A 115,343-nucleotide genomic window follows, 5' to 3' on the forward strand; every position below is an offset into this window, starting at 1 on the left:
GAAGTAGGAAAGATAAACGAACAAGCAAGAAACTCTATAATAGACTCATACAAAGATATAACAACATCACAAGACCTATATCAATTAAAAGAAGGGACTATAGATAATAACAAGCTCAACATAAAGCTACCGACTAATTTTGGGGATTCTATGGATACTGCTACTAGTAATTTACTATTTATTAGTAGAACAACTGCTGAAAAAATGAATAAAAAGGGGCTTATACGTGAAAGGGATAATAATCAAGGGCTTCTATCTTCAGTCCCTCTTGATTCGTTACCAAAAATAGAAAAAGATGAAACTATCTTATTTGCAAATAAAGAATATAAAGACTTGAAAGAACTAACATTTGATGAGAAAAAAATGAATGTTCAATTTAAAGGGGATGTATGGTTATCTCCATATCGTGGTGTATCCAACGTAATCCTATTAATTGTAGATGATACATTATTTAAAGAAATAAATGGGAAAGAAAAAGCAAGACAATTTCTATCTTTTAATAAATCTTTTGGGAATCTTAATTTAGAGAGTCAAGGGAAAGCACCAGAATTAAGAAAGGAAATAGATAAAGTGAATACGGCTTTGGGCAATGAGGACAAGGGAGCCGTCAATTTTGTAAATATTACTGAAAAATAAACAATTACGTTTATATGGGTAGCATCCCATCACCATCAGGTTAAGAAAAACAAACCTATCATCGACATAGTGTTGTTGTGATAGATTATGATGAACAATATGTATATATTAACGGCTCGAAGTGATGAAGATGACACTTATACCCTAAGTAATTTTTTGTACGGTTTATATTTTTGTTATTTTCTATTGTAGAATCCTTATTATAAGGGTTCTATTTTTTGTATCAAAAATCTATAAAGAAAAAGATAATATCGGCGAAAACGAATTAAAAGGTATTTTAAATAAAATTGTTAAAACAACACTAATAATGATACCGATTGCTAAATAGATTCGCTTCTTTTGTTTGTAAGAATCTTAAAATCTTTCCCTTCCAATGCAACTTAACCATAAATTAATTTTTTTGTAAATGTGGAACAATTTCATTACTTACACTGTCTATTAAACGTTAAAACATTTTTTGTTTAATAAATTAAGAAAGGAATAATCATTTATAACTAAGGGAGAAGATTGAATTGAAAAAAATATGGATGCTACTTTTCTTTTGTTTCGGAATTATGTTGGTAGGGTGTAATAAAAACGAACCGCCAAAACAAGCATTTGAAGAATATATCAATTTATGGAATGATAAAAAATTTACAAGTATGTATGATCATTTATCAGAACATGCCAAAAAAACGATTTCTAAAAAGGACTTCACAGAGAAATATCAAAAAATCTATGATGGTATTGGAGTTAAGAATTTAAAAATTAAAACGAAAGGAGAGAATGCTAAAGATAAAGATCTATTTCTTTATGAAGTTAATATGGATACGGATGGAGGGCCAGTTTCATTCATCCATGAAGCAAAACTCGTGAAAGAAAAGGAATCTTGGAAAATAGATTGGACACCAGACTTCATTTTTCCAGGGATGAAAAAAGATTACAAAGTACGTATGCAAACAGAGCAAGGAAAACGCGGAGAAATATATGATCGAAATGGGAAAGGGCTTGCAACGAATGGTAAAGCGACTGAGGTTGGAATTATTCCAGAGAAACTAGGCGAAACGGCAGCGCAGACAAAAGAAATAGTAGCACAATTACTTGATATGTCTACAGAAGAGGTCGATCAGAAGCTCGCAGCGAAATGGATAAAACCAGATTCCTTTGTTCCAATTGGTATTTTAAAAGAGGGAACTAGACAGAATGATTATATTGAATTAGAAGGAGTTTCATCTCGCCCAGTAAATATTCGTACGTATCCATTAGGAGAAGCTGCGGCACACTTAACGGGATATATAGGAAAGGTAAATGCAGAGGAGTTAAAATCGCTTCAAAAAAAAGGTTATCAAGCAGATGATTTAGTGGGTAAGACAGGTTTAGAGAAAGTATTAGAGAATAAATTGCGTGGTGAAAAGGGTGGACGCGTATTTATGGAAGACGAGAACGGAAAAGAGATTAAAAACTTAGCAAAAAAAGAAGCAAAAGAAGGGGAAAATGTTACGTTAACAATTGATGCTGCAATTCAAGAAAAAATCTTTAATGAGATGAAAAATGAAGCAGGATCTAGTGCAGCGGTCAATCCTAAAACGGGTGAAACAATCGCACTTGTAAGTAGCCCTGCTTATAATCCAAATACAATAGTTAGAGGAGCATCAAAAGCCCAACGAGAAGCATGGAATAACGACTCGAAACTTCCAATGATGAATCGTTTCACACAAGCATTTGTACCAGGTTCCGTATTTAAAACGATTACAGGTGCAATTGGTTTGGAAACGAAAACAATAAATCCTAAGGAAGAATTTAAAATTCAAGGATTAAAGTGGACAAAAGATTCATCTTGGGGAAATTATTATGTAACACGTGTGAAGGATGCTAGTCCAATTGATTTTGATAAGGCAATGAAGTACTCTGATAATATTTATTTTGCTCAACAAGCTTTGAAAATGGGAAAAGATCAGTATGTAAATGAATTTAAGAAATACGGATTTTATGAAAAATTACCAATCGAATACGAATTTCCTATTTCAATCATTGCAAGAGATGGGATAAAAAATGATATTCAACTAGCAGACACAGGATATGGACAAGGACAAGTATTAATGACACCACTTCATTTAGCATTAACATATGCACCGATTGTGAATGAAGGGAATATTCCGTCGCCTCATCTTTTAAAAGAAGCAAAAGTAGCGGGGAATTGGAAAGAAAATGTGGTTTCTAAAAAGAATCAAGAGATATTAAAGAGTGCATTAATAAAAGTCATTAATGACCCTGATGGCGCGGGGAGAATTGCTAAGGTTGATGGTGTAACTCTAGCTGGTAAAACGGGTACAGCAGAGCTGAAAGAGTCGAAAGAAGCAGACGGAAAAGAACTTGGATGGTTTGCAGCTTTTGATGCGAATGCACCAGACATGATTGTTACCATGATGATCGAAGATGTAAAAGGAAGAGGAGGGAGTAATGTTCCAGGCGAAAAAGTAAAACATGTTTTTCAGAAATAACACTTAATTATAAGGTGAAATCTTTTACTAAATTTATTATATGTTTGCTTAACTCAAAGGTATAAATTGGGCAAAATAAAGAATAATTAAATTTCAAAAAAAGCATTCTTCCTAATCGAGAATGCTTTTTTATTTTGTTGTGGCTCTAGAAAGTTGATACCCCATCATATTCATTATTTGCACGTACGTGCTGATTGGTAGTTTGTCCTAAATACTGATTTAAAATCAGAGGATTCGTCGGAAGTGTAAAATTGCATAGTTGAGAGTGCGATTCCGATTGGGACAGGTACTAATGAAGCTGGTGATAAAAAACTTGTTCATTTTTATTTTCATATCTGAAATCTTGGTGTTGCTAATAGTAAATATAAGAGAAGAACAAATTGAAATAGACAAACGAGGGTGATTTTAAACTTAAAAAAACAGTTATTTAGTAAAAAATAAATAGAGCACACAAATAAGTATGCTCTCAAAAAAATAGGTGATATAAGTGGAGTGTTGCGTGAAATTCAAAAATAATAATCAGATTTTTATGAGTGTATTTTTAACATTGTATGCTTTACTTGTTTTGTAGGAGCCTGTCATGTAAGAGAATGTATAAGTGATTATCTAATGAAAATTATTGCTCACCTTTACATTTTTTAAGAAGGATTCTTCTATCAAAAAAAAGATAAACAATGGAACAAATGAAACTTGTATCATGTCTATATATTGAAACCATATTAAAAGTGAGGGCAGTTTTATGTTTATTCAAATAAGTTTGAGGTGTGGAAATGGAACAGAAGTTTATTGAAAAAAGTAATCATGATGAGCTTGACTATATTATAAAAGACTATTGGCAAGATGTATGGAATTATTCATTTATTATTACGAAAGATCCACACTTATCAGATGACATCACGCAAGATGTCTTTATAAAGGTTTTTAAACATTGGCATTCGTTTCGAAAGGAGTCATCTATTAAAACGTGGATATTAAAAATTACAAGAAATACGGCAATAAACTATTTGAAATCCTCCTATTTTAAAAGGATATCTTTAATAGGATTTTTTAGTGACGATAAGCAATCTTTGTCGGCGGAACAAGAATTTTTTAAGCAAGAGGAAATGAATGATGTGTGGGAGGTTGTATTAAAACTACCTAAAAAACACCGTGAAATACTAATATTGGACGCAAAATACGAATTATCTTATGAAGAAATGGCTGAAACATTAGGAGTGTCAATTGGAACTGTAAAATCTAGATTAAGCCGAGCAAGAAGTAAGGTTTCAAAATTAATAGGGGAGGGTAGAAGTGATGAACAATAAAAAAAATCCTGACTGGTATAGCAAATTAAAAGGCGGCCCAATGGAGCACCGTAAAGATGAAGAAGAATTTATTTATAAAATAAAGCAATCGGTATACCAAAATAGTGAAGTAGATTCTGTAACATACAAGAGACCATTTCGTAAAAAAGCATTGCCTATTGTAGTTGTTTTGGCTTGTACAATGTTATTTTTTATTATTCAACAACCTTGGCTTGATGATAATAAATCACCGGTACAAAGTAGTACTCAAATTAAGCCTAAAACAAAAGATGAGTCTGCTCAAGATCCTTCATTAAAACAATTTATGAATGATTTATATCGAACTACAGATTTAAAAAATGAAAATGACCTGTATAGAGCGTTAAATGATGAAGTTCTATTTAAAGGGAAGAGTTATAAGAAGGATGAATTAAAGTTTGATGAAGATATTTTTCATGAGTTGCAAGTTGCTCTTACAATGGGAGGAGAATTTGTGAATGATACAAAGCAAGTATACAAAGTACCAAGTGGATTAACAGAAAGTGATCAGTCAAAGCAAGCGCATTTTATATATGCAACTGTTACTGGAAACAAAACGAAAATTTTAGCTGAACCAAAACGAGAATCACAAGTTTTATATGAAGTATCTAATGAAATGGTAAAAGCTTGGATTCCAGAAAAAGTGCAGAATGATGGATATATAAAAATATCGACAATTAACGGTAATACTGGATATGTACAAAAAGAATATGTTTTAACTGATATTAAGTATTCATTCATATTCGAAAAGGATCATGAAGGTATATGGAAAATAACGAATATAGATTCTATATGGTAAAAGAGGAAGGTTCACTTTAGTGAACCTTCCTCTTTGTTTTTATTTTCTTTTTGAAGAGTATTCCAGTACTCTAAAATTTCTGATGTAACGAGAGCAGCGATGTTTTTTTCTGAATTACTACCAGGAATAACGACAGAAATAGCAATTTGTGGATCTTCGGTAGGAGCATATGCAATGAAAAGAGAATGATTTATCATTCTTTCTTCCTCGTTCGGAGAGCCTGTTATACCTGTTTTACCTGCGACATGAAAGGGCAAATTTTTGATCTCCTCTATATTTTGACTCATCCCACCTTGTATGACACTCCAAAATTTCATAGGATAACGATTTGAACTTTCTAAGATTGGTTTACTCTTTTTTGTCTCCTTACCGTCCTGACCAATAATAGCACTTACGATTTGAGGTTTATATTTATCACCTTTACTTGCCAAAGTTGCTGCATATTGGGCGAGTTGAAGAGGAGTGTGCACTTCATTTCCTCCCCAAGAGGCATTTAATAAAGCGGAGATTCCATTTTCAAACTTATTAGATGGATGAAATTCATATTGTCCGTCTTCTTCAAAGGGTAAATCAATCCCGGTTTTAGAACGAAGGCCGAATTGCATTAAATAATCTGTCCATATATGTGCCACTTTTTCTATATTCCCATTATTTTGGTTGAATAAGGGTAGAGCTACTTTTGCTGTCATAAATGTGTTAGATGAATTAATGATAGCCTGACTCGGTGTAATCTCACCTGTTGGCGTTCCAGGTGCATTCGTAATGTTATTTTGATTATCATACTGAAAAGTGCCTTTATCTAAATAAGTATCTTCAGGTTGAAATAGCTTTTCGTTTAATCCAATTAAAATAGTAAGTGGCTTTATAGTAGAGGCCATATTTATATAAGATTCACCATACTTTAATTTTTGAATTGCTTTATTTTGCGAAAGTGATTTGATGTTCTCTTTTTTAGATGATACATGTGTATGTAATGTATTTGGATCAAAAACTGCCGAGTTGGCCATAGTTAAAATTGCACCGGTTTTTACATCGGTCACTACAACATAACCAGCATTAGCATCCGGTATTTTCTTAATTTGAGATCTTAATGCTTCCTCTGTTTTTTGCTGCAACTTAGAGTCTAAAGCTAGCCTGACATCTTTTCCTTTTTGAACTTTTTGAATGTTCCATGAGAACTTTTTATTATTCATTTTAAAAATAAGAGTTTTTCCTGGTTTTCCTTTTAAATCATTTTCATATTGAAGCTCAACCCCACTTTTCCCAACAGGTCCATACTTAGAATTAATGTCATTTTCTACATACCCAATTACTTGTGATGCAATTTCGTGCTTTGGATAATATCGAACCAATTCATCTTTGATGATTACATTATTGGGCTTGTTCTTGTTTATGAATGTAAGTTCACTCTCATTTATGTCAGAGTATAACGGTATATCATTCATAGTTTGCATTTTACAAGATTGTTGTAATTGTAATTTTGTGTCCTTTACAGAAATGTCATGTTGAAACTCGCTTGAAAATTGATTGAAAAAAGCTAATGTGTTTGATGTATCTTGTTTCGATAGCTCTTCATCATTAGAAGTGCAATATAGAGATTTAACTTTCTTATTTGTAGCTAGTATTACACCATTTTGATCAAAAATTTTTCCTCTTTCAGCTGAAGAAGTTGCGATAGTAATTGAAATGAAGTTGATTTTTAATAAAATTAGTAAAATCAAACCTACAATAAAAAGAACCGCTAAAAATCTCCATCTTTTTATTTTTGTATGTAACATAAAACCCTCCCTTATTTAGCTTATTTCATCTTATAGTTAATTATTTTTTTTGTAAATGTGGAACAACTTTATGATTTAGATTGTCTATTAAGTATTACAGCATGAAGAAAGGAACAATTAGTATGAAAAGTTAATAGCAAGTCTATGTGTAAGTTTAATATGAGTCATTATACAGTTTAGCATTTCTAATGCAAGCGACAAAAAAATAGAGAGAAAAACAGGAAGGGAGATTTATCAATTACACGGCTAAACGAAAAGGAATTGACGCTTACAAGGATTTAGAAAAAAAGATAAGACACTATTTATAATTGAATGGTGGTTTCTAATATATAGGGAACGTATTTAGTATATTTATTTACTCAGTATTAGTGAGGAGTTCCAGAAGAATTATATGGAGGATTTATGAAAAAACAAAAAGAAAAAAAGCAGAAGACATATGTATCTATTCGATTAAATATAATGTTCCTTTGCATATTTGTACTATTCTCAGCTATTATTATGCAGCTAGGAAAAGTACAAATTGTTGAGGGAGAGGATTATAAGAACCAAGTGGAAAACAGTCAAAATGCAACAACTAGTATTCCGGTTCCACGTGGGCAAATTCTAGATCGAGAAGGGAAAACAGTTGTTAATAATCAATCTCTTCGTACGATTACGTATACAAGGGCGAAGGGGATAACGAGTAAAGATATTTTAAAAACAGCAAAAGAATTGGCGAAAGTACTTGAAATGCCTGAACAAGATATAAATAAGTTAACGGATATCGATAAAAAAGATTTCTGGATGCAATTGAATACGAAACGTGCGGAGTCAAAGATTACTAAAAAAGATATAGAAAAGTTTAAAGAAAAGGGAATAGAGGGAAAAGAGTTAGATAAAAAAATTGAAGACTTAAGACGAAGTCGCGTTACAGAAGTAGAATTGGCAGAATTAACAGCACAAGATTTAAAGGTGTTAGCTATTAAAAGTAAAATGAGTTCGGGTTATCAACTAACGCCACAAATTATTAAAAAAGATGTAACAAATCAAGAGTATGCGCAGATAAGTGAAAACCTTGCGGAGTTTCCAGGAGTAGATGCAACAGTTGATTGGGAGCGTAATTATGTAAATGGTAATTTATTTCGTTCCGTGTTAGGTAATATTACGAGTAGTGAAGAAGGATTACCGAAAGAAAACTTAGATTCTTATTTGGTACGTGGGTATAACCGTAATGATCGTGTAGGAAAAAGTTATATTGAACAACGATATGAAGATGTATTACATGGTACAAAAGAAGAAGTGAAAAACATTACTGATAAATCAGGAAACATTATAAACACAGAAATAATCTCTAAAGGAAAAAGTGGTAATAGTATAACATTAACAATTGATATGGAATTACAAAAGAAAGTGGAAGAAAGTATAGAGAAAAATTTGAGAGCTTTTAAGAGTTCAGAGCCACTGTTAGACCGAGCTTTTGTCGTCATGACGAATCCAAATAACGGACAGATTTTATCTATGGCAGGCAAAAAGATTGTAGAAAAAGAAGGGAAAATAGAAATTGAGGATCTAGCATTAGGTAACATGACAACTTCGTATGAGTTAGGGTCAGCTGTAAAAGGTGCTACTTTATTAACTGGATATGAGACAGGGGCAATACAGCCAGGAGATCAATTTTATGATGCACCGATGAAATTTAAAGGTACACAAGCTAAGAAATCGTGGAATGTATCCGGATTTGGTAATATTAATGATTTACGAGCTTTACAAGTATCTTCGAATGTATACATGTTCCAGACAGCTTTAAAAATCGCGGGAGTTAATTACGTACCAAATGGTTCATTGGATATTAAACAAGGTGCATTTGATACGATGCGCTATTATTTTAAACAATTTGGATTAGGCGTCCCAACAGGTATTGATTTACCGAATGAAATAACTGGACAAACGCGAAAAGTAGATAGTCAACCTGGGTTTTTACTAGATTTTTCTATCGGTCAGTATGATACGTATACGCCATTGCAATTGGCACAATATATTTCAACTATTGCAAACGGTGGTTATAGAATGCAACCCAAAATTGTACAAGAAATACGAGAACAATCCATAAAAGAAGAGGAAGTTGGCAAAGTTATACGCTCAATAGAGCCTGTCGTATTAAATCGAATTGATATGAAGACAGAACATATCGATCGGATAAAAGAAGGATTTAGATGGGTATTCCAAGAAGGTGATGGAACTGGTGTGAAGTATTTCAAAAACGCTCCATATAAACCAGCAGGAAAGACAGGGACAGCTCAAACCGTATATGGTGGAGATGATCCAATTGGTAGAAATGCAAAAGGAGAACGTATGGAATGTTACAACTTAACATTAGTTGGATATGCTCCATATGATAATCCAGAAGTAGCGTTTTCAGTAGTAGTTCCATGGCTTCATAATGATAAAAGTGGAATTAATTCTATAATTGGAAAGGAAGTTTTAGATGTATACTTTGATTTAAAAAAGCAACGTATACATGGTGAAGCTGCTAGTACAGATAGTGCTAATCAAAATTAGTAAAATTTGTGCACTTTTCTCAGGGGTAGAGCCCCTGTTTATATAAAAGCTTTTATAAGTTAAAGGAAGATTTGAAATAAAAGATAGCAGCTATCATAGTTGCTATCTTTTATTTTGTTAATAACTCAGATATTAGTTATAAAATTTTTTAAGTTTATGGAACAAACTTGTTTTATTGTTTGTCTATTATGTGTACGTAAAAAAGGTATTAAGAATTTGAAAGGAATGATGATTTTGAAAAACAAGAGGATGCTAAAAATAGGTATATGCGTTGGTATATTAGGTTTAAGTGTTACAAGCCTAGAAGCTTTTACAGGAGGGACATTGCAAGTTGAAGCGAAAGAAAAGACAGGGCAAGTGAAACATAAAAATCATGCGACGTATAAAGAATTCTCTCAACTTGAGAAAAAATTTGATGCTCGATTAGGTGTGTATGCTATTGATACTGGTACAAATCAAACAATTTCTTATCGACCTAATGAGCGGTTTGCCTTTGCATCAACCTACAAGGCGTTAGCGGCAGGAGTATTGCTACAGCAAAACACAATTGATAAATTAAATGAAGTCATCAAATTTACGAAAGAAGACTTAGTGGAATATTCACCTGTTACAGAGAAACATGTAGATACTGGAATGACACTAGGAGAAATTGCTGAGGCTGCTATTCGTTCAAGTGATAATACTGCAGGGAACATTTTATTTAATAAAATAGGCGGACCTAAAGGATATGAAAAAGCGCTTAGACAGATGGGGGATCGGGTTACTATGTCTGATCGCTTTGAAACAGAATTAAACGAGGCTATTCCAGGAGACATTCGTGACACTAGTACAGCGAAAGCAATTGCTACGAATCTTAAAGCTTTTACGGTCGGAAATACGCTTCCAGATCATAAACGTAAAGTTCTTACAGAGTGGATGAAAGGAAATGCTACAGGAGACAAACTTATTCGCGCAGGCGTGCCAACTGACTGGGTAGTTGGGGATAAATCAGGAGCTGGAAGTTACGGGACACGAAATGATATTGCTATCGTTTGGCCGCCAAATAGAGCACCTATTATCATCGCAATTTTATCCAGTAAAGATGAGAAAGAGGCTACCTATGATAATCAACTAATTTCAGAGGCGACTGAAGTTATAGTCAATGCTCTTAGGTGATGATATCTTAGTTTTCGCATTTCTTAACCTGATGTTATTGAAAGTATAAAATTAGAAAACGATTCTTTTTCGTGTGAAAAGAATCGTTTTTGTATCCTTATTAAAGGGAGAAAAGCAAAAATATAATAGTTTAGAGAAAGAATTGAAGAAACACCATGTCACTGTTTTAAGAAATGAACATGTAATACTACAAAAAGGCGGACAAGAAATAAACTTGTTAGGTATTGATGATTCGGAATTTGTTAATGTAAACCGTGATGAAAGAACTATTGTAAAAGTGAAAATTGAAATGCAGCCAGATAGTTATAATGTATTACTATCCTATAGGACTGAATTTATTGAGGAGTATACTGATGAGCGAATAGATTTAGTTTTATCGGGACACGCTCATGGTGGGCAAATTAGGTATCATTTATCGGTGGATTAGTAGCTTCAAATCAAGGTGTTTTACCTAAATATACAGCGGGTTTATATGAAGAACAAAATACATCTATGGTGGTTAGTAGAGGATTAGGCAATAGTATCATTCCGCAAAGGATTTTTAATAGGTCAGAAATTGTAGTCGTACAGCTAAATTAAACTGTACGATTTTTTTATGTACAAAATGAGTAAAGGAGCTCTATTCATTTTGTACAAGTTTACATTACAATTTTGTTAAAAATTTTCTACGTTACATAAAGTAACAAAATTTGACCCGAAGTGTTTGTTATAGTGTAAATAATCAAAAAACTTAAAAATTAGTCGAGTGAAAAGTGTGATATGAAATTCATGTAAAAAACATAAAGGGGTGTACACATGCATAAAGAATTTGAAATTGAAGAGTATACGGCGATAGAGGAACAAATTCATTACTATTGTAAATGTTTATTAGTCAGCCATCCTGATCAAATAATAAAGTACTTAGAAAAAAGATTAGAAAAATATGCAGAAACATTACAATATGCACATTTATATCCCGATACAGTTATTTTACCGTTACAGCAACTAGTTATCGAATATTCTTTAGACGTTGCTAGAATTAGGAAGTATATGAATTTAAAAACATAAAGACAGATGTATAGTTAAAATGAAACAGAGTCGACTTTAAGAAAACACATTCTAATGTCGACTCTGTTTCATTGTTTGAAGTATTAATTGAAAATACATATTAATCAATGAAGTTTGACATATAATTTTGCAAGAGGAGAATAAAAGTGAGCACTCACTCATTTTATAAAAAGGGGGATAATACGTTGAACAACCTTCAATTATTTTACGGACTGTATCAAAAAGTTTTGGAAAAAAAGAAGTTTTACATAATCTTTCATTGCAAGTTGAAAAAGCAGAGATTTTTGGTTTAGTTGGACCTTCTGGATCAGGAAAAACGACGCTTATTAAAATGATTGCAGGTATTAATGAAGCAACGAAAGGTGAAGTTATTCTAGTTTTGAAAAAGGACCAGTAAAAGGAAAAGGAACTGGGGTATTTGGTGGAGCAGTATTAAAAAATTTTTCGCATCTTCCTATTGAAGAAGAAGGTAGATTGTCGAATTTTATTATTAGAGAGCATTTCTTTACAAGATTGTTTACAATCGCGCATTACAAAATGATTAAACATACTAAAAATATGAAAGAACTCGTAGTATTTCAGTCAGATAATAAATATTTATTTATGGCATATAATCAGGTGAAACAAAAAGAATTAGGGCGTATTATTGCAAATCATAAAAATGGAACTATTGAAGTTGTATTTAATAACTATGAGAAGACTTTATATGAATTATTCATGCGTACACCCCGCTATACATCGAATGTAAATGTATGCGAGCACATTTTCGGATATTTTAAAACAAAGTTAAAAAAACAAGAAAAAGCTCATTTTTTAGAACCGCTAAACAAGTATGCAATGAAGAAAATACCACTTAGCAGTTTGCTTACTGTTTTAAAATCGTGGGCCATTCGATTTGATGATAAGTATTTATTGAGACAAACATATTTCGAACCGTATCCTGAAGCGGTAGTAGAAATTTCAGATTCCGGAAAAGGTAGAGATTATTGAACAAAAAAATACATAATTCGACATGAAAACTCCTATGTTGTTGTAGAACAATGTAGGAATTTTTTTGTGCATTAGTACAGAATCTGTTTTAAAATTAAGTTATGACAGAATTATAGCAATTGTCTAACTAATGTTTTTATCTTTTAATTCGTAATGTTTGTAGTAGAAACTCGCACGCTGTCGAAACTCAATATTCGATAAGGGGTGTGTAGCGGAATGGAATTTACTCTAACTCGCGAAAAACAAATGATTAAAGAAATGGTACGTGACTTTGCTGAAAAGGAAATTGCACCGAAAGCTGTATATTATGACAAAACTGCGGAATTTCCATATGAAACATTTCAAAAAATGGGCGAACTAGGATTATTAGGCATCCCATTCCCAGAAGAGTATGGAGGTTCAGGTGGCGATACTGTATCGTACGCGTTAGCGGTTGAAGAAATTGGTCGTGCTTGTGGTGGTACTGGTTTAAGCTATGCTGCAACAATTTCATTAGGGGCTTCTCCAATTTATTATTTCGGTACAGAAGAACAAAAACAAAAGTATTTAGTTCCAATGGCATCAGGTAAAACTTTAGGTGCTTTCGGATTAACGGAGCCGAACGCTGGATCAGATGCAGGGGGCACACAAACGAAAGCGGTATTAGATGGTGATGAGTATGTAATTAGTGGAGAAAAATGTTGGATCACAAACGCAGAGTATGCAAATACAATTATTGTAACCGCTGTCAACGGTGTTGAAGAGAATGGTAGAAAACGTATTTCTGCATTTATCGTACCGACTACAAGTGAAGGATTAACGATTTCAAGTCCTTACGATAAGATGGGTGTTCGCGCTTCTAATACATGTGAAATCGTACTTGATGGTGTTCGTGTACCGAAAGAAAATATACTTGGTGATGTAAATAAAGGATTTAAACAATTCTTATATACACTTGATGGAGGGCGTATTTCAATCGCAGCATTAGCTGTAGGTATTGCGCAATCTGCATTTGAACGTGCACTACAATATGCGAAAGAACGTCAACAATTTGGAAAAACGATTTCTAATTTCCAAGCGATTCAATTTAAATTAGCTGATATGGCGACTGAAGTAGAGCTAGCGCGTAATTTAGTACATAAAGCAGCGTGGTTAAAAGATAACGATAAACCTTTCGGTAAAGAAGCGGCTATGGCAAAACTATTTGCATCTGAAGCGGCAAGTCGTATTGCAAATCAAGCAGTACAAATCCATGGTGGATATGGCTATATGCGTGAATATGAAGTTGAACGACATATTCGCGATGCAAAACTATTAGAAATTGGTGAAGGAACTTCTGAAATTCAACGTCTCGTAATTGCAAGACACTTAGGATGTAGATAAAAGGAGGAATCACTATGTTTCAAAAAATATTAATTGCTAATCGCGGAGAAATTGCAGTTCGTATTATGAAAACTTGTCAAAAACTTGGGATTCGTACCGTCGCTATTTATTCTGAAGCAGATGAAAATGCCCTTCATGTGAAAATGGCAAATGAAGCTTACTTAGTAGGTGGACCGCGTGTACAAGAAAGCTATTTAAACCTTGAAAAAATTATTGAAATAGCAAAGAAGACAAATGCTGAAGCAATCCATCCGGGGTACGGATTATTATCAGAGAATCCATCTTTTCCGATTCGCTGTAAAGAAGAGGGAATCGTATTTATCGGTCCTTCAGAAGAAATCATTACTAAGATGGGAAGTAAAATTGAATCACGTTTAGCAATGCAAGCAGCAGATGTACCAGTAGTTCCAGGCATTACTACAAATATTGAAACTGCTGAAGAAGCAATTGAAATTGCAAAACAAATTGGTTATCCATTAATGCTTAAGGCATCCGCAGGCGGCGGAGGCATTGGAATGCAGTTGATGGAAACTGAGCAAACGCTCACCAAAGCGTTTGAAAGTAATAAGACAAGAGCGCAAAACTTCTTTGGTAACGGAGAAATGTACTTAGAGCGCTATATAGCAGATGCACACCATATTGAAATTCAGCTTTTAGCAGATACACATGGAAACACAGTGTATCTATGGGAGCGTGAATGTTCCGTGCAGCGCCGAAATCAAAAAGTAATTGAAGAAGCACCTTCACCATTTTTAGATGAAGGTACAAGAAAAGCGATGGGAGAAGTTGCTGTACAAGCTGCTAAAGCACTTGGTTATACAAATGCAGGTACAGTTGAGTTTCTTGTAGATGATCAGAAAAACTTCTATTTCTTAGAAATGAATACGAGATTACAAGTAGAACATCCAGTTACGGAAGAAATTACTGGATTAGACCTTGTAGAACAACAACTCCTTATCGCAAGTGGTGAAAAGCTATCATTTACACAGGATGATGTGAAACGTAGTGGTCATGCCATTGAAGCTCGTATTTATGCAGAAGATCCAAAAACATTCTTCCCATCACCTGGAAAAATTACAGATCTAACATTACCGTCAAATGTACGTATCGATCACTTCTTAGAGAATCATGTAACAATCACACCTTTCTATGATCCGATGATTGCGAAAGTTATTGCTCATGGTGAAACTCGTGAAGAAGCAATTTTGAAATTACATGATGCTTTAGAAGAATTAAAAGTAGAAGGCATTAAAACGAACACGCCAATGTTGCTGAAAGTATTAGAAGACGAAGTGTTCAAAGATGGCATTTATACAACTGGTTTTGTAACGAAACAACTTGTTAAAAAATAAGATTTAACAATACTAAGGGGGAAAAAATGATGACGAAAGTATATGCATCGATGGCAGGAAACGTTTGGAAGATTGTTGTAGGAGTAGGAGATACAGTAGAGGAAGAGCAGGATGTCGTCATTTTGGAATCTATGAAAATGGAAATTCCAATCGTTTCAGAAGAAGCCGGAACTGTAATGAAAATTAATGTACAAGAAGGCGATTTTGTAAATGAAGGAGATGTATTACTAGAAATTGAATAGGGAGATATAGGGGGAAGCGAATTGAAACTACCTAATTTTGCTGTCATTAAAGAAGTAGGACCACGTGATGGTTTACAGAATGAAAAAAAGATTGTTGGCACAAAAGATAAAGTAAAATGGATTCAACTACTTACAGAAGCAGGATTGTCGTACGTTGAAGTTTCCTCATTCGTTCACCCAAAATGGGTCCCTGCATTAGCAGATGCAAGTGATGTGTTTTCTGAGCTAAAAAGGGATCCAAATGTTACATATGCAGCGCTTGTTCCAAATCAAAATGGTTTGGAACGAGCTTTTTTGCAAAATGTAGATGAGGTGAACGTTTTTTTATCAGCAAGTGAATCTCATAATAAAAGTAATATTAATAAATCAATTAAAGAAGCATTAGCTGTAATTGAAGATATAACGAAACAGGCAACATTTGAAGGGAAAAAAGTAAGAGGCTATGTTTCTACTGTATTTGGTTGTCCTTATGAAGGAGATATTAGTGTTGAAGCGGTTGATGAATTATGTAACCAACTATTTTCATACGGCATTTATGAAGTTTCTCTTGGGGATACAATCGGTGTAGCAAATCCGTTACAAGTAGAACAAGTATTAGATCATTTATTAAAGAAGTATGATACTTCGCAGTTTGCCATGCATTTTCATAATACGTATGGAATGGCACTTGCAAATGTAGTTAAGTCTTTAGAATATGGTATTACAGCTTTTGATAGTTCTTGTGGTGGACTCGGAGGTTGTCCTTATGCACCTGGAGCATCAGGAAATGTTGCAACTGATGACTTAGTGCATATGCTCCATAAGTTAGGGATTCAAACAAATATAGACGAAGAGAAGTTATTGAAAGCTAGTCAATTTATTCAAAGTAAGTTAAATATCCAATTACCGAGTCATGTGTATAGAGCGCTTCAACATAAAACAATAAGTAGGTGAGAAGATGCTACAATTACAAAACATTTCCGTTGACTATGTAACACCTCAAGTTGTAAAGATTTCGTTATATCGTGAAAGACAGGCAAACTCATTATCTTTAGCGTTATTAGAAGAATTACAAAATATATTAACGCAAATAAGTGAAGAGTCAAATACACGTGTAGTTATATTAACTGGAGCTGGTGAAAAAGCGTTTTGTGCTGGTGCTGATTTAAAAGAGCGTGCCAACATGAATGAAGAACAAGTTCGCCATGCTGTTAGTATGATTCGTTCTACTATGGAGATGGTTGAACAATTACCACAACCAGTTATTGCCGCTATTAATGGAATCGCTCTTGGTGGAGGTACTGAATTAAGCTTAGCTTGTGATTTTAGAATTGCTTCTGAAAATGCAAGCCTCGGTCTTACTGAAACTACACTTGCAATTATACCCGGAGCAGGTGGTACGCAGCGTTTACCTAGATTAATTGGCGTTGGTAGAGCGAAAGAATTAATCTATACAGGAAGACGTATTTCAGCTCAAGAAGCAAAAGAATATGGTTTAGTAGAATATGTTGTACCAGCTGAAAGATTAGAAGAAAAAGCGATTGAGATTGCAGAGAAAATTGCTAGTAATGGACCAATTGCTGTTCGATTAGCAAAAGAAGCGATTTCAAATGGTATTCAAGTAGATTTACATACCGGATTACAAATGGAAAAACAAGCGTATGAGGGAGTAATCCATACGAAAGATAGATTAGAAGGATTACAGGCATTCAAGGAAAAACGCAAACCTATGTATAAGGGGGAGTAAATATGTTAGACCAAAAACAACAATCTAATTCATTTGAAGAACGAGTTGAAACAATTAGGCAAGGCGGGGCACCGAAATATCATGAACAAAACAAAGCAAAAGGAAAGCTATTTGTTCGAGATCGCTTAGCGCTTCTATTTGATAATGGCGAATATGTAGAAGATGCATTATTTGCAAATTGTGAACAAACAGGATTACCAGCTGACGGCGTAGTAACTGCGACTGGAAAAATTCATGGTCGTACTGCGTGCGTAATGGCAAATGATTCAACAGTAAAGGCTGGGTCATGGGGATCACGTACAGTTGAGAAGATTTTACGCATTCAAGAAACGGCTGAAAAATTACGTGTGCCATTGTTTTATTTAGTTGACTCTGCTGGGGCACGTATTACAGATCAAGTAGAAATGTTCCCAGGGCGCCGTGGTGCAGGAAGAATTTTTTATAATCAAGTGAAATTATCAGGTAAAGTTCCGCAAATTTGTTTACTATTTGGGCCTTCTGCCGCAGGTGGTGCGTATATTCCAGCCTTTTGTGACGTTGTTATGATGGTGGAAGGAAATGCATCTATGTATTTAGGATCTCCTCGTATGGCTGAAATGGTTATTGGCGAGAAGGTAACTTTAGAAGAAATGGGCGGAGCACGTATGCATTGCTCAGTATCAGGATGCGGAGACGTATTATGTAAGACAGAAGAAGATGCAATTACGCAAGCAAGACAATACATTTCATATTTTCCAAGCAACTACTTAGAAAAGACTCCATTGATTACACCTCAAGAACCGAAACAGTTCGATAAAACGTTAGAACAAATCATTCCAGAAAATCAAAATGCTCCATTTAATATGAAAGACCTTATTAATCGTATCATTGACGAGGGTTCTTTCTTTGAAGTGAAAAAACTATTTGCTCAAGAGTTAATTACAGGTTTAGCGCGTATTGATGGTAAACCAGTTGGCATTATTGCTAATCAGCCACGTATGAAAGGCGGCGTATTATTCCACGATTCTGCTGATAAAGCAGCTAAATTTATTAATTTATGTGATGCATATCATATTCCATTATTATTCCTTGCAGATGTACCAGGGTTTATGATTGGTACAAAAGTAGAGCGCGCTGGTATTATTCGTCACGGTGCAAAAATGATTTCTGCAATGAGTGAAGCAACTGTACCGAAAATTTCTATCGTTGTTCGTAAAGCATATGGAGCTGGTTTATATGCAATGGCAGGTCCAGCCTTTGAACCAGATTGCTGCTTAGCGTTACCGACAGCTTCTATTGCAGTAATGGGTCCAGAAGCAGCGGTCAATGCTGTATATGCAAATAAAATTGCCGCTTTACCAGAAGAAGAGCGTGCAAGCTTCATTGCTGAAAAACGTGAAGAGTATAAGAAAGATATCGATATTTATCATTTAGCATCAGAGATGGTGATTGATGGTATTGTTCATCCAAACAATTTACGAGAAGAGTTAAAAGGACGATTCGAAATGTATATGAGTAAATATCAAGTATTCACAGATCGTAAACATCCTGTATATCCAGTTTAAAAGCCCTATTTAGGGCTTTCTTGCTCAAAAAGTCAAGGAGGGGAAAACATTGAAACAAGCAGTTTGGTTTCCAACAGAAGAGTATAAAGAAAAAACGCGTTTATATGGTTGGATGAAATCATTGGGCTATGAAGATTATGAAGCTTTTTATAATAAGTCAATTGAAGAAACAGCGTGGTTTTGGGGAGAGGCTGAAAAAGCAGTAGGCTATCAATGGATGAAACCTTATACAGAGGTGTTAGATTTAGAAAATGGTACACCGTTTGCACAGTGGTATACTGGCGGAACATGTAACGTTGTAGAATCAGCTTTATCCCGCTGGCTTGCAGATGATGAAATAAGAACACAGCCAGCACTTCAGTACGAAGGGGAAGATGGAACTTCAAAATCATTTACATATGAAGAGCTTGACAGCTGGGTAAGCCGTGTTGCGAATGGTTTGAAACACGCTGGCATTGAGAAAGGTGAGCGTGTAACAATTTATATGCCGATGATTCCCGAAACAGTTGTTGCGATGTTGGCTGTAATGAAAATAGGAGCGATTATTTCACCAATATTCTCAGGATTTGCTGCGGATGCGGTAATGACACGCGTACAAGCGGCTGGTTCAAAAATGATTATTACAGCAGATGGATTTTCACGCCGAGGTAAAGTTGTTTCATTAAAAGATGAAGTAGATAAAGCTTGTGAACATTGCCCAACTGTTGAAAAAGTTGTAATTGTTCGTCATGCAGGAAATAATTTTACACCGCATAATTACGATTTTTCGTGGAGTACGTTAGAGAAAGAAAAACCATTTACACATGCTGAAGAAATGCATAGTGATGATCCTTTAATGCTCATTTATACATCCGGAACGACTGGGAAACCAAAAGGAACGGTACACACGCATGCTGGATTTCCTTTGAAAGCAGCTTTTGATGCAGGATTTGGAATGAATATTAAACAAGGTGACCGCGTATTATGGGTAACTGACATGGGCTGGATGATGGGGCCATTTTTATTATTCGGCTCACTCATAAATGGAGCAACGATGGTTATGTACGAAGGTGTTCCAGACTTCCCAGAAGCAGATCGCTTATGGGAGACAGTTGATAAATATGAAATTACTCATCTCGGTATTTCGCCAACATTAATTCGTGCATTAATGGCAAAAGGTGATGAGTATGTAAATAAACACTCATTAAAGAGTTTAGAAGTATTCGCGTCAACTGGAGAACCATGGAATCCAGATCCTTGGATGTGGTTGTTTGAAACAGTTGGAAAAAATAATGTACCAATTTGCAATTATTCAGGAGGAACTGAAATTTCAGGTGGGATATTCGGGAATGTGCTTATTAAGCCAATTGCACCAATTAGTTTTAACGCATCTTTACCAGGAATGGCAGCGGTTGTACTTGATAATCAAGGTAAACCAATTCGTGATGAAGTTGGAGAATTATGTTTAGAGAAACCTTGGGTTGGAATGACGAAAAGTTTCTGGGAAGATGATGAACGTTATGTAAACACGTATTGGTCACGTTTTGCAAATAAATGGGTACATGGAGATTGGGTCATTTACGACGGAGAGCAATACATCATCACAGGACGTTCAGATGATACGTTAAATATTGCAGGTAAACGTATAGGACCTGCTGAATATGAATCTATTCTTGTGAAACATAATGATGTGATAGAAGCAGCAGCAATTGGTGTACCTGATGATGTAAAAGGTGAGGTTTGTCATTGCTTTGTAGTATTACGAGATGGTGTAATATTTACAGCAGAATTAAAGAAAGAATTAATGAGTTTAGTAAACTCTCATATTGGAAAAGCATTATGCCCTAAAGATATTCACGTTGTAGAAGATTTACCAAAAACACGAAATTCTAAAGTGATGCGACGCGTCATTAAGGCTGCATACTTAGGAAAAGAATTAGGCGATTTATCGTCACTTGTAAATCCAGAAGTAGTTCCGTATATTCAGGGGCTACAGTCTAGTAAATTATAAAATTAAAAGTATTTATGATGTGAACTGGCCTCTAATTGTTAGAGGTCAGTTTTTATTTTTTCTCGCATTACAATGAATAATAAAAAGAAGATATTTTCTTATCGTTAATGAGCATATTCCAAGTATTAAAATGGAAATTCATACAGCAATACATTTGTTTTTTATGTACATAGGATGATTTAGTACAAGTGTTTGTTTTTTTCTTTCTATATTTTTGCCTCGTACACTTTTAAGCTAGTGGACATACTTTATTAATAGAAATGATTAGGGGGTGAGGTTTTGGGTTCTCGATTTAATAATTGTAGAAAAAAATGTACGTGTAAACATGATGATTGTTGGGATATTTTTGAAGAGTGTAAAAAGGAAAAGCATGAGAAATGTGACAACTCTTGTGTACAAGGAATTAGAGACGAGCTTAAAAAATTAATTAATAAAACAGTGCGAATTAACACTGAAGGACGTACTTATATAGGTATTGTTTCTTCTGTAACTTGCGATGTTGTTAAGCTAGCTGCTATTCCTGGTTCAGTTGCAGCAATTATATCTCTTTGTAAAATTGAAGCAATTTTACCACCTGCTACAACTGTTGCTGATGAGTTTGATTTTAACGGTGTTGACGTAGCAAATAAAGAGTAATTATGCTTTATTTATGCTAAGCCATTCTTATGAATGGCTTTTTATTTTGTTTAAAAGGGAATATATTTTTCATATAGAAATAAATTTGAAGGTGTATAAAAGGTTGTGTGAAAGGAGAATGAGAGTGATTAAGCTGAAACAATTTACAAGAACTGATTTCAAACAATTAATTAATTGGATCGATTCCGAAGAATTTTTAATACAATGGTCAGGAAATGCATTTACATATCCTTTAAATGAACAGCAATTAGATAAATATATAGAAAGTGCCAAAACACTCGCTTTCAAAGTAATAGATGAAGAGACTGAAGAAGTAATTGGTCATATTTCACTTGGGCAAATAGACAATATAAATAAGTCTGCGAGGATTGGAAAAGTGTTAGTTGGTGATACAAAAGTGAGAGGACGTTCTATAGGTAAACATATGATGAAAGCAGTACTTTATATTGCTTTTGAACAATTGAAACTGCATAGAGTAACTCTTGGTGTTTATGATTTTAATACGTCGGCCATTTCATGTTATGAAAAAATAGGATTTGTAAAAGAAGGTTTATTAAGGGATTCAAAAAAAGTAGGAGAAATGTATTGGAATTTATGGGAAATGAGTATGTTAGAATATGAATGGAACAATAAATAACAATAGTATTTTATAATTATATTATGTTAACAAAAGGGGGTTGGTGGGAATCATGGATAAAAAAGCTAAAATAATTTCGATTGCAGCAGTTTCAGGGGGAGGTAAAACTACAATTACAGAAAGATTATCTTATGAATTAAAAAATTCAAAGGCTCTTTATTTTGATAATTATAAATTTGATAACTGTCCTGCTGATATTTGTAAATGGATTGATGATGGAGCAAATTATGATGAATGGGTACTTACACCATTAATAAATGATATTCAGCATTTTATACAAGATAGTAATTTAGACTATATTATTGTAGATTATCCTTTTGCATACTTAAATAGTGAAATGCGAAAATTTATTGATGTAACTATATTTATCGATACACCTTTAGATATTGCGATGGCAAGAAGAATTTTGCGGGATTTTAAAGAAGATACAATGAGTGAAATACATAATGATTTAAAGCATTATATAACATATGCTAGAAAAGCTTATTTAGAGGCGATCTATACTGTAAAGCCGAATTCGGATGTTGTTTTGGATGGATCTTTACCTGTAGGTGAAATAATTGATTATATTGTAGAGGAACTTAGTCGAAGAGAAGTGATCATCAATGGTTAAATGTATAGAGGAATATGTACAAGTTGATAACTTTAAAATATATACCAAAATATTCCGAGGCAAGAAGCAGCAGCCTGTTATTATAATGGAAGCAGGTTATGGTGATTATTCAAAGGCATGGGATCATATTGCTGAAGGACTGACGGAATGTGGGACGGTACTTACATATGATCGAGCTGGATTAGGGAAAAGTGGGAAGAGTTCCAAGCGACGTATTAGTTCTGAAATGGTAAAAGATTTAAGAAGTTGCTTAAAGCAATTACAACTTAAGCCACCCTATATTTTTGTAGGTCATTCATTTGGTGGTATAAATGCACGTTTATTTACGGCTTTTTATCCCGAAGATATGTTGGGAATCGTTTTGGTTGATTCGACACCAGAAAATTATAAAGAAGCTTTTTTGCCAATAATGTCTACAGAATTTCAAGAAGCTTACTATAACCAATTTATATATGAAAGTTCATATGAAGAGTTTATGTTTAGTCTAGGTGAAGCAGATAAACATTGTAAATCAATAAGTGATATTCCACTTATCGTGTTAGCTGCTGGTAAAAAAGATTTTTATTCGCAAGCCGCACAACTGAAATGGTTACAATTACAAGAAAAATTATTACAATTATCAACCAAAAATAAATTTATAATTGCAGAACATAGCGGTCACTATATTCAAAAAGATGAGCCACATTATATTATAGATGCTGTTAAGTGGATCATTGGGGTAGGGGAGAGATAAATGTGCACACTTTACCCCGCATTAACGGGCAGTAAGACTCCGACCTCAAAATTCGGCGAATGCGAGAGAGTTAGGTGGGAGATCAACTGCCCGTAAACGCCCGATTGGTTCAACTAATAATCAGTGGAGGGAGCCCCCCACTGATTAAAGTTTCACTTTATTTCAATATAATTGGCAAGTAAGAGATGATTGGTTTAAATGGTGTGAACAACTTACAGTGGAAGAATTACTTCGCAAACGTGTTGGCGGTGTTGGAAGTATCTTAGAAACACTATTCCATATTGTAGATGTTGAGTATAGCTGGATTTGTGATTTGAAAGGAAAGGAAGTAGATGAGCCGCAGTTCAAGGGTTATCAATCAATCCCAAAAGTGAAAGCACTGTCCATTTTATATAACAAGGATTTAGAGGGATTTGTACAATCGTGGACAGAAGACTTAGAGAATAAAATATTGAAAGTTTCATGGACGAATGAAGAATATAAGTATGGAGAAGTGTTACGACATGTCATTGTACATGAAATCCATCATATTGGTCAGCTATCTATATGGGCAAGAGAGTTAAATCTTCAGCCTGTTTCAGCGAATTTAATTGGAAGAGGATTATAGACTTAAAAACCGACTTGCACTACAAACGCTAGTCGGTTTTTATATATAAGAAGATTTCTTAGTTGAAATCCTCGGATTTTTTTTGACGTATATGTAAAAACATTAAAATTGTAATGATGAAAAAAATCATCATCGTTTGTATGATTAAATTTTTAAATTGAAGCAATATTGACCAAGATGTAAGAGCATCTTTAAAAGCTTGGAGTGCAGAGTAGGAGGAAGGGTCAAAACCGTACTGTAGTAATTTTTTTGTTTCGATAAAAGTACGGTTTTCTTCATCGGCTTCTAATATTACTGAAATTAATCTAGTATCCCCTAGTTTAGCTGTACCGACAAAACTATAATTACCGTTAGTTGGAAAACTAGTTTGCAAGCCATCAACACCTTGGAGTTTAATTTTTTCATTAAGGGAATAAATCATTTTATTTGTGTTGAAAACTTGGGAATCTTTGAAGGTAAATTGGTAAGAGGTTAGTTTCGTAATATTCAGTACATCTGGAAAATCTTTTACTAATTGTGTTGCTAGTTTAGCTGCGTCTATCGCTGTTGTACTAGGTTGTTTATTTTTTTCGTTATTAACTCCAGTAGAGTTTAGAAATGGAGATGTTTGTGATAACTTTAGTTGTTTAGCTTTTTCGTTCATTAACATTGTAAAGCTATCTTCATTTCCGGCAATGTGTTCTGCTAGTGCGAGCGCAGAACGATTATTTCCTGTTAAAAGCAATGCATGAAGTAAATCGCGAACAGTCGTTTTATCCTTCGATGTTACTTGTATAGGGCTTGTTTCTACTTGGAATACTTCGTTATTTATTTTTACTAATTCATCTAACTGTATTTTTCTGTCATTCAGTTGTTCCAATACGATATACTCTGTCATTAATTTAGATAAAGTAGCTGATTGTATAGGAGTTTTTTCATTTTTTTTATAAACAACTTCACCAGAATTAGCATCTATTAAAATAGCTGATTTAGCTTGGATAATTGGACCATTTACATAAAGATAAAAATATAAAACGATAAGTGCAGTAATGAGAAAAGATAATAATAAAACTGTTATTTTTTTTAAGAATTGCATAAGCGATCCTCCTACTAATACATCAATAACAATATTGTAAGAGGGAATGCTTAATTAGGAAGAAAGAAAAGGTAAAGAATTTCTAAAGAATTTTAAAGTATTATTAAAAATTGGATGTTTATGGAAAACGAAAGGTTCAATTTCTTATTAGATAAGAAATTGAACCTAAAATTATGTTGTATTAACATTTATATGGAAGTAGTTTTACAGTGAAAGTTGTTTTTTTAGCATCACTATATACTTCAATTGTTCCTTTATGCAATTCGACAATACTTTTTGCAATTGCTAATCCGAGCCCAGATCCACCAGTGTTTGTTGAGCGTGATTTCTCAACGCGATAAAAACGTTCAAAAATATGAGGTAAATCCGTACTAGGAATAGGCTGTCCATAATTTGTTATATCAATTGTAATCATATTATTGCTTTCATAAGCAGTAAGGTCAATATAGCCACCATCGTTTCCATAAGCGATAGCGTTTATAATAAGGTTTTCAAACACGCGTACTAATTTGTCTCCATCAGCTAATACCATGAGTTTTTGAGAGGGGAAAGAAGGTCGACATTTTATATTAGCTTCTTGAACCTGTATTCGGAATTGAACAGTTAATTGTCCAAGTAGCTCTACGATATCAATGGGAACAGAATATAAACTCAACTCTTTATTTTGAACACGTGTATATTCAAACAAGTCATTCATTAATGCGTTTAGACGTGTTACTTTATCATAAATGACTTGTATATAATGACGCAATTCCACTTCATCTCTATAATTATCATGATGGATTAAATTCACGTATCCAACTATAGATGTAAGGGGAGTACGTAAATCATGTGATACATTTGTAATTAGCTCGCTTTTTGCTTGTTCCGCCTGTCTTTCTTCATCAATCGAGACTTTTAATTGTTCAACAATTTCATTAACCCCGGTTGCTAAATCTTCTAGATAATTATGATTTACGATGGAAACTTTATGATTAAAATTTCCACTTGCAATATAACGAATCTCTTCTATCATTTTTTTAATACAAGTTTCATAGTAAAGCTTTCTTTCATGACGATAAAAAATATATAGATAGGATGAGAAAATAGAGAATAAAAACAAATAAGAAACAATCATCATCCAGAGAGATTCCTTTAGCCCTTTATATTTTTCGTGGCCGAAAATTCTAATGAACTCTTTGCCGAGTTCACTTAAAGTAAGAGAACTTTCAATTATACTCGTAACGAGGCGATATATAATTAATTCGGTAATAGGAGTTAGTGTGATAGCTAGTAAGAGCCAAAAAATAATTTTCCATTTTGGAATATCTTTTAAAATATCGAACGCTTCATTTCTCAATTTTATAGCCTACTCCCCAAACAGTATGAATAAATTTTTCTCCATTCATTACTGTTTCAAGTTTATCACGCAAATTACTAATATGGACCATTACAGTTTTATTTGAACCATAACCATCTTCATTCCAAACACGTTCAAATATTTCTTCGGAACTAAATACTCTTCCTGTATTGCTTGCAAGTAAATATAAAATATCAAATTCAATAGATGTAAGCTTAATATACTCGTTATTTACTTTAACAGTATGATTATGCTTATGGATTTCAGCTGTTCGAATACGAATGATACCATCTTCTTTCTTTTTAGTAGCAGTGTTTTGGAAAGAGGATCTTCTCAACAAAGCTTTCACTCTAGCCACTAGTTCTAGTGGATTGAATGGTTTAATCATATAATCATCTGCACCTGTCATAAGCCCTAATATTTTGTCCATATCTTCAGCCTTTGCACTAAGCATAAGAATAGGCACAGTATTATTTTCACGAACTTCTTGACAAACTTCTAGTCCGTTTCGTTTCGGCATCATAATATCTAAAATCATAAGATCTACTTCATATGTAGATACCATTTGCAAGGCTTCATCACCATCATAAGCTTTAAAAATGTTATAACCTTCATTTCGCAAATAAACAGCGAGTAATTCTACAATATCTTTATCATCATCAATTATTAATATGTTTTTATTCATTATTTAGTTAGTTCCTTTCCTTACAAATCATCAACATTACTATAATAACAAACATTTATGTACTTTGTAGCAAAGATTCCACATGAAATTTCATGTAACGTATAAAAAAGGGATTAAAATATTTATAACGAATACAAAATAAAAAGGACATTTAAATTCTATATTATAATGAAAGTTAGTTATAAGGGGGATTTGCTATGTTATATAATGATATATATTCATTTATTCTAAGTGGAAAAATAGAAAACGATATTAAAGCTTTTTTACTAAAATATAATAAAGAATTTACATATAAACATTCAATTCGCGTGGCAAATGAAGCACGAAAGATAGCGATAATGTTTCATGAAAATGAAGAGAAAGCAGAAATTGCAGGGTTTTTACATGATATTAGTGCAATCTTTCCAAACGAGGAGCGGATTAAAGTTGCTGAAGAATTTGGAATTGAAATATTACAAGAAGAACGGAAATTTCCAATGATTATTCATCAAAAATTATCGAGAGTAATCGCAAAAGAGATATTTAAAGTGGAAGATGAAGTTGTATTAAATGCAATTGGTTGCCACACTACGTTGCGAAAATACGCAACGAAGATGGATTTAGTGTTGTTCGTTGCAGATAAAATAGAATGGGATCAAAATGGAACACCACTATATTTAGTAGAAGTAAAAAAAGGACTGAAAAAATCTTTGGAACATGCTGCTTTTGTATATATTTCATATTTGTGGGAAAGAAAAGATACATTGAAAGTTATACATCCGTGGCTAGAAGAAGCATATTGGCATTTAAAAGAAATTGTAAAGTAGAAAGGATATAAAAATGCAATTAAAAGAATATATGAATCAAATATTTCCAGGTGTTACATTAGTACCGTACATATACTCTCAGTGGGAAAATCATCTGCATTTTGATTTTGGGAAAGATAAATATCACTTCAAAGAGAGAACAGATGAATATAATATGGATTATTTTTATCAGTTATATAAGTACAATAAAGAAGTATTCCATGATATATTCTCAAAAAAAGATACAGTGTTTTTAGTGACAAATGTTTATAGATTTAAAAAGGAAAATATAAAAAATTCGCAGAAAATAAATGTATATAACCGCTTTATTAAAAAGAGAGCTTTAAAGTTTCACATAAGACAAGAAACGGTACCTTTTTTATTTGAAGATGAAGAAGCCGAATTATACTGTACGTATCAATTCGCTTTAAAATGCCTTGCTGAAGATATAAATTATGTACCATTAATTCAAGCTACTAATCATGAAGATTTTCCAGGGCTGTACCCACGTTTTGGGCGCAAGAAAGAAATTTCTTATCCAGATGTATTTCTCATAAATGCAACGAAAGATACTGTCATGTTTATTTACGATGATAGAGGATGTGAAGTAATTGCGAAGAATAAAGAAATAATACGGGATTTATATGAGAAATACAAAGAGTGGATTCCAGATTATGAACGAGAAAGTATAGATAACTTATTTAAATGACAATAGGGGAAGTGAAGCGTGTAATGAAACGTATCGCAATCGTATCCGCATGGGAACCAGAACTTACGTATTTGCATCAACATTATCCGAGTGAACGTGTTGAAAAAAAAGCAGCTTGGGAATTTCATTTTCATACTATTAATGAGCTGGAAATTATATCAGTTATTACTGGTGTCGGTAAAGTAAGTTGCGCTAGTTGCGTACAATTGTTAATTAGTGAGTTTCAGCCAGATGAGCTATTTATGACAGGAATATGCGGAAGTCTATCAAACAAGGTGAACAATGGTCATATTATAGTGGCCCTTAATGCAATACAACACGATGTTACTGCTGCTGGTTCAGGGGAAGATGTTTTTAACTTATACGATGGTAGAACAGCACCTATTGAAACAACTAAATCACTTGTAAGAAGAATTAAAAAAATACGATCTTATGATCCTGTTCATTTCGGTACATTCTTATCTGGAGATCAGCGTATACGTAGTTCAGAAATGAGATATTTACTGCATACTGTATACGGAGCTTTAGCGGTTGATCAAGAAGTGGCAGCGTTCGCTTATGTGTGCCATATAAATAAAAAACCTTTTTTATGTTTAAAAGCTGCTTCGGATCAAGCGAACGATAAAACGAAAGAAGAACAAAAAATTTTTAAAATGCTAGCGTGCGAACGAGCTTGTGAACACTTAATTGCTTTTTTACGTGTTTATGAGATTACTGTAGTAAATAATAGATAGTTAGAGGGTTTTAATATTGGAAACTACAAATAAAATAGCGATTCTTGGTGCGAATGGAAAAGCCGGAAAATTCCTCGTAAATCAAGCGTTAGAAAAGGGATATCAAGTAAAAATATTAACGAGAAATTCTAAAAATATGACGATAACTAATGAAAATATAGAGACTATTATTGGGGATGCATGTGACTTTTCTACAATACAGGAATTACTTAAAGGTTGTAGCGCTGTAATTAATGCGGTAGGTCAACCGAAAAATGAACCTTATATTTTTAGTACAGTTACGAAGCATATTTTAGAAGTAATGAAGGAGTTTGAAGTAAAACGTTATATTCTAATTTCTGGCGGCTCTTTAAATGTAACAGGAGATCAGAAGGGCGTTGTAAATAAAATAGGGGCTAACTTGTTTAAATTATTTTTACCAAAGATGATGCAGGATAAATATAAAGAAATGCAAATTATCCAACGTAGTGATGTAGATTGGACAATTGTTAGATTACCATTTGTTATAGAGGGAAATGGCATTGGAAATATAACAGAGAGTTTGGTAGATATGCCAGGAATCAAAATTCAAAATGGAGATATTGCACCATTTGTTATAAAACAAATAAATAGTGAGACATATATAGGAAAATGTCCATTCATTTCAAATTAAGGGGTGGAATAATATTGCTTACGTATTATGGTGAACTTTGCACAAAAATATATGAAAGTGATAAATCAATTGCGACCGGAAAAGAATTGGAATTTTATCTTTCTTTTATAAAAGATAAAAACATGAAAGTGTTAGAACCGATGTGTGGAAATGGTAGAATGCTAATTCCTTTTATGCAAAATGGTGTGGATATAGAAGGATTCGATATTTCGGAAGATATGCTTAAAGTGTGTAAAGAAAAAGCAGAAAAATTAAACTTAAAAGCCGTTGTGTCACAAGAGAGAATAGAAGAATACCATAGTGATAAAAAATACGATCTTATTATGATTCCTTTTGGATCATTTTCGCTTTTACCAAATAATTTAGTAGATATTAGTCTTCAAAACATGAAAAACAACTTAAAGGAAAAGGGAAAATTCCTTTTGACAGTTGTACAGAGTGGAAATGAAACGGAAGACATCTTAGACTGGATTGAGACAAATAGAAAAGAAATTCATGATGAATTAATTGTTGAATATAGAAAAGTAGCATATGATGAAGCACAAAAACTTTTAAATATTAAATTGAAATATGAAGTTGTTCACGATGAGAATGTAGTAGAAACTGAGATTATGGATTTTCCTATAAGACTATATGATCTAAAAGAATTTAAAAATATACTTATTGCAATTGGATTTAGTCAAGTTGGTGTTCATGAAATAAAAGATGGATATGGTGAAGGGAATTCATTTCATGTGTTTGAGTGTAGTGTATAACAAGTCATAGCGGAGGAGTATACTTATATGATTCAATACAAAAGATGTAGTGAAGTGAATATAGATTTAGTGTATGAAGCTTTTAAGGACGGATTTTCAGATTATATTATTAAAATGGATGTTTCAAAAGAAGATTTCATTAAGAGATTTTTTGGTCCAGAAGGAAATTCGTTAGAACACTCCTATCTTGCTCTAGATGGTGACGAATCTGTTGGCGTAATACTTGGTGGTATTAAGGTTTATGAAAGTATAAAAACGATGCGTTGTGGAACATTAGCGGTTCATCCTAATTATCGCGGCATTGGTGTAAGTCAAAAGTTATTTGAACTGCATAAAGAAGAGGCGATTCAAAATGGATGCAAGCAACTTTTTCTTGAAGTTATTGTAGGTAACGACCGAGCGATTAATTTTTATAATAAATTAGGTTATGAAAAAGTGTATGATCTTTCTTATTATAATTTAAATGATGTAACTAAAATAATGAATAAGGATTATAAAGATATTGAAGTCAAACAATTAGACTTTCCAACATTTAAAGTTGAAATTCAGAAATGGTTAAACTTCCATATAAATTGGCAAAATGATCTTGATTATATCGAAAAAACAAATAATACATTTTATGGGGCATATATCGATAATAAATTAAAAGGCTCTGTATGTGTAAATGAACAAGGTAAAATTAGCTTTATTTTCGTGAATAAACACTATAGAAATATGGGCATAGGAGCGAAACTATTACAAGTGACAATTGAAGAATTGAAATTATCCAGTTTAGCAATTGGATTTCCTAATAATAGTTTACTTGAAGGTTTTTTAAAGAAATGTGGGTTTGAGAAAAATTCTTTGTCTCAATATGAAATGTATTTGTTACTATAAAAGCGGAAGGAATTATTCTTTTCGCTTTTTATTTTTGTACTATAAGCGTAAAATGTTTCTCACCTATAATCTGTAAATAACCTGTGAGGTAATTTCCCTACATACTATATGTGGAGTTCTTTTTATCCCGCATTAACGGGCAGTAAAACTCCCACCTCAAAATTCGGTTGGAGCAAAGAAGTTAGGTGGGAGATCAACTGCCCGTAAAAGCCCGATTGGTTCAACTAATAATCAGTGGGGGATGGACAAAACCCCCACTGATTAAAGTTTCACTTTATTAGACGGTTATTTAAAAGGGATAAAAACAGAAGGGAACGTTCTATTATATCGTTTGTAGTCGGGGGGATTTCACATGAAATAAAACTTATATAATCTTAGCTTGATGGCGATAGGGCGGTACCTCATTGCTCTTTATTTTTGCTATATTTTCCATTTCATTGAAGATCTTTCATTCATTTTAAATATTCTTTTTATAATTAATTAGCGATCAGTATAGCATATAGAAACAGCCCTTAGGAAAAGAATTTTTTAACTTTAAACTAAACAAAGTGTGACTTGAATAGAAAGTGGTAGCTGAAAAATCAGGGATGAATTAGCTACCACTAAATTCGTTATTAAATCTTATTATTAAGCTTTTAAATTGGATTTTTGTTCTTTTTTCGAGAAGAAATTATACCGGAAATTGCACCAGATATTGCACCAATCAAAGTCATAAAAATTGTACTCCATACTGCAAATGACATAATTAGCCTTCCTAATAATAAAATGTTTTAACTATATATTTATTATATAACAATTAACAGATTTTTTAGGGATTAAAAATAAGGATTAAGTGAAAATAAAACAAAATAATTTTATGAATAACAAGCAAGGAATAATAGGGATAGGCAACAGTGGAAGGGCATTTAATATCCCTATTAATCTATCAAAAAGAAGGAGTGGCGTTTATAAATAAGTGTCCAACTTCGGTGGAGGTGCTAAAAAGTAAAGATGACTTTGTTCTAATTGAATTCTATGAAGCTAAAAGCATAGTAGACAATGATAAGGCTGAAATTATTAAGGCGAGGTATTTGACTGGAGATATATTAAAGGAGCATTTTATCTGCTTGGAATGTTCAATGGAGAATGATCATTTCTATAATGAGAAGAAAAATATCACCTGCAATTTATACTTTCAAGGTAATAGAAAATGAATCTGTTAAATGTAATGGACAAGGTTTTTCTATCAAACCCCTAATATTAGGATATGTAAAGTTACATTTGATTTGTTGTTGAAGACAAGACATAATTGTAACTGTGATGATTACATGTAGTTTCCAATATTTTTATTACTGTCTATACAGATGTAAATAAGTGGTAACTGAGAATCTTTTATTAGCGGGAAAGTTTGATTTGAATTATTCCTTAATTTAAAGATTTCATTAATCTTACTCATTTGAAAATCTAATTTCTAGGAGAGTGAAGTAAATTGCAAAAGAAAATGTTTACGCTTTTATCTACAATGATATGTGTATCTACTATAGGGGTTCACGCGACAAACGCTTATGCTGAAAGTAATGCAGCGTCATCTGTCCAATCAACTAATAACCCTTTGTTTAAAAATCAAAGGTATTTGCAGCCTGCTCCTTATGGTATTGATGCAGAATATTCATGGACAAAACCAGGTGGAGATGGGCAGGATATAACGTTTGTTGATATGGAAAATGGTTGGTTATTAGATCATGAAGATTTAGTAGACAAAAATATTCAACTTGTACCTGGCAGTGTAAACTTACTTCATCAGGCGGGGCATGGTACTTCAGTATTAGGAATTGTTGTTGCCAGTGATAATAATATAGGTGTTGTAGGAACTTCTCCTAAAGCGAACGCTATGGTTACATCAACTACAAGAAGTGATGGTAGTGGCAACATGGCAGATTCGATTTTGCAGGCAGTTAAAGTAATGAAACCTGGTGATGTTCTATTATTGGAGATGCAGGTTGGTAGTAAACTTGGTCTTGCTCCAATAGAATATGATATAGAAAAATTTAATGCTATTAAATATGCCACGGATAAAGGCATTATTGTAATAGAGGCTGGTGCTAATGGTAGTGTAAATTTAGATAAATTGACCGATGCAAACGGGAAATATACTTTAAATCGTAACAGTCCTGATTTTAAAGATTCAGGAGCTATTATGGTAGGGGCCGCATCATCCTCTCTTCCTCATAAACGATTATATTTTTCTAACTACGGAAGTCGAATAGATACATATGCATGGGGAGAAAATGTAACAACGACGTCCTTATCTGGTTACACATCATATTTTAATGGAACTTCAAGTGCATCACCAATTATCGCTGGGGCCGCAGTTAATTTACAAGGAATCTCCAAAAAAGTTCTTGGAAGACCTCTGACTCCAAAAGAAATGAGAGATCTACTTACTGATCCAGTTACAGCAACTCTTTCAGCAAATCCAGAAAATGATAGAGTAGGAGTAATGCCAAATTTAAAAGCAATTATTAATAAATTAGAGAATGCTACTAATAATGTAAATACTTCTTCTAATCTCAAAAATGAATCAAACGATAATATAGTATTTCCTGAATAAATTGAACTGCAAAAACACGTTACTCTTCATACAAGAGAATAGTAACGTGTTTTTATTTTGAATATTAAGCAGATGGAGAGAGCAAAATTACCTTCATTTTAATGATACTTTTAAATACATAAGATTTTAGTTGTTATGCGCGCATTTGGCTTCCATAATACATTGCTCTTGAATGGTATTGTAGAGAGTAACATTCTCTTTTTTATACAGAAATGCATTACACATATTAAATAACTATGAATTTAGAACTGGAAACCCTTTCAGATATGTAGGAGTTGGAAGTACTCAATAATAATGGTCCGAAAATAATTAGACTGAAGAAAGATAGCGATATAATTCTTTGGTAAATAAAGATTGTTTTTAGCACGTTACTATTCTCATTGAAATAAAAGAATAGTAACGTGTTTTTATTTCAAAAATAGTCTAAATCCTAAAGTTGATGGATGTGGGGGTAGCCCTAATCAACTATTGATTAGTTACTGAAAACACTTTGTTTTAATGGACGTTTCCCTTTAAATGACAACATGAGATTTTCGGTATTTACCAGGTGTTTCGTTAGTGAATTTTTTGAAGATTTTAGTAAAGTAGCTTTGGTCACTAAAATTGAGCCAAGCACAGATGTCAGATAAGGAATAAGTTGTGAAAGTTAATAATTTTTTGGCTTCTTCGATGCGTTCACGTTGAATATACTCACTTAATGAAATACCAACTTCTTTTTTAAATAATATAGATAAATAATCTGGATTCACGTTTGCAATTTTAGCAAGTTGTTTAACAGATATTGGATTGTAGATATTTTTGAATATGTAGTTTTGGCAAATAGAAATAGTCTTTGAGTGTTGCTGTGTTTTCTGTGTCTTTACACGGTCTGCGAAGGTACAGAAAACATTTTTTAATAATTCCCAAAGGGACTCTGTGTCTTTTGAATTTTCTGCTTTTTGAATGTATAAATCATAAATCTTGTAAGCAATTCCAGATGGAAGCCCTCCTTTTATCGCATATCTAGTAGCGAGTGTAATGGATGAAATACAAATGTTTTTATGACGTCTTAATTGATGGAATGAAGATAAGGATGAAAGAGTCTCTTGTTGGAATACATAATAGTATTTGAGTACTGTTTCTTTATCCCCGTTTTCTATAGCTCCAAGTAGTTGTTGTTCTATATACAAATTATGACAAATGGAGTCGTTTTTTTGCATTGAAATATATACATCTTCGTTCAAGATACCGCTATGACTTACATGAAGTGGGTCACTGTTATTTGAAAAGGTACTTACATCTAAATTTTTTTTATAGAGAATGTTATAGAAAAAAATCGTCATATTTACAAAGAAATATTGATCTTTGACTGACAATGAAAAGTAATAGTTTCGTAGTTTTTTATAATTCGGAATAAAATTAAAGCTGCTATCCGTTTTCTTTTTAGAAAAGCTTACGTGTGTTACAGGCCCAATAATAACAGTACCGTTAACCATATAATCGCTCTTTATGTGAATTAAGATGAAGTGCCCGAGATGTTGGTGAGTTCTGAAGATGGGGGAATTATATGGATCGCTTTTCTGATAAAGCACATGTAACTGTTCTATTTTTGATGTATACAACGAATGTGAATCATTTTTTGATGTAAATTCTAAAAGAATATTTTTGTTACGATCTAAAAAACAAACTGGAATTTCGAAAGATTTGGAAAATATATTGCAAATGTACTCTATCTCAACTAGACTGAGCTTTTTAGTCATATTCTTCCTCCTTACAGTTATGCGTAATAGTTGAATCATTACATATTTCTTTGTTCATAAGTAAGTAGAAACGGGAACCCTTTATAAATAAAAAATATAAATAAAAATTATAAACTTCTAAGAATAATACCATAATTTAACATAAATAGCACGTATTATTTGAATATACAGGTAACGGTTTTGGAGAATAGCGTAAAATATGAATCACCACACTTATTTGCTAGTCACTGCCGATATTTATCAAAAAATGATTAAGAATGGATTTTAAATAGGGATAAGAGGGGAGAGGTTAATGAATTGCCGCTAAGTGATTAGTGAAAATTAGAGATGAAAGCTAATATGTAACAATTGTAATGATTTTGAAGTAGAGATATAAGTGTAATTTAGGGAGGGAATTACATATATCATATGGGGAGACAACGTAATAGTAGAAAATAAGAAGAGTGAATAAGTGATTGTAAGCAATGGGGGATTGAGACAACTATGTTTTATGTTATTCGTTCAAGGCTGATGCTTGGCACACTATTGCTCTTTAGATGGTAATAGTAATAAATAGATTTTTAAAATGATAGAAGTAGTAAAGGGGATAAGAGAAATGAAAAAAATATTTAGTGTGCTTTTAGTCTTTTTCCTAACGTTTTCTACGTGGTCTAGTGTATTAATAAAGGCAGCTTCACCAACCAAAGGTTCTTTGACGATTCATAAGTACGAACAAGAAAAAGATGGAACACCAGGGGTAGAAGGTGATGGTTCTGCAAATCAAGATGTGCCAAAAGATGCGAAACCCTTAAAAGGTGTAACGTTTGAAGTGAAAAGGGTTGCATCGTTTGAAAAAATTTCAAATGATGGTGAGATTGTGAAAGAAGGTGCGAGGCCTGTAACGGGGGAAACCTCAACTCAAGTAGTAACAGATGATAACGGACGAGCTGTATTGAAAGATCTTCCGCTAGGACGTTATGAAGTGAAAGAAGTGGCAGGTCCTCCTCATATTAACCTAAATCCAAATACGTATACAGTGGATATTCCATTAACCAATAAAGAGGGTAAGGTGTTAAACTATGATGTTCATATGTATCCGAAAAATGAGATTAAACGCGGTGCAGTAGATTTAATAAAAACAGGTGCAAACGATAAAGCGTTAGTAGGTGCAGAATTTTCTTTATTTAAAAAAGGTGGAACAGAAGTTAAAAAAGAGTTAGTAACAGATGGAAATGGTCATATTCGCGTGCAAGGATTAGAGTATGGAGAATACTATTTCCAAGAGACAAAAGCTCCAAAAGGATATGTAATAGATTCAACTAAACGCGAGTTTTTTATTAAGAACTCCGGAACAATTAACGATGATGGAACAATTACTTCTGGTACAGTAGTAAAAGTAGAAGTGAAAAACTATGAAGAACCAACTATTGATAAAAAAATTAATAGAAACCTAGGAACGTTACCAATTAATCCATTAACTAATTACAATTATGATATTAAAACATTAATTCCAGAAGACATTAAAGAATACAAAAAATATGTGGTAACAGATACTTTGGACAATCGTTTAGTGATTCAAGGAAAGCCAATCGTGAAGATTGATGGAGCGGAAGTAAGTGAAAGCGTTGTAGACGTAGTTGTAGAAGGTCAAAAAGTAACAGCTACAGTAAAAGATTTCACAAGATTAGATGGTAAAAAAGAATTTCACTTACAAATTAAATCGCAAGTAAAAGAAGGAGTACTATCTGGTTCGGAAATTTTAAATACAGCAAAAATTGATTTTACAAATAAAAATGATGTAATTGGAGAAAAGGAATCTAAACCTGTAGTTGTTGTTCCGACAACTGGAATTATTGAGTTAGCAAAAATTGATGGTGCTGATAAGAAGAAATTAAAAGGTGCAGAGTTTGTACTTAAAGATAAAAATGGAAAAATAGTTGTTGTAGCAGGAAAAGAAGTAACAGGTGTATCAGATGAAAATGGTGTTATTAAATGGACTAACATTCCATATGGAGACTATCAAATTTTTGAAACGAAAGCACCAACATATACAAAAGAAGATGGTACAACAGCTTCTTATCAATTATTAAAGGACCCCATTGATGTAAAGATTAGCGAAAATAATCAATCGGTTAAATTAACGATAGAAAATAACAAAAGTGGATGGATTCTTCCAGTGACAGGTGGTATAGGAACGACTCTTTTTACTGTACTAGGTCTTGTGTTGATGGTTACAGCAGCATTTGTTTTCTTTAGAAAAAAGTTTGCTAATAATTAAGGTTTTAGGAGCATGTAACCATGTGATGTGAAAAGAGGAGAAGCAAAATGCTTTCCTCTTTTCGACATTTTAGCATATACAGAGGTGGAAATATGAAACGAAATCTTGTTTTAGGGGGTATTTTTTTATTAGGATTAGGTATTTTTTTATATCCTACTATTAGTAATTGGTTGGCGACTAGCGCTCATTATTCTGAGATTAGCTCTTACGATAAGAAGATCAAAGCGCTACAAAAGAAAGAAATCGAACGTAGGGAAAAAGAAGCAGCCGATTATAATAGACAAATTCAAACTTCCAAGAAAACATTTGCAGATCCATTTACTGAAGAAAAAAGTAATCAACAAGCGTATGCCGATGCGTTAAATTTAGGTGATGTAATGGGTTATATTGAAATATCGAAAATTAGTATAAAACTGCCAATCTATCAAGGGACCTCTGAGGAAGTATTGAGTCGCGGGGTAGGTCATTTAGATTATTCTTCACTCCCGGTAGGTGGAAAAAATACGCACACTATTTTAACAGGACATCGTGGTTTACCATCAGCAAAATTATTTACAGATTTAGATAAGTTGAGTGAAGGAGATCTTTTTTATATTCACTCTTTAGACAAAGTTCTTGCTTATAAAGTAGATCAAATTAAAGTAGTGTTACCACACGAAATAGACGATTTGCAAATTGTGGAAAATAAAGATTATACAACATTAATTACATGTACGCCTTATGGAGTAAACACAAATAGATTGCTGGTTCGAGGTGAGCGTGTAGAGTTTAACCAGAAAGAAAAACAAAAAATGAGTACAGAGGTATTTCTGTTTAATAAGTGGACGGTAATAGTTCCAATGCTATTGTTATGTGTGTTTCTAGTCGTAATTTATAAGAAAAAATTAACCAGATAAAATGTATCTATTTATCCCGAAGTAATGGGCAGTAGGTCCGAAATTTCAGAGAGCGGAGGATGAATAAAATCCTAACTGGTAAAAGGTTCACTTTATTCAATTGTAGAAAAGAAAACGGTAAAGGTGGGAACAAGGGAATTGAGGCTACGATTAAAGCTAGTAAGTATTCATTTTATGGTTTTGTTAATGATATGTGTAAGTTTTGGCGTATATGTACCAAAAGAAGCATATGGATCCACGATAAACTTAGAAGATTTAGGTGATATCTCGCGTTATAATGCAGTTGTCTTTGGTAACCATAAAGCAGTAGGTGGCGACATTGAAGGGGCAATCGCAGTTCAAGGTCATATGGATGCATCAGGTTATACGATTGTAGGTGCAGCGGCGGGAACATCTAATATGGTTGGTGAAAAATGGAGTGATGAGGGATATCCGTCCTTGTTATTGTCTGGAAAATTAAAAAAATCAAGAGAGGAATCTTTTATCATTCAAAACGGAATAGTCGTAATGACAAAAGAGAGTGATCCAGATCGTATCATACAATCTTCTTATGATTGTATTGTTTATAAAGAAAAACAAGAAATTGATGCGAAATTTATTGAATTCCGCAACATAGTGAACCAAGTCAATAAAAATGCAGGCCAATATAAAACGAATACTCCAATTCCAAATATGAGTTTTGGTATCGGAAGAGATATAAACAATCCTAATATTTATGCTTCATCAGAGTTGACAGGAAAAACAAAATTAGATGTAAGAGATGTATTTTTACCCAATGCTAAGGGCAAAGATTATATTGTTATGTATTCGGATGCAATAGAGGTTACTTTTAAAAATGGGTCTATTTTATATGACACGAACAATATTGGAAGGGCTACTGATATAATTCCTACTTCACAACCTTACTCTCCTGATTCACCGTTTACTGAGCTATATGGGAAAGTGATTTGGGCTTTTCCTAATGCGAAAAAGATCACAACAGAGGGGTATGGTGTCGTTGGAAGTGTATTTGCTCCAAATGCTGTGTTAGAAACAAAAGGCGGTTCAATCAATGGACAAGCATTTGTCGGTACGGTGCAACAAACTGGAGGATTTGAATTTCACAATTTCAAATTTAACTGGAAAAATTGGAACAAGCCTAGTAAAGGAAAAATAAAAATAAAAAAAGTAGATAGTAATAATGATGATAAAAAATTAGTGGGAGCAAAGTTTCATATTGAAGATTCAAATGGAAAAGTAATTGGAGAGGTAGTAACAGATGAAAAAGGAGAAGTGATATCTAAAGATTTACCAATAGGAAACTATACCCTAGTGGAAGTAGAAGCGCCTAAAGGTTACGAATTATTGAAAGATAAGGTAGGTGTAAAAGTAGAAAAAGATGCAGTGGTAGAAATTAAAATAGGAAATAAGAAATTGCCAGATCCAATAGGGAAAATTAAGCTGGTGAAAGTAGATACGAGCAATGAAAATAAAAAACTAGCAGGAGCAAAGTTTCATATTGAAGATTCAAATGGAAAAGTAGTTGGAGAGTTAGTAACAGATGAAAAGGGAGAAGCGATATCTAGAGATTTACCAGTAGGAAACTATACACTAGTGGAAGTAAAAGCGCCTAAAGATTACGAATTATTGAAAGATAAGGTAGATGTAAAAGTAGAAAAAGATGCAGTGGTAGAAATTAAAATAGGAAATAAGAAATTGCCAGATCCAATAGGGAAAATCAAGCTGGTGAAGGTAGATACGGGCAATACAAATACAAAGCTACTAGGAGCAAAATTTAATATTGTAGATTCAAATGAAAAAATAGTTGGAGAGTTAGTAACAGATGAAAAGGGAGAAGCAATATCTAAAAATTTACTAGTAGGTAACTATACGTTAGTGGAAATAGAAGCGCCTAAAGATTACGAATTATTGAAAGATAAGGTAGGTGTAAAAGTAGAAAAAGATGCAGTGGTAGAAATTAAAATAGGAAATAAGAAATTGCCAGATCCGGGTGGGCAAATTGAAATTGAGAAAGTTGATGACAAGGATATCAATTTAAAACTAAAAGGTGCTGTATTTCAAGTTTTGAATAAAGAAGGTAAAGAAGTAGCTAGATTAACAACGGATGAAAAAGGGAAGGTGATTTCTAAGCAATTAGTACTTGGAAAATATACGATTAAAGAAATAAAAGCACCAAACGGCTATATGTTACTTAGAGATCCAATCAAGGTAGAAATTACAGAGGCGGTAAGGACACAAAAAATAACAGTGAAAAATGCGAAGAATAATTGGGTGATTCCAAATACTGGTGGCAGCGGAACAACAATTTTTTATGTGATTGGTGTCATGCTAATGTTTGGTGTGTTATATTTCTGTAAGAAAAATCGTGTATAAATAGTTAAAAAACAGCTGTGTATAATGAACTGCTTCCATAAAGTTAGGCAGGTTGTTTTATTAGACAACTTTTAGGGCATGGGTTCGGTATTGTACCGAATTCATGCTTTTTAATTTTTCCTTAATCCGTTTGTTATTATAATAATCGATCTATTTTAATGACGTTTAACAATTCGTCCTCTCGCGGAAGATTCAAAAAAACTCTATCCAACTGAATTGCTATTTAACAAATCCAATTTGCTTCTTAGTTCATTCAGAAATTAATTTAAACATTCCAGTCATATTAGGTGAGTAATTTCTGAAATTATATATTTCGTAATTAGTTGAAGAAGGAAAGATTATAGTAAACATAGAATATATTAATGAATTAAAGTTAGTATGAGGTGAAAGTGATGGCAATAAAACAAGACGAAATTAAAGTAGTAGTTGGAGATGGAGCGTTTAATAATAACCCAGGTTGGATTCAAACTCAAGAAGATGAACTCAATTTATTAGTTGAAACCACATGGGAAGAAAGATTTGAATACAATTCAATTTCAGCTATTTTAGCTGAGCATGTATGGGAACATCTTAATTTTGAAGAAGGTGTAAAAGCAGCTGAAATTTGTTATAAATTTTTAAAACCATCAGGTCATATTCGATGCGGCGTCCCTGATGCATTTTTCCCAGATGAAACCTACCAAAATATAGTTCAAATAGGCGGACCTGGCCCGAAAGACCATCCAGCTGCAAGTCATAAAATCGTTCATAATTACAAAACATTAACCAAAATGTTTGAAACTGCTGGATTCGAGGTAGTTTTACTTGAATATTGTGATGAAAATGGTCAATTTTATTACAATGAATGGGATGCGAACGACGGTGTTATTTTCCGTTCGAAAAGGTATGATTCTAGAAATCAAGGCGATAGGCTTGGTTTTCCATCGCTAATTGTTGATGCGATTAAACGGTAAGTCATTCAACTAAAGTAGGCGCTAGTTCTATAAGTTCATGAGTCGCAAATGCGGCTTTTTTTATTTGTGCTGTAATCCTCCGTTCAATAAGGGAGAGGACACATATGATAAGGGATTCTCAACATTACATAATTCGAATTGGATATTATACAAGCTCTTCTCAACACCATTTACATTAAACTAAATTCTTCTCAAATATCTACTGAAAATATCATATAGAGTATAAAAATTAACGTTTTCTCATGTTGAGTTTTATTTAGCGAATTTTTTCATGAAAATGTTGGAGGTGCGCCTATTGTAATAAACTCATGGAGAGAATATATATTAATTTCTACAATATATAATAAGTCAATCAATGTTCGAACTACCATTTACACATTAAATTAATATTTAATTGGTATAGAGATTTATTTTACATATAAATTCGTGTAAAATGAAATGAGAACATATATTCTATATGAGAGTAGGGGGCAATAAATATGTTAGCTGAAATAGGGAAACTAACTGATGGGTATATTGTAAAATTTGAACGCCAATTTCCTTATACAATAGAGCAAGTTTGGTCGGTTTTAACGGAAAACAGTAAGCTTAAAAAATGGATGTCTAATTTGCAGATTGAAAACCTTAGAACTGGTGGAATTATAAAGTTTGACATGATGGATGGTTCATTTATAAAAATTGATATTTTAGAGTGTCAACTAAATTCAGTACTTGAATTCACATGGGATAAAGATCGTGTCCGATTTGAAATACATAAAGAGGAAAAAGGTTCACTTTTATTACTTAAAGAATTTATTCATGAATTAACAGATCATACACCGAAAGATATAGCTGGTTGGCATATTTGTTTAGATCTTTTTTCTTCCGTTTTAGAAGGAGAAGAGAAAGAATTTTCAAAAGATGAGTGGCAACAATGGTTTGAAAAATATAAGGTTAGGATTCGTGAAGTGAAAGGATAATTGTATAATAGGTAATATTCATTGTGTAATTATTATATTGTAAAAATGATTTTTTAGGAAAATAAGAATAGAGGTTAATATGAAAGTAAATCAATTAATTGCAAATAACATAAATGACTTAGATGCAGTCATTCCATTTAATAGGTCCTGAATCTGGAAAAACAACTCTTTGCCAAACAATTGTTGAAGAATCAAAGAAGCGCCTAGTTTCCTTATTACCAAAAGCTGAATATCAATATTTATTTCCTAATATTATGGAAACTAATTTTAGTACTATTAAGATGGAAGAAATGCCATTAGTACTTTTTTCAGGGAAATCATCAATTTCATCTAATCCACGTTCAACGATTGGTACTCATACAGGTGTTTTTAAAGAGATTCGTGAAAAACTTGCTGAAGAATTTAATCTTTCCACTAAGATGAATGTAATAACGCATTATGAAAATTCCAAAGTAATGAAAGAAGGTCCAATTTCTTAATGTCAAAATTAAGAAATTGGACCTTTAATTATTTTTACTTCCTTAACATTTTAATTTCGCTATATATCTAATGGAAGAATGAATATTAAAAAGGATCAATGATTAATATATTACATAATTATTATAGTATAAAAGTAGAAACATGAGAGATAAACATTGTTATGAGTGCGTATAGGTGATTTATTATCTGATTTTTTAAATTTAACAGAAATATATACTTGAATGAAGTATATATTTCTGTTAAATTTATCCCATGGACAGAACAAGTTTAATTAAAGGTCATTTGGAAATGTGTGTGTTATCTATTTTGTCGAAAAAGAAAAATTATGGTTATGAAATTATGAAAGAGCTTGAAGTGAACAATTTAAAATTGAAAGGAGTAGGAAGTATTTATCCGATTTTAACTAAGTTGAAAAATCAAGAGTGGGTTAATACTTATCAAGAAGTAACAGACAGTGGTAAAGTTAGGGTTTATTATGAAATTAATGAAAATGGGAAAATGCATCTGGAAAAGAAAATTAATGAGTGGTTAGAATTGCAATCTGATATTCAAACATTATTAAAAAGCGGTTTGAAAGGAGACCTTCTGAAATGAGGAATGAATTAAACGATAAAGAACAGCAATTTTTAACTGACGTACTTAAGGAATTAAAGCAATACGATATAAGTATAGAAGAAAGGGAAAATATTAAACAACAAATATTAGAGCATATTCAGGAATGTCGTGAAAATGGTGAGGATAGTATTCATGATCTAGGAACCCCTCAATTATTTGTTCAAGATTTTTTAGAAATAAATGAAATTGACCTACAAGTTAAAATGAAACAACTTCAAAATGCAAATAGAAAATTTAGTACATCGATCCTAGGCGGCATATTTATCGCAATTAGTACTTACCTCATCTCACAAACTACACTTTCAATATTTTTAACTGAATCATTTACTCCAACTAATAGTAAAAATACATTTAATTATAATCTTTTATATCGAATAGCAGAGAATCAGTGGTGGAACTCAGTATTAATAATGATTAGTTTTACGCTCTCTATATTAGTATTTATTAGCTTAGTAAGTTATAAAAAAAGAAAGTTATCTAAAGTATAATGAAGAAAACTATCTATAAAGTATTTCTAATTTGTATTCTTTGTAATGTATTAATGTTATGTATCGTACATCCAAAAGTTTACGCCCAGCAAAATATTAAAGTTACTTTAGATAAGTATATTGAAAAATTTTTAAAGGAACAGAACATTCCAGGGGCTTCCGTAGCGATTGTACATAATAAAGATGTATTCTTCGCAAAATCATGGGGGATTACTGGAGAGTCTGGAAAAATTGTAACTAGTAAAACACCATTTGCAATAGGATCATTAAGTAAATCACTAACAGGTCTAGCTATAGTGAAATTAATTGAAGATAAAAAAATAAAATTAGAGGACTCAGTTCAACAACATCTTCCGTGGTTTAAAGTAAAAGATACGCAATTAGCCTCAAATATAACAATCCAACATCTACTAACACATACAAGCGGAATAAATACATTTGAAGGGTTAGCATTATCAGATAAGCAATCAAAGAGTTCTACAGCATTAAAAGAAAATGTAATGAAACTTTCAAATGTAAAATTAACTGCTTCACCAGGGAAAAGGTATCAATATAGTAATGCGAATTATATTGTTTTAGGTGCACTTATTGAAGAAGTCACAAATGAAACATATTCTTCATATATGGAAAAGTATGTTTTCCAACCATTAAAAATGAATGGTGCGGCAGCAAATAAGGATAGTGCATATGAAAAAGGCTATTTAACAGGCTATCAATCTTGGTTTGGCGTATCAAGAAAAAGTGTAGTGTCCTATGATAATGCTGGGACACCATATGGTTATATTACTGCAAATTTAGAAGATATGATTCAATATATTATGTTTTTGAATCGTCAAGAACATACTCAATTTTTAAAGAAAGAAAACATGGATCTTTATCTATCTCCGCTTTATAAAATAGATTCAGAAAAAAATTATGGATTTGGATTAAGAACAACAAATTTAGATGGAAATGAAACGATGGTTTGGCATTCAGGATCAACGCCTGATGCTCGTGCAGAAATGTTTACTTTAAATAAAAGCGGCTGGGGTGGCGTGATTTTAACGAATAAAAATCATGTATTAGAAGAAACAGCACTATCGGAATTGAAGAAGGGGGTTATTAGTATTTTGAATGGAGAGGAACCAGTTGATACCCCTAAAAGCATACCATTCACACAAATTGTTATGTCGATAGTTACACTCACACTTTTCATTACATCAATTATGTTAATAAAAAAGTATAAACATAAGAAAACTTGTAAAAAGCTCAATTGGCTGTTCGTAGGGAGCTTATTTCTACTATTATCTATTATTTTAATCCCACTTCTTACTTACAGCACTAATTCACCATGGCACACGATTAAAATATTCGCAGCAGATGTAGCTTTACTCACTAGTATTATAGTAACTTTATTAGCTGTGAACGGACTAATTTCAATCTTAATTGCCTTAAGAGGTACGAAAATATAAGGGTAATTAATTTAAGCCGTTATATTTAGTTGACTCTCACACAATGTCATTGTTTAAGATGAAGTTGAGCTTCGAAGTAGATTTAATGTATAGGAGGAAACTATGTTTAAAATAGGAGATTTTTCAAAACTATCTTCCATTAGTATACGTATGTTGAGACACTACGATAAAGTGGAATTATTACAACCAGTAAAAGTCGATGAGCTGAGTGGTTATCGATATTATTCAGCAGCCCAGTTAAAGAAAGTAAATCGAATTCAAACGTTAAAAGATATGGGGTTTAATATCGCTACCATTAAAGAAATAATAGAATGCGATAATATAGATAGTATAAAGGAGCAATTTCTAATTCATAGTGCCCAAATTAAAGAAGACATGAATAATCTCCAAAAACAATTACGTCTCCTCGAAGCCTCAATGAAAACGATGAGAGAGGATGTTGGTGAGATGAACTATCATGTTTCAATAAAAGAACTTCCAGAGAGAAATGTAGCTAGTGTTAGAAAAGTTATTCCATCATATAATTGTGAAGGAGATTTATGGAGTATATTAATGCAAGAAATTAATATTAAAAATATTAATATTGCTAATCCGAGTTATAGTATCGCTATCTTCCATGATCATGAATATAAAGAAAATGATGTAGAAGTAGAAGTACAACTAAATATTTTAGGAGAGTATGAAAATACAAGAGATGTTGATTTTAAAAAGGTGAAGCCAATGAAGGTGGCATCTATAACTGTTAACGGAAGTTACGAACAAATGACAGCCGTAAATGAGGCTGTGGCAAAATGGATTGAGACAGAGGGTTACGAATTAGTAGGACCAATGTTTAATATTTATCATGTTAGTCCAGCGATGGAATCGGATCCTAATAAGTGGGTTACAGAGGTTTGTTATCCGATTAACAAATAAGTAATAAAAAAAGGCATGTTTTATGCCTTTTTTTATTAATATCTTAAAACATATAATGATTTGATTCATCAACTACTAGTACAATATGCACTTGTTCCTCCACTAAAGTTTTCTTATCGGACTAAATAATGCAATAAAGACTTCTATTAATTTAGTAAAAGCAGCTAAAGCAAATACAAAAACAGGATTATAAGCTGAAATAATGCCTCCTACTAATGCTCCAAGTGGCATAGCTAATCTAGTAAGTACACGCGAAAATCCTAAAACTCTCCCTTGCATATTTGATGGAACGGTTTCTTGACGAACTGAGGTTACAATCGTATTCCATGCAATATTGCAGGTCATTGCGATACCGAAAGCGATGCCAGGCGCTAGCCAGTATGTACTCCATAGTGCAATAGTTAACCCAAGTGTTCCGGTAAATAGGAGTAAAGGAATAAGAACACCGCGCCGTAATCTCTTTTCTAAAGGAATTGCAATTAAGCTTCCTAAAAGGCCCCCTATTCCAATGAAAGTATAATTAAAACTACTTTGTTCTGAGGTAAGATGTAATGTCGATAATAAATAATACATGAGTACACCTAAGACAGCACTTGCTCCAAAGTTTCCTACCATAGCTTGAAGAGATAAAGCTATATTTAACCGATCTTTTTTGAGCCATTTGAATCCATCAAACAAATCAGCTAGTATATTTTGAACCGTATTCTTTTCATTATTTTTACTGTTTAAAGTTTTAATTGATGGTAAGAGTAGCACAGCAATTAATGTTGCAATAAAAGAAAGAACATTAATCCAAAGAACTTGAAAACCACCAATAAAAGAAATGAAAAGACCGGCTAACATAGGTCCAAAAAGACTAGATAGTTGATTGACCATTTGATATAGAGAATTAGCCTTTGTTAATGTTGCTCCAGCAATTTGCGGAATAACTGTAACAGTTGTTACATCAAAAAGCATAGACATAACTGCTAAAATAAAAGTAATTACGTATAAGTGCCATATTTCTAATAGATGTAATAAATGTAGAATCGGCACGAGACTTACTAAAAAAATACTGGTTATATCGGCTATCCAAAGTAGCGTTCTCCGATCATAACGATCTACAACAACGCCAACTACAGGGCCAAATATGACGATTGGCAATACGTTAATAGCAAATAAAGAGCTCATGATAACTGCCGAACCGGTTAATTGATAGGCAATCCAAGGTAATGCAAAGGTATATAGTGAATCTCCGATACGTGAAATGAATAAACCAAAAATGAAAATCTTGTATTCTTTAGAAAAAGTTGTTTTTACAGTAATACTTCTTTCCTGTTTCAATTTCACAATTTTATGAACCACCTTTATGCTAGAGGAATTTGAAAATAATCCGTCCGATACTTATTAAATATAGAATTCTGCAAGACTTTGTTGAATCCTACCTTTATAAGCTGAATTTTTGAAATAAGAGGGCAGGGTGGAAATGAATTTTTTTAGATTGGAGGTGAGATTCACCTAAATGATTTTACATCTAGTATAATCTTTGTTTTAAACAGAATCCTCCTTAACTCAAGGTGATATAAGGAGGGTTATTTTTATTGTAATCAATGATATGTGTATCCTCCATCCGGAAATAATACATTACCTGTAGTAAAACTATTTTGCATTAAATACATGACAGTATGTGCAATTTCATCATTATAGCCAGGTCTCTGTACAAGAGAAAGAGACTTATAACCTTCATAAGCAGCTAGCCTTTTTTCGTTTTGTTCATTTTCCCTTCGTATCGTTCCAGGAGAAACAACATTAACTCTAATCGGAGCTAATTCAACAGCTAAAGCTTTCCCTAAACTTTCAATAGCACCATTACAAATAATCGGTGGTAAATGGAAAACACTCATTTTATTTATATTATTAACAGATGGAACGAAACGGTTTGGTGAATTAAAGCGATTAATACCAGACATATCTCAAGGAACATTAGCGAAGCAACTTCGTGAACTAGAACATGATCAACTAATAAAACGCGAAATTTATCAAGAAATACCACCTAAAGTGGAATATAGCTTATCTGAACATGGAAAAACAGTCAGTACTGTATTAGATAGTATGTGTGGTTGGGGAAGAGGACATTTAGAATTTATCGATAAAAACAAACAATAAAATTATTATGTAAACTATGTATAGCGTGTGGGGATATATTGTTTTAATAATTTGTATTTTATATAATTAAATAATGTTATAGATTATTATACATGTAGTCTTCAAAATGAGGTGGTATAGATGAAATACTGTATCGTTCGAAGTAACTAGTTGTTTGGGGTTGAAAAAATGCGTATCAGATATAAAAGGAGACGAAGGCCCTTTTATGAAAATATCAACTTAGAGTCTATTTCGGCATAATCAGAATGAAACATTTCATGCATGTTTACAAAGGGGAAATAATAAAATGAACGAATTAGAGTATAAAAACTTTTATGATAAAGTAGGAAGATTAAATGGATGGGATTTTAGTAAAATAAAATGTGAAACTGTAGGAGATACATGGGACTTTTATAGCGAAGTAAAAGAAAGATGCAAACCATCACATATTCTACTTGATGTTGGTACAGGCGGAGGAGAGAATGTACTTAACATAGCATCTGCAGCTAAATTACTAATTGGAATAGATAATTCAAATGGCATGATTGAAAAAGCACATTCCAACTTAAAAAAAGCAGGTGTACAAAACGTTGAGTTTCTTCAAATGGATTCTGAAGTTTTAACGTTTCCGCATGCTTATTTTGATATTGTTTCAAGTTGTCATGCACCATTTGTAGCATCAGAATTAGCAAAAGTCATGAAAAAAGGTGCTTTTTTCTTAACACAACAAGTATGCGAACATGATAAATTGGACCTTAAAGAAGAATTTGGAAGAGGACAATGCTTAGGCGAAAGAGATGGCACATTAAAAGAAAAGTATATGAGTGAACTTATTAATGCGGGATTTGAACTCGTGCAAGTACGTGAATATGATGTTACTGATTATTACAATACTCCTGAAGATCTCATTTTCTTATTAAAACATACGCCTATTATTCCTAATTTTGGGGAAGAGGAAGAGGATTTTAATATTTTACAAAAGTTCATTGATGCTAATAGTTCTGAAAAAGGTATTTGTACGAATTCAAAAAGGTTTATGATTATTGCTGTTAAATCATACTGTATATGAACGTAAAAGCTGGTTTTCTTTAAAAGGAAATCAGCTTTTTTGTGTAGAAAAGAATGCAGGGAAATCTTGAAAATAATAGAAATATATATAATGTGTTAATCGTAAAATTTAAATATGGAGGATAATTGTTGTGAAATGTTACTTTATGAATAACGATAAACTAAACGTACATATTACTGAGTGGGGGAATAATGATAAACCCGTTATCTTTTGTTTACACGGACTAGGAAGTACGAGTTTAAGTTTTATAGAAGTTGCAGAGAAATTAAAAGAAGATTATAGATTTATCTCTATCGATGCACCAGGACATGGTAAAACAGCTCCATTTGAACGAACGGAAGATTATGAGATGCAAAATTTAGCGCATTGGTTAAACGAAATTGTAAATGCACTTCAAATTGAACGTTTTTATTTTCTTTCTCATTCTTGGGGAAGCTTCGTCGCGTTATATTATTTATTAAATAATCCAGAAAAAGTATTAGGAAGTATTCTTATCGATGGGGGATATCAAACAAAAAGACTTCAAGAAGAAACACTTCAAGAGGAAATCGCTTTTTACGAAAAGGATTTTGATGAATATGTTTTTAATAATTGGGATGAATTCTTTAAAAGTGAAAAAGAAGCTTATACTAGATGGTCTCCATTATTAGAGCTTGCAGTAAAGGATCTTGGTATAGAAATGGATAATAACGTATGTTGGCATGCGAGGGGGAGAACAGCTAGCAATATTATAAGAGGTATGCATAAGGATGAAACGATTGATATATACGAGAAGTTACCATCTAATATTGTTTTACTTCGAGCTACAGTTCCACAAATTTGGGCTGATTATAGAGATAAGACAGGTAATATTTTTAAAGAGAAAACTGATGGTGTAGTAAAATTAATCCCTGATACAACACACATGTTGCACTGGGATAAACCAGAAGTTGTTATTGCAGAAATAAAAAGTCATTGGAGCTAACATATTCATACTAAAGTTGTAGTTTCTATATGAAAAATCCATCCTTCGGTTTGATTTTATCTATTTATAATTGTAATACAATACAAATAGATAGTATGAAATAGGGGGATATAAAATGATTACACATATTTCAGATATAAAACTACAAACGGTTTCAATAGAAGGGGTAAAACAAGTTTATAAGGATATATTATCTTTTCCAATAAAAAAAGAAACAGAAGCATTTATCCAATTTGAAGTAACACCTTACACAACAATTAGCTTTCAAGAGGTGTATGAGCCAATAGCACCTGCGCATTTCGCTTTTGAGATTCCATATTCAAAATTTCATGAAATAGCAAAATGGCTTGAAAAGTCTGGATTACTTATTGTGAAATGGAAAGATGGAAATACAATTGGTGAGGAGAACGGTCTATTCAATTTATACTTTAAAGACGGTGATGGAAATCTTCTCGAAATTATCGCACATAGTTATGTTCAAGAAAAAGTACTAGTCCCGCATTCACCGTTACACATTTTATACGTAAGGGAATTTGGTCTTCCGGTTAAAAGTGTACCTGTATTTACGGAATGGTTGAAATCAAATCTAGATATGAAAACGATGGAAGATGGGGATATTTTTAACTTTGTTATAGGTGGAACTGCATATATAGTTGCAACCTGGTGGCAGCGACCTTGGATTCCAATTGCGATGAAAGCTTTACCACCGAAAGTACATGTTTCTTTCGGAACACCAGATTACACATTTCTACAACGAATTCAACATAACTTTAAGAAAAATAGTGTTCCATTTGAATGTAAACATAATGAGGTATCATTTCTTCAGCAGGGATATTCATTTTCTGTTGTGTATACACCAGAGTTTCATTCTGATATTCCAAGTAAATTAAACTTACCACTTTCTATCCTATAATAGAAAGTGGTAAGTTTAATTTGATTTAAAAAGCTAATATAATTGTAGCTTTGAAATAAAGTTTGATTAAAATGGATTCCACTTTTGAGATTGAATATTTATCTTTCATAAAAAAGTTTGATCATTTTTGTGATCTTTCCTCCATTAAAGCGCCCGTTTCTCGAATAACTATAGGTTTACCTCATATTTATCTCGTCCTGTTTTGAAATATTTATCCAATGTTTTAAAGAGTAGTTAAATGGAAATTTATAGTTAAGAGTTTATAGTGAAAAAATTGATTTTAGTGACATTAATATTACAAAACTGTAAGGATTAGCTCATTAAAGATTTTTAATAAAATAGTTATTTGAAACGAAAATATGTACCAAAAAAGAGCACCTTGTACAGGCACCTTAGTAAATTTCACAAAATAATCAAGATACTTACTACATTCTTATTTATATGTTTCAGATAAAAAAACAGAGAAAAATCCTTATTATGTATTGAAATAAAAAAACATTCACAAAAATTGTACATGTCTATATAAAGTTAACGTCTCGTTCATGTAAATATATGTTTGTTTTATGAAATGGTGCGTACCTTTGAAAAAAGTAAAGAGCTCCTTAAAAGGCGCTCAATGACTAATAATGAGATGTATATGATTATTGTATGTATGTTTCTAATATAGGTGCAGTTTTTATATAAAATCTTTATTTGAATGAAATGAAGAATGAAAATAAAAAGGACCTGTTGTTTATAACAGGCACTTTCCTTCTAAAAGCAACCGGAGGTAGTATAATTTCCGGTTAATGTTCATGTATGTCAAACGAATTTAAAGATGATTAATCCAATGATAATTTAATAAAATCGTTACTTTGCATAAAAAATAGGAGTGCGTGACCAAAGCACTTCATGACGCTAATAGCAACACCTATAAAAGTATATGAGTAATATAAAGTTATGAATTTAACTAAAAACACTGTTCATAATATGTGGAGTGGAGGACCAAATACAAACATGTGGGCTGACTGGCTTTCATTTAATCCAAAAGATGAACTTGCGGTGGTAGCAGTAGTGGATAGGAAAGAATATGTTGTATATAAAGACAAAGTAGAAAATATAATGAACTGAACTCGAAAAGTTAGACAGAAAAATTACGCAGCAATAATACTAACATATATATCTTTGGAAGATACATTAGTAGATGACAGACAAGTAACAATGAATCATGATGAAGAAACTGAAGAAGTAGATTTAATGTCTATTTTACCATTTGAGTATTAATAAATAGTTTTAGAGGTACCGCCACATGTCTATCAAGCTAAGAAAACAGCTCATCCCCAAAACGATAAAATGAGATGTCTTGTTACAAGAGGGTGTAAAATTTCGTTCTGAGATGCTACAAAATTTTAACTTGATGGGCATGAGTCTGTACCCTTAAAAAAATGTGATGTTTAGAAGAAAGGCGCGACATTTTAAAAGGAATTTGTGAAATTTTACCCCCTTAAGTATTTTTTCCTAAAGAGGATTTTTATGTCCAAAGAAGAACATTTTATATTGAAAGCGGTTTAAAGAGGTCTGTGGGATAGGTTCTGTGTCTGAATATTAGTCGTGTTTAAAAATGCAAGATGTTTCGCCACAAGGGCATTCTACGAGATTAAATTGATGAATAAAAAACTTTTTTGAGTTGTGCAGTATATTCTAAATATAATCTCACTTATGAACGAGCAATCAGTCGGTGATGACATCTCAGTAAAAATCCTCTCTTAATGTTATAAAAGAAGCGATAGAAATTAGTAGCCTTTTGTGTCTGCACACTAAACTATCGGAGGGATTAAAATGTTAAACAAAAGTGTCGTCCTTTACACTGAGGAAAGTGGTATTGCAAGAATTACATTAAACAGACCGGAATCACTAAATGCGTTAAACCGAGATGTTCTGGAGCAACTTTCCTCCGCCTTGGACAGGGTTAAAACTAATTCAAGTGTAAAAGCATTGATAATTATCGGTGCCGGAGAAAAGGCATTTTCCGCAGGTGCTGACATTCAGTTTCTCAATAAAGCCACTCCACTAGAAGTACGGGATTTAGCTCAGTTGGCTGTTGCGGTTACTCATAAAATCGAGTCATTAGGAAAAGTGGTTGTTGCTGCCATCAACGGATTTGCACTAGGAGGTGGACTTGAGTTAGCTGAATCCTGTACGATTCGTATTTGTGCTAATCATGCTAGATTAGGACATCCTGAAGTCCGTATTGGAGCTGTTGCCGGATTTGGAGGAACTACGAGATTGCCCAGACTTATAGGTAAGGGGCGTGCTACAGAACTGTTGCTCACTGGAACCGCGATAAGCGCAGACGAAGCATATAGAATAGGACTGGTTAATAGGACTGTTGAGCCTGATAAATTATTATCAGAGGCAGAAGCGCTTATCCAAGAAATTCTATCTCAGGCTCCTATCGCAGTAAAAATGACTTGGGAGGCAATTCATCGGGGAGGTAATTTAACTTTAGAAGAGTCGGCACGTCTTGGAGCAGATTATTTCGGTTTGATAGCGTCCACAGAGGACTTCAGAGAAGGTACTAAATCATTTTTAGAAAAGACCAAACCATCATTTAAAGAAAGATAGTTAATCGAACCAATCATTTTGGGAATTAATATAAAGTTTGATAAAAACGATAAAATAATTTGGGTTGAACTCTTTATATGTAAAAAAATGAGTTTTTTTGCAAAATCATGTATTTGCATGAGGTAAAATAGCTTATTTTTATCAATCTTTTTTATAGTTTATTAATAGGGGTATCATCACACATCCATCAACCTTTGTATAAACATATACTTTAAGTTGATGTGGGGTAGCACCGCATCACCATCAAGCTAAGATTTTGAAGTACCCCCAAAACGAAATTTTTATCTCTTGATAGTTATTTATGTAAATTTAGATTGTTTTTTCGTTTATAGGATCAACCGATATCTTAAATTGATGACGATGGGGCATTTCAAAATCTTAAGTTGATGGGCATCCCCTAATACTGAATAATATACTTATTTCCAATAAAAATAATATACCTCTGTACACCCAATACGGGAAAATTTTTTAGTACATTTATAAATAGCATTGCTCCACCTGCTTAACCGGAACCAACATTTAGTTTCTAGAAACACTGCACTGTTTAGTTAATTTGTATCACGTACAATTTTATATTTTGTTATAAAAAGAATGGATAAGATAGTTATGAGTAAGCCGCAACATAGTAGAATGTTAGATATAGAAATGCCAAATGTTAAGCATATAGATACAAAAGCATAAGATAGCGGAACTAAACCATTCGAAGAGGCATTTACGAAACTCATAACTCTCCCTAGCTTATCTGTTTCACTGTTTTCTTGAATAATAGACACCAGTGGTACATTAATCATAGAAGACATGAAACCCATTATCACAAGTAAAAGGATTCCTTGCCATAAAACATACATTTGACCAAGGAGAGAAAGAAAAATACCAAGAAAAGAAATAAGTATTAGAATAGAAAGACCTCTATTTTTCCTAATATTTAAAAGCCCGATCAATAAAGCGCCTCCTAGCATTCCTCCTTGATAAGAGCTTTGTAAAAGACTTACCTCAACTGCCTTTCCATGCAATACTTGGCTCGCTAGCAATGGAATTCCCATAAGTAAAGGGCCAAAGAAGAGGACGTTTATTGTCATTAAAATAAAAAGTATAGATTTTAAAAAAGGCATGTTCCATACATATTGAAAACCTTCTAATAGCTCTTGTTTGGTAGATGCTTGCTTAGAGGATGGTGAAGAATTTTTTTCTTTAATACATAATGTGAAAGCGGATGTAATTAGTAAAAAGCAAGCAACGAAGAGAAATAAAGCCGAGAAAGAACTAACTGTAATAATCCAGCCACCTATCATTGGTCCGGCAAACATTGCAACTTGATTGGAAGTTTGAATAAAGGAATTAGATCGAGTTAACATCTCTTTTGGGACTAGAAGAGGAAGAAGAGACTGATTCGCTGGTGAAAAGAAAGCATCCAGAATTCCAAATAGTAGTGCAAAAAACAGTAACGACCATAAATTTAATAGATGTAAATGTAATAAAGTAATCATTACAAAAACCAGTAAAAAACGCGTGAAGCTAGAAACCAACATAATTTTTGAACGTTTTAAGCGATCTGCCCATACACCTCCAACAGTCATTAGGAGGACTCGTGGGATTAGAGTTACCATCATGACAATCCCAAGTGCTGATTCCTGACCTAAAGCTCGAATAACATACCATTGCTCTGCAAATAGGTAGGTTGAAAGAGCAAGAGAAGAAGAGGTACTAGATAACCAAAGAAATAAGAATGCACGATTTTTAAATAATGACATGCTTGTATACTTAGGTTGAACTTGTTGTGATATAAAAGGCTCACTCAAAGAATATTCCTCCCCACAAATAATGAATTATAAATCTTCGTTAAAAAGCAGTTGATCAATTTCAAAACCTGTGATTGTAACATAAAAGTTTTTATTAGTATCAGTTTCTGTGGAAGTTGCTAAAGTTTCTTTAACAAGGTTTCTATACTGATTTAAAAACTTTATAAATTGTTCTTCTGTTAATGAAAATTCTGTTTGCATCGAGATACTTGGCCAATCTTCAACATGGGAAGATGTTAAATCGAATGAAGTATCTGGAGCAGTTAATACTCTTGTTTGCGCACGATGTAATACTTCTAAATAGGATTGTCTTGTTGCCTGTTGCGATTCCATGTAGTGAAGTAAGTGATTTGCAGGAATAAAGCCACGCGAAACAGCCTGATAGTACTTTAAAATATTCCCTCCCTGTTCTTCTTTTTTTACTAATTGAATGATGTTGTGTTTTTCTAGTTCGCGGAGGTGATAGAGTATTTTTGCGCGAGAAAGATTTAAAAGCTGGGCAAGTTGATGACCTGTATATGGCTTTTCGACTAAGTATATAAGCATTTTTGTACGTAATGGATCGCTTATTACTTTTAATTGATCGTATGTTTCAATAATGGAAATTGCCTTTTGTTTCATTATACATCATCCTTTTTTTTACTGGTTAAATTTATTTAACTCGATTGTATTGCAATTTTAAATAAAAAGCAAGTTAATTTAGAAATTTCTGAATAAAAACAAAATACCCCCTAAAATAAAAAAATACGCTATTCTTTCTGTAGAATCATAGGAAAGGGTGGCGTTTTTGTATGTCTATTTCTGTATCTGATGAATTACAATTATTTGTTCAAGAAATTCAAAGCTTTTTATCCCAAAATATCTTACGAACTCTTAAGAGCTATCAAAGATTCTAATTCGCCTGTTCAACCTCCTACAGCAAAACGGGAGAAAATCTCATCGATATGAGAAGAAAACAGTCTTTGATATATTAGGTGTCGTTTACAAATGTACCATGTCTGATAATCAAGCGGCTTAAATCAAAAAAATGAAACCAGTTAGGGTTTATTTCGTATGCAAATCTTTAAATTCCCTACACATAACCTTTACAAAAAAAGAAACAACCTCTACTATAATTGACGCTGTATGAGCTTAGCTTGATAGCGATGGGGTAGCACCACACATCCATCAACTTAAAAAATCAAAATCCCCCATAAAGAAAATTCTATCCATTGTTGACTACTGATAATGTCGCCTTATGTTAATTAGAGCTGTATGGAATATACATTATTCCCTGTGCAACTAACGAACAGGTTAGTTGCACAAGATGAAGGATATTTGTTAATGTTTATCCAATATTGAACAATATAAGTAAACCATTCATGTAAAGGAAAACATAGTAAAAAATTTATAAAGACAAAGGTGAGATTATTGAATATTTCAGTTCTTGGTTGTGGACGTTGGGGTACTTTTATAGCTTGGTATGCTAACAAAGTTGGTCATAATGTAATGTTGTGGGGGAGAGAAAACTCAAGAAATTACATTGAATTAAATGAAACAAGAAAGAATGATTATCTTAAGCTCTCAGAAGATATCGAGCTAAGTAATTCTCTACATAAAGCAATTTCATTTGCGGAGATTATTATTATATCGATTAGTGCACAGGAATTACGTTCATTTGCTAATCAACTAAACTTAATTAATGAAGTACAAGGGAAAACCTTCATCTTATGTATGAAAGGACTTGAAGCAACAAGTGGAAAGAGGCTTTCTCGAGTATTTGGTGAAATCGTTGGAAAAAATACCAATATAGCTGTTTGGGTAGGACCTGGACATGTACAGGATTTTGTGAATGGCATTCCGAATTGTATGGTGATTGGATCCGAGAATATTGGTATCACTAAGAAGATTGTGCAGGAGTTTAATAGTGATTTAATAAGGTTTTACTACGGACAAGATTTGATTGGCAATGAAATAGGAGCTGCTACAAAAAATGTTATGGGAATCGCCGCAGGAATGTTGGATGGATTGAATTACAGCAGTTTGAAAGGTTCACTAATGGCTAGAGGGGCCAGGGAACTTTCACGTTTGGTTACAGCTATGGGAGGAAATGATTTAACGATATATGGATTGAGTCATTTAGGAGATTATGAGGCAACATTGTTCTCATTACATAGTCATAATCGAAAATTCGGAGAAGCGTTTGTCTTAGGTCAAAAGTTTGAAAAATTGGCAGAAGGAGTTTCAACAGTAAAAGCATTGAAAGAATTATCTAAACAATATAATGTTGAACTTCCAATTAGTAACGCTTTATATGAGATTTTGTTTGAAAGTAAAGATGCAAAAGATACGTTAGAAGAACTTTTTTTAAGACCTGTTAAATTTGAATTCTAATGATAAGATGTTTTTTATTGAAAATCGCTTCGTCAATAAACGAGTGTAACGTTATACTTTAAGATTTAAAATTTAAATTCTAAAATTCCGATTGGTATATTAATTTCTACTAAAAATAACAATTATTTAAGTCGAACGAAACAAAATATTGTTAATCTTATTTAAGAATCTTTATAGCTGTGTAAAAAGATTATATAAATGTTATTTCAAATACGTATATAACCTTTGTAATTTCAAAGATTGATGCAATAACGGCATTTATTTGAGCAGAAGGATTTCCTGACATTGCAGTGAATTTAAAACATGGGGGTCAGGAGTAGGACTATATCTTTTAAGGAGGAAGAAACTTGAATTTAGATGAGCCAATAGCCAAGGGGAATACTGCGAAGATATATCTTTATGAAAATAAAATTATTAAATTATTTGAGGAATACCTTCCAAATACAGAGTCTATTAATGAAGCAAAAAAACAAAAATACGCTTATTCATGCGGACTGCCAGTTCCAAACGTATTTGAAGTGACAAAAGTACAAGATAGACAGGCTATTATTATGGAGTACGTAAAAGGGGAAAGTATTGGTGATCTCTTACTTAATAATCTAAATAAAGCAGAGCATTACATCAGTATTTGTGTTAATGAACAAAAAAAGATTCATGCTATATGTGTGAATACAGATGAAATGGAATCAATGAGGGAAAGGTTAGAGCGCCAAATTAAATCTGTACATAAATTGGATGAAAATCAAAAGGAAAATGTATTGAAAAGGTTAAATTCAATTGTATTTGATTCTAGGTTATGTCATGGAGATTTCCATCCATTCAATTTAATTTTGAGTCATGAGAACGTGAAGATTATAGATTGGGTAGATGCTAGTTCAGGTGATATTCGTGCAGATGTATTTCGTACATATTTACTGTATGCTCAAGCTTCAGTAGAATTAGCTGAAATGTATTTGCATATATATTGCAGAAATACCGGCTTATCAAGAGAAGAGATTTTTCAATGGGCTCCTATTATTATTGCAGCTAAGCTAACTGAAAAGGTATCAGTTAAAAACAATGAATTACTAAATAAATTGGTAATTCAGTATTGTAATTAAAGAAAAAATCTCTATATATTCTAACAATACAAATGCATGAGTAAAATTATTGGAATTAGCGTACAGTTAATAAAATAGTAAAGAAGGAGTCCATTTTATGAAAACTGTTGAACCGATTTCACTTAATGCTGAATTTGAGAAATCTTCTCCTGCTCTACAACTTTCAAAACTACATAAACAGTTCGGTGAATTTATTGCAGTAAATCAAATTGATTTAACTGTTCCAAGGGGATCTTTTTACGGAGTAGTTGGGCCTAATGGCGCAGGAAAAACTACTTCGTTGTCGATGGCTGTCGGTTTGTTACGACCAGATGGCGGGAACGTTAAAGTTTTTGGAATTGATGTTTGGAGTAATCCAGAAAAAGCTAAAACACTGATTGGGGTATTACCAGACGGATTAGCTTTGCCAGAAAGACTTACTGGTCGCGAATTATTGACATATATGGGATTGTTAAGAGGAATGAATGTGAAGGAAGTTGCTCAGCGAACAGAAGAATTACTTACAGTACTAGAGTTAAATAATGCTGAGGGAACTCTAGTTATCAATTATTCTACTGGTATGCGAAAAAAAATCGGTCTCGCACTTGCGCTCCTTCATGCACCAAAATTACTCGTTCTCGATGAACCATTTGAGGCGGTAGACCCTATTTCTGCAACTGCTATTAAAAAGATTTTACAGAAATTTGTTAGTTCAGGCGGTTCTGTAGTATTTTCAAGTCACGTCATGGCATTAGTTGAACAACTTTGTGACCACGTTGCGATTATTTCGAAAGGGGGAGTACTTTCGTCAGGCAAGATGGAAGATGTTTGTGGTGAAGAAAAACTAGAGGATATTTTCGTTCGATTAGTAGGCAGTCCTACTATTAAAGGAGGAGAACTGTCTTGGTTAGTGTTTTAATTCAAATGAAGTTATCAATACTTAAACATTCAATGAATGGTGGTAGGGCAGTTCTATTTATTACGGCAGGATTAGTTGGTTTATTGCTAGCAATTGGAACAATTCTACTTTTTTCTTTTTATCCTACGGAACAAACCATATCAAAAAGTATTCTATACGTTACATTCGCTATTTGGACAGTAGGATGGATTATTGGTCCGATGCTTACTGGGGGAGACGGAATATTACGTCCTGAATATTTTGTGTTGATTCCGCTCAGCACTTATAAACTTACTAGGACACTGCTTGTTGTAGCTTTTATAGGGTTAGGACCACTAGTTAGTTTTTTTGCTTTCATAGGATTGTTAATTTATGCAGCCAGAATTAGCTTATTTGCAATTATAGTAGCAGTTCCGGCAATTATTTTACAGTTAGTTTTTGTAGTGCTGTTATCAAAAGTAATAGTTAGTATTATGGGTGAGACGATGAAATCAAGAGTCGGTATGGAAATGGGAGCGATGATCATCGGTTTCATCGTTGCATTTTTAAATGTGGGCTGGTATGCACTTCCTGTAATCGATAGGATAACATTTAATGATACTGCGCTACTTTACATGATTCCATCTAGTTGGACGATACTTGCTGTAGAGTACGCAAGTCAATCTAATTGGTTATTAGCTTTTGTTTTCTTAAGTGCAATAACAATATTTTGCGGGTTCCTTTTATTTATATGGACTACATTATTGACTAGAAGTACAGTGAGAGATTCTAAAAAAATCCAAGGCGAAATTACTAATAAGCATTATAGAAAAGTTTTTAAAATCTTTTTAGAAACTAAAATAGGAGCAATCGTAACTAAGGAGCTAAAAAGTTGGGGGAAAGATCCACAACGAGGCCGATTCCTGCGGATGGGCATATGGATAGGCGTATTTTATGGGATTTTAGTTACAATTGCTGATATACCATACTTAATGCCTTGGGCGGGAGTAATTATGATTTTATTTACAAGTATGTTCGCTTGTAATTTATATGGTTTTGATGGAAGTGCATTATGGTTAACGTTGGTGACACCTGGCGCAGAAAGGATGGATGTGCGTGGTCGTCAACTAGCTTGGGTGATAGCTATTGGTCCAGTGGCAATGTTAACTACAATAATTTTTACCTTTTTTAGCGGGCTTACTTTCGTTTATCCATGGATATATGCAGTAATCCCGGCGTTACTTGGTGGGGCAGTAGGCCTTATTGTGTTATTTTCTGTAGTTAACTTAATTCCAATTACTGATCCTCATCGTCGGGGAAGGGGAACCATAATATCCGGTGACGATATGAATGCGAGTAAGATGTTTATAACTACGTGGCTCATGATGGTGATGGTGTTAGCAACAGCAATACCAGCTTTATTAGTTGTATGGCTTGGAACATCACTACGTGTACAGTTCTTACAATGGCTAGGTGTACCGACTGGGATTTGTACGGGAGTGTTTTTAGCTTGGCTATTTGGGCGCATTGCTTACACAAAACTTGAAAAAAATGGCCCTGAGTTGTTATTTGAAATGAAAAGTGGGATGAAAATAAAGAGGGATATTCAAAAAAAGAAAGTTCAAAACAAAGCGACTGAATTACCTAAGAAAAAACTTGCTTTTGTTGTTTTTTTTGTATTTATGGGGTTCTTTTTTTTAGTTCACCAAAGTATAGTACCGATAATCTTTGAAATATTGGGTGTGGATGAAAAAGTGCGTCTTTTCTTCCTTCCGCGCTATCTTCCGCAAATTGCTCGTATTCCTGTAAGTATCATTTTTGCTCTATTAGGTATAACATTTTTGTGTAAAGCAATTTTAACTATGAAAAGGCACGTGAAAGAAACGCAACTAATAAAAGATGATATGTAAAACACTCCTAAAAAAATCGGTTTTTTACATGATGTTGTTCAACTATTGTTAAACAGTAGTTAAACAACATCTGCTTTACATTTTAATTAAGGAATGATTGTTTTCAAGCTTTAATCTATAAAGGTTCATTATCCGTACTTGTTCCTCAGTTAATTCTTCTTTATTCCAATACATATGCATTAAACTATATTCAAATATCTCCTTTAATCTTACAAACAATGGAAGCTTGTCTATCATTTCTCTAGGTAGTTCATTTTCTTCTTGATACCCGTCAAGTATTGCTTTTGTAATAGAATTCTCATAATCAACAATATTTCCATTTCCAGCAAAAGAATATTCTATCGCGCTATAAATTGGAACTGCTAAATCGAATATGTAAAAATGTTTCTCACAGTCTTGAAAATCAATCATTGTTAAATTTAAATCATTATCAACTAAAATGTTCTCTAGCCATAAATCTCCATGAATTAGGCCGTAGTTGGTAGATGTTTTTGTCAGTTTTTTAATGGAAAATAAAACATCAGATGCAATTTCTCTAATAATAGTCTCTTCTTTAGGGATATACTTAAGGAAATTATATTCTTCATTTTCATACCAATTATTAATATGTTTTACTGGTTCGATACTTTCAAAGTTTTTAGATATACGATGTAATTTACCAATTTTTTGACCAAGCTTTTTAAATATATTAGAATTCCATTTACTTCTTGGTAAATGTATACCAGGAGCAACTTTATATAATACAGCAAAAAGTTTTTTGTCTAATGTTAATTTCTCTACTAAACTCCCCTTTAAAGAAGGTATTACTGGAGGGACTCCTAAGCCCTTTTGATGTAAAAAGTTCGTATATGTAACTTCTTCTAACTGTTCTTCATACATTTTATAGTTAGTAATTCTAACGAAGTAAGTGCCTTGTTCGGCGAGACATTGATACATCTCATTTGTTATGGATTTAATGTTATTAAAATCTAAAGGATATAGTTCATTAATTAGTTTGAGTATTTTTTTTTCTAGCTCGTTCATTGTAACTCCCTTCCAAATATGAATTTTCCAACCCAAAAACTTATAGTTCCTTAACTTTTGAAATTCGGGATTTATTTGGTAGATTCCTTTAAAAAAATATGTAGGTGCAGTAAGTAAATGTATGCCAAATAAGATAACTGAAAAAATATGAAGTTAAAAGTCACAAGTCAACGCAAGATTTTTCTTCATCATTTGTTTACAGAATTGATTACTAATTTTGATGTTGTAGTCGGTGAATAGTATGAGAAGCTTTATGAAACAAACAAATGGTACTATATGAAATACATAATGTAGCTTCATATAGTACCATTTCTATTATGATAACACTTTCGTCATAAGTATATGCGGAATGCCATCTTCCATAAATATATCAGAAGAAGTTTGATAGCCTAATTTTTTATAAAATCCTTCAGCTTGTGTTTGACCGTGTAGTTTCACTTTTGTAGCTTCTTTGTTACGAGCAATCTCTTCTAACGTTTGAATGATTACTTTACCTAATCCGTATTTACGATAGTTTTTTAAAATACAAATGCGTTCTAATTTTCCGGCGCCATCAACAAATCGTATACGACCTGTGCCTACAGGAAGCTCATTATAATAAACTAAAATATGTTTACATTCTTCGCCGATTTCATCAAATCTATCAAATTCATCTTCAAGTGGGACACCTTGTTCTTTTACAAATACTTCTTTTCGAATATGAAATGCAGTTTCTAAATCTGTAAATTCTGTTATGAGTTTGGATTGCAAATTGTTCAGCCCTTTCTAGTGTGATGTGCTTGTGTTTTCATAGTATATCATAAAGAAGCGTTATAAAAAAAAGAATAAAAGCCGACTTGAAAAAGTCAGCTTTCAATATAATTCCTTTATCCCATTTTCAGATCCGATAATCGCCTTACTAGTCATATTTATAAACAATCCTGTTTCAATTACACCTGTAATCATTTTTAATTGTTCGTGTAATTTGCCAGGAGTAGATATTTTATTAGGGAATATACAATCGATAATCATGTTATTGTTATCGGTTATAAATGTATTATTGTTTTTCAAACGTAACCTTGTTCGACAACCTAAAGACTGAATTTTATTTTCTGTTTGTTTCCATGAAAAAGGTACAATTTCAACAGGTAATGGGAAAGTACCTAAACGTGTCACAACTTTTGATTCATCAGCAATAATTATTAGTTCTTTAGAGGAGGAGGCAACAATTTTTTCGCGAAGTAATGCACCACCGCCTCCTTTTATCAGATGTAAATTAGAATCAATTTCATCAGCTCCATCGATTGTAAGGTCAAGAGTTTGTATGTCATCTAACGAAAGTAGCGGGATGTTTAGTTGTTGTGCGAATGCTTCAGTTTCCTTTGATGTCGGTACAGCTTGAAATGATAATCCCTCTTTTACAAATTGACCTAATTTTTGTATTGTCCAAAATACCGTAGAACCTGTACCAAGCCCAACCTTCATTCCATCTTTTACAAAGTTAGCGGCATATTCGCCGGCGAGTTGTTTTAAATTCATCACTTTACTCCGCTGGACGTGGACCGGCATCTAAACCTGAATTTTCTACTGTAAGTATAGGACGAACGACTATATCTTTATGTACACGCATTTGACACGATAGGCGTAAATAATCTTCAATCCCTTTTTCCGTTATCGCATGTTTTTCATTCACGCTCGCTTCACAGAAATCACCCGCTATAATTTCTACTCTACAAGTAGTGCAACGTGCTTTCCCGCCACAACGATGGAGTATGTGTACACCGTTATCTTCAATCGCTAATACTAACTTTGTTCCTTCTTTCACTTCAAAAGTTCCAGTGCCTTCAATTGTTAATTTTGGCAAATTTGTTCCTCCTCACGTAAAATTGTACATAACATATTTATGACCGCGAATTCTTGAACATAAACATTATTTTTTTATGGCCCCGTAACTTTTTTATTTATTTAATCGTTTATTAAGTAAGCGCTGAAAAGGAGTGGTTATTTTGTGCACAAAAATAACGCAATTTTTAAAGAATCATATCGATATGAATCATTCAAATATAAATTTTTTAATTGAAAATTATGCAGAGTTAAAAAGGTACTGTACGTTTTTAACGAAAAACAAATGGGATGGCGAAGATCTTGCCCAAGAAACAGTATGTAAAGTTCTTCAAAAATATAGTAATAAAGATATTTGTATGACGCTGTTATATAAAATAGCTAGAAATCGTTGGCTAGATCTGATGAAGTCAAAATCAGTTCATGAAAAAATAAAGGAACAAATTAATGTTGAAGAACCACATGAGACAATTGCAGATTTGCATGAAATGGTAGGGAAAGTATTATCATCATTAAATGTACAACAATCCGCAATTTTATTATTAAAGGATGTTTTTCAATATAGTATCGCTGATATAGCTAAAGTATGTTCCGTATCGGAAGGAGCAGTAAAAGCTTCTTTATTTAGGAGTAGAAATAGACTGAAGACTGTAAGTGAAGAAGGGATTGAGATAGTCGAATACACAGATGATATTGAAATTGTTGTAACGTCTATTCGTGAAGAAAGGCCGGAATTGTTAACAAAGCTTCTTCCGACAATAGATTTTACTAAGTTACCATCTAAACAGCCAGTCTTATTATTCGGTGCGAAAAAACCTTCTTCCTACAGTTGTATGCTTTGTGCGGCATAACAATTATTGGAGGGATTTAAAATGAATGCAATTCCATACGTTGTAGAACAAACGAAATTAGGAGAACGTACCTATGATATATATTCAAGGTTATTAAAAGACCGAATTATTATTATCGGTTCAGAAATTAACGATCAAGTAGCGAGTAGTGTTGTAGCTCAATTATTATTTTTAGAAGCGGAAGATGCAGAGAAAGATATATTTTTATATATCAATAGCCCAGGCGGATCAACGACAGCAGGTTTTGCAATATTAGATACGATGAACCTAATCAAACCAGATGTGCAAACACTTTGTATGGGGTTTGCAGCATCATTTGGTGCATTGTTACTATTATCAGGTGCAAAAGGAAAACGGTTTGCGTTGCCAAACAGTGAAATTATGATTCATCAGCCGCTTGGTGGTGCGCAAGGGCAGGCAACAGAAATTGAAATAACAGCAAAAAGAATATTAAAGTTAAAGCGTGATATTAATCAAATGATAGCAGAAAAAACAGGGCAACCAATTGACAGAGTAGCGCATGATACAGAAAGAGATTATTTTATGACTGCGGAAGAAGCGAAGGAATATGGGATTGTAGATGATGTTGTTACGAAAAAATAAGATAAAACAGGCTAGAGAATATGCTAATTCTCTAGCCTGTTTTATTAATCTTTTATCCATTCATCAACTAACGATTGATTCTTTTCAATCCATTTTCGCGCAGCTTCTTCTGGATCTTTCGTTTTATTTAACATGACCATTAACGTACCAAGCTGCTCATCGCTCATTTTCCACTTATCAAAGTATTTCACAATATCCGGATGATCTTTTTCGAAACCTTTACGAACGGAGTAATAAATGTCATCTTTTTCACCATATACTTTCTTAGGGTCTTTTAAATATTTTAAGTCAAATTCTGAAAAGCCCCAATGCGGATTCCAAAGCGTAACAACGATTGGTTTCTTTTTCGTATATGCTTTTTTTAGTTCGCTCATCATTGCCGCTTCTGAAGATTGGACAAGTTTTAGTTTTATATCATATTCCTTCATTGCTTTATTCGTTAAATTCATAAGACTGCTACCGGGTTCGATTCCGACGATTTTATTATCTAGCTCATCTTTATGAGCGTTTAAATCTTCGATACTGTTTATGTTTTTCATATAAGAAGGGACGACTAAACCTAGTCCAGTGCCTTCATACCATTTTGATTTTAAGACAATGTCATCTTTATAACGATCATTTAGCGGTTTATCCGTAACTGGTAGCCATACTTCTAAATTAGCATCAACATCACCGCGAGCGACACCAGTCCAAATTGCCGCTTTTTCTAAATACATGAGCTCCACTTTGTAGCCTTTTTGTTCTAATAAAACTTTCCACATGTTTGCAGTTGCAATATTTTCTTTCCAACTTGTTACACCAAGTTTAATTTTTCCTTTCGAATTTGCATTTGTTGCATTACATGAAGCGAAAATCATAGTAATAAATAATGCAAGGCATATAAGCCATATTTTCTTTCGCATCGAAACCCTCCTAAGTAACGTTTGCCTTTTTAAATAAATGTATAAGTAAGCATTCTTATTATGAACGGAAATGAGAATTTTAAAGAAAGCTTATGAATGTCATTTTTATGTAATATTTCTTTGCAAAATCGCAACACTATATGAATAGATGGGTAGAAAAGGAGTAGTGACATGGATAATACAAAGGTGCGTGTTGAAAACGTAACAAAAGTATTTGGGAAACACCCGCAAAGAGCGCTTACCTTATTAAAAGAAGGGAAAAGCAAATCGGAAATTTTAAAAGAAACCGGAATGAACGTTGGTGTGAAAAGAGCAACGTTTGAAGTATTCTCTGGAGAAATTTTCGTTATAATGGGCTTGTCCGGTAGCGGGAAATCAACGTTAGTTCGTATGCTAAACCAATTAATTAAACCAACCGCAGGTCATATTTACATAGATGGTGAAGACATCGCAACGATGGGGAAAGAAGAATTACGAAGGGTAAGAAGAACAAAAATGAGTATGGTGTTTCAGAAGTTTGCACTATTTCCGCATCGTACTGTTTTACAAAATGTTGCATACGGATTAGAAATACAAGGAGTTCCAGTAGAGGAACGAGAGAAAAAAGCGTTAGAGTCACTTAAGTTAGTGGGACTCGATCATCATAAAGACAATTATCCAAGTCAACTTAGTGGTGGGATGCAACAGCGAGTTGGTATTGCGAGAGCGCTTACGAATGATCCGGATGTATTACTTATGGATGAATCATTCAGTGCATTAGATCCACTAATTCGAAAAGAAATGCAAGATGAATTGTTAGAGTTACAAGATAAAATGGAAAAAACAATTATATTTATTACACACGATTTAGACGAAGCGCTTCGAATTGGAGATCGTATCGCATTAATGAAAGATGGAGAAATCGTTCAAATTGGAACGCCGGAAGAAATTATGATGAGTCCTGCCAATGAATTTGTAGAGAAGTTCGTAGCGGACGTGAATTTAGGAAAAGTAATTACGGCGGAATCTATATTAAAACGACCGGAGACTTTATTAATTGACCGTGGACCTCGTGTGGCACTACAAATTATGAGGAATGCGGGTGTTTCTACAGTATATGTTGTAAACAAAAAGTATGAGTTTTTAGGTATATTAACCGCAGATGATGCAAGTAAAGCAGTACAAAAACAGTGGCCGATTGCTGATTTATTACTTAACGATATTCCGCACGTTTATTTAGATACTTTACTTGAAGAGACGTATGCAAAAATGGCGGAGATGAAATATCCGTTACCCGTAATTGATGAGAAGAAAAGGTTAAGAGGAATTATTAAACGTGAAAGTGTCATTCAAGCTCTTGCAGGTAACATTGAGGAAGAGGTGAAAGACGATGAATAGTATACCGCGTATTCCATTAGGGGAATGGGTCGACTCATTTGTTGCAAGTTTATATGAGCACTTTGAAGGCTTGTTCAGAGGATTCTCTTATATTATCGGCGGATTCGTTGATTTACTCACTAATTTTTTAACAATAATACCAGCTATATTGATGATTATTATCCTATGTTTCCTCATTTGGTACACAACGAGAAAATTATCTTTAGTTATTTTTACACTCATCGGATTATTATTTATTTTAAATATTAACTATTGGGCACAAACGATGCAAACATTAGCACTCGTACTTACGTCTGTTATTATTTCCATTATTGTCGGAATTCCCATTGGCATTTTAGCATCTCAAAATGAGCGTTTCTCAAAGTTTTTAAAACCAACATTAGATTTTATGCAAACAATGCCCGCATTCGTATATCTCATACCTGCGATTACATTTTTCGGAGTAGGTGTAGTACCTGGCATAATTGCATCAGTAATCTTTGCGATGCCACCAACAATCAGATTTACAGACTTAGGAATCAGACAAGTTCCGGAAGATTTAATTGAAGCAGCGAATGCATTTGGATCCACAGCATCACAAAAACTATTTAAAGTGCAATTACCGCTCGCAACTGGAACGATTATGGCTGGAGTGAACCAAAGTATTATGCTTTCGTTATCGATGGTTGTAACAGCATCACTTGTAGGAGCCCCGGGACTTGGTGTCGATGTATATCGCTCTGTTACACAAGTAAATATCGGAATGGGATTTGAAGCTGGACTAGCCATTGTTGTTATAGCGATTATATTAGATCGCATTACACAAGGATTTCATACAAAAAGAAAATAATGCAATAAAAAACACACTTTATACTATAAAGTGTGTTTTTTATTGCATCCAACTTACATACGAACAATAACAGAACCTCCAGCTGGTGCACAAACTTGGTTTTGCTGTTGTTCCATCGATTTAATTAATTGATTATTTTCTTCGATTAATGAGATTAATTTCGCTAATTGACTTTCAAGACTTGCAATGCGCTGCATCATATATTGAGAATCATGATGCAGTGCATTTCTTACAGGATGGGGGGAATACGCATATTGTTGATTTATATTTGGATTCCAATGAGGATACATTTGAATCGCTCCTCCTTCAATGAATTACTGATCTTTCTTATAGTAAATGCCTATGTATATTTAATGGTGACTCGAAAATTTTTCATAAGAAGGGGATTGTGTAGAGAAAATGGAAAAGTTCAATTGAAATAGTGAATATATTAGGGCATAACAATGTTTATTTAAATAGATCTCAAATGTGAGGAGAAACTAGGGGGAATGATATTTTGGCTAAAAATAAAAAAAGAAATGATGCAATGGCCATGGGTGTCGCTATAGGTATTGTAATCGGCGTAGTTCCTGGTTTATTTACTGATAATTTAGCAATCGGAATTGCGATTGGGATTGCAATTGGAATCGGGATTACGGTTTTAAAGAAATAAAGAGTTATAAATTTTAAAAATGAAATTTGAGTAAATCATGTATTTGATTTTAATGAATTGCCAATTTAAGAGAATGAATTTTCGGAATATAAAACTTAATTTTCCTTCTTTTATGATATTATATATGGAAAGGATGGTGATGAATATGTCAGTAAACAATCAAGCAGAAAAAAACTGCTTCATTTGCGAAAAACATAAAGGAAACATTGCAGTTCCAGGTGGTGCTATTTATGAAGATGATCTTATATACGTCGGACATGTCCATTGGGAGAAGGAAGAAACTTATCTTGGTTACGTAATGATTGATGTAAAGAGACATATACCTGGTCTTGCTGAATTAACTGAAGATGAGGCGAAAGCATTCGGACTTATAACTAGTAGAGTAAGTAAAGCACTAAAAGAAAGCGAAGGTGCGGAACATATTTACACTTTTGTTTCAGGAAATGGTGTACCACATATGCATATGCACATCATACCGCGTTATCCGAATACACCAAAAGAGTTTTGGTCACCGACTGAAGTAGCAAATTGGACTGGCGCACCATATGGAAATTCAGAGGAAATTAAAAAACTGTGCGAAAGAATACGAAAGTATATGGTAAATGAGTATGTATACAACAAATAATACACTATATTCATGGGTTGGATATATGGAAATGTGTTTAGGAGAAATCTCAGTTAAGCAATATGGTGACATTGTACTTGGCAAATATGGCGGGAATATAAGTGCTGGCGCGAAAAAGAATGAAGATGGTGCGTTAGTTTGGTCAAATGGTGATTGGGAATTTGCTGTTATTTTAGACGGGCATAATAGTGCAGAAAGTGTTGATTTAGTAGTAAATACAATCGAAAAAGAATATGAAAATATAAAGGCGATTATGAAAGAATCAATTGAAACAGTATTTCGATCTGTTGAAAATCATATACTTACAATTTTTCAATCCTCATCATTTAAAGAGAAGTGCAAAACAATAAAAGGTGAGACGGCTTGTTTAATCTGTGTAAGAAAAGAAAATTACATATGGTGGCTATCTATTGGTGATTGTCTAGTTTATGTATTTCATGAAGAATTACATAAGTTAGGGCAACATACATTAAACCAACGCCATTTTTACGAATGGATTGGTAATGTAAATACATTTGATTTACCTGTACCTTGCTATTCATCAGGGATTCGTGAGCTACGTACTGGGAACAATCGAATTGTAATGGTGACAGATGGGATATTAGAATGTGGGGAACGCCGTTATGAAACTTCAATAAATTTGTATACTGATATGAATGGAAATAATAAAGACCTTAAGGGGAATGTTTCCAATGTGTTAGAACACGTTCATCATCAATTAGGACGAGATAGTGCGACAATTATTTGTTGGGACGTCGAAAACAAAACAAATGTTACGTATCCGAGTGATCAGCCAGAGAAAAGGTAAAGGAGAAAAAATGATTAGACCGCGTTTACGGGCAGAAGTAATGATTGTAAACGAAGAACATTCAAAAATACTTGTACAATGTGATGAGAACGAATCATTTTATCGGTTTCCAGGTGGCTCTATTGAATTTGGTGAAACAGCAAAAGAAGCAATAACACGAGAGGTATTCGAAGAATATAACTTAAAAGTTTTTGTTCAAGAATTAGCTGTTGTAAATGAGCATATTTTTGAGTGGGACAACGAAAAAGGACATCACTGTACATTGATACATTGGGGAACTGTTGAAAAGAAAATTATAAATGAAATAAGGCATAAAGAACATGAGGATATTATTTTAATATGGAAAAGTATAGGGGAATTAAAGGCGAAGCCAACATACCCTGAAGGAATCATAAATTATTTAGAAGAGAATAACCGTAATATAGTCCACTTTATTTATAATAATTGAATGAAGTTATAGGAGGGGGAATGAGAACTTCTACTTTTTGGATTATAATTTTTGTTTTTTGCATAGCTGGCTATTTTATAGATCAGTTTTTAAGAAAAAAAATGAATGTGCCAAAGCGCGTTTTTTGGGGATATAAGCATGTGAATAGTCTACATGTAAAATTGGAAAAAGGACTATTTATTGTTTATTTAATAGCTAGTTTTATTTACATCTTTAAATACGAAAGCGCTAATATTGGGTATGCCATTTTCACATATTTAGGGATTACGTGGATTTTAAGAGCATGGATGGAATGGAAATATGATAGAGAATCGAAAGAATATATTTTTTCGATAATAGGATTATTTTCATTAATTTTTATGATTTCAATGCTAGTTTACTTCGTTCCACCTGCTACATAACAAAATAATGATTGATGCAAAAAATATAAGAGGATGGATTAGGTTGGACTTAAACGTAATTTTAGAATGGATTCATGAAAAATCTGAAGAGCAATCACTTATAATAATAGGTATTGATGGTACGAATAATGGAATAACTAATTAATAAGAAACCATTTATCTATAAGTAAATGGTTTCTTATTATGTGTATGAAGTTCCGACTTCGCAATTTAATCATTTATTTTAGCTAATATGGATTTAATGAAATTTGTTTTATCCTCCGCATATTGATGTTTATCATTAGGATTAGCTTGTGAAAGTTGAATCTTTAACTGTTCATACTGTATACGAGAAGTTGTATTATTTTTTAAATAATCTCTGAAACTTAATTGTTCCATTAAATATGGATTCCTTTGTTCATACATATGAATTTGATGAGTTCTCGGCTCTCCTTTATTGAAATAATACCTTTCGGGTAATACATCTTTTCTATATCTATAATTTAATTGTTCTAGTTTTGTAATACATTTTATACCATCTATATAATTTTTTAATTCAATCGCAATATCAATAATAGGTTTTGCGCTTAAATACGGAATGAAAGTACTGCCGATATGGTGTATTGCTAAAATATGTTCACCAATTTGTTTCTCAATTAATTGTTTCTCTTTTACAAACTCAATTTCCCACTCTTCAGTCCACGGAACTAAAAACACTTTACCATAGGGTAAACCTAGCATTTGATTAGCGCTCCTTACATAATTTTTTTCAATAAAGTTAATTACATTTTCTTAAAACTCCTCAAAACAAGAAACTCCCACAATCTCCACGGAAGAATCTTCTTCGCAAAGATCATAAATTTTACACCTTTCCCAATTGGATATCGTAAAGTAGTCCGCTTGGATTCTGCAATTTCAACGATTAAATTGGCGACATCTATCGGATTACCAAATGAATCACTGCCACTATTAATATGTTTTTGTATTTTATCCATGTATTCTTTGTATGAAGAGGGAGTATCAGATTTGTTTTCAGCTAGTTGTTTCCCAACTTCCCAAATGTTTGTGTTATAAGAACCGGGTTCAATTAAGGCAACGTCTATCCCGAAAGGTTGTACTTCTAAGCGAAGCGATTCACTCCAGCCTTCTAATGCATATTTTGAAGAAACGTAAGGCGATAGACCAGGTAATCCAACTTGGCCACTAATGCTGCTTATATTAATGATTTTCCCACTTTTTTGTTCTCTCATATATGGTAAGACAAGTTGGGTGATTGATATAGCTCCAAAAAGATTCGTTTCGAATTGTTTCCGGTATTCCTCTATTGGGATTTCTTCGATAAAGCCCCCATTTGCATATCCTGCATTATTTATGAGAATATCTACTCTGTTTATTTCGTTTAAAAATAATTGGAAGTTATGTATAGAACCTTGATCTGTTATATCTAATTGGTGAACTTTTATCTTTTGTTGTAAGTTGAGTTTAGTAGCTTGAGATATTAAGTCTACTTGTTTCTCAAGATTACGCATTGTAGCAATGACTAAATAGTCTTTTTTTGCAAGTTCAAGTGTCGTTAATAGTCCGAATCCACTTGATGCTCCTGTAATAACCGCGATTTTTTTATTCATTTGTCACTCGCTTTCTTTTTCTTTTATCATAACGAGTTATGTGGAGAAAATCTATTAATCTTACATGTAGTTTCTATACATACATTCGTTATGATAGAAATTTGTGTTATTCCTATATTTTATGAGGTTTTTTATGAATAAATTGCTTTCGGATTTTTTATTTGTATATGTATGAATGGCAATAAAAAAGGGAATTATGCAGACTCAGCGTATATAGAGAAGTGAGTATTACATTCACGTTGATGAAATGAGGGAAGAAAAATGGCCCATGTGAAAGACGTATTAGCAGATCAGTTATTAGCAAATGCCAATGATCCTAGTTGGTATATTCCATTTTCTGATGCAGTTCAGGATTTATCTGAGAGAGAAGCTTTCTGGAAACCGAATGAAGAGAGTAATAGTATAGCTGAAATTGTACAACATTTGCTGTACTGGAACTCAACGTGGCAAACTAGGTATAAAGAATCAAATGTTAATGCAGTGCCCGCTATTGGAGATAATAACAAAAGTTTTATGCTTTCAGATAATCAAACTTTCGATGAGTTAAGAGAAAAACTATTAGAGAAACTGTTACAATGGCAATACCTCATAAATGAAGATAAGGTTGAAAGTGATGTAATTGGATTTCCTGTATGTGCGAAGTGGTGGGAAGTGTTAAGTAATGTAACTACTCATAATGCTTATCATATCGGTCAAATTATATACATCCGGAAATTACAGAAAAGTTTTGATAGTGAATAATGTAATGATTCTCTAATAGGTTGAACAAAAGTGGACAAAACGAGACAACTGTCTCATTTTGTCCACTTTTTTATTTTTAAAGGAACGAGAAAGCCTATTAAATCAAGGATTAAAATGTGGCACGGTACTTGCGATATAAAAGGTGAACAAGAAAATAGGAGGGCTGGACATGTTAAAAACAACTGAAAGTAAAGGGAATGAAATTACGAAAGAACAAGCTCGTTGGATGTACGAAAAAATGTTAGAGATTCGTAAGTTCGAAGATAAGGTGCATGAATTATTCGCGCAAGGCGTTCTGCCAGGTTTCGTTCATTTATACGCAGGTGAAGAAGCGGTAGCAGTTGGTGTATGTGCCCACTTAACAGATAGTGACAGTATTACTAGTACACATAGGGGGCACGGTCATTGTATCGCAAAAGGTTGTGACTTAAATGGTATGATGGCTGAACTTTTTGGGAAAGCGACTGGGTTATGTAAAGGTAAAGGCGGGTCAATGCATATTGCCGATTTAGATAAAGGAATGCTTGGTGCGAATGGTATTGTAGGTGGTGGTTTTCCACTTGCTTGTGGTTCAGCATTAACGGCTAAATATAAAGGTACGAAAGATGTAAGTGTTTGTTTCTTCGGTGATGGAGCAAATAATGAAGGAACATTTCATGAAGGGGTTAACTTAGCGGCGATTTGGAAGTTACCTGTTATTTTTATTGCAGAAAATAACGGTTACGGTGAAGCAACGACATTCGAATATGCTTCAAGCTGTGATTCTATTGCAGATCGAGCGAAAGCTTATAACATCCCGGGTGTTCAAGTAGATGGGAAAGATCTTCTTGCTGTGTATAAAGCTGCTGAAGAAGCAGTGGAACGCGCACGTAATGGTGAAGGCCCAACAATTATTGAGTGTATGACATATCGTAACTACGGTCATTTTGAGGGAGAAGCGCAAACGTATAAAACTGCGGAGGAAAAAGAAGAACATTTAAATGAAAAAGATGCAATTGTGAATTTCCGTAAGCATTTAATTCATGAAGGTTTATTAACGGAATCTGAACTTGTTGATATGGAAAAAGCAGTAGATGAAGCAGTACAACGATCGATTGAATTTAGTGAAAATAGTCCATATCCAGCTGATGAAGAATTATTAAAAGATGTATACGTTTCTTACAAATAAGAGGAGGGTGAAAAATTATGACTAGAACAGTAAGTATGTCAACTGCAATTAATGAAGCGATGAAATTATCAATGCGACGTGATGAAAATGTCATCTTAATCGGAGAAGATGTTGCAGGTGGTGCACAAGTTGATCATTTACAAGATGATGAAGCGTGGGGTGGTGTTCTTGGTGTTACGAAAGGACTTGTACAAGAATTTGGACGAAATCGTATTTTAGATACCCCAATTTCTGAAGCTGGCTATATGGGAGCGGCAATGGCAGCTGCTGCAACTGGATTACGTCCGATAGCTGAATTAATGTTTAATGATTTTATCGGTAGTTGTCTTGATCAAGTTTTAAACCAAGGTGCAAAATTCCGTTACATGTTTGGCGGAAAAGCAAAAGTACCGGTTACAATTCGTACGATGCATGGTGCTGGGTTTAGTGCAGCGGCGCAACACTCTCAAAGTTTATATGCTTTATTTACAAGTATTCCAGGGATTAAAGTTGTCGTTCCTTCCACTCCATATGATGCGAAAGGCTTACTATTAGCGGCTATTGCAGATGATGACCCAGTAATTTTCTTTGAAGATAAAACACTTTACAATATGCAAGGCGAAGTTCCTGAAGGGTATTACACAATTCCGTTAGGAAAAGCAGATATAAAGCGAGAAGGTTCCGATGTAACGATAGTCGCAATCGGAAAGCAAGTTCATACAGCGCTTGCAGCAGCTGGACAATTAACGAAAAAGGGACTTGAGGTAGAAGTGATTGATCCACGCACTTTATCACCGCTTGATGAAGATACAATTTTAGCATCTGTTGAAAAAACAAATCGTCTTATCGTTATTGATGAAGCAAATCCAAGATGTAGTATCGCAACCGATATTGCAGCGATTGTAGCAGATAAAGGATTTGATTTATTAGATGCGCCTATTAAACGAATAACAGCACCACATACACCTGTGCCGTTCTCACCACCACTTGAAAAATTATATTTACCAACGCCAGAAAAAGTAATTGAAACTGTATCGGAAATGATCGGAGACCGTTCGTTATTAAATGTGTAATGAAACGACGAGAAGGGAGAGAGCAATATGGCTGTTGAAGTTGTAATGCCGAAATTAGGTATGGCGATGAAAGAAGGTATTATTACGAGCTGGAATATTAAAACGGGCGATAATGTAGCAAAAGGTGAGTTAATCGCTAGTATTAACTCAGAAAAAATTGAAACGGAAATTGAAGCGCCTGCTGACGGTACTGTTTTAGATATTGCAGTACATGAAGATGAAGGAGTTCCGCCAGGTACTGTAATTTGCTACATCGGTAAACCGAATGAAAAGGTAGAAATACATGAAAGTACACATGCTGTGGAAAAACTGACACCGAGTGTAGAACCGCAAAATGTACAACATCCAGAACTGTACACGAAAGAAGGAACGAATAAACAAAGAATAAAAATATCCCCAGTAGCGAAAAAAATTGCAAAAACTGAAAATCTTGATATCAGGGCATTAATTGGTACAGGTCCTGGCGGAAGAATTACAAAGGCAGATGTATTAAAGGCACTTGAAGAAAAAGTAACTATTCCAGAAGTACTTGAACAAGAAGAAAGTAAATTAATTCCTATGACTGGTATGCGGAAAGCAATCGCAAATCGTATGCATGCAAGCTTACAAAATAGCGCGCAATTAACATTAACGATGAAAGTTGATGTTACAGATTTAGTTGCTTTACATAAAGAAATAGCGGAAGTTGTACAAAAACGATACGATAATAAATTAACAATTACCGACTTTGTTTCTCGCGTTGTTGTATTAGCTCTTGGGGAGCATAAAGAAATGAATAGTGCTTATATAGATGATGCAATCCATCAATTTGAACATGTTCATTTAGGAATGGCAGTTGCACTAGATAATGGTTTAGTCGTTCCGGCCATTCGCTTTGCAAATAATCTCTCTTTAGTAGAGTTATCTAAAGAAATTAAGAACGTTGTACAAAAGGCAAGAGAAGGTAGTTTAAGTAGTGATGATATGCAAGGAACGACATTTACAATTAGTAATTTAGGTAGCTTCGGTATTGAATATTTCACGCCAGTATTAAATACACCTGAAACTGGTATTTTAGGTGTAGGGGCAATCGAACATGTACCGGTATATAAAGGAGAAGAATTGCAAAAAGGATGCATGTTACCATTAAGTTTAACATTTGATCATCGTGTATTAGACGGTGCACCAGCAGCTGCATTTTTACGTACAATTAAACGATATTTAGAAGAACCTGTAACAATCCTTTTATAAAGAGAAGGTGAGAGAATGAGTAAATTAGTTGTTATTGGAGGCGGACCTGCTGGATATGTAGCGGCAATTACCGCGGCTCAAAATGGGAAAGACGTCACTCTTATTGATGAAGCTGATCTTGGCGGAACGTGCTTAAACGTCGGGTGTATGCCTACGAAATCATTGTTAGAAAGTGCTGAAGTGCATGATATTGTAAGTAGAGCAAATGAATATGGAGTTTTGCTTAACAAAGGAAGTATATCTATTGATTGGGAGCAAATACAGGCAAGGAAATCACAAATCGTCACGCAGCTCGTACAAGGAATACAATATTTAATGAAGAAAAATAAAATCAAAGTATTAAAAGGGAAAGCGAAATTTGAAACGGATCATCGTGTGCGAGTTGTGCAGGGTGATAAGGAAGCGGTAGTGGATGGAGAACAATTCATTATAGCGGCAGGTTCAGAATCAGCCGAATTACCTTTCGCTCCATTTGATGCGGAATGGATATTAAATAGTAGTCATGCGATGGCTCTTAAAAACATACCAGCTTCATTACTTATTGTTGGCGGTGGTGTAATAGGCTGCGAGTTTGCAAGTATTTATAGTAGGCTTGGGGCGGAAGTTTCGATAGTTGAGTTGGCACCTCAATTACTACCTGGTGAAGATGAAGATATCGCAATCATTTTAAGAGAGAAATTAGAAAATGATGGTGTAGAAATTTTTACAGGAGCAGCTTTAAAAGGATTAAATAATTATAAGAAGAAGGCGTCGTTTGAATACGAGGGAAGTATTCACGAAGTTACTCCGGAGTTTGTTCTCGTTTCTGTTGGTAGAAAACCACGTGTACATGAATTAGGATTAGAAAAAGCAGGAATTCACTTTTCGAATAAAGGGATTGCTGTAAATGAGCATATGCAAACGAACGTGCCACATATTTATGCTGCGGGTGATATTATTGGCGGTATTCAACTTGCTCACGTTGCCTTTCATGAAGGAACGACAGCAGCATTACATGCAAGCGGAGAAAATGTAAAAGTAAATTATCACGCTGTACCTCGTTGTATATACACAGCTCCAGAAATCGCAAGTGTTGGTTTAAGCGAAAAAGTTGCAAGAGAGCATTATGGTGATATTCTCATCGGAGAATTCCCATTTACAGCGAACGGAAAAGCTCTTATTTTAGGAGAGCAAACAGGTAAAGTAAAAGTCATTGTGGAATCTAAATATCAAGAAATTGTAGGAATCTCTATTATCGGTCCTCGTGCAACAGAACTTATTGGTCAAGGCACAGTAATGATTCATACGGAAGTTACCGCTGATATAATGAGAGATTATATTGCAGCACATCCAACTTTATCTGAAGCAATTCATGAAGCATTACTTCAGGCAGTAGGACATGCTGTGCATGCTTAAATGAAAATATAATAAACCACTATTCTCTAAATGAATGAGAGAATAGTGGTTTGAACTTTTACTATTTAATTTCAATAGCTGAAGTTATATCGTTCCAATCTGCAGCTAAATTAGCAGTTTTACCATACCATTCAGAATGTCTAAAGAAGACACCTTTTCCGTACCCTTGTGTTGAAGTATGTTCCCAAAGCGTCGTTGAATAACTTGCAGAAGGGGATGCTGTACTTACAGAAGAAATTCTGTCGTTCCAGCTAGACGGTAAGTTTTTAAACCCGCTGCTCCAGTAAATATATTGTCCACCTTTATCTTTATGTTCATAAAAATCAGTACTACCAGCACCACTACCTAAAGGATTAATTTGATTTTTAAGTACTTTTTTATCCTTTTCAATAAAAGCATTCATTGTTTCTCTGCTAGTAAAACCATAAGCTAACCAATCCCCATTTTCATTTTGCTCAGGTAATACCATAGTAATTTGGATGTCTTTTTTTGCTTGATCACTTAATTTTGCAAAGGAATTAACATTTTGTTCATCTACTTTTAAATAATCAAATGTTTTAATTGTATTACCTTTTTCTTCAGCACTTGCTACTCCTAGTCCCCCAGTTAATGCGAAACCCGCTACTAATGTCCCTGCTACTAATTTCTTCAACATATAACCATCCCTTTTTGTTTAGATTTTTGTACAGGTGAATCTTGTACAAGAAAAATGTATTCTATTTTTTTATTTTTGTAAATATTCTGAAGTTTTAGAAATAGTAGGCGGAATATTTACAGTTTTACATTTTTTCTTTAGAAAGAATGGTTATTGGAATGATAAAATAAACGGATACATTGTTTTTTCTAGATGTGAAAATATTTTAGGGGAGATGTAATTGAAATATTTCACAAGTGATTGGTATAAAGAAATGCAAATTTCAGGATTTATACATTCAATAGAATCAATAGAAGAATGGAAAGAAATAGATTCCAATTATATACAAAGTTTGAAAGAGGAAGTAGAAGAAAGGAAAGAGGATTTATTAAAATATCTTCCTGAAAGGCTACATCCATACTTTCATAGCAACATTATCGATTCAGAATATCCACCTAATGAATTAAAGAAACTTTTGTTAGAGTGGACAGCAGATTATGAGAAAAGAATGGCACAATTAGATCAATCATATTTAGAATATTTTAATTCCATTAAGAAAAAACTTCCGCCAAATGTCGTTCAGCTACATGAAGCATCACTACATGATAGTGTGATTAAAGTAGTAAAGAGAAGGTCAGAAGACACTTTGTCTATCGTATTAGACTGTAGTGGTACTTTTAGTGAATTTGATAAACTACAAGTAACTTTTACAGGAGTAGCGAAATGTTCTATGCCGGAATACTTTGAAGATGCTTGGTGGCTATACCATGAAATAGAACTTACTGAAGATGGTTTCGAACTGGGTGTTTTATTTGACTGTCCATTTAGAGAAGTGACGATTTGTGCAAAAGATGTATTGCTTGAAAAAAAGTAATATCGCGCTTTTCTTTACAAATGTTTGACTTGATAAATAAATAAAGTTATTGTAGATATATGAAGTCTATAATAGGAGCCGTATTATGAAATATTCTAAAGCTACAAACTATGCTCTTCACACTATGCTTTTTCTGGCAAAGGCTACGCCAAATAAATTAGTTAGTGTTCATCAATTAGCGGAAATGCAGAAAGTTTCACCAACGTACTTGTCTAAAATACTAACTAAATTGACGAAGGAAGGGATGATTTATTCATCATCAGGTCCTAAAGGTGGCTATTCGCTTAGTAATAAGTGGGAAGATATTTCATTTTTAGATATTATACATGCTATTGAAGGAAAAACATCATTGTTTGAATGCTGCTTACATCATGAACCTGGATGTTTAATAAATGAAGTAATGCTTGCAGCAGAGGGAAAAATGGAAGAAGAGTTACGAAATCAAAAAATCGTAGATCTTGCGAAAAAAATAAATGTGGATTTTTAATCCGCTTTTATTTTTAAATTAATTAAGGATAAAGAGACTCTGTAATATCTGTGATTTTAGTTAAATGAGTTAAGTTAATTCATGGAGGATGTTTATTTATGGAATATTGTATTGACTGTGCAGGTTCAGCAGGGCTTAATGCAAGTTTAGTTTTAGGGAAAGCTCGTAAACAAATAGTGTTATTTGATAATAAGACGAATAGGAATCGTGTAACGAAAAAGTCTCACGGATTTATTACAGATCCTATTCGTGTATTGCATGGCGAAGAAGGTAATTTAAACCAAGTAGAGTTTTATTCAAGGTTGCATATCGAAAGATCTGGAGGGGGTATAGTACCTTCTTTCTTTAGACCAAATCAGTTTATAGAACAACTTGGTTGTGAACTGCAAAGTAATGAAACTTTTGTAATAGATGATTTTGGCCGTACTTCAGAAAAAAACATTTACTTAGCAGGAGAAACAACTATTCAAGGGCCATCTTCATTAATTATTGCTGCATCACAAGGAAATAAAGCAGCGATAGCAATTAATAGCGATTCTAACTAGAATTTAGAAGGAGGAGAAGATGATGAGTAATTTATGGAATGATCGATATAAATCGGATGAATATTTTTATGGGGAAGAGCCTAATACGTTTATTCAAGAACAAGTATTTCGTTTGACAAATCACAATAAAGTAATAGCTTTCGCAGAGGGAGAAGGTAGAAATGCTGTTTTTCTAACAAGGCAAGGACACGAAGTAACAGCTATTGATTATTCGGAGGAAGGATTAGAGAAAACAAAAAAATTAGCTGAGAAGCATAACGTAAACGTGCATACGAAAAAGGTAGATTTATTAGCTGATAGTTTGCCAGCTAATGAATTCGATGCGGCAATTATGGTATTTGGGCATTTTCATACGGATAATCAAAAAATGATATTTAATAAAATGATTCATACGATAAAGCCTGGTGGGATAATAATGATTGAAGTTTACTCGAAAAAGCAATTAAATTATGGTACTGGCGGGCCAAAAGATATTGATATGCTTTATAATCCAATTGATATTCTTACTTGGTGTGAAGGACATGAGGTTATACATTTCTTTAATGGAGAACAAGAGCGCATTGAAGGGAAAGGACATACTGGTTTAGCTCATGTTATTCAAGTTGTTATTAGAAAATCAATGTAAATGTTGTTGGAAGTTGAATACTTGAATGTAAAAAGACCAGTCATTTAAGACGGGTCTTTTTATTTAGATACTAAATTATCAAGCTTCCAATATGTATTTGTTAATGGAGCAACTTTACTATCAATATACAAATACATGTTATTTAAGTCTTTAGGCGAAGTTTTCATTTCAAATACAACGTCAGTAGTTAAAGAGAATTCGTGTGGAACAATTTTATACTTCTCATCATCTACTGGATGAACTTCACCTTCATATTTTTGACCAGTTTTTTCATCTTTTATGAAATATTTTATTTCTGAAAGATCAATGGTTTGTCCGTCATCTCGAACATTATTAATCATAACACGAGTTGTAAGATGCCATTATTTGTCTATTTTTTCAAATTTTGCATTTTCAACAGTTGCTCTATAGTATTCATTTTTAACTATTTCCCCATAGTGCATTGCATTCTTTTCGAGTGCGCTCTTTTCTTGTTTTTGTATAGCACTTCCATTACACCCTGCCATTATTCCTGTAAATATTAATGCTGTACATGATACTTTAATTAAAGATTTCATAGTAATTCCTTTCTGTATTAAAAAGTAAAACATAGGAATAATTTTACATTAGCAGGAAAATAAATGCAAGTCTTTTTATAGAATATACAAATATGCATTTATTCGGTATTAAAATTAATGAAATAGAAAGAGAGAAAAAACTCGCATAAAGCTGGAAGAATAAGAATTGAAAATATTGTAAAACGGAAGAAACGTGCATATAATTAACATAAAGTTTAAATTTCTGAATCTTCAATAACGGTGGTGAGAACATGTTTACTGAAGAACGTCGAGAGAACATTTTAGAACTGCTTAAGAAAGATGGAAGAGTAATCGCGAAGGATCTTGCTGAAAGGTTCGATATGTCTATCGATTCTATAAGAAGAGATCTGTCAATAATGGAGAAAGATGGTTTATTAAAAAGAACGCACGGAGGTGCAATTGAGATTGTACGAGTGAGGAATTTAGCTGTGGAACCATCTGAACGTTATAGTAATAGTTCGGTATATGAAGACGCGATTGCAAAAGTTGCTGCATCTTATATACAAGAAGGAGAATCCATTTTTATTGGTGGGGCTTCAATTCATTATGCCATGTTAAAGTTTTTACCCGAAACATCATTTACAGTTATATCAAATTCTATAGAGATAGCTAGTAAATTGCGGGAATGTAAGAACATTGATACGTATTTAATTGGTGGCAAGGTTAAACCTTCGGGAAATATTACTGATACACTTGCCTCTGAGTCAATTGGAAGTTTTTCTATTGATGTTAACTTTTCTACAGGTGGAGGCATTTCCATACGTGGTATAAGTACTGCAACACCTGAAGTTGCTTATTTTAATAAAAGGGTAAGTGGAATTGCCAGAAGAAATATTTGTTTAGCACCACATAATAAACTCGGTATAGATTGCTTTATAAAAGGAGAGTCTCTAAAAGAAGTTGACCTTATTATAACAGACGAAGAGGCTAGTAAGGAAACCGTTCAGGAATTTGAGAAACAAGGTAAACAAATTGTAATAGCGCCAACGCACTGAATTTGAAAGGAGTTTGCAATGATTATAAAAGAACAAGAGTTTCATATAAATGGACTAGATTATACAATTCGATCTGCAACTTTCCAAGATGCAGATCAGTTATCGAAAATACGAGTACAGATTGATGGAGAAACTGAAAATATGGATAGAGAGGCTGGAGAGGGATTTATAGATACGGAGGGGTTTCAAAAAATAATCAAAACTGATAGTGAAAAAATGAAAAATCTCTTTTTAGTTGCAGAAGTTCACAATCGAATCGTTGGCTTTTCAAGATGTGAAGGATCTGATTTAAAGAGATTGTCCCATAAGGTTGAGTTCGGCGTTTGTATTTTAAAAGAGTTTTGGGGATATGGAATCGGTAAGAATCTATTACAGCAATCTACCAACTGGGCTGACGAAAATGAGGTGAAAAAGATATCATTACAAGTGTTAGAGACAAACGAGAAAGCTATTCAGCTTTATAGAAAATTAGATTTTGAAGTAGAAGGCGTTCTGAAAAATGATAAAAGGCTATTGGATGGTAAGTATTATAATACGGTAATAATGGGAAGGTTTACTGATGCTGTGCATAAAAGAGGTGAAGAGGTATGTTTTACAGAAGGAAGTACTATATAGTCAAAAATGAATTCATAGAAATTTTTAATGAGCATTTCAACAACACAAATTTACCTAATCAATTAAAGTATGGTTCTCGACTAATAGGACGCTGGATGAAAGATCATAATGATGGTACAACTGAAGTATTTGCTATATGGGAATATGATAGTTATGAAGATTATGAAGGAATTGAAACGAAAATTAGAAATGATGAGACTCATGTTAAAAGAATACATGACTGGTATGAAAAATATGGCGGGAAAGAATATGTTTTACGAGAGTACATAATAGAGATGAAAAATGAAGAGTTACTATGTACTGTAAAGCGATATAGAGGGTGAGGAATAATGGGAATTAGATTAAAACTATTTATTAGTTTAGCATCTACTAGTTTATTTTTCGTCGCGGTCGCAATATTCTTTTTAAATAACAATCCGATAAAGTGATTTTGGTTATGTATTTTAGTAGGATCCGTTATACAAAATATAGTATTGTTAAAAAGATATAAAAAACTCCATTAAGATATTCAAATTATTAACACATTTGTGTCGTCTTTTTAGTTTTATTGAAAACGCTTTTAGTCAGTTTTATAATAAAAGTATGTTTTTATTAATCTCCAAAAAATCAAAGGGGAGATGATACAATGTTGGCTTCACCGTATTACTTACATACTTGGAAAAAGTTTGTGAATGAGGGTATTCTCAATTCAGATCGGATAAATAAAAGAATTTCTGAGTCGTGGCTTCGCTGTAAACAAGCGAATGTAAATCCTCATATGAATAAAGGTCAGAACATTTTGACTTCTGATATTTTTCAAGATCAAAAGCAAAAGAGTGAAATTTTTCTAGATATTGCATTACCTCACCTGCAAAATATGAATAAAACAATTGATGAACTACAAATGATGGCACTATTAATTGATCCAGATGGATATGTACTTTCATTAAGTGGAAATAAACAAACGTTAAAGCGAGCAAAACATATTAATTTCATTGAAGGTGTGAAATGGACGGAAGCTGCAGTTGGGACAAATGCGATAGGAACAGCGTTAGAAATTGAAGAGGCCATTATGATAAGCGGCACAGAACATTACTCTGTCGCATCTCATAGCTGGAGTTGTGCAGCTGCTCCTATCCATAATGATGATGGGAAATTAATTGGTGTTTTAGATTTCTCCTGTCCAATTGAGTTTTCACATCCATATATGCTCGGTATGGTAACTTCAATTGCACATGCGATTGAACGTGAATGTAGCATAAGAGTTCATCAAAATGAACTACACTTAATTCACCGCTTTTTAGATGTAATTGATAGTGATGAACAAGTAGTTATTTGTAATCATCGTGATGTTATCGTTTCCGCAAGTAAACGAGTTCGTGAGCGAGTATCTAATTGGTCACGTATGAGACTGGTAGATTTATTGCAAAATGACCTGTCAACTAAATTAGAAGTACCAGTATATAGTAATGATAGATTGATAGGGAAATGTATTTATGTAAAGGAAAATAAGCAAACGAATTTTTATTCTGCTATCCCATTCATAAAAGGAATTTCTTTTCCTGGAGTTATTGGGACAAGTAATGCATTTCAACATACATTAGAAGAAATTAAGCTTGTTTCACCGACTGATGCTAGTGTGTATGTGTGTGGTGAAACCGGAGTAGGAAAAGAATATGTTGCGAGAGCTATTCATGAAAATAGTTCAAGAAAAAATGGTCCTTTTATAGCGGTTAACTGTGGTTCATTACCGAAAGAGCTAATGGAAAGTGAATTGTTTGGTTATGCTGAGGGAGCGTTTACAGGTGCGCGACGTCAAGGATATAAAGGGAAATTTGAACAAGCGGAAGGAGGAACGTTATTTCTAGATGAAATTGGTGAAGTACCACCAGAGATGCAAGTAGCACTATTACGTGTTTTACAAGAAAGAACAGTAACACCAATTGGAAGTTCAAAAGAGATTCCAGTAAATATTCGTATTATTACCGCGACGCATAAAGATTTACTACGATTAGTAGAAGAAGGGAAATTTCGTCAAGATTTATATTATCGTTTACACGTTTACCCGTTATATGTTCCATCATTAATAGAAAGGAAAGAGGATATTCCGTATTTCATACAACATTTTTGTGATCGAAAGAACTGGAATGTTCAATTTCCAATAAGTATTTGTAATCAACTTGTACAGTATAAATGGTCAGGAAATATTCGAGAACTATTAAATGTATTAGAACGCATTTACATTTTGTCGCAAGGACAGGAAATATGCGAAAAGCAAATTACTGTTTTATTACAAACGATGATGGAAAATGAAAAACAATTTGAGTTGCAAGCAGAAAATAATGAAGACCATACCTTAAATTTTCGAGAAAGAATACAGCGTGATAGCATGATTGAAGCACTGCAAAAGACGAACGGAAATGTTTCGTTAGCTGCAAAGTTATTAGATGTGCCTCGTAGTACATTTTATAAACGAATGCAAAAATTCAGGCTATAAAAGTAGATTTTTGTAATCTGCTGTTTCTTTGTGGGCTCATGTTCTGTCGGAATGTGCGCTTACCGGGGAAATAATAGAATAGTTAGAAAAAAATCCCCTGAAAGGGGGCAAGCATGTGAAGTATATTGAAGTTGGTATCGGGAATAGATGGTTTGTTCGAACAGAGACCGAAAATACAGATGGTACTGAATTTGAGGAACGAGGAATTATAAAACCTATTTATTTTGAGTCTTTATATGTACGGGTTTGGTTTCGAAAAACTTGTTTTATTTTTGATACGAAAGAAGGATTTAAGAAAGTTAAGAAGAGGAGAATTGAATATAAATTTATTATTGGAATTGTAAGTAGACTGAATGGGACGAAAGGGTAATGAAGTGCATAGTTGTATTGGAAGGGGAATTTTTTTTACATATTATAACTTCGTCTAACGCATTTCTCTATTGGACAGTAGCATTGGCTGGGATGAATACAATGGATCCACTAGAAACAGTGACACAAACATTGCGATTGGCTTCATAATCAGAAACCTCAAACCGCGTTTGATTGTTAGGAACTTCCACCCTGTTTATGAATAATCCCAAACTCCTGTCACCGCTAAGAGTATCGGGATTATAATTCACACTTACATAATATTCAATATAATATGACCCAGCTTGATTAACGGGGATAGTCACTCCATCTGAGTCAAGATTTACTCCATCAGCTGTCTGCCAAGTGGTACTCCAAGGCATAGGTTGGTTCCTGACCGATGTGACAAAGCTAGTTTGATAAAAATTTCCGAAAGCCGTTGAAAATACAATCGGTGCTCCCTCGATAAAAACTTTCTGTACACATGTTTTACATTTTTTATAACAACTACAGTTACAGTTTTTATGTCCACACTTCTGACAACGTTCAGACAAAAAACATCTCCCATTCTATCAAGTGGCTATTAGTAAGATATTAATTTTTTTACTAATGCAAGACGGATACTTGTCCAAGGAGGTTTAATTCATTTATAAAAAGTCTCATATACGGTTAAGAGTAAAGAACCTGCATATCGAATTGTACAGAGGGGCATATATGGTTTGAGGCTAAAAAAGCCTCTTTTAGAAACTCTAAAGGGGGCTTTTCATTCAAAAAATAAAATCTTATCGGAATTTTCTTAGGCCATAAAATAAAACGCTTACGGACAATTCACAATGGTAATATTGACGCTAGCCATTGTTCCAGGGGAATCAAGAAGTGAAGCAGTAACGGTTACTGTTCCAGGTCCATTAGCGGCTAGAAATACAGCTGTAAAGTTACCTGAAGCATTGGTGATGACAGCAAGAGGAACCACGAAAGCAAGAGAAGGATTACTAAATGAAAAGCTGACTACTACCCCTGCAGCAGGAATACTGTTTACTAATACTTGACCCGAAAAAAATAAAGTATTATTTCCTTGGGTGGATACACATGCTGTAGTATCGTTAGAAACCAAGGTAATAGATGCAGTTCCGGCAGGAAGAGAAAATCCAGTAGGTCCAGTAGGCCCAGTAGACCCGGTAGACCCAGTAGGTCCAGTAGGTCCAGTAGGCCCAGTAGGTCCAGTAGGCCCAGTAGACCCAGTAGATCCAGTAGGTCCAGTAGGAAGTGTAAAAGGTGGGGGAGGGGGGAGTGTAGGACCCACTAAATTAGGATTTAATGCATCTGCAGATACAAATTTATTAGCATTAAATTGGTTTTGATATTTGTTATATGACATATATTCACCTCTAATCTGAATTATTGAAAAATATATTGTGTAATAGTATATGTATAAATGATAAATTAGGAATGGACTGATAAATTATATTAATCATGAATTGAAAATAAAAGTTATTAGCGGCCAAGCGATACAGCTTGGTTTGTAACAGAACCAAAAGGATATGTGGTTGGGTAAAAACTCATATAAATCGAAGCTATGTCGCTTCGATTTATACAAGACGAAATAATTAATTTATATGGGGGGGAGATATTCAATTATATAGTGCTAAATAGCTTTACTTAATTGCAAACATAGCCTATGTATATGTGAAGTAAGAGGAAAGGGATTAGTTATTCAACTATGTTTTGTTATCGATAAAAATGATAGAAACTCGTTTACTAGTTTTTTTGCGACATTTCCTTTTCCTTTCTATATAGAAGTTGATATTAATAATATTATTGGAAAATACAGTGATCAATATACGAGGAGTGAATAATATGCCGATGTCATTATATTATGGGAAAATCCGTGAAAAATTAGGATCTGAGCTTATTTTTATGCCAAGTGTAGCTGCAGTTATAAAAAATGAACAAGGAGAAATTTTATTTCAATATCCTGGAGGAGAATACTGGAGTTTGCCAGCTGGAGCAATTGAACCTGGAGAAACCCCAGAAGAAGCAATAGTTAGAGAAGTCTGGGAAGAAACAGGATTGAAAGTACAAGTAAAAAAAGAAAAAGGGGTATTTGGAGGGAAAGAGTTCCGTCATACATATTCGAATGGAGATCAAGTAGAATATATTGTTGTTGTATTCTTGTGTGAAATTATCAGTGGGGTGTTGAAAGCAGTTGATGGAGAATCTTTAAAACTAAAATATTTCCCTTTATCTAAAAAGCCACCTTTAGCATTACCCTACCCAGATAAAATATTTTTATAGACGATACTGTAGCACACTTTAAATATATGAAGTGTGCTATTTATATAACCCCGTCGTATACATTTTCGTTAATGTATGTACTATTTCTTCTAGTTCTACCTCTTTGTTATTTTGCACGATTTTCCAAAGAAACATTTCATTCATCGCGAACCAACCGCGTGCTACAATCTCTTTATTTAATTCAGGCTGTGCCAATCCACTCTCTTGAGAGTAAGCAATATCCTGCGTAATACTTTTTATAAAGCGTTCGCGAATCTCATCCCATTTTTGACGTATCTCTTTTGATAATCCTATTGCTTCTTCGACAACTTGCAAAATAGCTCGTTCTTCTTCCGCTAATTGTAGGAATGCTCTAACTTGATTTTGAATCATATCGTGTGCTTCTACTTTTGTTTGAGGGGAAAAAGTGCGCTCAGCAATATCATAAAAACGATTCATAACATCTTCCATCAAAACGATAAGGAGATCATCTTTGTTTTTAAAGTATACATATGCCGTTCCATAGCCAGTTTCTGCATGTTTAATAATTTGCGTGATTGTCGTTTTTTGAAATCCGTTATTTATAAAAATAGTGTAACCGGAATGTAATAGTTTCTTTTTTGTTTCTAAGGAGCGGTGTTTTCTTGTTGAAAGAGTAGTGTTTTTCAAAGAATCACCTCTTTATACTGAAATGTCTGAAAATATAACTGTATTGTAAAAGAAGTTCGTATATAAAGTCAACTGACATAATATCATTGACGTTATATCAATTTCAGTGATATATTTCAATTAGTTAGAATAAAAAGAAAATTAAAAGAAGGTGACACCATGTATAAAGAACCATTTCAACCAACTTATGAGTATGCGCTTGAATGTGATAAACATGATGAACTGAAAGATTTTCAAACTGAATTCTATAAAAAAGAAGGAACAATATATTTAGATGGAAACTCATTAGGGCTACTTTCAAAAAGAGCAGAAAAATCATTACTTACTTTGCTAGATTCATGGAAAGAGTACGGCATTGATGGATGGACAGAGGGTGAGCATCCGTGGTTTTTCCTTTCAGAGAAATTAGGTGAATTGACGGCGCCTCTTATTGGAGCTTTACCGGAAGAAACAATTGTAACCGGTTCCACGACTGCGAATATACACCAAGTAATTGCGACGTTTTATGAGCCAAAAGGAATACGTACAAAAATTCTTGCGGATGAATTAACTTTCCCGTCAGATATTTATGCACTTCAAAGTCAAATTCGTTTAAAAGGATTAGATCCAGAGGAGCATCTAGTACGAATTAAAAGCCGAGATGGTAGAACACTTTCTGAAGGTGATATTATTCATGCGATGACTGATGATATCGCTTTAATTTTATTACCTTCTGTTTTATATAGAAGTGGACAAATTCTTGATATGAAACGTTTAACAGCGGAAGCACATAAACGCGGTATTCATATAGGATTTGATTTATGTCATTCAATTGGATCTATTCCGCATCATTTTAAAGAGTGGGATATTGATTTTGCTGTATGGTGCAATTATAAATATTTAAATGCAGGACCTGGTGGTGTTGCGGGATTATATGTAAATAATAAACACTTTAATAGACTTCCAGGATTGTCTGGCTGGTTTAGTTCTAGAAAAGATAAGCAGTTTGATATGGAACATACATTAACTGCAGCTGATCATGCAGGTGCGTATCAAATCGGTACACCTCACGTATTAAGTACTGCGCCGTTAATCGGTTCTCTTGAAATTTTTAAAGAAGCTGGCATTGAGAAGTTACGTGAAAAATCACTTCATATTACGAGATACATGTTAGATTTAATAGATTGTGAATTAAAAGATTTCGGATTTACAATTGGAAATCCGTTAGAGGACGAAAAGCGAGGCGGGCACATTTATTTAGAACATGAGGAAGCAGCACGCATATGTAAAGCGTTAAAATCGAATGGAGTTATCCCTGACTTCCGAGCGCCTAATGGTGTAAGACTTGCACCAGTCGCTTTATATAACACATACGAAGAAGTGTGGAAATCTGTTCAAATTTTAAAGAGAGTTATGAAAGATGAAGAATATAAAAAATTTGAAAATAAGCGAGAGGTAGTGGCATAAGTATGAGAGAGTCACAGTGGATTGATATTTCACAACCATTAAACAATAATATCGCAACGTGGCCAGGAGATACACCCTTCTCGTATGAAGTTTCATGGTCAAAAGAAGAGAGTGGCTCAGTAAATGTCGGAAAGTTAACGATGAGTATTCATACAGGTACTCATATTGATGCACCGTTTCATTTTGATAATGACGGAAAGAAAGTATTAGATTTAGATATTCAAGTTTATGTTGGCCCAGCACGGATTATTGACGTTTCTAATCTTGAAAGCATCGGGAAAAAGGAATTAGAAAGCTTTCATTTAGAAGGTGTAGAACGATTGTTGTTACGCACATCTTCACATGGTAAAGCAGAAGAATTCCCAGATGTAATCCCGTATTTACACGCTGATATTGCACCGTTTCTTTCAGAGAAAGGTATACGTTTAATCGGAGTAGATGTACCATCAGTTGATCCATTAGATGATAAAGAATTAGCAGCGCATCATCAATTATTTAAACATGGAATTCACATTTTAGAAAATGTCGTTCTAGATCATGTAGCAGACGGTGATTACGAATTAATCGCATTACCACTTGCATTAACAGATGCAGATGGAAGTCCAGTTCGAGCAGTTATTAGACCAATATAAGTAGAAACATATAAAAGGGGCGTTTGGCTATTATGAAAGAAAACGAAAAGGTAATTATGGAAAAAGGGATTCATACGGATTTTAAAGAAAATATGACGTATGGGGAGTATTTACAATTAGATAGTTTACTATCTTCTCAAAAGAGATTATCAGACCATCATGATGAAATGTTATTTATCGTTATACATCAAGCGAGTGAGCTTTGGATGAAGCTTATTTTACATGAACTAAATGCAGCAGTTGAATCGATTAAAAACGATAAATTAGCACCAGCATTTAAAATGTTAGCACGCGTATCAAAAATTCAATCGCAAATCATTCAATCTTGGGATATTCTTGCGACATTAACGCCATCAGAATACATTGAATTCCGCGATTCACTTGGTCAAGCTTCAGGCTTTCAATCGTACCAATATCGTATGATTGAGTATGCGCTTGGCTATAAGACACCACATGCATTAAAAATTTATGAAAAGGATCCAGAATTACACGCACGTCTTCATAAAGCTCTACATGCACCAAGTCTATATGATGTGGCAATTCAAGCACTTGTAAAAGAAGGCTTTCCAATTCATAAAGATGTGTTAAATCGGGATATTACGCAGCCTTATGAGGAGGATGCAACTGTAGAAGCAGCTTGGATAGAAGTGTATGCAGACGTGAAGAAATATTGGGATTTATATCAGCTTGCTGAAAAATTAATTGATATTGAAGACTGGCTACAACAATGGCGTTTCCGTCATATGAAAACGGTAGAACGAATTATTGGACATAAAATGGGAACAGGCGGCTCTTCAGGTGTATCTTATTTAAAACGAGTACTTGATCAACGGTTCTTCCCTGAGCTTTGGAATGTTCGTACGAAATTATAGGAATAAGCTTGTCAGCTAATTATGGCTGATAGGCTTATTTTTTTATTTGAACACAGTTATGTTTTAATAAAAGGAACAAGATATAATAAATTAAGTAACTATTTTAATGGAGGTAAGGTTTTTGGATTTTAAGCAACTAGAAAATAAATTTGAAAAGAAAAAAGTGAACACATTTCTTGTTTATCAAAAAGGGGAATTAACAACTGAGTATTATAAAACGTTAGAGTGTGAAAGTAACTTATATAAAATAAATTCGATTACAAAAAGTATTGTATCAATATTAATAGGTATTGCAATTGATAAAGGATATATAAATAGCATACATAAACCAATTACAGAGTGGATTCAAAACGTACCTGAGGAAAAGAGTAATTTGACGCTTTATCATTTATTGACGATGACAACAGGAGAAGATTGGAAGGAGTTTGGGAATGGGGTTGTTTTCCCAAATGATTTCGTAGAATCAGAAAACTGGGTGCAGTACATATTAGAAAAACCAATAATTGAAGAACCCGCTACAAAAATGAATTATAACTCAGGTTCTTCTCATTTACTTAGCTATATTATTCAAGAAGCAACTGGAATGTCGACAGAGCAGTTTGCGAAAAGGTATTTATTTGAGCCATTAGAGATTACCGAATATGAGTGGCAACAAGATCCACAAGGTATATATGTCGGCGGCTTCGGTATGAAAATGAAATCTATAGATTTATTAAAGTTAGGAAAATTATGTTTGCAGAATGGATATTGGAATGGGATTGAAATTGAAATTGTATCAGCGAAATGGTTAGAAGAGTCAAGTAAGGCTCTATTTGAAACATATGAACATGTCGGTGCGTATGGATATCACTGGTGGGTATTAAATAACAAAAGATTTCACATACCGTATTGTATGTATTTTGCTATGGGATATGGAGGACAATATATTGTTATCATTCCGCAGTTAGAACTTGTCGCTGTTATGAGTAGTCATATGCCAAAACGTGGACTCGTTCCATTAAAATTATTTATTGAGCATGTACAGGAGAATTCCAATTATATATAAGGAGAGGAGGGACTGTATGGGGAATGTAAAAATGATATCCTTTTTTAGGCTATGTTTAAGTCTGCTAGCATTTAGTGCCCTTATTACGCAATTTATAATAAGGGCACAAGTGATACCATTCAATCCAATTAATTTTTTTAGTTTCTTTACTATCGAAAGTAACATATTAGTTGCATTCATTCTCCTTTTAAGTAGCATTGGAACAGCTCCATTTGGTCGCTCAGAACAGTTTGGTATACTTCGTGGTGCAGCGACCGTATACATACTTACAACAGGACTCATTTATTTTTTATTATTGAGAGGATTAGAAGAATCACTTCAAACGGCAATACCGTGGGTAAATACTGTGCTACATTATATCATGCCAATTGCAATGCTTTTAGATTGGGTTTTAAATCCACCTACTAAGAAAATTACATGGAAATACGCTGCGAGTTGGCTATTATTCCCGTTGTTCTACGTAGTTTATAGCGTAATACGTGGTCCAATTGTGAATTGGTATCCTTATCCATTTTTAGATTCGAGAATAGGCGGATATGAAAGAGTCTTTTTCTATAGTGTTGGGATAGCAATTGTAATTGGTGCTTTATGTATATTAGTTAAAATGTTAGGAAATAGAAATTTCAGGAAATAAATTTAGCAAATAAATAAGAATAAAGAACCCCCACTGTATACATTTTAAACAGTGGGGGTTTTGTTTTAAAGATTTGTTTTCTGAAATGACATTTTTATAAATTTCTCCGTCTTCGTTTCAAATTCTACATCAACAAAAACACCATATTCTTTTCCATCTTCACGTAACCACAATTTAAATTTTTCAACTGTTACTTTAACTGTTTTTGGTTTTCTACCTATATGAAGATAATCAATAATCTCTGCCTTTGGGTATTGTTCTTTCGTTTTTTCTATAGCAAGCTTACCCCATTTGGCATAAGGCGGCTGTGCATGAATAATTGATGGTTCAGTATATATAGTTGAACATGTTGTTAATAAAAAAGTGACGAGTGCGATACGCTTTAAGAATTGCTCCATAATAAACTCCTTTTATCCTTTTTATATATTGTTTACATATTCTTTTAGCTATATTAGTTTGGATTTTTTTGTCTTCTTTACATAAAAGCGATGGTTTTACAAAACATAACCATGAATTCATTTCTGTAAATAAGGAGGGAAATCTATGCGTCAAAAAGCTGTTTTAAAAATAGCAATTTTGCTAGTATTCATAGGACTATCTTTGATGGTCAGTAGTATACAACTAAAAAATGTTGAAGCCTTTTCTAATCAAGTCATTCAAAGGGGGGCATCTGGTGAAGATGTTATTGAACTTCAATCTCGTCTGAAATATAACGGATTTTATACAGGAAAAGTAGATGGTGTTTTCGGATGGGGTACATACTGGGCACTTCGGAATTTTCAAGAGAAATTCGGATTGCCTGTTGATGGTTTAGCGGGTGCTAAAACGAAGCAGATGCTTGTTAAGGCAACAAAGTATGATAAGTCAACTGCTAATAAAGGAACTACAACGAATAAAGGGAATAGTGGTGGCAATGCACAAGAAAATAAACCATCTCAAAATAAAGGGACAAATGTTCCAAACGGCTATTCTCAAAATGACATTCAGCTAATGGCAAACGCAGTCTATGGAGAGTCACGTGGTGAACCGTACTTAGGACAAGTTGCTGTCGCTGCAGTTATTTTAAACCGTGTTACAAGCGCATCATTCCCAAATACTGTATCAGGTGTAATCTTTGAGCCAAGAGCTTTTACAGCGGTAGCGGATGGACAAATATATTTAACGCCAAATGAAACGGCGAAAAAAGCTGTATTAGATGCGATAAATGGATGGGATCCAACAGGGAATGCTTTATATTATTTCAATCCGGATACGGCGACAAGTAAATGGATTTGGTCTCGTCCACAAATTAAAAAAATTGGTAAACATATTTTCTGTAAATAGAGCGGAGGTGGAAACGTGTTACGAGGTATTATCATTGTATTATTAACAGTAGGTGTAGTTGGAACAGGTTATTGGGGCTATAAAGAGCACCAAGAGAAAAATGCGGTTTTAATTCGAGCGGAAAATAGTTATCAACGTGCATTCCATGATTTAGCATACGAGGTTGATTTATTACACGATAAAATTGGCACAACGCTTGCGATGAATTCACGCTCATCTTTATCACCGGCATTAGCGGATGTATGGCGTTTAACATCAGAAGCGCGCTCGAATGTAGGACAATTACCATTAACATTAATGCCATTTAATAAAACAGAAGAATTTTTAGCAAATATCGGTGATTTTAGTTACCGTGCAGCCATTCGTGATTTAGAAAAAGAACCGTTAAATGATCAAGAATATAAAACTTTGCAAACTTTATATTCAAACGCTGGTAATATTCAAGATGAACTAAGAAAAGTACAACATTTAGTATTGAAAAATAATTTGCGCTGGATGGATGTAGAACTGGCCCTTGCTTCAAATCGCGATCCAGCAGATAACACAATTATTGACGGATTAAAAACAGTCGAAAAGAATGTAACATCCTATTCATCTACAAACTTTGGACCGACCTTTACAAGTGCACAAAAGAATAAAAAAGGCGGATTTGAGGCAGAAGGAAAAGCAATTTCTAAAGATGAAGCTGCGAAAATTGCAAAATCATTTTTGAATTTAAAAGGAAATGAAAAAGTAGATGTTGAGAAGAGTGGAAAAGGTGCAAAAGAATCTTTCTATAGTGTGAAAATTATAGATCCAGCAACGAATAATGAGTTTCACATGGATATTACCGGAAAAGGCGGATATCCAATTTGGGTAATGAATAATCGAGAAATTAAAGAGCAAAAAATTAGTTTGAATGATGCAGGAAGTAAAGGATTGACCTTTTTAAAGGATCATAAGTTTAATAATATGGAGCTTTATGATAGTTCTCAGTATGACAATATCGGTGTATTTACGTATGTAGTAAATGAGAATGGCGTACGTATTTACCCAGAAGCAATCCAAATGAAAATCGCTTTAGATGACGGATCAATCGTTGGTTTTTCTGCGAAAGAATATTTAGCATCACATCAAAAACGAACAATTCCATCTGCAAAGCTAACTGCTTCAGAGGCAAGAAAAAAAATAAATCCTGATGTAAAAGTAATGGAGGAGCACAAAGCTGTAGTCGTAAATGACTTGCATAACGAAGTACTTTGCTATGAATTTGTTGGCACTTTAGGAAAAGATACGTACCAAATTTTCATCAATGCAAATAGTGGGGCAGAGGAAAAAGTGAAAAAAATGCAAGCTGTTGAAAAAATTTATGATTAAACCTAAATAGTAAAGTGGTGAAAATGATGAAAATCCTAATATATATGTTGATGCTTTGCTTCGTTATAACAGGATGCAGTATTGGAAAAAAAGACAATCCAAATGAAAAGCCAGAACAAAAAAATGTTTCAATGAAAAATGTTAATTATACGAATAAATCAAATAAGCCAAATGAAAAAGCTGCGGATCATTTAGCATCTTTAGCAGCAGGTGTGCCTGGAGTGAACGATGCGACAGCGGTAGTAATTGGGAAGTATGCTGTTGTAGGAATTGATGTAAAAGCAAAGCTTGACCGAACGCGTGTAGAGTCCATTAAATACTCTGTTGCAGAAAGTCTAAAAAATGATCCTGATGGTGCAAACGCAGTAGTTGTAGCAGATGTTGATACGTACGAACGTCTCAAACAAATCGGAAAGCAGATTAAAAAAGGGAAAACAGGTGAAGGTATACTAGATGAATTAGCAGCAATTGTTGGACGAGTAATGCCACAAGTTCCAAATGACATGATTGAAAATAGAGAAACGAATCCAATTAAAGATAATGATAAACAATTGCCAAAAGATGAAGAAAAAGAACTAAGAAAAGAGCAGGATGACCAGTCAAATAATCATTTGAAGAAATAAAGTTAGCCTCGTACTAAATTGTACGAGGCTTTTTTAATATAATATTAAATATTCAGTTTATTAACAAGGGAATATATGGTTTAATTATAATGGGAGGGACAACTGTTATGATGAAAAAAAGCGCATTTATATTATGTAGTTTATGCCTAAGTTTCAGTATGACAGCGTGTGAACAGAAGAAAGAAGTGAAAAAACAAACAGCGACTTCTTCTACTGTGATGGAAAGTCAGAAGAAAGAATCGATTAATATAAATCATTTCTCAAAAATAAATGAAGGAATGACTTATACAGAAGTGAAAGATTTAATCGGTTTTGAAGGGAATTTACTCATAGAAGAAGGGGTAGAATATTCTACACAAATTAAACAAATTTTTGCTTGGAAGGGAAGCGATCCAAATTCATTTGTTGAAATTACATTTTTAGATGGGAAAGTGCATTCTAAAGTTCAGCAAGGTTTAATTTAAATAAATAAAAATGGGAGAAGTTAGCATGAACATACATACTGGGGAAATACAATTAGTTCCTTATAGGGAGAAGTATAAAGAAATTATACAATCATTTACTTTACCAAGTGAACAAGTTCAATTCACATCAGATCCAGGCGAATTACTTGAAAAAGCAAAAAGTGATCGCACAAAAAATGTAATCGTTATTTTAGATTATAACGGGGTACCTGTTGGTCTTTTTACATTACAAACAGGTGATAGAGTACAAGAGTTCACAGAAAATGAAGATGCCTTACTTTTAACATCATTTTCTATAAATCACGATAAACAGAGGAGAGGATATGCTAAAAAATCATTGGCATTATTACAAGAGTTTGTAAAACGCTATTTTCCAATGAAAAATGAAGTTGTACTTGCTGTGAATGAAAAGAATATTCCTGCACAAAATTTATATAAAAAAGTCGGCTTCCAAGATAAAGGCTTTAGAAGAATGGGACCAATTGGTCAACAAATAATAATGCACCTATCTATAATGAAATAACGAGATAAAAAGCTTACTCTTGAACATTCATGTAGTAAGTTTTTTTTATTGTATGATATGTTAGTAAAAACGAAAGCAAGTATCCAAAAAAGATAAAGGTGTCAACATATATAGTTGAAAGGCCAATGAATATGTGAGGGGTAATTATATGACAATTTATATTGCGTTACTTAGGGGAATCAATGTAGGTGGACATAAAGTAATCAAAATGGCTAATTTGAAACGAGTGTTTGAATCAATAGGATTAAAACAAGTGAAAACATATATTCAAAGCGGTAATATCGTGTTCGAATCTGAGGAAGATATAAACTTTCTAAAGGGAAAAATTGAATCTGAAATTAAAAACGAATTTGATTTCGATGTTCCAGTCATGCTAAGAACAAATGAAGAATTTATAAATACTATAAAACATTCTCCTTATAAGGCTGATGCTTTGTTAGAAGGAGAAAGTATACACGTTGCCTTTTTAGCTAATCCACTTTCTGAAGATGAGAGTAAGCAGTTACTTATGTACAAAAGTGAACTTGAAGATTGCTATATAGATGAGAAAGTTGTGTATTTATTTTTCAAAAATAGCATTCGAAATTCTAAATTAATGAACCAGTTTCAGAAGTTACATACACCAGCTACGGTCAGGAATTGGAGGACTGTGAATAAGATAAAAGTGTTAGCAGAAGGGATTTAAAAATAAAAAGAAGAGGCTTTCTAAATGTAGAAAGCCTCTTCTTTTTATTTATATTGTTTTGCGACAATAAGTTCAACGATAGGATAAATAAAAAATGAAGAACAAAGTGCGATAAACAGAGGTAGGTTTTTAACACCATCTAAATTGGAGCCCATAGAAAATCCTTCCGAGAAGAATAATATAAGGAACATTACAACTACAAGTACAAAATAAGCAATTTTAAAGCTTTTATATGTAATTTGCTGTCCCATTTCATCTTGGCTTTCTTCTGACACACCGTGGAGATCTCCCCATGTAATATGATTGATGAGGTAGCTAAGTATTAAAGCGCTTGTGAAAATTGTTCCACCTAAAATCTCACCTTCAGCGATGTATTTATAAGCTCCGTGTATAAGCACCCCAAGTAATGATAAAACGATTGTTATTAAAATGAATTTTTTATGATTCATATTAGAACAACTCCCCCCATGTTGTAAAAAAGTCTTTACAATCACAGTATAAAATTGGAAAACTATCATGTCAAATACTTTTTACACAAAATATGTGGTTATATAATATTTTGTTTTTGCGATAAATAAAAAATTACATTACATTTGAATGTAAAAGAATGGGCTCGCATATATTTGGAAGGGATGTCAGATTAATTTAGGGGGTAGTTATGTCTATACTTTTAAAAGCTGGTGCAGATGCAGGAAATAATGGTTTGAAGTTAATGGTGAAAGGGCAGGACCCTATTTTTATTCCGAGTATTTATTCTTTATATATAGGAGAGCCTACAGGACTGTTAGATGAGGGAGCTGTTTCATTATCAGAATTAGAGAATCATATTGATGTGACCATCAGTTCTCCTTCACTAATGTTAAATAACGTACGATACATCGTTGGAGAAAAAGTGATTCAAGATCAATTAAAAGGTACGGAAGTGGAGAAGAAATCAAATAAATCTACTGATGAACTGATGGTCATTACAATCCTTTCAGGTTTAGCAATAAGTGCTATGCGCCAAAGTCCAACTTCTAGCCATATTAATATTCGATATGATCTATCTGTCGCACTTCCAATGCAACTTATTACACAAGAAATTGCTGCGGAAAATGCGAAACGTTATATGGGCAATCATAAAGTCGTTTTCCATTACCCGAACGGACGCGATGTGACAATTAATGTTTCAATAGAGTTTTGTAAATGCCTTCCTGAAGGTGCTTCCGGAACGTGGGGCATTGTATATGATGAAGAAGGAAATGTTGTGAAACATAAAATAGAATGTGAACAAAATCAAGTTTCTGAAATTGATTTTGTAGATAAAACTTTATTGTCTTTTGATATTGGCGCGGGTACAACAGAAGAAGTCGTTTCGTTAGGAGTAAATTTCCGCCCTCAACTAAGTAAAGGGCTATCTTACGGTGTTAAAGAAACGTTGCTACAAATTATTACGAGATGGAATAGGAAATACCCTACGAAAACGATTGATAGTATTACAGAGTTTAATCAAATTTATTTAAATGAAAAGCACCCAAGAAATGTGCTGTTAGTTGAAGAATCACAACCAGCACTTTTAGGTTTAGCTGCGCGCGTCGCAACAGACATTATAAATAAAATTGACGATATGAAAGATGATCCATACGTATTTATTTATGGTGGGGGTGCAGTTATCATTAAAAATAGCTTGAAAATGATTTTAAAACAAAAAGGACGCCTAAAAAATGTGATTTTTGTAGATAATCCATTATTTACAAATGCAAGAGGCTTGTTAGTCTATACTTGTTCGCCAAAGTATAGAGAGCATAAGCAAAAAGAGTTAGGATTTACAAACTTAACGATAAGTTAGTTGGTGGAAGTATGCGATCTAGGCGATATAAACGTGGTGATCGAATAAAAATAAATATTCATAAATCGGTATCACCTGAAATGATTGCATGGCTTAATAAACAATCTAATCCAACTAATTTCTTTTTCTTTGCAGCACAGCAATTGTTTAAACAAGTAGGAGATATTGATGTATCGAAAGCCTTGCCAAGTAGTCATGTTTTTTCTTTATACGTAGAACCGTCATCTATACTAAAAGTTGAAGTGAATCCATTTAAACATGTCCCACTAGAAGCGAATAAATCCACCGAAAATGTAAAAAAAAAATCGTGGGAATCTGTTGATCAACTAGATTGTCCGTTTTTTTAAACATAGAAAAATAAATAAAGCGCCCATCACTATACGTACGGAGACAGTGATGGGCTTTTATTAGTGTGTGTCGCAATTTCAATAAATAAAATGAGGCACAATACAATTTGTTTCCCTTATAACAGTTGATTTTATTTACACTTTGGATGTATGTTCTGAAACTGCTTTAATAATTTCTTCCCAGTCATCAGGATGATTTTCATGTCCTGCCCCTTCAAGAGTTAATAGTGTTGCGTTTGGAATTTCGTCAATTAGTGCGAGTCCATGTTCAAATGGAAGTGCTGTGTCGTCGGTACCATGTATTACTAAAGTAGGTATTTTTACAGATTGAAGTACGCCTTCATAAACATCATCACCTTGAAGTAAAGCGTGATTAAACATACTTAATAGATTGTTAGCTCTTTCTATTTCTTGTTTTACTTGGGTATAAACTCTGTTTACATCAAATGTCCGTTTTGATCCGCATAAAAGACGAGAGCCCGAGACTAAATACTCTGCCACAGCGTTTTGATTTGTCCAATCTAAATTTGTACCATTGGCATGATGTATCAAAATTCTTTCATCCATCGGAGGCAAATCGCGAGTGTTGTTATCAGATCCAATTACACTTGTTGCCAGTAAAGTTAACGTTAAAATTCTTTCAGGATGGTTTACCGCGGCAATTTGAGAAATCATACCACCTAATGACATACCAAATAGATGTGCTTTATCAATATGATACGCATCTAGTACCCCAATTGCATCTTCAGCCATATCTGTTACTGTATAATTGGAAGTTCCAGGTTCATATGTAACGGAGCGGCCAACATCGCGGTTATCATAGCGGATTACAAATCTCCCCGTACTAGCCAATCTCTCACAAAATTCTTCATCCCAATAAATCATGGAACACGTAGCTCCCATAATTAATAAAATTGCTGGATTACTAGGGTTACCGAAGCTTTCTGTACATATATCAATACCATTGATTTTGAAAAATTTCTCACTCATCGTTTTCTCTCCATTCTTTTTGAAATTCATTAATAAAATAAAGAAAATATAATGTTGAGTGTTTCGTAGGCGTAAATTAGATTGGATTAAAGTAAAGTTTTTTTGCATTTTGATGCTTTATTAGAAGGATAGCATAAATAACACCTCCAAACATATTTATTGTCATTTGAAACGAAATATTTTGAAAAATAATTGTAAGTTATTTAAATAAACAGCAAGGAGGAGAGGAAATGAAAGCAATGGTTATTGATCAATATGGTAGTGTTGAAGAATTACAAGAAAGACAAGTTCAAAAACCGGTTGTTACATATAATGAGGTATTAATACGCATACATGCAACACCTGTGAATCCTGTTGATTGGAAAATAAGAAAGGGAGACTTACAAGAAAAGTTACAATTTTCATTTCCGATTATATTAGGGTTAGATGTAGCTGGAGTAATTGAACAAGTTGGAGAAGAGGTGGATGGTTTCAAAATAGGAGATAAAGTATATACGAAACCTGAAATGGAATGAACTATTACATAAATATACGAGTGGTGATAGTATAAAATAAAGATTGTCCCCACTCGTATATACTACATTTTTTGAACGACAAATGTAATCGCATTCGTTATTAATTTAATGAGTTTTCCGTTACGAACAATATCATACGATAGATTTTTAATGTCAATTTTTACTTCTTTCCATTCAGCATAAACGTTTTTTAGTAAAAATATCATTTCTTCAGTAGAAAGATTCATTTCAACTAAAGCATCTAATTCTTGATTTGTTTCCAAGTCGATTTCTTGAATGTTAGAGTTGACTATTAAACAGTTGATACCACCACTCTTTGTCCCATTTTTCATAGAATGAAGTACTTTCTTAAAATCTTCTTCAGATTTGACGTGTTCTAAACTTGATACTGCAACGATGTAGTCATAAGTGATAGGAGCGATATAATAGTCTTCAATTGCTGATTGTTCCGCTTTTATTTCTTCAAATACACCATGTTCTCGGCTGTAAATTTGTAATTTCGTTAAAGCTGAATTAAGTAGATCTACACAAGTAACGGTACCGCCGGAATTCATGATTTTTTGAGCGATTGGAATACTATTTCTACCGACTCCTGAGCCAAGGTCAAGTACTTGCAAGTTGTTCTGTCCTTCAAAATAATCCATCAAGTCCATAACTGTTTTAACTGGTTTATAAAGCCAAGATCCAGCTTCAAAAAGCTTATACTGTTCGTAGCATAGGTCATGATATTTTTTCTCTTCTTGTCTAATGTAATCGATTCTGATCATAGTGTTTCAGCTCCAATATTTTCATAGCGAAATGAGTATGTCGGACAGCCTTTCACATTCGTTTGAATTCGAAAAATACCACCAGCATGCGGGTACTGTTTTAATTTCTCATCCGTCATTCTCGTTCTGGCAGTTGTAACATATAAATCAGTTAAATCGGTTCCTCCAAATATGCACGATGTTACATATAACGCAGGGATAGGAATACTTAAAACTTGTTTTCCAGTCATAGGGTTCCACCTAGTAACCTTTGAACCTCCCCAATGCGCAATCCACAAACAGCCTTCTTCATCAATTGTCATACCATCAGGAAGACCGTCATTTTCGGGGAAAATGATAACATCACTTGGATTACGAATTTCTCCAGTATGTATGTCATAATCAAAACGAACAACTTTCTTAGTAGGCGTATCAATAAAATAAAGAAATGTATGATCAGGAGACCAAGCGATGCCGTTTGATGTATTAACACGAACAACTTTTTTATCTACGGTAAAATTATTATGTAAGCAATACAAGGAACCAGCCGCATGAATGCCGTATAAGTCTGTAGTGCCCGCCCAAAAACGGCCAGCTGGATCGCATTTTCCGTCATTAAAACGATTTTCTAATAAATGTGGTTCGGGATCATAAATATGTGTGAGTTTTTCTGTATTTAGATTAAGAGAGTAAAATCCTCTTTCCATAGCTAAAAGTACTTCATCATCTAAATATGGGACAACACAACCGACTTGCTGATTCAGAGCAATCACCCGGTTCGTATTATTAGCAGGATTATAAATGCATAATTTTTTCTCGATAATATCAACCCAGTATAAAAGTTGTTTCGTATCATTCCAACATGGTCCTTCAGCTAAACTAGCCTTAGTATCTAAAATCAATTCTATATTTCTAAACAAGGAGTTCACCTCGATTTTTTTAGATATCTATATAGTTCAATAAAAATAGACGTAAACCTTTAGTTGAAAGAATATTAAGATTTATGATGTAGAAAAGAGGCCTTCTCAAGTAATTCAAAAATTGCGTATAACTAAGGGGAGGAAAATACATATGATGTTTTATGAAATTATTTGCTTCTCATGTAAGAATGTATTTCGTGTTTACGAAGGTAGTGAAAAATATAAGCGATTTAAAGAGAAACCGAAAGGGACATATTGTTGTGATAAGTGTAGTCACAAAATTCAATTAGAAGCGATAAAACATTTTTTTAGATAGTTATATACCATTTATATTCGGAAAAAATTGACAATACACACATTATAAATTATCATATATAAAAACTAATATTTAAAATGGCATTGAAGAGAAGAGTAGTTAAGAAAGAATACATACAGAGAGCTCTGGTAGCTGAGAAAGAGCGGTATACATCTTAATGAAAAAAGACTTGGAGCTGCGCAAGGAACTAATTTATTTAGGGATGGTGCGACGGGTTCTCCCGTTATAGAGATAGGGTATAAGCATATTTTGCCGTACCTGAAGAGGTTAATATGGTGACGTATTAACAAACTGAGGTGGTACCGCGAAGCTAATAACTCTCGTCCTCAAGATGAATAATCTTGGGGGTGGGAGTTTTTTTATTGCATAAAACTGAAAATGTAAAAACAAAAATACAATTGAGGTGAGGAACATATGCATTGGGCGTATGAAGTAGCACATGAATTAATTAAAAAAAATCCTAACAAAGAAACTTTCGTTTGCGCATCTGGAATTAGTCCATCTGGTTCTGTTCATATTGGGAACTTCCGTGAAATCGTAACGACTTATTTTGTTGTAAGGGCGCTTCAAGATTTAGGGAAAAAGACTTGTTTTATATTTTCATGGGATGATTATGACAGGTTTAGAAAAGTTCCCAAAAATATTGATCCCTCTTTTGCAAGATATATTGGTATGCCATACTGCGATATTCCAGATCCGTATGGTTGTCATAACTCGTATGCAGAGCATTTTGAAAAAGAGTTTGAGAAATCGCTCCAAGCATTTGGAATTCAAGTAGAATTCATTTATCAACATGCTGAGTATAGAAGTGGAAGGTACAATCGAAACATATTAGAAGCTTTGTATAAAAGAAAAGAAATATATGATATTTTAATGGGTTTTAAAACAGGAGTTCACTGCGAAGGAGACAGAGAAAACTTTTATCCAGTTACGGTATATTGCGAGAGATGCGGGAAAGATGCAACAACTATTACACATTTTGATGAAGTATTAAAAACAGTTCAGTATGACTGTGAATGTGGAAATCAAAATGAATTATCGGTTTTAAATACAAACAAAATGAAACTGAATTGGAAAATAGATTGGCCGATGAGATGGATGAGTGAGGATGTTATTTTCGAACCAGGTGGAAGAGATCATTCATCGGAAACAGGTAGTTATAATGTATCAAAAGAAATTGCAAGGAAAATATTCAATCGTGAAGCTCCTCATTACGTTGCTTATGATTTCATTGGAATTAAAGGGCATCATGAAAAAATGTCCAGTTCTTCAGGGAATAGTATTACACCTAGCGAATTATTAAAAGTGTATTTACCAGAAGTGATTCTTTTTATGTTTGCAAAATATAAGCCGGGCGCAGCTTTTCATATCGGACTTGATGAAGATGTGATTCGAAATTATACAGAGTATGAACGATTGAAGGACAGTTATGAAAATAAACCGCTGAAAAATAAAGATTTATTTGATGCAATTAAACTTTCTAGAGTAGATAATCGATTTAAAGAATATCCAAAGTTTAATCAAGTAGCAGGAACTTTACCGTTATTAAATTTTGATTCAGCTATTTTACAAAATATATTAGAGAAAATAGATAGGAGCTATGCATTACCAGAAATGATAGCGATAAGTAATCGTGCAGAGTATTGGATGAGAAACTTTCAATCTAAAAAATTGATTACGCTAAATCAAGAGAAAAATATGGAGTTTTATAACACATTAGAAGATAGACAGAAAAAATGGGTAGAAGAAGTTTGTGAAACACTTCGTTCTTATAGCGATCATTCTAACCTAATGGAAAAATTGTATCCGATTTGTCATCATGAAAATAAAAAAATTATGAAAGAAAATCAAAAACAATTGTTTACTATTATATATAAGCTCATTATGAATCAATCAAGTGGTCCACGTATACCGTTATTAATACATGTGGTAGGCGCCGAGAAAGTTGTCAAATTATTAGATTTCTAAAATACAGTTAAAAGCAACGCAAGTATGCAAAAGAATAATTACTTGCGTTGTTTCATTTTTTCTATCGCGAATACATTTTCGGACATTCATCGCCACTTGGTTCATAAAAACAATGGCTTTTAAATTGCCCTGCAAACGGCTGATTATACCATTCAGGCGGGCAAGCTCCAACTGGACGGAAATACCAAAGAGCCCATCGTGCTGGCCAGCGCCATTCACCTTGTAAAACCTTTCTTGCAATTTCTTTTTCTGATTCACGAGCGCGTTGATAAAAATATCCGTATTGTACCGCTTCAAATCCACCGGGGCTTTGATATACAGCATCGCGAACTGTGCGGAGTTGTTTAAAATCTAGGCAATCGCAAAATACACGATTTACGACAACGCAGCCAACAAGTTGTTCACCTTGTCGCCCTTCGCCTTCAGCTTCAGCACGAATTAAACGTGCTAGTAAATCAACGTCACTTTCGTTGTATGGAATAAGGGGCATGATGATACCACCTTTCTTTACCTGTTATAGTAAAGAGTGTATGTTTTAAAATAAGCTACGTGCTTTTTTACATGCAAATATCACTAAATTTTAAGAGGAGCTTGTATGAAAAAAGCTAATTAGTAATAGTAGATTAATATGAAAAGGGAGAGGTATTATGTGTCGAATTCATAAAAACCATATCAAAAAGAAAAAATAATGACGATTGCTTCAGTGCAATTGTTAGATGATGCAGCGAATTGTGCTGTACATAATATGGTGACATTTTCACATGAAGAATTAGAAATGCCTAAAGCTGATGCAACTCTTTTATTATCAGTAGCAGGTAATTTAAAAGTTTGTCAAGTTGTGGATCCGCTGCAAACGGCGCGGATGGAACTAGGGATGGATTATGTGAAGAAACTGGGACTTAATTTGAATGAATTTCATATTAAATAAGAAAAAAAGAAGAAGGATACTTTTATATAAAAGCATCCCTTTTTAATTTACGGATTCAATGAAAAGAGGTAGTATTTATTTTGTATAATTGTATATGAGATCGTGGATCGAAAAGGAGTTAATAATGGTTAAAATTATGATTGTAGAAGATGATATGAAAATTGCGGAACTATTATCAACATATGTTGCGAAATACGGTTACCACGGAATTATTGTATCGGATTTTCAAAATGTATTAGATGTTTTTTTAGAAGAACAACCAGAATTAGTTTTATTAGATATTAATTTGCCAAGTTTTGATGGGTACTATTGGTGTCGTCAAATTCGTTCGGTTTCTACATGTCCGATTTTATTTATTTCAGCCCGTGAAGGTACGATGGATCAAGTTATGGCGCTAGAAAATGGTGGCGATGATTATATCCCGAAGCCTTTTCACTATGAAGTTGTAATGGCGAAAATTCGTAGTCATTTAAGACGTGCTTATGGAGATTATGCACCGAAATTAGAGGAACGAATGGTTGAGCAACAAGGTCTTTGTTTATACCCCGAAAGACTTGTATTAAAGCTACGGAATCAAGAGATTGATATAACGAGAAATGAAGCCATTTTATTAGAGATGTTAATGAAAAATTATCCGCGCGTTGTGAGTAGAGAAGTGTTACTTAATAAATTATGGGATAGCGAATCTTATGTTGATGATAATACATTAAGTGTAAATACAACACGTGTGCGTAAAAAATTAAAAACGTTACATATTGAAGGGGCAATTGAAACGATTAGAAGTGTTGGATATAGATTGCATATTACTTGGGATAATGGTATGGAAAAATGATAAGGCTGTTTATACGTGAACATATACCACTTATTTGTTTTACCGTGATTCAATTACTAGCTATATTCCTTGTATATTGGTTTGATGGTTATAAACATATTACAACGGCATTATATGCAATGTTTTTAGGTGCTTTTTTTATGTTAAGTTATTTATTATTTCGTTATTTTACACATCGTTCTTTTTATGAGCGTCTAGCAAATCCAATGCAATCTTTAGATGAATCTGTTCAAAATTCTGACTTCGCAGTTTTATCTACTGCTCTACAAGAATTGCTTGAGGTACAATATCGCCATTATCAAAATCAGCTACAATTACAAGAGAGAAAAAATAATGATCATTTAACCTTTATGAATCAGTGGATTCATCAAATGAAAACACCTTTATCTATAATAGAATTAATTACACAGGATGAAGTGGATTCGCGTTTTGAAAGTATAAATGAGGAAACAGATAGGTTAAAAAGAGGGTTAGAGATGGCTTTGTATGTCGCGCGTTTAGAAGCATTTACACAAGATTTTTATGTGGAAAGAGTACAACTACATAAAATAGTGAATGATACCGTGCATGAACATAAACGCTTCTTTATCCGGAATTTTGTATATCCAGAGCTTGAAATCGATAAGGATATTGTTGTAGAAAGTGATGCGAAATGGTTACAATTTTTAATTGGACAAATAATATCGAATGCAATTAAATATTCATCAGGTAGTAGAGAAAAGATTAAAGTGAAAGCATGTAAGGAAGGGAATACAGTTGTGCTTGAAATTACCGATAGTGGCGTCGGGATACCGAAGCAAGATTTACCAAGGGTGTTTAAACCTTTCTTTACAGGGGAAAATGGTAGAGATTTTAAAGAATCAACTGGAATGGGACTACATCTTGTATATGAAATTACAAAACAATTAGGACATAGTGTAGAGATCCATTCAGAAGTTGGTAAAGGTACCGTTGTTCGAATTAAATTTTATAATGTGTAAAAATGATTCAGGCTAAAGGACTTTTGAGATAAGTTTTTTAGCCTTGTTTTGTACCCTTGATAAAATTTCAGAATGAAAGGTTATTTACATAAGAGAAGCAAAACAATCTTGTTAAAGATAAACGTAACACTGGATACATCAATGCTTTTTAGTAATAAAAGAGAATCCTTTTTTATTAATTATTGAAAGGGGTGTATTGAAATAGATATTCGGAAAATGAGATATTTCATTACGGTGGCAGAAGAATTAAACTTTAGTCGTGCAGCAGAACGACTTAGGATGGCACAACCGCCTTTAAGCCAAGAAATTCGTAAATTAGAAGAAGAATTAGGAGTTCAACTTTTTCATCGAACAAAAAGAATGGTTGAACTTACCGATGCGGGGAAAATATTTTTAGAAGGTGCTCGGCAAACGCTGCTTCAAGTAGATAGAACCATTAAAGAAACACAACTTGCGGATGAAGGGAAGATAGGACATTTAATAATTGGGTTTGTCGATTCTACAGAAACCGTTATAGATGTATTAAAAAAATTTCGAGAACGTTTTCCGAAAATACAGCTCATATTACGTGAGATGACAACAGATCAACAAATAAAAGCGCTCTATGAAAAACAAATTCATATTGGATTTATTCGTTCTAAGCAGAATAATGAAATATTATCTTCCGAAATTTGTTCTGAGGAATGTTTAAAATTGGTTTTGCATGAAGATCACCCTTTAACTTCGTTACCTAACATTTCAATCAAATCATTAATTGATGAACCATTCATTTTATTTCCGCGTCATTTTGGTACAAATTTTTATGATTTAATTATTAGTTACTTTTGGGAACATGGAGTAAGTTTAAATATTGTTCAAGAAGCGATTCAAATGCAAACGATTGTGAATTTAGTTGCAGCAGGAATGGGGATTTCTGTCGTTCCATCATCAGTGGAAAGTTATAAAAAATCGGGAGTCATATATAAAGAGATTCAAGAAAATACACCGAAAATAAATTTATATGCTGGATGGAGACAAGATGAAAAGTCTGTAGTGTTAGAGCACTTCTTAACAGTTGTTAGAGAGGTTTATACGACTTCATAATTTGAATTTAAAGAGAAAAGGCCCATCTTGATGGGATGGGCAGTGGGAATTTTGAAAGGGAAACTTTTATATTAAATTAGGACTACAAAGTTATTTTTATGTTTTTCATTAAGGATATTACTGATGTTTCAACCTGTTTTGCTCGGATCGTACTCAATGAAACCTTTTAGTACACTATCAATCTGATCCATAATTTCAGGTTGCAATTTAACACCAGCAGCTACTGCATTTTCTCTTATTTGCTCCGGATTTGAAGCACCGATAATCGCGGAGGAAACGGCTGGATTTTGTAGTACCCATGCAACTGCGAGTTGAGGTAGGGTAAGATTATTTTCTTGCGCGATGGGATTGAGTTTCTGGATAGCAGTGAGTACATCATCACTCATCCAACGTTGCACGAGTTTGTGGAAAAATGGTTTACCAGCATCTGAGTTAGCGCGTGATTGAGTCGGTAATGGTTTGCCAGGTTGATATTTTCCTGTGAGAATACCTTGTGCAAGGGGGGACCATACGATTTGACTAAGTCCCTCACGTTGACATGTCGGTATTACATCAGTTTCAATAACTCGCCACAACATCGAGTATTGAGGTTGGCTAGCGATAAGTGGAATATTCAATTCTCTTGCAAGTACTGCACCGCGGGTAATTTGTTCTGATGTCCACTCACTTACGCCTATATAAAGGACTTTACCTTGTCTTACAAGATCAGCAAAAGCTAACATCGTTTCCTCAAGGGGAGTTGTTGTATCAAATCTATGTGCATAATAGACATCAATGTAGTCTGTCTGTAACCGTTGTAGCGATGCATTACAATTTTCTAAAATATGTTTTCGCGATAAACCTCGATCATTTTTTCCGGGTCCGGTTGGATGGCATACTTTTGTACATAGTTCTATACTTTCTCGGCGTATACCTTTCAAAGATCGGCCAAGTACTTCCTCGGCTATAGTGTCCGAATAAACATCTGCAGTATCGAAAGTTGTGATTCCGACATCTAGTGCAGCTTTCACACAATCATTTGCAGTATCTTCATTTACTTTTCCACCATGGTTTATCCAGTTCCCGTATGCAATCTTACTTACTGTTAATCCACTGTTTCCTAGTTTGCTAAATTCCATTGTAGAATCCCCCCTTAAAAATGATATCTTTATTATAAGAACTGAAATGTAATATGTATAATATATGATTAATGATAAATTTATATAAAAATTATATAAGAGGGAGTGCTTAGAAGTTTACTTATAGGGAAATCTAAAGCCAGTAGTACAACAAATGGTGTTTGTGCTTGATTGATATGAAGTGTAGAAATGATAAATAAATCTAAAAGAAAGCAATCTTTTTAAAAGCACATATAATTGCATTTACTCATACAGTACTATTATGGTACAATATGGTTACTAACGACGGAAAGGAATGATGGGTGGACGATGATTAACTAATCTTATTTTTAAATGTTGAAATTAAATAAATTTCAATTTATAAAAAATAGGATTAGTCTGCCCAATTCCATACAACGGTATTGCTATTTGTTTTGCGTAATAGCTTATTTGGGTATAAATAATGTAACGACTAATCCTGCCAAAATTACTTTGGGAGGATTTTTTGTTCTCCCTTAATGAAAGGGATCGGTAATATGAAAGAACTTTTAAAATTAAATGATGTTTATGTTGAAATAAAGGAAGATACTTTATTAGAGAAAATGAATGTAACCGTAAAACAAGGGGATGTTATCGGATTAATTGGTAAAAATGGTGCTGGTAAATCAACTTTACTTCAATTAATAAATGGGAAGATTGAACCATCTAAAGGTACTGTTGAATGGCAGCAAATGAATATGACAACGGCATATGTTGAACAAGAAATAGAATCCTTTGTTAGTAATGATGTGGTTGCAAAAGAAGCAGAACTTCTTGCAAAATGGGGCGTGCCAACGAACGATTTTCTTACGTTAAGCGGCGGTGAAAAGCTGAAAGTTCGACTTGCAAAAGGATTTTCCGAAAATCCTAATGTCCTAATATTAGACGAACCGACAAATCATTTAGATGAGATGAGTACGGAATTTCTTATTAAACAAATAAAAAATATGAAAGGTACAGTTATCGTTGTATCGCATGATCGATATTTTTTAGATGTAATCGCGACAAAAATATGGTCAATTGAGGATAAGAAATTAATTGAGCATAGCGGTAATTATACGAGTTATATGAAGGCACGTGAGCAAAGAAGATTAACGCAGCAGCGTGAATATGAAAAACAGCAAAAAAAGATAGAACAAGTAGAATCACAAATAAAAGAATTAAGTTCATGGTCACAAAAAGCGCATGCACAGTCTACAAAACAAGAAGGTTTTAAAGAGTTTTATCGCGTAAAAGCGAAGCGAACGGATGCGCAAGTTAAGTCAAAACGAAA

Annotated in this window: 116 protein-coding genes, 13 pseudogenes and 1 other annotated feature (2 of these 130 cut by a window edge); of the genes and pseudogenes, 99 read left to right on the forward strand and 30 right to left on the reverse strand. The window is 33.4% G+C overall.

Annotated elements, in window-relative coordinates; translation table 11 throughout:
• From ACQKNR_RS05980 to ACQKNR_RS05995, 4 genes are all read left to right on the forward strand, one after another.
• A protein-coding gene (locus ACQKNR_RS05980) for a lipoprotein BA_5634 family protein (protein WP_427316118.1) crosses the window boundary here: on the forward strand, positions 1-636 show its 3' portion. 108 nt of this gene lie to the left of the window's left edge; only the last 636 of its 744 coding nucleotides appear in the window; the start codon falls outside the window, past its left edge; it ends in the stop codon at positions 634-636.
• Between the two features lie 512 nt (positions 637-1,148).
• On the forward strand, positions 1,149-3,116 hold the full coding sequence (locus tag ACQKNR_RS05985) for a penicillin-binding transpeptidase domain-containing protein (protein ID WP_427316120.1): 1,968 nt from the start codon (positions 1,149-1,151) through the stop codon (positions 3,114-3,116).
• Positions 3,117-3,886: 770 nt separating this feature from the next.
• Entirely contained in the window at positions 3,887-4,420 is a 534-nt protein-coding gene (locus ACQKNR_RS05990; RefSeq protein ID WP_427316122.1) for an RNA polymerase sigma factor, read from the forward strand.
• Positions 4,410-5,237, forward strand: coding sequence for an SH3 domain-containing protein (locus ACQKNR_RS05995; protein ID WP_427316124.1), 828 nt, complete (start codon positions 4,410-4,412; stop codon positions 5,235-5,237). Before ACQKNR_RS05990 ends, ACQKNR_RS05995 begins: the two co-directional genes overlap by 11 nt.
• Before the next feature lie 11 nt (positions 5,238-5,248).
• On the opposite strand, the gene ACQKNR_RS06000 is transcribed toward ACQKNR_RS05995, so the two are convergent.
• Positions 5,249-7,015 carry a peptidoglycan D,D-transpeptidase FtsI family protein gene (locus ACQKNR_RS06000; RefSeq protein ID WP_427316125.1) on the reverse strand — a complete coding sequence of 589 codons (1,767 nt, stop codon included), beginning with the start codon at positions 7,013-7,015 and terminating at the stop codon, positions 5,249-5,251.
• A gap of 402 nt (positions 7,016-7,417) precedes the next feature.
• On the opposite strand from ACQKNR_RS06000, the gene ACQKNR_RS06005 reads away from it, so the two are divergent.
• The 18 genes and pseudogenes from ACQKNR_RS06005 to ACQKNR_RS06090 form a co-directional block, all read left to right on the forward strand.
• Positions 7,418-9,553: a peptidoglycan D,D-transpeptidase FtsI family protein gene (locus ACQKNR_RS06005; protein WP_427316127.1), complete on the forward strand. Its 2,136-nt coding sequence runs from the start codon at positions 7,418-7,420 to the stop codon at positions 9,551-9,553.
• 207 nt (positions 9,554-9,760) lie between these two features.
• Positions 9,761-10,708 (forward strand): class A beta-lactamase Bla1, encoded by a 948-nt coding sequence (gene bla, locus ACQKNR_RS06010; RefSeq protein WP_427316998.1) that lies wholly within the window; start codon positions 9,761-9,763, stop codon positions 10,706-10,708.
• Positions 10,709-10,826: 118 nt separating this feature from the next.
• Positions 10,827-11,287 (forward strand): annotated as a pseudogene (locus tag ACQKNR_RS06015) (metallophosphoesterase); the annotation flags it as partial.
• A gap of 216 nt (positions 11,288-11,503) precedes the next feature.
• A complete protein-coding gene (locus ACQKNR_RS06020; RefSeq protein ID WP_000548596.1) occupies positions 11,504-11,755 on the forward strand; it encodes a hypothetical protein in 252 nt (83 codons plus the stop codon).
• A 199-nt stretch (positions 11,756-11,954) separates the two neighbouring features.
• Positions 11,955-12,131 (forward strand): annotated as a pseudogene (locus ACQKNR_RS06025) (ATP-binding cassette domain-containing protein); the annotation flags it as partial.
• Positions 12,125-12,745, forward strand: a pseudogene (locus ACQKNR_RS06030) (YbgA family protein); the annotation flags it as partial. The pseudogenes ACQKNR_RS06025 and ACQKNR_RS06030, both read left to right, overlap by 7 nt.
• Before the next feature lie 216 nt (positions 12,746-12,961).
• Positions 12,962-14,107 carry an acyl-CoA dehydrogenase gene (locus tag ACQKNR_RS06035; RefSeq protein ID WP_427316129.1) on the forward strand — a complete coding sequence of 382 codons (1,146 nt, stop codon included), beginning with the start codon at positions 12,962-12,964 and terminating at the stop codon, positions 14,105-14,107.
• Between the two features lie 14 nt (positions 14,108-14,121).
• Positions 14,122-15,459: an acetyl-CoA carboxylase biotin carboxylase subunit gene (locus ACQKNR_RS06040; RefSeq protein ID WP_427316131.1), complete on the forward strand. Its 1,338-nt coding sequence runs from the start codon at positions 14,122-14,124 to the stop codon at positions 15,457-15,459.
• Between the two features lie 26 nt (positions 15,460-15,485).
• The gene (locus ACQKNR_RS06045) at positions 15,486-15,701 is read left to right on the forward strand and encodes an acetyl-CoA carboxylase biotin carboxyl carrier protein subunit (protein ID WP_001985297.1); all 216 of its coding nucleotides are present in this window, start codon (positions 15,486-15,488) and stop codon (positions 15,699-15,701) included.
• A gap of 21 nt (positions 15,702-15,722) precedes the next feature.
• Positions 15,723-16,634: a hydroxymethylglutaryl-CoA lyase gene (gene mvaB / locus ACQKNR_RS06050; protein WP_427316133.1), complete on the forward strand. Its 912-nt coding sequence runs from the start codon at positions 15,723-15,725 to the stop codon at positions 16,632-16,634.
• Positions 16,635-16,638: 4 nt separating this feature from the next.
• Positions 16,639-17,427, forward strand: coding sequence for an enoyl-CoA hydratase (locus tag ACQKNR_RS06055; RefSeq protein WP_427316135.1), 789 nt, complete (start codon positions 16,639-16,641; stop codon positions 17,425-17,427).
• 2 nt (positions 17,428-17,429) lie between these two features.
• Positions 17,430-18,971 carry an acyl-CoA carboxylase subunit beta gene (locus ACQKNR_RS06060; protein WP_427316137.1) on the forward strand — a complete coding sequence of 514 codons (1,542 nt, stop codon included), beginning with the start codon at positions 17,430-17,432 and terminating at the stop codon, positions 18,969-18,971.
• Between the two features lie 49 nt (positions 18,972-19,020).
• Positions 19,021-20,961 carry an AMP-binding protein gene (locus ACQKNR_RS06065; protein WP_427316138.1) on the forward strand — a complete coding sequence of 647 codons (1,941 nt, stop codon included), beginning with the start codon at positions 19,021-19,023 and terminating at the stop codon, positions 20,959-20,961.
• A 279-nt stretch (positions 20,962-21,240) separates the two neighbouring features.
• Entirely contained in the window at positions 21,241-21,597 is a 357-nt protein-coding gene (locus tag ACQKNR_RS06070; RefSeq protein ID WP_427316140.1) for a hypothetical protein, read from the forward strand.
• A 118-nt stretch (positions 21,598-21,715) separates the two neighbouring features.
• The gene (locus tag ACQKNR_RS06075) at positions 21,716-22,234 is read left to right on the forward strand and encodes a GNAT family N-acetyltransferase (protein WP_427316142.1); all 519 of its coding nucleotides are present in this window, start codon (positions 21,716-21,718) and stop codon (positions 22,232-22,234) included.
• 52 nt (positions 22,235-22,286) lie between these two features.
• Positions 22,287-22,847 carry a hypothetical protein gene (locus tag ACQKNR_RS06080; RefSeq protein ID WP_427316144.1) on the forward strand — a complete coding sequence of 187 codons (561 nt, stop codon included), beginning with the start codon at positions 22,287-22,289 and terminating at the stop codon, positions 22,845-22,847.
• Positions 22,840-23,580: an alpha/beta fold hydrolase gene (locus tag ACQKNR_RS06085; protein WP_427316146.1), complete on the forward strand. Its 741-nt coding sequence runs from the start codon at positions 22,840-22,842 to the stop codon at positions 23,578-23,580. The genes ACQKNR_RS06080 and ACQKNR_RS06085 overlap by 8 nt, the downstream gene beginning before the upstream one ends.
• Positions 23,581-23,731: 151 nt before the next feature.
• Positions 23,732-24,187 (forward strand): annotated as a pseudogene (locus ACQKNR_RS06090) (DinB family protein); the annotation flags it as partial.
• A gap of 58 nt (positions 24,188-24,245) precedes the next feature.
• Here the strand turns inward: ACQKNR_RS06090 and ACQKNR_RS06095 are convergent.
• The 3 genes from ACQKNR_RS06095 to ACQKNR_RS06105 all read right to left on the reverse strand — a co-directional run bounded on the left by ACQKNR_RS06095 (position 24,246) and on the right by ACQKNR_RS06105 (position 27,286).
• Positions 24,246-25,262 carry a D-alanyl-D-alanine carboxypeptidase family protein gene (locus tag ACQKNR_RS06095; protein ID WP_427316148.1) on the reverse strand — a complete coding sequence of 339 codons (1,017 nt, stop codon included), beginning with the start codon at positions 25,260-25,262 and terminating at the stop codon, positions 24,246-24,248.
• Between the two features lie 181 nt (positions 25,263-25,443).
• Entirely contained in the window at positions 25,444-26,601 is a 1,158-nt protein-coding gene (locus ACQKNR_RS06100; RefSeq protein WP_427316150.1) for a sensor histidine kinase, read from the reverse strand.
• Complete coding sequence (locus tag ACQKNR_RS06105; RefSeq protein ID WP_427316152.1) at positions 26,591-27,286, reverse strand: response regulator transcription factor; 696 nt, start codon at positions 27,284-27,286, stop codon at positions 26,591-26,593. Before ACQKNR_RS06105 ends, ACQKNR_RS06100 begins: the two co-directional genes overlap by 11 nt.
• Positions 27,287-27,483: 197 nt before the next feature.
• Here ACQKNR_RS06105 and yqeK point away from each other — a divergent pair, with 197 nt between their 5' ends.
• The 6 genes from yqeK to ACQKNR_RS06135 are packed head-to-tail and all read left to right on the forward strand — an operon-like array spanning position 27,484 to position 31,797.
• Positions 27,484-28,092 (forward strand): bis(5'-nucleosyl)-tetraphosphatase (symmetrical) YqeK, encoded by a 609-nt coding sequence (gene yqeK, locus ACQKNR_RS06110; RefSeq protein WP_427316154.1) that lies wholly within the window; start codon positions 27,484-27,486, stop codon positions 28,090-28,092.
• Between the two features lie 13 nt (positions 28,093-28,105).
• Positions 28,106-28,780: a DUF3885 domain-containing protein gene (locus ACQKNR_RS06115; protein ID WP_427316155.1), complete on the forward strand. Its 675-nt coding sequence runs from the start codon at positions 28,106-28,108 to the stop codon at positions 28,778-28,780.
• The gene (mtnN, locus tag ACQKNR_RS06120) at positions 28,777-29,514 is read left to right on the forward strand and encodes a 5'-methylthioadenosine/S-adenosylhomocysteine nucleosidase (protein WP_427316157.1); all 738 of its coding nucleotides are present in this window, start codon (positions 28,777-28,779) and stop codon (positions 29,512-29,514) included. Before ACQKNR_RS06115 ends, mtnN begins: the two co-directional genes overlap by 4 nt.
• 16 nt (positions 29,515-29,530) lie before the next feature.
• The gene (locus ACQKNR_RS06125; protein WP_427316159.1) at positions 29,531-30,166 is read left to right on the forward strand and encodes an SDR family oxidoreductase; all 636 of its coding nucleotides are present in this window, start codon (positions 29,531-29,533) and stop codon (positions 30,164-30,166) included.
• A 14-nt stretch (positions 30,167-30,180) separates the two neighbouring features.
• Positions 30,181-30,921 (forward strand): class I SAM-dependent methyltransferase, encoded by a 741-nt coding sequence (locus tag ACQKNR_RS06130; RefSeq protein WP_427316161.1) that lies wholly within the window; start codon positions 30,181-30,183, stop codon positions 30,919-30,921.
• A gap of 27 nt (positions 30,922-30,948) precedes the next feature.
• A complete protein-coding gene (locus tag ACQKNR_RS06135; protein ID WP_427316162.1) occupies positions 30,949-31,797 on the forward strand; it encodes a GNAT family N-acetyltransferase in 849 nt (282 codons plus the stop codon).
• A 635-nt stretch (positions 31,798-32,432) separates the two neighbouring features.
• Here the strand turns inward: ACQKNR_RS06135 and ACQKNR_RS06140 are convergent.
• The gene (locus ACQKNR_RS06140; protein WP_427316164.1) at positions 32,433-32,540 is read right to left on the reverse strand and encodes an LPXTG cell wall anchor domain-containing protein; all 108 of its coding nucleotides are present in this window, start codon (positions 32,538-32,540) and stop codon (positions 32,433-32,435) included.
• A gap of 150 nt (positions 32,541-32,690) precedes the next feature.
• Here ACQKNR_RS06140 and ACQKNR_RS06145 point away from each other — a divergent pair, with 150 nt between their 5' ends.
• Both ACQKNR_RS06145 and ACQKNR_RS06150 read left to right on the forward strand, forming a co-directional pair.
• A complete protein-coding gene (locus ACQKNR_RS06145) occupies positions 32,691-32,990 on the forward strand; it encodes a hypothetical protein (protein WP_427316165.1) in 300 nt (99 codons plus the stop codon).
• Positions 32,991-33,265: 275 nt separating this feature from the next.
• Positions 33,266-34,387 (forward strand): S8 family peptidase, encoded by a 1,122-nt coding sequence (locus ACQKNR_RS06150; RefSeq protein ID WP_427316167.1) that lies wholly within the window; start codon positions 33,266-33,268, stop codon positions 34,385-34,387.
• 512 nt (positions 34,388-34,899) lie between these two features.
• On the opposite strand, the gene ACQKNR_RS06155 is transcribed toward ACQKNR_RS06150, so the two are convergent.
• Positions 34,900-36,126: a helix-turn-helix domain-containing protein gene (locus tag ACQKNR_RS06155; RefSeq protein ID WP_427316169.1), complete on the reverse strand. Its 1,227-nt coding sequence runs from the start codon at positions 36,124-36,126 to the stop codon at positions 34,900-34,902.
• Positions 36,127-36,721: 595 nt separating this feature from the next.
• Here ACQKNR_RS06155 and ACQKNR_RS06160 point away from each other — a divergent pair.
• From ACQKNR_RS06160 to ACQKNR_RS06170, 3 genes are all read left to right on the forward strand, one after another.
• Positions 36,722-38,383, forward strand: coding sequence for a SpaA isopeptide-forming pilin-related protein (locus ACQKNR_RS06160; RefSeq protein WP_427316171.1), 1,662 nt, complete (start codon positions 36,722-36,724; stop codon positions 38,381-38,383).
• Between the two features lie 92 nt (positions 38,384-38,475).
• Positions 38,476-39,279, forward strand: coding sequence for a class C sortase (locus ACQKNR_RS06165; RefSeq protein WP_427316172.1), 804 nt, complete (start codon positions 38,476-38,478; stop codon positions 39,277-39,279).
• A 138-nt stretch (positions 39,280-39,417) separates the two neighbouring features.
• Positions 39,418-41,652: an MSCRAMM family protein gene (locus ACQKNR_RS06170; RefSeq protein ID WP_427316174.1), complete on the forward strand. Its 2,235-nt coding sequence runs from the start codon at positions 39,418-39,420 to the stop codon at positions 41,650-41,652.
• Positions 41,653-41,712: 60 nt separating this feature from the next.
• Here the strand turns inward: ACQKNR_RS06170 and ACQKNR_RS06175 are convergent, their stop codons facing one another.
• A complete protein-coding gene (locus ACQKNR_RS06175; protein WP_427316999.1) occupies positions 41,713-41,802 on the reverse strand; it encodes an IS3 family transposase in 90 nt (29 codons plus the stop codon).
• Positions 41,803-42,044: 242 nt separating this feature from the next.
• Between ACQKNR_RS06175 and ACQKNR_RS06180 the strand changes: the two genes are divergently transcribed.
• From ACQKNR_RS06180 to ACQKNR_RS06210, 7 genes and pseudogenes are all read left to right on the forward strand, one after another.
• The gene (locus ACQKNR_RS06180; RefSeq protein ID WP_427316176.1) at positions 42,045-42,605 is read left to right on the forward strand and encodes a class I SAM-dependent methyltransferase; all 561 of its coding nucleotides are present in this window, start codon (positions 42,045-42,047) and stop codon (positions 42,603-42,605) included.
• 479 nt (positions 42,606-43,084) lie between these two features.
• Positions 43,085-43,564, forward strand: coding sequence for an SRPBCC family protein (locus ACQKNR_RS06185; protein ID WP_427316178.1), 480 nt, complete (start codon positions 43,085-43,087; stop codon positions 43,562-43,564).
• 79 nt (positions 43,565-43,643) lie between these two features.
• Positions 43,644-43,986: pseudogene (locus ACQKNR_RS06190) on the forward strand (excinuclease ABC subunit UvrA); the annotation flags it as partial.
• Between the two features lie 310 nt (positions 43,987-44,296).
• The gene (locus ACQKNR_RS06195; RefSeq protein ID WP_427316180.1) at positions 44,297-44,638 is read left to right on the forward strand and encodes a PadR family transcriptional regulator; all 342 of its coding nucleotides are present in this window, start codon (positions 44,297-44,299) and stop codon (positions 44,636-44,638) included.
• Positions 44,635-45,147: a hypothetical protein gene (locus tag ACQKNR_RS06200; protein ID WP_427316181.1), complete on the forward strand. Its 513-nt coding sequence runs from the start codon at positions 44,635-44,637 to the stop codon at positions 45,145-45,147. Before ACQKNR_RS06195 ends, ACQKNR_RS06200 begins: the two co-directional genes overlap by 4 nt.
• Entirely contained in the window at positions 45,147-46,598 is a 1,452-nt protein-coding gene (locus tag ACQKNR_RS06205; protein WP_427316183.1) for a serine hydrolase domain-containing protein, read from the forward strand. The genes ACQKNR_RS06200 and ACQKNR_RS06205 overlap by 1 nt, the downstream gene beginning before the upstream one ends.
• Before the next feature lie 102 nt (positions 46,599-46,700).
• Positions 46,701-47,513: a MerR family transcriptional regulator gene (locus tag ACQKNR_RS06210; protein WP_427316185.1), complete on the forward strand. Its 813-nt coding sequence runs from the start codon at positions 46,701-46,703 to the stop codon at positions 47,511-47,513.
• A 102-nt stretch (positions 47,514-47,615) separates the two neighbouring features.
• Here the strand turns inward: ACQKNR_RS06210 and ACQKNR_RS06215 are convergent, their stop codons facing one another.
• Together ACQKNR_RS06215 and ACQKNR_RS06220 are read right to left on the reverse strand one after the other, a co-directional pair.
• Entirely contained in the window at positions 47,616-48,842 is a 1,227-nt protein-coding gene (locus tag ACQKNR_RS06215; protein ID WP_427316187.1) for an MFS transporter, read from the reverse strand.
• Between the two features lie 257 nt (positions 48,843-49,099).
• A pseudogene (locus ACQKNR_RS06220) lies at positions 49,100-49,366 on the reverse strand (SDR family oxidoreductase); the annotation flags it as partial.
• On the opposite strand from ACQKNR_RS06220, the gene ACQKNR_RS06225 reads away from it, so the two are divergent.
• The 6 genes and pseudogenes from ACQKNR_RS06225 to ACQKNR_RS06250 all read left to right on the forward strand — a co-directional run bounded on the left by ACQKNR_RS06225 (position 49,311) and on the right by ACQKNR_RS06250 (position 55,187).
• Positions 49,311-49,658 carry a winged helix-turn-helix transcriptional regulator gene (locus ACQKNR_RS06225; protein WP_427317001.1) on the forward strand — a complete coding sequence of 116 codons (348 nt, stop codon included), beginning with the start codon at positions 49,311-49,313 and terminating at the stop codon, positions 49,656-49,658. The pseudogene ACQKNR_RS06220 and the gene ACQKNR_RS06225 sit on opposite strands and share 56 nt — an antisense overlap.
• Before the next feature lie 286 nt (positions 49,659-49,944).
• Positions 49,945-50,706, forward strand: a complete 762-nt coding sequence (locus tag ACQKNR_RS06230; RefSeq protein WP_427316189.1) for a class I SAM-dependent methyltransferase — start codon at positions 49,945-49,947, stop codon at positions 50,704-50,706.
• A gap of 130 nt (positions 50,707-50,836) precedes the next feature.
• Positions 50,837-51,670: an alpha/beta fold hydrolase gene (locus ACQKNR_RS06235; RefSeq protein WP_427316190.1), complete on the forward strand. Its 834-nt coding sequence runs from the start codon at positions 50,837-50,839 to the stop codon at positions 51,668-51,670.
• A 115-nt stretch (positions 51,671-51,785) separates the two neighbouring features.
• Positions 51,786-52,583, forward strand: coding sequence for a VOC family protein (locus tag ACQKNR_RS06240; RefSeq protein ID WP_427316192.1), 798 nt, complete (start codon positions 51,786-51,788; stop codon positions 52,581-52,583).
• Between the two features lie 930 nt (positions 52,584-53,513).
• Positions 53,514-53,693, forward strand: a pseudogene (locus tag ACQKNR_RS06245) (hemolysin BL-binding component precursor); the annotation flags it as partial.
• Between the two features lie 708 nt (positions 53,694-54,401).
• Positions 54,402-55,187, forward strand: a complete 786-nt coding sequence (locus ACQKNR_RS06250; RefSeq protein WP_427316194.1) for an enoyl-CoA hydratase/isomerase family protein — start codon at positions 54,402-54,404, stop codon at positions 55,185-55,187.
• 548 nt (positions 55,188-55,735) lie between these two features.
• Here ACQKNR_RS06250 and ACQKNR_RS06255 read toward each other — a convergent pair.
• Both ACQKNR_RS06255 and ACQKNR_RS06260 read right to left on the reverse strand, forming a co-directional pair.
• Positions 55,736-56,986, reverse strand: a complete 1,251-nt coding sequence (locus tag ACQKNR_RS06255; protein WP_427316196.1) for an MFS transporter — start codon at positions 56,984-56,986, stop codon at positions 55,736-55,738.
• Positions 56,987-57,013: 27 nt separating this feature from the next.
• A complete protein-coding gene (locus ACQKNR_RS06260; protein ID WP_427316198.1) occupies positions 57,014-57,607 on the reverse strand; it encodes an ArsR/SmtB family transcription factor in 594 nt (197 codons plus the stop codon).
• 256 nt (positions 57,608-57,863) lie between these two features.
• On the opposite strand from ACQKNR_RS06260, the pseudogene ACQKNR_RS06265 reads away from it, so the two are divergent.
• The 6 genes and pseudogenes from ACQKNR_RS06265 to ACQKNR_RS06290 all read left to right on the forward strand — a co-directional run.
• Positions 57,864-58,004 (forward strand): annotated as a pseudogene (locus ACQKNR_RS06265) (IS4 family transposase); the annotation flags it as partial.
• 383 nt (positions 58,005-58,387) lie between these two features.
• Positions 58,388-59,359 (forward strand): NAD(P)H-dependent glycerol-3-phosphate dehydrogenase, encoded by a 972-nt coding sequence (locus ACQKNR_RS06270; protein WP_427316200.1) that lies wholly within the window; start codon positions 58,388-58,390, stop codon positions 59,357-59,359.
• 69 nt (positions 59,360-59,428) lie between these two features.
• A pseudogene (locus tag ACQKNR_RS06275) lies at positions 59,429-59,524 on the forward strand (LysR family transcriptional regulator); the annotation flags it as partial.
• Positions 59,525-59,706: 182 nt separating this feature from the next.
• Complete coding sequence (locus ACQKNR_RS06280) at positions 59,707-60,459, forward strand: aminoglycoside phosphotransferase family protein (RefSeq protein ID WP_427316202.1); 753 nt, start codon at positions 59,707-59,709, stop codon at positions 60,457-60,459.
• Between the two features lie 97 nt (positions 60,460-60,556).
• The gene (locus ACQKNR_RS06285; protein WP_427316204.1) at positions 60,557-61,357 is read left to right on the forward strand and encodes an ABC transporter ATP-binding protein; all 801 of its coding nucleotides are present in this window, start codon (positions 60,557-60,559) and stop codon (positions 61,355-61,357) included.
• Entirely contained in the window at positions 61,342-63,225 is a 1,884-nt protein-coding gene (locus ACQKNR_RS06290; protein ID WP_427316206.1) for a hypothetical protein, read from the forward strand. Before ACQKNR_RS06285 ends, ACQKNR_RS06290 begins: the two co-directional genes overlap by 16 nt.
• A 75-nt stretch (positions 63,226-63,300) precedes the next feature.
• On the opposite strand, the gene ACQKNR_RS06295 is transcribed toward ACQKNR_RS06290, so the two are convergent.
• The 4 genes from ACQKNR_RS06295 to ACQKNR_RS06310 all read right to left on the reverse strand — a co-directional run bounded on the left by ACQKNR_RS06295 (position 63,301) and on the right by ACQKNR_RS06310 (position 66,091).
• Positions 63,301-64,248, reverse strand: coding sequence for a phosphotransferase enzyme family protein (locus tag ACQKNR_RS06295; RefSeq protein ID WP_427316208.1), 948 nt, complete (start codon positions 64,246-64,248; stop codon positions 63,301-63,303).
• A 315-nt stretch (positions 64,249-64,563) separates the two neighbouring features.
• The gene (locus ACQKNR_RS06300; RefSeq protein ID WP_427316209.1) at positions 64,564-64,998 is read right to left on the reverse strand and encodes a GNAT family N-acetyltransferase; all 435 of its coding nucleotides are present in this window, start codon (positions 64,996-64,998) and stop codon (positions 64,564-64,566) included.
• Positions 64,999-65,100: 102 nt separating this feature from the next.
• On the reverse strand, positions 65,101-65,766 hold the full coding sequence (rpiA, locus tag ACQKNR_RS06305) for a ribose 5-phosphate isomerase A (protein WP_427316211.1): 666 nt from the start codon (positions 65,764-65,766) through the stop codon (positions 65,101-65,103).
• Between the two features lie 4 nt (positions 65,767-65,770).
• Entirely contained in the window at positions 65,771-66,091 is a 321-nt protein-coding gene (locus ACQKNR_RS06310) for a 2Fe-2S iron-sulfur cluster-binding protein (RefSeq protein ID WP_427316213.1), read from the reverse strand.
• 142 nt (positions 66,092-66,233) lie between these two features.
• Between ACQKNR_RS06310 and ACQKNR_RS06315 the strand changes: the two genes are divergently transcribed.
• Together ACQKNR_RS06315 and clpP are read left to right on the forward strand one after the other, a co-directional pair.
• Entirely contained in the window at positions 66,234-66,920 is a 687-nt protein-coding gene (locus tag ACQKNR_RS06315; RefSeq protein ID WP_427316214.1) for an RNA polymerase subunit sigma-70, read from the forward strand.
• Positions 66,921-66,941: 21 nt separating this feature from the next.
• Complete coding sequence (gene clpP / locus ACQKNR_RS06320; protein WP_427316216.1) at positions 66,942-67,523, forward strand: ATP-dependent Clp endopeptidase proteolytic subunit ClpP; 582 nt, start codon at positions 66,942-66,944, stop codon at positions 67,521-67,523.
• Positions 67,524-67,567: 44 nt separating this feature from the next.
• On the opposite strand, the gene ACQKNR_RS06325 is transcribed toward clpP, so the two are convergent.
• On the reverse strand, positions 67,568-68,425 hold the full coding sequence (locus tag ACQKNR_RS06325) for a glycine betaine ABC transporter substrate-binding protein (protein WP_427316217.1): 858 nt from the start codon (positions 68,423-68,425) through the stop codon (positions 67,568-67,570).
• A 171-nt stretch (positions 68,426-68,596) separates the two neighbouring features.
• Between ACQKNR_RS06325 and ACQKNR_RS06330 the strand changes: the two genes are divergently transcribed.
• Positions 68,597-69,802 (forward strand): quaternary amine ABC transporter ATP-binding protein, encoded by a 1,206-nt coding sequence (locus ACQKNR_RS06330; protein ID WP_427316219.1) that lies wholly within the window; start codon positions 68,597-68,599, stop codon positions 69,800-69,802.
• Entirely contained in the window at positions 69,795-70,631 is an 837-nt protein-coding gene (locus tag ACQKNR_RS06335) for an ABC transporter permease (RefSeq protein WP_001084760.1), read from the forward strand. The genes ACQKNR_RS06330 and ACQKNR_RS06335 overlap by 8 nt, the downstream gene beginning before the upstream one ends.
• A 53-nt stretch (positions 70,632-70,684) precedes the next feature.
• Here ACQKNR_RS06335 and ACQKNR_RS06340 read toward each other — a convergent pair whose 3' ends face one another.
• On the reverse strand, positions 70,685-70,921 hold the full coding sequence (locus tag ACQKNR_RS06340) for a hypothetical protein (RefSeq protein WP_427316222.1): 237 nt from the start codon (positions 70,919-70,921) through the stop codon (positions 70,685-70,687).
• 236 nt (positions 70,922-71,157) lie between these two features.
• Between ACQKNR_RS06340 and ACQKNR_RS06345 the strand changes: the two genes are divergently transcribed.
• From ACQKNR_RS06345 to ACQKNR_RS06365, 5 genes are all read left to right on the forward strand, one after another.
• Positions 71,158-71,283 (forward strand): septum formation initiator, encoded by a 126-nt coding sequence (locus ACQKNR_RS06345; protein ID WP_427317003.1) that lies wholly within the window; start codon positions 71,158-71,160, stop codon positions 71,281-71,283.
• 124 nt (positions 71,284-71,407) lie between these two features.
• Positions 71,408-71,908: an HIT family protein gene (locus ACQKNR_RS06350; protein WP_427316224.1), complete on the forward strand. Its 501-nt coding sequence runs from the start codon at positions 71,408-71,410 to the stop codon at positions 71,906-71,908.
• Positions 71,886-72,716 (forward strand): PP2C family serine/threonine-protein phosphatase, encoded by an 831-nt coding sequence (locus tag ACQKNR_RS06355; protein WP_427316225.1) that lies wholly within the window; start codon positions 71,886-71,888, stop codon positions 72,714-72,716. The genes ACQKNR_RS06350 and ACQKNR_RS06355 overlap by 23 nt, the downstream gene beginning before the upstream one ends.
• A 10-nt stretch (positions 72,717-72,726) precedes the next feature.
• Positions 72,727-73,164, forward strand: a complete 438-nt coding sequence (locus ACQKNR_RS06360; protein WP_427316227.1) for an NUDIX domain-containing protein — start codon at positions 72,727-72,729, stop codon at positions 73,162-73,164.
• 20 nt (positions 73,165-73,184) lie between these two features.
• Positions 73,185-73,565 (forward strand): DUF4181 domain-containing protein, encoded by a 381-nt coding sequence (locus tag ACQKNR_RS06365; RefSeq protein WP_427316229.1) that lies wholly within the window; start codon positions 73,185-73,187, stop codon positions 73,563-73,565.
• A gap of 210 nt (positions 73,566-73,775) precedes the next feature.
• Here the strand turns inward: ACQKNR_RS06365 and ACQKNR_RS06370 are convergent, their stop codons facing one another.
• The gene (locus ACQKNR_RS06370; RefSeq protein ID WP_427316231.1) at positions 73,776-74,285 is read right to left on the reverse strand and encodes a GrpB family protein; all 510 of its coding nucleotides are present in this window, start codon (positions 74,283-74,285) and stop codon (positions 73,776-73,778) included.
• Positions 74,286-74,326: 41 nt separating this feature from the next.
• Positions 74,327-75,172: an oxidoreductase gene (locus tag ACQKNR_RS06375; protein ID WP_427316233.1), complete on the reverse strand. Its 846-nt coding sequence runs from the start codon at positions 75,170-75,172 to the stop codon at positions 74,327-74,329.
• A gap of 261 nt (positions 75,173-75,433) precedes the next feature.
• On the opposite strand from ACQKNR_RS06375, the gene ACQKNR_RS06380 reads away from it, so the two are divergent.
• From ACQKNR_RS06380 to lpdA, 5 genes are all read left to right on the forward strand, one after another.
• A complete protein-coding gene (locus ACQKNR_RS06380) occupies positions 75,434-75,913 on the forward strand; it encodes a DinB family protein (RefSeq protein ID WP_427316235.1) in 480 nt (159 codons plus the stop codon).
• A 169-nt stretch (positions 75,914-76,082) separates the two neighbouring features.
• The gene (acoA, locus tag ACQKNR_RS06385) at positions 76,083-77,081 is read left to right on the forward strand and encodes an acetoin:2,6-dichlorophenolindophenol oxidoreductase subunit alpha (RefSeq protein WP_427316236.1); all 999 of its coding nucleotides are present in this window, start codon (positions 76,083-76,085) and stop codon (positions 77,079-77,081) included.
• A gap of 17 nt (positions 77,082-77,098) precedes the next feature.
• Positions 77,099-78,133: an acetoin:2,6-dichlorophenolindophenol oxidoreductase subunit beta gene (acoB, locus tag ACQKNR_RS06390; RefSeq protein WP_427316238.1), complete on the forward strand. Its 1,035-nt coding sequence runs from the start codon at positions 77,099-77,101 to the stop codon at positions 78,131-78,133.
• Positions 78,134-78,160: 27 nt separating this feature from the next.
• Complete coding sequence (locus ACQKNR_RS06395) at positions 78,161-79,363, forward strand: dihydrolipoamide acetyltransferase family protein (protein ID WP_427316240.1); 1,203 nt, start codon at positions 78,161-78,163, stop codon at positions 79,361-79,363.
• A 15-nt stretch (positions 79,364-79,378) separates the two neighbouring features.
• Positions 79,379-80,758 carry a dihydrolipoyl dehydrogenase gene (gene lpdA / locus ACQKNR_RS06400; RefSeq protein WP_427316241.1) on the forward strand — a complete coding sequence of 460 codons (1,380 nt, stop codon included), beginning with the start codon at positions 79,379-79,381 and terminating at the stop codon, positions 80,756-80,758.
• A 61-nt stretch (positions 80,759-80,819) separates the two neighbouring features.
• Here the strand turns inward: lpdA and ACQKNR_RS06405 are convergent, their stop codons facing one another.
• Positions 80,820-81,413, reverse strand: a complete 594-nt coding sequence (locus tag ACQKNR_RS06405) for a hypothetical protein (RefSeq protein WP_427316243.1) — start codon at positions 81,411-81,413, stop codon at positions 80,820-80,822.
• A 220-nt stretch (positions 81,414-81,633) separates the two neighbouring features.
• On the opposite strand from ACQKNR_RS06405, the gene ACQKNR_RS06410 reads away from it, so the two are divergent.
• The 4 genes from ACQKNR_RS06410 (at position 81,634) to ACQKNR_RS06425 (ending at position 83,923) form a co-directional block, all read left to right on the forward strand.
• Positions 81,634-82,266 (forward strand): DUF4085 family protein, encoded by a 633-nt coding sequence (locus ACQKNR_RS06410; protein ID WP_427316245.1) that lies wholly within the window; start codon positions 81,634-81,636, stop codon positions 82,264-82,266.
• A gap of 85 nt (positions 82,267-82,351) precedes the next feature.
• Complete coding sequence (locus ACQKNR_RS06415) at positions 82,352-82,753, forward strand: Rrf2 family transcriptional regulator (protein ID WP_427316247.1); 402 nt, start codon at positions 82,352-82,354, stop codon at positions 82,751-82,753.
• Positions 82,754-82,851: 98 nt separating this feature from the next.
• Positions 82,852-83,298 (forward strand): FAD-dependent oxidoreductase, encoded by a 447-nt coding sequence (locus ACQKNR_RS06420; RefSeq protein ID WP_427316249.1) that lies wholly within the window; start codon positions 82,852-82,854, stop codon positions 83,296-83,298.
• Positions 83,299-83,317: 19 nt separating this feature from the next.
• Positions 83,318-83,923 carry a class I SAM-dependent methyltransferase gene (locus ACQKNR_RS06425; RefSeq protein WP_427316251.1) on the forward strand — a complete coding sequence of 202 codons (606 nt, stop codon included), beginning with the start codon at positions 83,318-83,320 and terminating at the stop codon, positions 83,921-83,923.
• A 59-nt stretch (positions 83,924-83,982) separates the two neighbouring features.
• Here ACQKNR_RS06425 and ACQKNR_RS06430 read toward each other — a convergent pair.
• Positions 83,983-84,480, reverse strand: a pseudogene (locus ACQKNR_RS06430) (hypothetical protein).
• A gap of 251 nt (positions 84,481-84,731) precedes the next feature.
• Here ACQKNR_RS06430 and ACQKNR_RS06435 point away from each other — a divergent pair.
• The 7 genes from ACQKNR_RS06435 to ACQKNR_RS06465 all read left to right on the forward strand — a co-directional run bounded on the left by ACQKNR_RS06435 (position 84,732) and on the right by ACQKNR_RS06465 (position 89,984).
• Entirely contained in the window at positions 84,732-85,496 is a 765-nt protein-coding gene (locus ACQKNR_RS06435; protein WP_427316253.1) for a DeoR/GlpR family DNA-binding transcription regulator, read from the forward strand.
• 18 nt (positions 85,497-85,514) lie between these two features.
• The gene (locus ACQKNR_RS06440) at positions 85,515-86,111 is read left to right on the forward strand and encodes an N-acetyltransferase family protein (RefSeq protein WP_427316254.1); all 597 of its coding nucleotides are present in this window, start codon (positions 85,515-85,517) and stop codon (positions 86,109-86,111) included.
• On the forward strand, positions 86,084-86,434 hold the full coding sequence (locus tag ACQKNR_RS06445) for an NIPSNAP family protein (protein ID WP_427316256.1): 351 nt from the start codon (positions 86,084-86,086) through the stop codon (positions 86,432-86,434). The genes ACQKNR_RS06440 and ACQKNR_RS06445 overlap by 28 nt, the downstream gene beginning before the upstream one ends.
• Positions 86,435-86,736: 302 nt before the next feature.
• Positions 86,737-88,587 carry a sigma-54-dependent Fis family transcriptional regulator gene (locus tag ACQKNR_RS06450; protein WP_427316258.1) on the forward strand — a complete coding sequence of 617 codons (1,851 nt, stop codon included), beginning with the start codon at positions 86,737-86,739 and terminating at the stop codon, positions 88,585-88,587.
• 115 nt (positions 88,588-88,702) lie between these two features.
• Entirely contained in the window at positions 88,703-88,957 is a 255-nt protein-coding gene (locus tag ACQKNR_RS06455) for a DUF3977 family protein (RefSeq protein ID WP_427316260.1), read from the forward strand.
• Positions 88,957-89,106, forward strand: a complete 150-nt coding sequence (locus tag ACQKNR_RS06460) for a hypothetical protein (protein WP_427316262.1) — start codon at positions 88,957-88,959, stop codon at positions 89,104-89,106. Before ACQKNR_RS06455 ends, ACQKNR_RS06460 begins: the two co-directional genes overlap by 1 nt.
• Before the next feature lie 662 nt (positions 89,107-89,768).
• Complete coding sequence (locus ACQKNR_RS06465; RefSeq protein WP_427316264.1) at positions 89,769-89,984, forward strand: hypothetical protein; 216 nt, start codon at positions 89,769-89,771, stop codon at positions 89,982-89,984.
• Between the two features lie 239 nt (positions 89,985-90,223).
• On the opposite strand, the pseudogene ACQKNR_RS06470 reads toward ACQKNR_RS06465, so the two are convergent.
• A pseudogene (locus tag ACQKNR_RS06470) lies at positions 90,224-90,313 on the reverse strand (exosporium leader peptide-containing protein); the annotation flags it as partial.
• 479 nt (positions 90,314-90,792) lie between these two features.
• Between ACQKNR_RS06470 and ACQKNR_RS06475 the strand changes: the two are divergent.
• Positions 90,793-91,230: an NUDIX domain-containing protein gene (locus ACQKNR_RS06475; RefSeq protein ID WP_427316266.1), complete on the forward strand. Its 438-nt coding sequence runs from the start codon at positions 90,793-90,795 to the stop codon at positions 91,228-91,230.
• A 36-nt stretch (positions 91,231-91,266) separates the two neighbouring features.
• Here the strand turns inward: ACQKNR_RS06475 and ACQKNR_RS06480 are convergent, their stop codons facing one another.
• Positions 91,267-91,878, reverse strand: a complete 612-nt coding sequence (locus ACQKNR_RS06480; protein WP_427316267.1) for a TetR/AcrR family transcriptional regulator — start codon at positions 91,876-91,878, stop codon at positions 91,267-91,269.
• Between the two features lie 159 nt (positions 91,879-92,037).
• Here ACQKNR_RS06480 and kynU point away from each other — a divergent pair, with 159 nt between their 5' ends.
• From kynU to ACQKNR_RS06505, 5 genes are all read left to right on the forward strand, one after another.
• Complete coding sequence (kynU, locus tag ACQKNR_RS06485; protein ID WP_427316268.1) at positions 92,038-93,324, forward strand: kynureninase; 1,287 nt, start codon at positions 92,038-92,040, stop codon at positions 93,322-93,324.
• A 2-nt stretch (positions 93,325-93,326) separates the two neighbouring features.
• Positions 93,327-93,956: an arylformamidase gene (kynB, locus tag ACQKNR_RS06490; RefSeq protein WP_427316269.1), complete on the forward strand. Its 630-nt coding sequence runs from the start codon at positions 93,327-93,329 to the stop codon at positions 93,954-93,956.
• Between the two features lie 32 nt (positions 93,957-93,988).
• Positions 93,989-94,828 carry a tryptophan 2,3-dioxygenase gene (gene kynA, locus ACQKNR_RS06495; protein ID WP_427316271.1) on the forward strand — a complete coding sequence of 280 codons (840 nt, stop codon included), beginning with the start codon at positions 93,989-93,991 and terminating at the stop codon, positions 94,826-94,828.
• A 121-nt stretch (positions 94,829-94,949) separates the two neighbouring features.
• On the forward strand, positions 94,950-95,873 hold the full coding sequence (locus ACQKNR_RS06500) for a serine hydrolase domain-containing protein (RefSeq protein ID WP_427316273.1): 924 nt from the start codon (positions 94,950-94,952) through the stop codon (positions 95,871-95,873).
• 16 nt (positions 95,874-95,889) lie between these two features.
• Entirely contained in the window at positions 95,890-96,507 is a 618-nt protein-coding gene (locus ACQKNR_RS06505) for a Pr6Pr family membrane protein (RefSeq protein WP_427316274.1), read from the forward strand.
• A gap of 65 nt (positions 96,508-96,572) precedes the next feature.
• Here ACQKNR_RS06505 and ACQKNR_RS06510 read toward each other — a convergent pair whose 3' ends face one another.
• A complete protein-coding gene (locus tag ACQKNR_RS06510) occupies positions 96,573-96,905 on the reverse strand; it encodes a DUF3889 domain-containing protein (RefSeq protein ID WP_427316276.1) in 333 nt (110 codons plus the stop codon).
• 145 nt (positions 96,906-97,050) lie between these two features.
• Here ACQKNR_RS06510 and sleB point away from each other — a divergent pair, with 145 nt between their 5' ends.
• From sleB to ACQKNR_RS06540, 6 genes are all read left to right on the forward strand, one after another.
• A complete protein-coding gene (sleB, locus tag ACQKNR_RS06515; RefSeq protein WP_427316278.1) occupies positions 97,051-97,830 on the forward strand; it encodes a spore cortex-lytic enzyme in 780 nt (259 codons plus the stop codon).
• Positions 97,831-97,845: 15 nt separating this feature from the next.
• The gene (gene ypeB / locus ACQKNR_RS06520) at positions 97,846-99,186 is read left to right on the forward strand and encodes a germination protein YpeB (protein WP_427316280.1); all 1,341 of its coding nucleotides are present in this window, start codon (positions 97,846-97,848) and stop codon (positions 99,184-99,186) included.
• A 26-nt stretch (positions 99,187-99,212) separates the two neighbouring features.
• The gene (locus ACQKNR_RS06525; RefSeq protein ID WP_427316282.1) at positions 99,213-99,809 is read left to right on the forward strand and encodes a YhcN/YlaJ family sporulation lipoprotein; all 597 of its coding nucleotides are present in this window, start codon (positions 99,213-99,215) and stop codon (positions 99,807-99,809) included.
• A gap of 107 nt (positions 99,810-99,916) precedes the next feature.
• Positions 99,917-100,273, forward strand: coding sequence for a hypothetical protein (locus tag ACQKNR_RS06530; RefSeq protein WP_427316284.1), 357 nt, complete (start codon positions 99,917-99,919; stop codon positions 100,271-100,273).
• A gap of 25 nt (positions 100,274-100,298) precedes the next feature.
• Positions 100,299-100,796, forward strand: a complete 498-nt coding sequence (locus ACQKNR_RS06535) for a GNAT family N-acetyltransferase (RefSeq protein ID WP_427316286.1) — start codon at positions 100,299-100,301, stop codon at positions 100,794-100,796.
• A 148-nt stretch (positions 100,797-100,944) separates the two neighbouring features.
• Positions 100,945-101,481, forward strand: a complete 537-nt coding sequence (locus ACQKNR_RS06540; RefSeq protein ID WP_427316288.1) for a DUF1697 domain-containing protein — start codon at positions 100,945-100,947, stop codon at positions 101,479-101,481.
• A 44-nt stretch (positions 101,482-101,525) separates the two neighbouring features.
• On the opposite strand, the gene ACQKNR_RS06545 is transcribed toward ACQKNR_RS06540, so the two are convergent.
• Positions 101,526-101,930: a hypothetical protein gene (locus tag ACQKNR_RS06545; RefSeq protein WP_427316290.1), complete on the reverse strand. Its 405-nt coding sequence runs from the start codon at positions 101,928-101,930 to the stop codon at positions 101,526-101,528.
• 209 nt (positions 101,931-102,139) lie between these two features.
• Between ACQKNR_RS06545 and ACQKNR_RS06550 the strand changes: the two genes are divergently transcribed.
• Both ACQKNR_RS06550 and ACQKNR_RS06555 read left to right on the forward strand, forming a co-directional pair.
• Complete coding sequence (locus tag ACQKNR_RS06550) at positions 102,140-103,309, forward strand: ParM/StbA family protein (RefSeq protein WP_427316292.1); 1,170 nt, start codon at positions 102,140-102,142, stop codon at positions 103,307-103,309.
• Positions 103,310-103,320: 11 nt separating this feature from the next.
• Entirely contained in the window at positions 103,321-103,656 is a 336-nt protein-coding gene (locus tag ACQKNR_RS06555) for a hypothetical protein (protein WP_427316293.1), read from the forward strand.
• A gap of 135 nt (positions 103,657-103,791) precedes the next feature.
• On the opposite strand, the gene ACQKNR_RS06560 is transcribed toward ACQKNR_RS06555, so the two are convergent.
• The gene (locus ACQKNR_RS06560; protein ID WP_427316295.1) at positions 103,792-104,646 is read right to left on the reverse strand and encodes an alpha/beta fold hydrolase; all 855 of its coding nucleotides are present in this window, start codon (positions 104,644-104,646) and stop codon (positions 103,792-103,794) included.
• Between the two features lie 230 nt (positions 104,647-104,876).
• Here ACQKNR_RS06560 and ACQKNR_RS06565 point away from each other — a divergent pair.
• Positions 104,877-105,152 (forward strand): annotated as a pseudogene (locus ACQKNR_RS06565) (alcohol dehydrogenase catalytic domain-containing protein); the annotation flags it as partial.
• Between the two features lie 71 nt (positions 105,153-105,223).
• Here ACQKNR_RS06565 and ACQKNR_RS06570 read toward each other — a convergent pair.
• Positions 105,224-105,928, reverse strand: a complete 705-nt coding sequence (locus tag ACQKNR_RS06570) for a class I SAM-dependent methyltransferase (protein WP_427316296.1) — start codon at positions 105,926-105,928, stop codon at positions 105,224-105,226.
• Positions 105,925-106,827, reverse strand: coding sequence for an SMP-30/gluconolactonase/LRE family protein (locus ACQKNR_RS06575; protein WP_427316298.1), 903 nt, complete (start codon positions 106,825-106,827; stop codon positions 105,925-105,927). Before ACQKNR_RS06575 ends, ACQKNR_RS06570 begins: the two co-directional genes overlap by 4 nt.
• 145 nt (positions 106,828-106,972) lie before the next feature.
• Between ACQKNR_RS06575 and ACQKNR_RS06580 the strand changes: the two genes are divergently transcribed.
• Together ACQKNR_RS06580 and lysS are read left to right on the forward strand one after the other, a co-directional pair.
• Positions 106,973-107,143 carry a DUF2197 domain-containing protein gene (locus ACQKNR_RS06580; RefSeq protein ID WP_193412657.1) on the forward strand — a complete coding sequence of 57 codons (171 nt, stop codon included), beginning with the start codon at positions 106,973-106,975 and terminating at the stop codon, positions 107,141-107,143.
• Positions 107,144-107,217: 74 nt separating this feature from the next.
• Positions 107,218-107,474 (forward strand) — a binding site (T-box leader).
• 83 nt (positions 107,475-107,557) lie between these two features.
• Positions 107,558-109,111: a lysine--tRNA ligase gene (gene lysS, locus ACQKNR_RS06585; RefSeq protein WP_427316300.1), complete on the forward strand. Its 1,554-nt coding sequence runs from the start codon at positions 107,558-107,560 to the stop codon at positions 109,109-109,111.
• A gap of 61 nt (positions 109,112-109,172) precedes the next feature.
• On the opposite strand, the gene ACQKNR_RS06590 is transcribed toward lysS, so the two are convergent.
• On the reverse strand, positions 109,173-109,601 hold the full coding sequence (locus tag ACQKNR_RS06590; RefSeq protein ID WP_427316302.1) for a cell wall hydrolase: 429 nt from the start codon (positions 109,599-109,601) through the stop codon (positions 109,173-109,175).
• Between the two features lie 183 nt (positions 109,602-109,784).
• On the opposite strand from ACQKNR_RS06590, the pseudogene ACQKNR_RS06595 reads away from it, so the two are divergent.
• From ACQKNR_RS06595 to ACQKNR_RS06610, 4 genes and pseudogenes are all read left to right on the forward strand, one after another.
• Positions 109,785-110,039, forward strand: a pseudogene (locus ACQKNR_RS06595) (acetamidase/formamidase family protein); the annotation flags it as partial.
• 124 nt (positions 110,040-110,163) lie between these two features.
• Positions 110,164-110,871, forward strand: a complete 708-nt coding sequence (locus ACQKNR_RS06600; RefSeq protein WP_427316303.1) for a response regulator transcription factor — start codon at positions 110,164-110,166, stop codon at positions 110,869-110,871.
• Positions 110,868-111,851, forward strand: a complete 984-nt coding sequence (locus tag ACQKNR_RS06605) for a sensor histidine kinase (RefSeq protein ID WP_427316305.1) — start codon at positions 110,868-110,870, stop codon at positions 111,849-111,851. The genes ACQKNR_RS06600 and ACQKNR_RS06605 overlap by 4 nt, the downstream gene beginning before the upstream one ends.
• A 201-nt stretch (positions 111,852-112,052) precedes the next feature.
• Positions 112,053-112,934 (forward strand): LysR substrate-binding domain-containing protein, encoded by an 882-nt coding sequence (locus ACQKNR_RS06610; protein WP_427317006.1) that lies wholly within the window; start codon positions 112,053-112,055, stop codon positions 112,932-112,934.
• A 128-nt stretch (positions 112,935-113,062) separates the two neighbouring features.
• Here the strand turns inward: ACQKNR_RS06610 and ACQKNR_RS06615 are convergent, their stop codons facing one another.
• Entirely contained in the window at positions 113,063-114,052 is a 990-nt protein-coding gene (locus ACQKNR_RS06615; RefSeq protein ID WP_427316306.1) for an aldo/keto reductase family protein, read from the reverse strand.
• A 515-nt stretch (positions 114,053-114,567) separates the two neighbouring features.
• Between ACQKNR_RS06615 and abc-f the strand changes: the two genes are divergently transcribed.
• A protein-coding gene (abc-f, locus tag ACQKNR_RS06620; protein ID WP_427316308.1) for a ribosomal protection-like ABC-F family protein crosses the window boundary here: on the forward strand, positions 114,568-115,343 show its beginning. The gene runs 853 nt beyond the window's last position; only the first 776 of its 1,629 coding nucleotides appear in the window; it begins with the start codon at positions 114,568-114,570; the stop codon falls past the right edge of the window.

Origin of the sequence: Bacillus sp. NPDC094077 (assembly GCF_050279465.1) — a bacterium.
GTDB lineage: Bacteria > Bacillota > Bacilli > Bacillales > Bacillaceae_G > Bacillus_A.

Coding starts and splice junctions, on each gene's coding strand:
- kynB (WP_427316269.1), top strand. CDS start 93,327: ATGAGAGAGTCACAGTGGATTGATATTTCACAACCATTAAACAATAAT.
- acoA (WP_427316236.1), top strand. CDS start 76,083: ATGTTAAAAACAACTGAAAGTAAAGGGAATGAAATTACGAAAGAACAA.
- ACQKNR_RS06605 (WP_427316305.1), top strand. CDS start 110,868: ATGATAAGGCTGTTTATACGTGAACATATACCACTTATTTGTTTTACC.
- ACQKNR_RS06590 (WP_427316302.1), bottom strand. CDS start 109,601: ATGCCCCTTATTCCATACAACGAAAGTGACGTTGATTTACTAGCACGT.
- ACQKNR_RS06250 (WP_427316194.1), top strand. CDS start 54,402: ATGTTAAACAAAAGTGTCGTCCTTTACACTGAGGAAAGTGGTATTGCA.
- ACQKNR_RS06085 (WP_427316146.1), top strand. CDS start 22,840: ATGGTTAAATGTATAGAGGAATATGTACAAGTTGATAACTTTAAAATA.
- ACQKNR_RS06295 (WP_427316208.1), bottom strand. CDS start 64,248: ATGAACGAGCTAGAAAAAAAAATACTCAAACTAATTAATGAACTATAT.
- ACQKNR_RS06555 (WP_427316293.1), top strand. CDS start 103,321: ATGCGATCTAGGCGATATAAACGTGGTGATCGAATAAAAATAAATATT.
- ACQKNR_RS06005 (WP_427316127.1), top strand. CDS start 7,418: ATGAAAAAACAAAAAGAAAAAAAGCAGAAGACATATGTATCTATTCGA.
- ACQKNR_RS06155 (WP_427316169.1), bottom strand. CDS start 36,126: ATGACTAAAAAGCTCAGTCTAGTTGAGATAGAGTACATTTGCAATATA.
- ACQKNR_RS06445 (WP_427316256.1), top strand. CDS start 86,084: ATGTTTTACAGAAGGAAGTACTATATAGTCAAAAATGAATTCATAGAA.
- ACQKNR_RS06140 (WP_427316164.1), bottom strand. CDS start 32,540: ATGTCATTTGCAGTATGGAGTACAATTTTTATGACTTTGATTGGTGCA.
- ACQKNR_RS06450 (WP_427316258.1), top strand. CDS start 86,737: ATGTTGGCTTCACCGTATTACTTACATACTTGGAAAAAGTTTGTGAAT.
- ACQKNR_RS06560 (WP_427316295.1), bottom strand. CDS start 104,646: ATGAGTGAGAAATTTTTCAAAATCAATGGTATTGATATATGTACAGAA.
- rpiA (WP_427316211.1), bottom strand. CDS start 65,766: ATGAATTTAAAACAACTCGCCGGCGAATATGCCGCTAACTTTGTAAAA.
- ACQKNR_RS06135 (WP_427316162.1), top strand. CDS start 30,949: ATGATTCAATACAAAAGATGTAGTGAAGTGAATATAGATTTAGTGTAT.
- ACQKNR_RS06260 (WP_427316198.1), bottom strand. CDS start 57,607: ATGAAACAAAAGGCAATTTCCATTATTGAAACATACGATCAATTAAAA.
- ACQKNR_RS06095 (WP_427316148.1), bottom strand. CDS start 25,262: ATGCAATTCTTAAAAAAAATAACAGTTTTATTATTATCTTTTCTCATT.
- ACQKNR_RS06465 (WP_427316264.1), top strand. CDS start 89,769: ATGGTAATATTGACGCTAGCCATTGTTCCAGGGGAATCAAGAAGTGAA.
- ACQKNR_RS06545 (WP_427316290.1), bottom strand. CDS start 101,930: ATGAATCATAAAAAATTCATTTTAATAACAATCGTTTTATCATTACTT.
- ACQKNR_RS06080 (WP_427316144.1), top strand. CDS start 22,287: ATGGATAAAAAAGCTAAAATAATTTCGATTGCAGCAGTTTCAGGGGGA.
- ACQKNR_RS06405 (WP_427316243.1), bottom strand. CDS start 81,413: ATGTTGAAGAAATTAGTAGCAGGGACATTAGTAGCGGGTTTCGCATTA.
- ACQKNR_RS06615 (WP_427316306.1), bottom strand. CDS start 114,052: ATGGAATTTAGCAAACTAGGAAACAGTGGATTAACAGTAAGTAAGATT.
- ACQKNR_RS06365 (WP_427316229.1), top strand. CDS start 73,185: ATGAGAACTTCTACTTTTTGGATTATAATTTTTGTTTTTTGCATAGCT.
- ACQKNR_RS06045 (WP_001985297.1), top strand. CDS start 15,486: ATGATGACGAAAGTATATGCATCGATGGCAGGAAACGTTTGGAAGATT.
- ACQKNR_RS06420 (WP_427316249.1), top strand. CDS start 82,852: ATGGAATATTGTATTGACTGTGCAGGTTCAGCAGGGCTTAATGCAAGT.
- ACQKNR_RS06425 (WP_427316251.1), top strand. CDS start 83,318: ATGATGAGTAATTTATGGAATGATCGATATAAATCGGATGAATATTTT.
- kynA (WP_427316271.1), top strand. CDS start 93,989: ATGAAAGAAAACGAAAAGGTAATTATGGAAAAAGGGATTCATACGGAT.
- ACQKNR_RS06540 (WP_427316288.1), top strand. CDS start 100,945: ATGACAATTTATATTGCGTTACTTAGGGGAATCAATGTAGGTGGACAT.
- ACQKNR_RS06440 (WP_427316254.1), top strand. CDS start 85,515: ATGATTATAAAAGAACAAGAGTTTCATATAAATGGACTAGATTATACA.
- ACQKNR_RS06205 (WP_427316183.1), top strand. CDS start 45,147: ATGAAGAAAACTATCTATAAAGTATTTCTAATTTGTATTCTTTGTAAT.
- yqeK (WP_427316154.1), top strand. CDS start 27,484: ATGTTATATAATGATATATATTCATTTATTCTAAGTGGAAAAATAGAA.
- ACQKNR_RS06350 (WP_427316224.1), top strand. CDS start 71,408: ATGGAAAGGATGGTGATGAATATGTCAGTAAACAATCAAGCAGAAAAA.
- ACQKNR_RS06040 (WP_427316131.1), top strand. CDS start 14,122: ATGTTTCAAAAAATATTAATTGCTAATCGCGGAGAAATTGCAGTTCGT.
- ACQKNR_RS06535 (WP_427316286.1), top strand. CDS start 100,299: ATGAACATACATACTGGGGAAATACAATTAGTTCCTTATAGGGAGAAG.
- ACQKNR_RS06415 (WP_427316247.1), top strand. CDS start 82,352: ATGAAATATTCTAAAGCTACAAACTATGCTCTTCACACTATGCTTTTT.
- ACQKNR_RS06210 (WP_427316185.1), top strand. CDS start 46,701: ATGTTTAAAATAGGAGATTTTTCAAAACTATCTTCCATTAGTATACGT.
- ACQKNR_RS06550 (WP_427316292.1), top strand. CDS start 102,140: ATGTCTATACTTTTAAAAGCTGGTGCAGATGCAGGAAATAATGGTTTG.
- ACQKNR_RS06200 (WP_427316181.1), top strand. CDS start 44,635: ATGAGGAATGAATTAAACGATAAAGAACAGCAATTTTTAACTGACGTA.
- mtnN (WP_427316157.1), top strand. CDS start 28,777: ATGACAATAGGGGAAGTGAAGCGTGTAATGAAACGTATCGCAATCGTA.
- ACQKNR_RS06165 (WP_427316172.1), top strand. CDS start 38,476: ATGAAACGAAATCTTGTTTTAGGGGGTATTTTTTTATTAGGATTAGGT.
- ACQKNR_RS06325 (WP_427316217.1), bottom strand. CDS start 68,425: ATGCGAAAGAAAATATGGCTTATATGCCTTGCATTATTTATTACTATG.
- ACQKNR_RS06180 (WP_427316176.1), top strand. CDS start 42,045: ATGGCAATAAAACAAGACGAAATTAAAGTAGTAGTTGGAGATGGAGCG.
- ACQKNR_RS06035 (WP_427316129.1), top strand. CDS start 12,962: ATGGAATTTACTCTAACTCGCGAAAAACAAATGATTAAAGAAATGGTA.
- ACQKNR_RS06380 (WP_427316235.1), top strand. CDS start 75,434: ATGGCCCATGTGAAAGACGTATTAGCAGATCAGTTATTAGCAAATGCC.
- ACQKNR_RS06105 (WP_427316152.1), bottom strand. CDS start 27,286: ATGAATAAAAACATATTAATAATTGATGATGATAAAGATATTGTAGAA.
- kynU (WP_427316268.1), top strand. CDS start 92,038: ATGTATAAAGAACCATTTCAACCAACTTATGAGTATGCGCTTGAATGT.
- ACQKNR_RS06375 (WP_427316233.1), bottom strand. CDS start 75,172: ATGAATAAAAAAATCGCGGTTATTACAGGAGCATCAAGTGGATTCGGA.
- ACQKNR_RS06435 (WP_427316253.1), top strand. CDS start 84,732: ATGTTTACTGAAGAACGTCGAGAGAACATTTTAGAACTGCTTAAGAAA.
- ACQKNR_RS06530 (WP_427316284.1), top strand. CDS start 99,917: ATGATGAAAAAAAGCGCATTTATATTATGTAGTTTATGCCTAAGTTTC.
- ACQKNR_RS06000 (WP_427316125.1), bottom strand. CDS start 7,015: ATGTTACATACAAAAATAAAAAGATGGAGATTTTTAGCGGTTCTTTTT.
- ACQKNR_RS06160 (WP_427316171.1), top strand. CDS start 36,722: ATGAAAAAAATATTTAGTGTGCTTTTAGTCTTTTTCCTAACGTTTTCT.
- ACQKNR_RS06195 (WP_427316180.1), top strand. CDS start 44,297: ATGGACAGAACAAGTTTAATTAAAGGTCATTTGGAAATGTGTGTGTTA.
- lysS (WP_427316300.1), top strand. CDS start 107,558: ATGCATTGGGCGTATGAAGTAGCACATGAATTAATTAAAAAAAATCCT.
- ACQKNR_RS05995 (WP_427316124.1), top strand. CDS start 4,410: ATGAACAATAAAAAAAATCCTGACTGGTATAGCAAATTAAAAGGCGGC.
- ACQKNR_RS06230 (WP_427316189.1), top strand. CDS start 49,945: ATGAACGAATTAGAGTATAAAAACTTTTATGATAAAGTAGGAAGATTA.
- ACQKNR_RS06060 (WP_427316137.1), top strand. CDS start 17,430: ATGTTAGACCAAAAACAACAATCTAATTCATTTGAAGAACGAGTTGAA.
- ACQKNR_RS06240 (WP_427316192.1), top strand. CDS start 51,786: ATGATTACACATATTTCAGATATAAAACTACAAACGGTTTCAATAGAA.
- ACQKNR_RS06345 (WP_427317003.1), top strand. CDS start 71,158: ATGGCCATGGGTGTCGCTATAGGTATTGTAATCGGCGTAGTTCCTGGT.
- clpP (WP_427316216.1), top strand. CDS start 66,942: ATGAATGCAATTCCATACGTTGTAGAACAAACGAAATTAGGAGAACGT.
- ACQKNR_RS06460 (WP_427316262.1), top strand. CDS start 88,957: ATGAAGTGCATAGTTGTATTGGAAGGGGAATTTTTTTTACATATTATA.
- ACQKNR_RS06360 (WP_427316227.1), top strand. CDS start 72,727: ATGATTAGACCGCGTTTACGGGCAGAAGTAATGATTGTAAACGAAGAA.
- ACQKNR_RS06355 (WP_427316225.1), top strand. CDS start 71,886: ATGAGTATGTATACAACAAATAATACACTATATTCATGGGTTGGATAT.
- acoB (WP_427316238.1), top strand. CDS start 77,099: ATGACTAGAACAGTAAGTATGTCAACTGCAATTAATGAAGCGATGAAA.
- ACQKNR_RS06330 (WP_427316219.1), top strand. CDS start 68,597: ATGGATAATACAAAGGTGCGTGTTGAAAACGTAACAAAAGTATTTGGG.
- ACQKNR_RS06115 (WP_427316155.1), top strand. CDS start 28,106: ATGCAATTAAAAGAATATATGAATCAAATATTTCCAGGTGTTACATTA.
- ACQKNR_RS06600 (WP_427316303.1), top strand. CDS start 110,164: ATGGTTAAAATTATGATTGTAGAAGATGATATGAAAATTGCGGAACTA.
- ACQKNR_RS06505 (WP_427316274.1), top strand. CDS start 95,890: ATGGGGAATGTAAAAATGATATCCTTTTTTAGGCTATGTTTAAGTCTG.
- ACQKNR_RS06020 (WP_000548596.1), top strand. CDS start 11,504: ATGCATAAAGAATTTGAAATTGAAGAGTATACGGCGATAGAGGAACAA.
- ACQKNR_RS06475 (WP_427316266.1), top strand. CDS start 90,793: ATGCCGATGTCATTATATTATGGGAAAATCCGTGAAAAATTAGGATCT.
- lpdA (WP_427316241.1), top strand. CDS start 79,379: ATGAGTAAATTAGTTGTTATTGGAGGCGGACCTGCTGGATATGTAGCG.
- ACQKNR_RS06285 (WP_427316204.1), top strand. CDS start 60,557: ATGAAAACTGTTGAACCGATTTCACTTAATGCTGAATTTGAGAAATCT.
- ACQKNR_RS06075 (WP_427316142.1), top strand. CDS start 21,716: ATGAGAGTGATTAAGCTGAAACAATTTACAAGAACTGATTTCAAACAA.
- ACQKNR_RS06525 (WP_427316282.1), top strand. CDS start 99,213: ATGAAAATCCTAATATATATGTTGATGCTTTGCTTCGTTATAACAGGA.
- ACQKNR_RS06395 (WP_427316240.1), top strand. CDS start 78,161: ATGGCTGTTGAAGTTGTAATGCCGAAATTAGGTATGGCGATGAAAGAA.
- ACQKNR_RS06335 (WP_001084760.1), top strand. CDS start 69,795: ATGAATAGTATACCGCGTATTCCATTAGGGGAATGGGTCGACTCATTT.
- ACQKNR_RS06510 (WP_427316276.1), bottom strand. CDS start 96,905: ATGGAGCAATTCTTAAAGCGTATCGCACTCGTCACTTTTTTATTAACA.
- ACQKNR_RS06185 (WP_427316178.1), top strand. CDS start 43,085: ATGTTAGCTGAAATAGGGAAACTAACTGATGGGTATATTGTAAAATTT.
- ACQKNR_RS06370 (WP_427316231.1), bottom strand. CDS start 74,285: ATGCTAGGTTTACCCTATGGTAAAGTGTTTTTAGTTCCGTGGACTGAA.
- ACQKNR_RS06570 (WP_427316296.1), bottom strand. CDS start 105,928: ATGATCAGAATCGATTACATTAGACAAGAAGAGAAAAAATATCATGAC.
- ACQKNR_RS05990 (WP_427316122.1), top strand. CDS start 3,887: ATGGAACAGAAGTTTATTGAAAAAAGTAATCATGATGAGCTTGACTAT.
- ACQKNR_RS06340 (WP_427316222.1), bottom strand. CDS start 70,921: ATGTATCCTCATTGGAATCCAAATATAAATCAACAATATGCGTATTCC.
- sleB (WP_427316278.1), top strand. CDS start 97,051: ATGCGTCAAAAAGCTGTTTTAAAAATAGCAATTTTGCTAGTATTCATA.
- ACQKNR_RS06055 (WP_427316135.1), top strand. CDS start 16,639: ATGCTACAATTACAAAACATTTCCGTTGACTATGTAACACCTCAAGTT.